At 74.5% G+C, this 115343-nt stretch carries 92 protein-coding genes and 3 pseudogenes (1 of these 95 running past the window's edge); 45 read left to right on the top strand and 50 right to left on the bottom strand.

Annotated elements, in window-relative coordinates:
- The first annotated feature begins 528 nt into the window (after window positions 1-528).
- Both AF335_RS30750 and ptsP read left to right on the top strand, forming a co-directional pair.
- Complete coding sequence (locus AF335_RS30750; protein ID WP_102921715.1) at window positions 529-978, top strand: PTS sugar transporter subunit IIA; 450 nt, start codon at window positions 529-531, stop codon at window positions 976-978.
- A 104-nt stretch (window positions 979-1082) separates the two neighbouring features.
- Window positions 1083-2753: a phosphoenolpyruvate--protein phosphotransferase gene (gene ptsP / locus AF335_RS30755; RefSeq protein ID WP_102921716.1), complete on the top strand. Its 1671-nt coding sequence runs from the start codon at window positions 1083-1085 to the stop codon at window positions 2751-2753.
- Window positions 2754-2832: 79 nt separating this feature from the next.
- Here the strand turns inward: ptsP and AF335_RS30760 are convergent, their stop codons facing one another.
- Both AF335_RS30760 and AF335_RS30765 read right to left on the bottom strand, forming a co-directional pair.
- A complete protein-coding gene (locus tag AF335_RS30760) occupies window positions 2833-3786 on the bottom strand; it encodes a hypothetical protein (RefSeq protein WP_102921717.1) in 954 nt (317 codons plus the stop codon).
- Between the two features lie 23 nt (window positions 3787-3809).
- Entirely contained in the window at window positions 3810-5090 is a 1281-nt protein-coding gene (locus AF335_RS30765) for an MFS transporter (protein WP_228773366.1), read from the bottom strand.
- Between the two features lie 47 nt (window positions 5091-5137).
- On the opposite strand from AF335_RS30765, the gene AF335_RS30770 reads away from it, so the two are divergent.
- Window positions 5138-6457 carry an aminotransferase class I/II-fold pyridoxal phosphate-dependent enzyme gene (locus AF335_RS30770; RefSeq protein WP_102921718.1) on the top strand — a complete coding sequence of 440 codons (1320 nt, stop codon included), beginning with the start codon at window positions 5138-5140 and terminating at the stop codon, window positions 6455-6457.
- A 14-nt stretch (window positions 6458-6471) separates the two neighbouring features.
- On the opposite strand, the gene AF335_RS30775 is transcribed toward AF335_RS30770, so the two are convergent.
- Window positions 6472-8478, bottom strand: coding sequence for an acetoacetate--CoA ligase (locus AF335_RS30775; RefSeq protein WP_102921719.1), 2007 nt, complete (start codon window positions 8476-8478; stop codon window positions 6472-6474).
- A 205-nt stretch (window positions 8479-8683) separates the two neighbouring features.
- Between AF335_RS30775 and AF335_RS30780 the strand changes: the two genes are divergently transcribed.
- The 3 genes from AF335_RS30780 (at window position 8684) to glpK (ending at window position 13513) form a co-directional block, all read left to right on the top strand.
- The gene (locus AF335_RS30780) at window positions 8684-11062 is read left to right on the top strand and encodes a glycoside hydrolase family 31 protein (protein WP_102921720.1); all 2379 of its coding nucleotides are present in this window, start codon (window positions 8684-8686) and stop codon (window positions 11060-11062) included.
- A 65-nt stretch (window positions 11063-11127) separates the two neighbouring features.
- Entirely contained in the window at window positions 11128-11916 is a 789-nt protein-coding gene (locus AF335_RS30785; RefSeq protein WP_102921721.1) for a M15 family metallopeptidase, read from the top strand.
- A gap of 94 nt (window positions 11917-12010) precedes the next feature.
- Window positions 12011-13513, top strand: coding sequence for a glycerol kinase GlpK (glpK, locus tag AF335_RS30790; RefSeq protein ID WP_102921722.1), 1503 nt, complete (start codon window positions 12011-12013; stop codon window positions 13511-13513).
- A 115-nt stretch (window positions 13514-13628) separates the two neighbouring features.
- Here the strand turns inward: glpK and AF335_RS30795 are convergent, their stop codons facing one another.
- The 4 genes from AF335_RS30795 to AF335_RS30810 all read right to left on the bottom strand — a co-directional run bounded on the left by AF335_RS30795 (window position 13629) and on the right by AF335_RS30810 (window position 17875).
- A complete protein-coding gene (locus AF335_RS30795) occupies window positions 13629-14228 on the bottom strand; it encodes a GTP-binding protein (protein ID WP_244927210.1) in 600 nt (199 codons plus the stop codon).
- A gap of 160 nt (window positions 14229-14388) precedes the next feature.
- On the bottom strand, window positions 14389-14883 hold the full coding sequence (locus AF335_RS30800; RefSeq protein ID WP_102921918.1) for a DUF742 domain-containing protein: 495 nt from the start codon (window positions 14881-14883) through the stop codon (window positions 14389-14391).
- A gap of 8 nt (window positions 14884-14891) precedes the next feature.
- Window positions 14892-15359 (bottom strand): roadblock/LC7 domain-containing protein, encoded by a 468-nt coding sequence (locus AF335_RS30805; RefSeq protein WP_102921723.1) that lies wholly within the window; start codon window positions 15357-15359, stop codon window positions 14892-14894.
- Window positions 15356-17875 carry a sensor histidine kinase gene (locus tag AF335_RS30810; RefSeq protein ID WP_102921724.1) on the bottom strand — a complete coding sequence of 840 codons (2520 nt, stop codon included), beginning with the start codon at window positions 17873-17875 and terminating at the stop codon, window positions 15356-15358. Before AF335_RS30810 ends, AF335_RS30805 begins: the two co-directional genes overlap by 4 nt.
- Window positions 17876-18114: 239 nt before the next feature.
- On the opposite strand from AF335_RS30810, the pseudogene AF335_RS30815 reads away from it, so the two are divergent.
- From AF335_RS30815 to AF335_RS30830, 4 genes and pseudogenes are all read left to right on the top strand, one after another.
- A pseudogene (locus tag AF335_RS30815) lies at window positions 18115-18465 on the top strand (hypothetical protein); the annotation flags it as partial.
- 95 nt (window positions 18466-18560) lie between these two features.
- Complete coding sequence (locus AF335_RS30820) at window positions 18561-18878, top strand: hypothetical protein (protein WP_102921725.1); 318 nt, start codon at window positions 18561-18563, stop codon at window positions 18876-18878.
- The gene (locus AF335_RS30825; protein WP_102921726.1) at window positions 18875-19702 is read left to right on the top strand and encodes an L-histidine N(alpha)-methyltransferase; all 828 of its coding nucleotides are present in this window, start codon (window positions 18875-18877) and stop codon (window positions 19700-19702) included. Before AF335_RS30820 ends, AF335_RS30825 begins: the two co-directional genes overlap by 4 nt.
- A 15-nt stretch (window positions 19703-19717) precedes the next feature.
- Entirely contained in the window at window positions 19718-20383 is a 666-nt protein-coding gene (locus tag AF335_RS30830; RefSeq protein ID WP_102921727.1) for a hypothetical protein, read from the top strand.
- A 7-nt stretch (window positions 20384-20390) separates the two neighbouring features.
- Here AF335_RS30830 and AF335_RS30835 read toward each other — a convergent pair whose 3' ends face one another.
- The 6 genes from AF335_RS30835 to AF335_RS30860 form a co-directional block, all read right to left on the bottom strand.
- On the bottom strand, window positions 20391-25094 hold the full coding sequence (locus tag AF335_RS30835) for a coiled-coil domain-containing protein (protein ID WP_102921728.1): 4704 nt from the start codon (window positions 25092-25094) through the stop codon (window positions 20391-20393).
- Window positions 25095-25125: 31 nt separating this feature from the next.
- The gene (locus AF335_RS30840; protein WP_102921729.1) at window positions 25126-26049 is read right to left on the bottom strand and encodes a hypothetical protein; all 924 of its coding nucleotides are present in this window, start codon (window positions 26047-26049) and stop codon (window positions 25126-25128) included.
- 427 nt (window positions 26050-26476) lie between these two features.
- Window positions 26477-28000 (bottom strand): hypothetical protein, encoded by a 1524-nt coding sequence (locus AF335_RS30845; RefSeq protein ID WP_102921730.1) that lies wholly within the window; start codon window positions 27998-28000, stop codon window positions 26477-26479.
- Window positions 28001-28086: 86 nt separating this feature from the next.
- Window positions 28087-28731 (bottom strand): pyroglutamyl-peptidase I, encoded by a 645-nt coding sequence (gene pcp, locus AF335_RS30850; RefSeq protein WP_102921731.1) that lies wholly within the window; start codon window positions 28729-28731, stop codon window positions 28087-28089.
- Between the two features lie 32 nt (window positions 28732-28763).
- Complete coding sequence (locus AF335_RS30855) at window positions 28764-29732, bottom strand: DUF979 domain-containing protein (RefSeq protein WP_102921732.1); 969 nt, start codon at window positions 29730-29732, stop codon at window positions 28764-28766.
- On the bottom strand, window positions 29729-30421 hold the full coding sequence (locus AF335_RS30860) for a DUF969 domain-containing protein (RefSeq protein ID WP_102921733.1): 693 nt from the start codon (window positions 30419-30421) through the stop codon (window positions 29729-29731). The genes AF335_RS30855 and AF335_RS30860 overlap by 4 nt, the downstream gene beginning before the upstream one ends.
- Before the next feature lie 215 nt (window positions 30422-30636).
- On the opposite strand from AF335_RS30860, the gene AF335_RS30865 reads away from it, so the two are divergent.
- The 4 genes from AF335_RS30865 to AF335_RS30880 are packed head-to-tail and all read left to right on the top strand — an operon-like array spanning window position 30637 to window position 33582.
- Entirely contained in the window at window positions 30637-31281 is a 645-nt protein-coding gene (locus tag AF335_RS30865) for a GntR family transcriptional regulator (protein ID WP_102921734.1), read from the top strand.
- Window positions 31278-32093 carry a LamB/YcsF family protein gene (locus tag AF335_RS30870; RefSeq protein WP_102921735.1) on the top strand — a complete coding sequence of 272 codons (816 nt, stop codon included), beginning with the start codon at window positions 31278-31280 and terminating at the stop codon, window positions 32091-32093. Before AF335_RS30865 ends, AF335_RS30870 begins: the two co-directional genes overlap by 4 nt.
- Entirely contained in the window at window positions 32090-32722 is a 633-nt protein-coding gene (locus AF335_RS30875) for a 5-oxoprolinase subunit B family protein (RefSeq protein ID WP_102921736.1), read from the top strand. Before AF335_RS30870 ends, AF335_RS30875 begins: the two co-directional genes overlap by 4 nt.
- Window positions 32719-33582 carry a 5-oxoprolinase subunit C family protein gene (locus AF335_RS30880; protein ID WP_102921737.1) on the top strand — a complete coding sequence of 288 codons (864 nt, stop codon included), beginning with the start codon at window positions 32719-32721 and terminating at the stop codon, window positions 33580-33582. Before AF335_RS30875 ends, AF335_RS30880 begins: the two co-directional genes overlap by 4 nt.
- A 150-nt stretch (window positions 33583-33732) precedes the next feature.
- Here the strand turns inward: AF335_RS30880 and AF335_RS34955 are convergent, their stop codons facing one another.
- Complete coding sequence (locus AF335_RS34955; protein WP_170127845.1) at window positions 33733-33888, bottom strand: hypothetical protein; 156 nt, start codon at window positions 33886-33888, stop codon at window positions 33733-33735.
- Window positions 33889-34109: 221 nt separating this feature from the next.
- Here AF335_RS34955 and AF335_RS30885 point away from each other — a divergent pair, with 221 nt between their 5' ends.
- The 13 genes from AF335_RS30885 (at window position 34110) to AF335_RS30945 (ending at window position 52324) form a co-directional block, all read left to right on the top strand.
- Window positions 34110-34541 carry an SPW repeat protein gene (locus AF335_RS30885; RefSeq protein WP_102921738.1) on the top strand — a complete coding sequence of 144 codons (432 nt, stop codon included), beginning with the start codon at window positions 34110-34112 and terminating at the stop codon, window positions 34539-34541.
- 321 nt (window positions 34542-34862) lie between these two features.
- Window positions 34863-36485: a benzoylformate decarboxylase gene (gene mdlC, locus AF335_RS30890; RefSeq protein ID WP_102921739.1), complete on the top strand. Its 1623-nt coding sequence runs from the start codon at window positions 34863-34865 to the stop codon at window positions 36483-36485.
- A 104-nt stretch (window positions 36486-36589) separates the two neighbouring features.
- Window positions 36590-37993, top strand: coding sequence for an FAD-binding oxidoreductase (locus AF335_RS30895; protein WP_102921740.1), 1404 nt, complete (start codon window positions 36590-36592; stop codon window positions 37991-37993).
- Window positions 37990-39423, top strand: coding sequence for a cytochrome P450 (locus AF335_RS30900; protein WP_102921741.1), 1434 nt, complete (start codon window positions 37990-37992; stop codon window positions 39421-39423). Before AF335_RS30895 ends, AF335_RS30900 begins: the two co-directional genes overlap by 4 nt.
- On the top strand, window positions 39420-41318 hold the full coding sequence (locus AF335_RS36345) for a hypothetical protein (protein ID WP_211304146.1): 1899 nt from the start codon (window positions 39420-39422) through the stop codon (window positions 41316-41318). Before AF335_RS30900 ends, AF335_RS36345 begins: the two co-directional genes overlap by 4 nt.
- Window positions 41319-41369: 51 nt before the next feature.
- A complete protein-coding gene (locus AF335_RS30910; protein ID WP_102921742.1) occupies window positions 41370-43148 on the top strand; it encodes a peroxidase family protein in 1779 nt (592 codons plus the stop codon).
- A complete protein-coding gene (locus AF335_RS30915; RefSeq protein WP_102921743.1) occupies window positions 43148-43432 on the top strand; it encodes a hypothetical protein in 285 nt (94 codons plus the stop codon). The genes AF335_RS30910 and AF335_RS30915 overlap by 1 nt, the downstream gene beginning before the upstream one ends.
- A gap of 566 nt (window positions 43433-43998) precedes the next feature.
- Entirely contained in the window at window positions 43999-44676 is a 678-nt protein-coding gene (locus tag AF335_RS30920; protein ID WP_102921744.1) for a response regulator transcription factor, read from the top strand.
- 2 nt (window positions 44677-44678) lie between these two features.
- Window positions 44679-46103: a sensor histidine kinase gene (locus tag AF335_RS30925; RefSeq protein WP_311775566.1), complete on the top strand. Its 1425-nt coding sequence runs from the start codon at window positions 44679-44681 to the stop codon at window positions 46101-46103.
- Window positions 46104-46356: 253 nt separating this feature from the next.
- The gene (locus AF335_RS30930) at window positions 46357-47652 is read left to right on the top strand and encodes an FtsW/RodA/SpoVE family cell cycle protein (RefSeq protein WP_102921921.1); all 1296 of its coding nucleotides are present in this window, start codon (window positions 46357-46359) and stop codon (window positions 47650-47652) included.
- Between the two features lie 101 nt (window positions 47653-47753).
- Entirely contained in the window at window positions 47754-48944 is a 1191-nt protein-coding gene (locus AF335_RS30935) for a cytochrome P450 (RefSeq protein WP_102921745.1), read from the top strand.
- Between the two features lie 108 nt (window positions 48945-49052).
- Window positions 49053-50693, top strand: a complete 1641-nt coding sequence (locus AF335_RS30940) for a carboxylesterase/lipase family protein (RefSeq protein ID WP_102921922.1) — start codon at window positions 49053-49055, stop codon at window positions 50691-50693.
- A 56-nt stretch (window positions 50694-50749) separates the two neighbouring features.
- A complete protein-coding gene (locus tag AF335_RS30945) occupies window positions 50750-52324 on the top strand; it encodes an ATP-dependent DNA ligase (protein ID WP_102921746.1) in 1575 nt (524 codons plus the stop codon).
- Window positions 52325-52348: 24 nt separating this feature from the next.
- On the opposite strand, the gene AF335_RS30950 is transcribed toward AF335_RS30945, so the two are convergent.
- The 3 genes from AF335_RS30950 to AF335_RS30960 form a co-directional block, all read right to left on the bottom strand.
- Window positions 52349-54343 carry a glycoside hydrolase gene (locus tag AF335_RS30950; RefSeq protein ID WP_102921747.1) on the bottom strand — a complete coding sequence of 665 codons (1995 nt, stop codon included), beginning with the start codon at window positions 54341-54343 and terminating at the stop codon, window positions 52349-52351.
- A 115-nt stretch (window positions 54344-54458) separates the two neighbouring features.
- A complete protein-coding gene (locus tag AF335_RS30955; RefSeq protein WP_102921748.1) occupies window positions 54459-55565 on the bottom strand; it encodes a glycosyltransferase family 4 protein in 1107 nt (368 codons plus the stop codon).
- A 155-nt stretch (window positions 55566-55720) separates the two neighbouring features.
- Window positions 55721-56131: an ankyrin repeat domain-containing protein gene (locus AF335_RS30960; RefSeq protein ID WP_102921749.1), complete on the bottom strand. Its 411-nt coding sequence runs from the start codon at window positions 56129-56131 to the stop codon at window positions 55721-55723.
- Window positions 56132-56523: 392 nt separating this feature from the next.
- Here AF335_RS30960 and AF335_RS30965 point away from each other — a divergent pair, with 392 nt between their 5' ends.
- Window positions 56524-56718, top strand: coding sequence for a hypothetical protein (locus tag AF335_RS30965; protein ID WP_087929071.1), 195 nt, complete (start codon window positions 56524-56526; stop codon window positions 56716-56718).
- A gap of 45 nt (window positions 56719-56763) precedes the next feature.
- Window positions 56764-58467 (top strand): hypothetical protein, encoded by a 1704-nt coding sequence (locus AF335_RS30970; RefSeq protein ID WP_184743111.1) that lies wholly within the window; start codon window positions 56764-56766, stop codon window positions 58465-58467.
- On the opposite strand, the gene AF335_RS30975 is transcribed toward AF335_RS30970, so the two are convergent.
- Complete coding sequence (locus tag AF335_RS30975; RefSeq protein ID WP_102921750.1) at window positions 58455-59963, bottom strand: SCO1417 family PLP biosynthesis transcription factor; 1509 nt, start codon at window positions 59961-59963, stop codon at window positions 58455-58457. The two genes, AF335_RS30970 and AF335_RS30975, sit on opposite strands and share 13 nt — an antisense overlap.
- Window positions 59964-60227: 264 nt before the next feature.
- Between AF335_RS30975 and yczE the strand changes: the two genes are divergently transcribed.
- Window positions 60228-60935, top strand: coding sequence for a membrane protein YczE (gene yczE / locus AF335_RS30980; RefSeq protein WP_244927220.1), 708 nt, complete (start codon window positions 60228-60230; stop codon window positions 60933-60935).
- A gap of 257 nt (window positions 60936-61192) precedes the next feature.
- Entirely contained in the window at window positions 61193-61567 is a 375-nt protein-coding gene (locus AF335_RS30985) for an RNA polymerase-binding protein RbpA (protein WP_087929069.1), read from the top strand.
- A gap of 284 nt (window positions 61568-61851) precedes the next feature.
- On the opposite strand, the gene fxsA is transcribed toward AF335_RS30985, so the two are convergent.
- The 5 genes from fxsA to AF335_RS31010 form a co-directional block, all read right to left on the bottom strand.
- Window positions 61852-62427: an FxsA family membrane protein gene (fxsA, locus tag AF335_RS30990; RefSeq protein ID WP_102921751.1), complete on the bottom strand. Its 576-nt coding sequence runs from the start codon at window positions 62425-62427 to the stop codon at window positions 61852-61854.
- A gap of 86 nt (window positions 62428-62513) precedes the next feature.
- Window positions 62514-63275: a polyprenol monophosphomannose synthase gene (locus AF335_RS30995; protein WP_102921752.1), complete on the bottom strand. Its 762-nt coding sequence runs from the start codon at window positions 63273-63275 to the stop codon at window positions 62514-62516.
- A complete protein-coding gene (gene lnt, locus AF335_RS31000; protein ID WP_102921923.1) occupies window positions 63272-64948 on the bottom strand; it encodes an apolipoprotein N-acyltransferase in 1677 nt (558 codons plus the stop codon). The genes AF335_RS30995 and lnt overlap by 4 nt, the downstream gene beginning before the upstream one ends.
- Before the next feature lie 533 nt (window positions 64949-65481).
- Complete coding sequence (locus AF335_RS31005; protein WP_102921753.1) at window positions 65482-67143, bottom strand: amidohydrolase; 1662 nt, start codon at window positions 67141-67143, stop codon at window positions 65482-65484.
- A gap of 127 nt (window positions 67144-67270) precedes the next feature.
- Entirely contained in the window at window positions 67271-67714 is a 444-nt protein-coding gene (locus AF335_RS31010) for an Lrp/AsnC family transcriptional regulator (protein ID WP_087929064.1), read from the bottom strand.
- A gap of 196 nt (window positions 67715-67910) precedes the next feature.
- Here AF335_RS31010 and AF335_RS31015 point away from each other — a divergent pair, with 196 nt between their 5' ends.
- Window positions 67911-68282 carry a hypothetical protein gene (locus AF335_RS31015; RefSeq protein ID WP_102921754.1) on the top strand — a complete coding sequence of 124 codons (372 nt, stop codon included), beginning with the start codon at window positions 67911-67913 and terminating at the stop codon, window positions 68280-68282.
- A 40-nt stretch (window positions 68283-68322) separates the two neighbouring features.
- On the opposite strand, the gene AF335_RS34285 is transcribed toward AF335_RS31015, so the two are convergent.
- Entirely contained in the window at window positions 68323-68559 is a 237-nt protein-coding gene (locus AF335_RS34285) for a hypothetical protein (protein WP_146045651.1), read from the bottom strand.
- A gap of 96 nt (window positions 68560-68655) precedes the next feature.
- Window positions 68656-69828: an acyl-CoA dehydrogenase family protein gene (locus AF335_RS31020; protein WP_102921755.1), complete on the bottom strand. Its 1173-nt coding sequence runs from the start codon at window positions 69826-69828 to the stop codon at window positions 68656-68658.
- 358 nt (window positions 69829-70186) lie between these two features.
- Between AF335_RS31020 and AF335_RS31025 the strand changes: the two genes are divergently transcribed.
- Window positions 70187-71485, top strand: a complete 1299-nt coding sequence (locus AF335_RS31025) for a glycoside hydrolase family 18 protein (RefSeq protein WP_102921756.1) — start codon at window positions 70187-70189, stop codon at window positions 71483-71485.
- A 587-nt stretch (window positions 71486-72072) separates the two neighbouring features.
- Here the strand turns inward: AF335_RS31025 and AF335_RS31030 are convergent.
- Genes AF335_RS31030 through AF335_RS31040 form a run of 3 tightly spaced genes read right to left on the bottom strand, consistent with a single transcriptional unit; the run spans window position 72073 to window position 75077 of the window.
- Complete coding sequence (locus AF335_RS31030) at window positions 72073-72948, bottom strand: ABC transporter ATP-binding protein (RefSeq protein ID WP_102921757.1); 876 nt, start codon at window positions 72946-72948, stop codon at window positions 72073-72075.
- Window positions 72945-74015 (bottom strand): FecCD family ABC transporter permease, encoded by a 1071-nt coding sequence (locus AF335_RS31035; RefSeq protein ID WP_102921758.1) that lies wholly within the window; start codon window positions 74013-74015, stop codon window positions 72945-72947. The genes AF335_RS31030 and AF335_RS31035 overlap by 4 nt, the downstream gene beginning before the upstream one ends.
- Window positions 74016-75077 (bottom strand): ABC transporter substrate-binding protein, encoded by a 1062-nt coding sequence (locus tag AF335_RS31040; RefSeq protein WP_102921759.1) that lies wholly within the window; start codon window positions 75075-75077, stop codon window positions 74016-74018.
- Between the two features lie 198 nt (window positions 75078-75275).
- On the opposite strand from AF335_RS31040, the gene AF335_RS31045 reads away from it, so the two are divergent.
- A complete protein-coding gene (locus AF335_RS31045) occupies window positions 75276-76016 on the top strand; it encodes a PIG-L deacetylase family protein (RefSeq protein WP_102921760.1) in 741 nt (246 codons plus the stop codon).
- On the opposite strand, the gene AF335_RS31050 is transcribed toward AF335_RS31045, so the two are convergent.
- The 5 genes and pseudogenes from AF335_RS31050 to AF335_RS31070 all read right to left on the bottom strand — a co-directional run bounded on the left by AF335_RS31050 (window position 76006) and on the right by AF335_RS31070 (window position 80121).
- Entirely contained in the window at window positions 76006-77256 is a 1251-nt protein-coding gene (locus AF335_RS31050) for a PP2C family protein-serine/threonine phosphatase (RefSeq protein WP_170127846.1), read from the bottom strand. The genes AF335_RS31045 and AF335_RS31050 overlap by 11 nt on opposite strands.
- A gap of 215 nt (window positions 77257-77471) precedes the next feature.
- Window positions 77472-77831: pseudogene (locus AF335_RS31055) on the bottom strand (PTS-dependent dihydroxyacetone kinase phosphotransferase subunit DhaM); the annotation flags it as partial.
- A gap of 17 nt (window positions 77832-77848) precedes the next feature.
- Window positions 77849-78478, bottom strand: a pseudogene (gene dhaL / locus AF335_RS31060) (dihydroxyacetone kinase subunit DhaL); the annotation flags it as partial.
- Between the two features lie 69 nt (window positions 78479-78547).
- Complete coding sequence (locus AF335_RS31065) at window positions 78548-79516, bottom strand: DUF6114 domain-containing protein (RefSeq protein WP_244927211.1); 969 nt, start codon at window positions 79514-79516, stop codon at window positions 78548-78550.
- On the bottom strand, window positions 79507-80121 hold the full coding sequence (locus AF335_RS31070; protein WP_102921763.1) for a DUF6230 family protein: 615 nt from the start codon (window positions 80119-80121) through the stop codon (window positions 79507-79509). Before AF335_RS31070 ends, AF335_RS31065 begins: the two co-directional genes overlap by 10 nt.
- 80 nt (window positions 80122-80201) lie before the next feature.
- On the opposite strand from AF335_RS31070, the gene AF335_RS31075 reads away from it, so the two are divergent.
- Window positions 80202-80873 (top strand): TetR/AcrR family transcriptional regulator, encoded by a 672-nt coding sequence (locus AF335_RS31075; RefSeq protein ID WP_102921764.1) that lies wholly within the window; start codon window positions 80202-80204, stop codon window positions 80871-80873.
- Window positions 80874-80976: 103 nt separating this feature from the next.
- Here AF335_RS31075 and AF335_RS31080 read toward each other — a convergent pair whose 3' ends face one another.
- Both AF335_RS31080 and AF335_RS31085 read right to left on the bottom strand, forming a co-directional pair.
- Window positions 80977-81996 carry an L-tyrosine/L-tryptophan isonitrile synthase family protein gene (locus tag AF335_RS31080; RefSeq protein ID WP_102921765.1) on the bottom strand — a complete coding sequence of 340 codons (1020 nt, stop codon included), beginning with the start codon at window positions 81994-81996 and terminating at the stop codon, window positions 80977-80979.
- Window positions 81997-82003: 7 nt separating this feature from the next.
- Window positions 82004-83239: a cytochrome P450 family protein gene (locus tag AF335_RS31085; RefSeq protein ID WP_102921766.1), complete on the bottom strand. Its 1236-nt coding sequence runs from the start codon at window positions 83237-83239 to the stop codon at window positions 82004-82006.
- A gap of 287 nt (window positions 83240-83526) precedes the next feature.
- On the opposite strand from AF335_RS31085, the gene AF335_RS31090 reads away from it, so the two are divergent.
- From AF335_RS31090 to AF335_RS31100, 3 genes are all read left to right on the top strand, one after another.
- Window positions 83527-83817, top strand: a complete 291-nt coding sequence (locus tag AF335_RS31090; protein ID WP_102921925.1) for a hypothetical protein — start codon at window positions 83527-83529, stop codon at window positions 83815-83817.
- A complete protein-coding gene (locus AF335_RS31095; protein ID WP_244927212.1) occupies window positions 83814-86303 on the top strand; it encodes a heavy metal translocating P-type ATPase in 2490 nt (829 codons plus the stop codon). Before AF335_RS31090 ends, AF335_RS31095 begins: the two co-directional genes overlap by 4 nt.
- Before the next feature lie 92 nt (window positions 86304-86395).
- Window positions 86396-86920 (top strand): copper chaperone PCu(A)C, encoded by a 525-nt coding sequence (locus AF335_RS31100; protein WP_102921767.1) that lies wholly within the window; start codon window positions 86396-86398, stop codon window positions 86918-86920.
- Between the two features lie 385 nt (window positions 86921-87305).
- Here the strand turns inward: AF335_RS31100 and AF335_RS31105 are convergent, their stop codons facing one another.
- Window positions 87306-87929 carry a sigma-70 family RNA polymerase sigma factor gene (locus tag AF335_RS31105; RefSeq protein WP_244927213.1) on the bottom strand — a complete coding sequence of 208 codons (624 nt, stop codon included), beginning with the start codon at window positions 87927-87929 and terminating at the stop codon, window positions 87306-87308.
- 73 nt (window positions 87930-88002) lie between these two features.
- Between AF335_RS31105 and AF335_RS36075 the strand changes: the two genes are divergently transcribed.
- On the top strand, window positions 88003-88173 hold the full coding sequence (locus AF335_RS36075) for a zf-HC2 domain-containing protein (protein ID WP_244927214.1): 171 nt from the start codon (window positions 88003-88005) through the stop codon (window positions 88171-88173).
- A gap of 199 nt (window positions 88174-88372) precedes the next feature.
- Here the strand turns inward: AF335_RS36075 and AF335_RS31115 are convergent, their stop codons facing one another.
- Together AF335_RS31115 and AF335_RS31120 are read right to left on the bottom strand one after the other, a co-directional pair.
- Window positions 88373-89143: a hypothetical protein gene (locus tag AF335_RS31115; protein ID WP_228773363.1), complete on the bottom strand. Its 771-nt coding sequence runs from the start codon at window positions 89141-89143 to the stop codon at window positions 88373-88375.
- Window positions 89144-89511: 368 nt separating this feature from the next.
- Window positions 89512-89985 carry a histone gene (locus tag AF335_RS31120; RefSeq protein ID WP_102921769.1) on the bottom strand — a complete coding sequence of 158 codons (474 nt, stop codon included), beginning with the start codon at window positions 89983-89985 and terminating at the stop codon, window positions 89512-89514.
- 161 nt (window positions 89986-90146) lie between these two features.
- On the opposite strand from AF335_RS31120, the gene AF335_RS31125 reads away from it, so the two are divergent.
- Together AF335_RS31125 and exaC are read left to right on the top strand one after the other, a co-directional pair.
- Complete coding sequence (locus AF335_RS31125) at window positions 90147-91478, top strand: helix-turn-helix domain-containing protein (protein ID WP_102921770.1); 1332 nt, start codon at window positions 90147-90149, stop codon at window positions 91476-91478.
- Between the two features lie 61 nt (window positions 91479-91539).
- On the top strand, window positions 91540-93063 hold the full coding sequence (exaC, locus tag AF335_RS31130) for an acetaldehyde dehydrogenase ExaC (RefSeq protein ID WP_102921771.1): 1524 nt from the start codon (window positions 91540-91542) through the stop codon (window positions 93061-93063).
- Window positions 93064-93225: 162 nt separating this feature from the next.
- Here the strand turns inward: exaC and AF335_RS31135 are convergent, their stop codons facing one another.
- The 4 genes from AF335_RS31135 to wecB all read right to left on the bottom strand — a co-directional run bounded on the left by AF335_RS31135 (window position 93226) and on the right by wecB (window position 98149).
- Window positions 93226-94314, bottom strand: coding sequence for an NHL repeat-containing protein (locus tag AF335_RS31135; protein WP_211304147.1), 1089 nt, complete (start codon window positions 94312-94314; stop codon window positions 93226-93228).
- A gap of 125 nt (window positions 94315-94439) precedes the next feature.
- Window positions 94440-96746 carry an NHL repeat-containing protein gene (locus AF335_RS31140; RefSeq protein ID WP_102921773.1) on the bottom strand — a complete coding sequence of 769 codons (2307 nt, stop codon included), beginning with the start codon at window positions 96744-96746 and terminating at the stop codon, window positions 94440-94442.
- Between the two features lie 39 nt (window positions 96747-96785).
- Entirely contained in the window at window positions 96786-96926 is a 141-nt protein-coding gene (locus AF335_RS34960) for a hypothetical protein (RefSeq protein WP_170127847.1), read from the bottom strand.
- The gene (wecB, locus tag AF335_RS31145) at window positions 96926-98149 is read right to left on the bottom strand and encodes a non-hydrolyzing UDP-N-acetylglucosamine 2-epimerase (RefSeq protein WP_342353980.1); all 1224 of its coding nucleotides are present in this window, start codon (window positions 98147-98149) and stop codon (window positions 96926-96928) included. The genes AF335_RS34960 and wecB overlap by 1 nt, the downstream gene beginning before the upstream one ends.
- Before the next feature lie 683 nt (window positions 98150-98832).
- Here wecB and AF335_RS31150 point away from each other — a divergent pair.
- Entirely contained in the window at window positions 98833-100194 is a 1362-nt protein-coding gene (locus AF335_RS31150) for a glycosyltransferase (RefSeq protein ID WP_102921775.1), read from the top strand.
- Window positions 100195-100371: 177 nt separating this feature from the next.
- Here the strand turns inward: AF335_RS31150 and AF335_RS31155 are convergent, their stop codons facing one another.
- From AF335_RS31155 to AF335_RS31175, 3 genes are all read right to left on the bottom strand, one after another.
- Window positions 100372-101895 carry a cytochrome P450 gene (locus tag AF335_RS31155; protein ID WP_342353981.1) on the bottom strand — a complete coding sequence of 508 codons (1524 nt, stop codon included), beginning with the start codon at window positions 101893-101895 and terminating at the stop codon, window positions 100372-100374.
- A 24-nt stretch (window positions 101896-101919) separates the two neighbouring features.
- Window positions 101920-102981, bottom strand: a complete 1062-nt coding sequence (locus AF335_RS31165; RefSeq protein ID WP_102921778.1) for a terpene synthase family protein — start codon at window positions 102979-102981, stop codon at window positions 101920-101922.
- Window positions 102982-103778: 797 nt separating this feature from the next.
- Entirely contained in the window at window positions 103779-104441 is a 663-nt protein-coding gene (locus tag AF335_RS31175; protein ID WP_170127848.1) for a GGDEF domain-containing protein, read from the bottom strand.
- Window positions 104442-104834: 393 nt separating this feature from the next.
- Here AF335_RS31175 and AF335_RS31180 point away from each other — a divergent pair, with 393 nt between their 5' ends.
- A complete protein-coding gene (locus AF335_RS31180) occupies window positions 104835-105302 on the top strand; it encodes a DUF779 domain-containing protein (RefSeq protein WP_102921780.1) in 468 nt (155 codons plus the stop codon).
- A 41-nt stretch (window positions 105303-105343) separates the two neighbouring features.
- Here the strand turns inward: AF335_RS31180 and AF335_RS31185 are convergent, their stop codons facing one another.
- The 3 genes from AF335_RS31185 to AF335_RS31195 all read right to left on the bottom strand — a co-directional run bounded on the left by AF335_RS31185 (window position 105344) and on the right by AF335_RS31195 (window position 110588).
- Window positions 105344-107758 (bottom strand): putative bifunctional diguanylate cyclase/phosphodiesterase, encoded by a 2415-nt coding sequence (locus tag AF335_RS31185; RefSeq protein WP_228773362.1) that lies wholly within the window; start codon window positions 107756-107758, stop codon window positions 105344-105346.
- A 215-nt stretch (window positions 107759-107973) separates the two neighbouring features.
- Window positions 107974-108810: an SAM-dependent methyltransferase gene (locus AF335_RS31190; RefSeq protein ID WP_102921930.1), complete on the bottom strand. Its 837-nt coding sequence runs from the start codon at window positions 108808-108810 to the stop codon at window positions 107974-107976.
- Between the two features lie 350 nt (window positions 108811-109160).
- Complete coding sequence (locus tag AF335_RS31195) at window positions 109161-110588, bottom strand: peptidase C39 family protein (protein WP_102921781.1); 1428 nt, start codon at window positions 110586-110588, stop codon at window positions 109161-109163.
- Between the two features lie 198 nt (window positions 110589-110786).
- Here AF335_RS31195 and AF335_RS31200 point away from each other — a divergent pair, with 198 nt between their 5' ends.
- Together AF335_RS31200 and AF335_RS31205 are read left to right on the top strand one after the other, a co-directional pair.
- Entirely contained in the window at window positions 110787-111416 is a 630-nt protein-coding gene (locus AF335_RS31200; protein ID WP_376697794.1) for a uridine kinase family protein, read from the top strand.
- A 501-nt stretch (window positions 111417-111917) separates the two neighbouring features.
- On the top strand, window positions 111918-113834 hold the full coding sequence (locus AF335_RS31205) for an AAA family ATPase (protein WP_102921932.1): 1917 nt from the start codon (window positions 111918-111920) through the stop codon (window positions 113832-113834).
- A gap of 256 nt (window positions 113835-114090) precedes the next feature.
- Here the strand turns inward: AF335_RS31205 and AF335_RS31210 are convergent, their stop codons facing one another.
- Window positions 114091-115179 (bottom strand): hemolysin family protein, encoded by a 1089-nt coding sequence (locus AF335_RS31210; RefSeq protein WP_102921782.1) that lies wholly within the window; start codon window positions 115177-115179, stop codon window positions 114091-114093.
- Window positions 115176-115343, bottom strand: partial view of a hemolysin family protein gene (locus tag AF335_RS31215; protein ID WP_102921783.1) — the final stretch only. 1188 nt of this gene lie beyond the right edge of the window; 168 of the gene's 1356 nt are visible here — the last part of the coding sequence; its start codon lies off the right edge, out of view — the gene reads right to left on this strand; it ends in the stop codon at window positions 115176-115178. The genes AF335_RS31210 and AF335_RS31215 overlap by 4 nt, the downstream gene beginning before the upstream one ends.

The following is a 115343-nucleotide window of genomic DNA, read 5'->3' on the forward strand; positions in this document are numbered from 1 at the left end:
ACGCTGTTGAGTTCTCAAGGAACGGACGCTTCCTTTGTACTCACCCTCTCGGGCTTTCCTCCGGGCGCTTCCCTTCGGTATTTCGTGTTCCGACTCTATCAGATCCTTTTCCGTGCCGTTCCCGGCTGGAATTTTGTTTCCGATCCCCTGTCGGCGGGGTGTTCACTACTTTAGCGGCTTTTCCTGTCGGCTCCTAATCGAGCCGATCGGCATCGTATTTCGGCATGCCGAAATACGACCCCGTCAGGGGCTACCTCTTCAGTAGTGAGTGTGCCGCCCGCGCCTCGCCAGCAGCAGTTGCTGCGGGCACCGATCGTGGGCAGGGATCCGACACTACAGCCCCCGGCAGGGCGAGGCAAATCGATTAAGCACCCCTCCCGCCGTCCGCCGAGGGCTCCGGGAGCTCCACCGGGTGGCCCTCGCGCGTGCGGAATCCTCAGTTCCTATGACATACGCTTCTGGCCAGTGCGCCGTCCAGGACAGGCAGTGACGGCGCGTGATGAATCTTCACCCTCTGGGAGGCTTCCCATGACCACCGTGTCGTCCCCGCTCGCCGGACGTGCCATCGGACTCGCGGCAGTGCCCGACCCGGTCTTCTCCGGCGCGATGGTGGGCCCCGGTACCGCCATCGACCCCGTGCGCGAGCCGCACGCGGCGGTCTCGCCCGTCGACGGTGTCATCGTCTCGCTGCACCCCCACGCCTTCGTCGTCGTCGACGGTGAAGGCCACGGTGTACTGACGCACCTCGGCATCGACACCGTCCAGCTCAACGGCGAGGGCTTCGAGCTGCTCGTCAACAAGGGCGACACCGTCACGCGCGGCCAGGACGTCGTGCGCTGGAACCCGGCCGCCGTCGAGGCCGCCGGCAAGTCGCCGATCTGCCCGGTCGTCGCACTGGAGGCCACCGCCGACTCGCTCGGTGACGTCCTCGAGGCCGACGACGTCAAGGCCGGGGACGCGCTCTTCAGCTGGCGGTAGGCCGCACACCCCCCACCCGCCATGACAGGAAGCGCGGGGCGGGGCGGAACGTATGACATTCCATCGCGGCGGCCGGGTCCGCCGCTTCAACGGAGACGGGTGAAATGGAGACAACGCTGCGAGGCGTCGGCGTGAGCCACGGTGTGGCGATCGGCGAGGTGCGGCACATGGGCACGGCGGTTCTGGAGCCGCCGGCCAAGCAGATTCCGGCCGACGAGGCGCCGCGTGAACAGGGACGCGCCCGCCAGGCCGTGGAAGCTGTGGCCGCGGACCTCATCGCGCGCGGCAACCTGGCCGGTGGCGAGGCCCAGCACGTGCTCGAGGCCCAGGCCATGATGGCGCAGGACCCGGAGCTCATGGCCGACGTCGAACGGCGCATCACCGTCGGCAGCACCGCCGAGCGCGCGGTGTACGACGCGTTCGCCGCCTACCGCGCGCTGCTGGCCAACGCCGGCGAGTACCTGGCCGGCCGGGTGGCCGACCTGGACGACGTGCGGAACCGTATCGTCGCGCGCCTGCTGGGCGTGCCGATGCCGGGCGTGCCGGACAGTGACGAGCCGTACGTGCTGATCGCGCGGGACCTGGCGCCCGCCGACACCGCGCTGCTCGACCCGACGCTGGTGCTCGGCTTCGTGACCGAGGAGGGCGGGCCGACCAGCCACAGCGCCATCCTCGCCCGCGCGCTCGGGGTGCCCGCCGTCGTAGCCCTGCCCGGTGCCGGTGAGCTGGCCGAGGGCACGGTCGTGGCCGTCGACGGCAGCACGGGCGACATCTTCGTCGACCCGAGCGCCGAGAAGCGCGCCGAGCTGACGAAGGCCGCCGAGGCGCGCAAGGCCGCGCTCGCCGCGTCGTCCGGTCCGGGCGCGACGTCCGACGGGCACAAGGTGCCGCTGCTCGCCAACGTCGGTGGCCCGGCGGACGTGCCGGCCGCGGTCGAGGCGGGCGCCGAGGGCGTCGGTCTGTTCCGTACCGAGTTCCTCTTCCTCGACGACAGCCAGAAGGCGCCGTCGGAGGCCAAGCAGATCGACGCCTACCGCAAGGTCCTGGAGGCGTTCCCCGAGGGCCGTGTGGTCGTGCGCGTGCTGGACGCGGGCGCGGACAAGCCGCTCGACTTCCTGACGCCCGCCGACGAGCCGAACCCGGCGCTCGGCGTGCGTGGTCTGCGCACCCTGCTGGACCACCCGGACGTGCTGCGCACGCAGCTCGTCGCGCTGGCCAAGGCCGCCGAGGGGCTGCCGGTCTACCTCGAGGTCATGGCCCCGATGGTGGCGGACCGCACGGACGCCAAGGCGTTCGCGGACGCGTGCCGCGAGGCCGGGCTCCAGGCCAAGTTCGGCGCGATGGTGGAGATCCCCTCCGCCGCGCTGCGGGCCCGCTCGATCCTGCAGGAGGTCGAGTTCCTCTCGCTGGGCACCAACGACCTGGCGCAGTACACCTTCGCGGCCGACCGTCAGGTCGGTGCGGTGTCCCGGCTCCAGGACCCGTGGCAGCCGGCCCTGCTCGACCTGGTCGCCGCTTCCGCCGAGGCCGCCAAGGCCGAGGGCAAGAGCTGCGGCGTCTGCGGTGAGGCCGCTGCGGACCCGCTGCTGGCCTGTGTGCTGACCGGACTGGGCGTCACCAGCCTTTCCATGGGTGCCGCGTCGATCCCGTACGTGCGCGCGACGCTGGCCAAGCACACGCTCGCCCAGTGCGAGCGCGCCGCCGCGGCGGCGCGTGCCACGGACACGGCCGAAGAGGCCCGTCTGGCCGCGCAGGCGGTGCTGTCCGGCGAGTGAGCCGGTGGGTCGCGTCGGCATGACGTGACCGGATGACGTGAGGGGTGCCCCGCCGGAAGGCGGGGCACCTTTCGCGTTCTCAGCCCTTCCCGCCGCCTTCCGCTTCCCCTTCCGTTTCTTCTTCCGCTTCCTCTTCGTTCTCGGCGAGTGCCAGACCGCCCCGGTAGTCGACCCCCGGCTCCGGAGGTACGGGCTCGCCGGTGTGGGCGTCGGTGCAGTAGGCGGCGAAGACCTCCGCCTCGGTCAGGGGCCGCAGCCATCCGTCGCGCAGGTTCCACCCGCGGACGGTGTCGCGGCGGCCCGGCAGTGTGGTGCGCAGGACGACGCCGCCGGGGCGGTCCGCCGCGATGCCTGCCGCCAGCACCGTGCAGAAGACCAGGGCCGCGGCCTCCCCCAGGTGCAGCAGGCCGTCGTCGCGGTGCTCGGCGTGCAACACCGCCACGAGCGGGACGTCGCCCTCGGCCGAGACGCTGCACACCAGGTGGTGGCTGCCGGCTCCCACCGCCCGGACGAGGCGGCGCAGTGCCCGGGTGGCACGGGCGAAGGCTGCCCGGCCGATGTCCTCGCCGCAGGAGGCGCAGTCGCCGGCGGTGAGGAGGGAGGAGGCGTACTCCCAGGTGGCCTGCTGTTCCGCCGCGTCGATGAGCTGGGGCAGCAGCCTGCCCATCGGCTGGCCCTCGTATGTGACCTTGGTGCCCGCCGCGGCGATCTCCGCGGTGTAACGCGTGCGGCTGGCGGGGCTGTCCGGGTCGAGGCGGGAGTCCGCGCAGAACTCCTCGTAGCCCACGGGGTCGAAGAGGGCGACGCTCGTGTGCGTGCCCTGTCCGGCGAGGGTCCGCAGCAGCCCCTCCATCTGCCGCAGGTAGGTGGCGTGGTCGTCGAAGACGAAGGAGGCGTATCTCCTCATGGCGGTGAAGTCCGCCTCGTCCGCCAGCACGGCCACGGTGCTGGGCACTTCGCGGCGCAGTGCCCTCCGTGCCGTCGTCCGCCGGTGGTGCCGGTCGTGTCGGTCGCCGCTGTTCCAGTGCGCCATGTCTCCCCCATCAGCGCGGTCGGTCAGTGCTCACTCACCGTAACCGAGGGCACTGACAACGCCCTGCCGTCGCGGTCCCGCACCAGGCGGCGCTGGGCGCAGCACATCGCGGCGAGTCCGGCGCCGAACGCGACCCAGCCGAGCGATCCGGTGGTGATCGCGGCGGTCACCGCGAGGGGGCCGACGCTGCGCTGGACGGCCTGGCCGAGGCCGTGGACACCGAGGTAGGCGCCCTGGGCCGGGGGCGGGGCGAGGGCCACGGACAGCTCCCAGGAGACGGTGGCGTGCAGCATCTCGGCGACGGTGAACGCGGTGGCGGCGAGGGTGAGGCCGGCCCCGGCGACCCAGGGCGAGTCGGCGGCGGACACGGCGAGGGCGATGCCGCCCGTCAGGAAGGCGGCGGCCAGGGGCAGGAGTGTCGCGCGGGCGGCGCTCGGGGTGGTGCCGAAGCGTGCGAAGGGGACCTGGAAGCAGACCACGAGCACGCTGTTGAGGACGAGGAGGAGCGGGACGAGTTGGTGCGGGGCGGTCGTGGCCGTCACCGCCCACAGCGGCAGGCCGACCCGGAAGACGGAGTCGTCGAGGAAGAGGGCGATCTCGGTGGCGGTGTAGGCGAGATAGCGGCGGTCGCGCCACGGGTTGGGCGCCGGACCGGCCTCGGCGGGCGCGGCCTCGGCGGGCGTCGTGGCCGCGCCGGGGCAGCGGGCCGTCGCGGAAGTGGTGACGACGTGTGCGGGCGACGGGGGTTCGCCGCAGCGCAGGGTGAGGGCGGCGGCGAGGACGAAGGAGAGGGTGTCGCCGATGAGCAGCCCGCGGTACACGGCCGTGCCGGCGCCGGTGAGGGCGCCCGCCGCCGCGAGCCCTCCGACGGCCCAGCCGAGGTTGGCGGCGGTGCGGTTGATCGCCTGGTAGCGGGCGCGCTCGTCGTCGGCGACGCGGGTCGCGTAGAGCTTGGTGAGGACGGAGGAGGCGCGGTCGCCGAGGCTGCCGACGGCGGCGATCACGAGGAGGAGGCGCAGGTCCGTCGTGGTGAGGAGGGAGAGGGAGGCGAGGGCCCGCACGGCCTGGACGGCGGCCAGGAGCGGTCGCAGGGGGACGCGGTCGGCGAGCAGGCCGCCGAGGGGCGGGCCCGCGATGCCGACGGCGCCGGAGGCGCCGAGCAGGATGCCGATCTGGGCGGTGCCGAGCCCGGCGACGTAGGTGAAGTAGAGGACGGCGGTCGCCCCCCAGAGTCCGGAGCCGACCCGGTCGACGAAGCTGATGGCCAGCAGACGGCGTCCGTCCGCTCCCCCCGGTATGCGCATCTGGTTTCCCCTTGACCGACCTATTGTACTGATACATACTCAGATCTGTGGTGACACAATATGAGTTCACTGGTACGAACGCCAAGGGAATTGCCGCGTCCATCGAACGCGGTGTGGCCGAGGGGGCGCTGCCGCCGGGCGGCGCGCTGCCTCCCGTACGGGTGCTGGCCGAGCGGCTGGGGGTGAGCCCGGGCACCGTCGCGGCCACGTACAAGGAGCTGCGCGGGCGGGGCATCGTCCTCACCCGGGGGCGCGGCGGCACGGTGGTCGCCGAGGCTCCCGCGGTGGCCTCCCGACGCCCGCCGAAGGTGCCCCCGGGGCTGCGTGACCTGTCCGGCGGCCATCCCGACCAGGCGTTCCTGCCCACCAGGCTGCCGTCCGCCCGGGCGGCCGCGGGGTCCCGCTCGCACCGGTCGTCGCCACGGCTCGCGCGGCTGGAGGAGCTGGTGCGCGCCTGGTACGAGCGGGACGGCGTGCCGTCGGCGCATGTGACGTTCGCGCACAGCGGGCTCGACTGCATCGCGCGGCTGCTCTCCGTCGAGCTCCGGCCGGGCGACGCGGTGGCGATGGAGGACCCCGGTTACCACCACCTGCTGGACCTCGTGCCCGCGCTGGGGCTGCGGTCCGTGCCGGTGGAGGTGGACGACGAGGGGATCCGGCCGGAGTCGCTGCGGGCCGCGCTACGGGCGGGGGTGCGCGCGGTGATCTGCAGCCCCCGGTCGCAGAACCCGTACGGCGGCGCCTTCTCGGCCCGGCGGCGGGACGCCCTGGTGGCCGTGCTCGCGGAGGCACCGGATGTGCTGGTGATCGAGAACGACCACGCGTCGGAGATCGCGGGAGTGCCGCTGCACAGCGTGGCCGCCGGCGGGCCGGGCCGCTGGGCCCAGGTCCGCACCGTCACCAAGTACCTGGACTCGGATCTGCGGTGGGCGGCGATGGCGTGTGACGCGATCACGCTGGCCCGGCACGACGGGCGGCTCCTGCTGACCTCCGGCTGGGTGAGCCACGCACTCCAGGAGGCGGTGGCCGGGCTGCTGGCGGACCCCGGCGCCCGGGCCCTCGTGGCCCGGGCCCGGGACGCCTACGCGCTGCGCCGGGAGACGCTGCTCAGGGAGCTGGCCGGGCACGGCCTCGCCGCGCACGGCGCCAGCGGGCTGAACATCTGGGTGCCGGTGTGCGACGAGGCCGCCGTCGTCAACGGCCTGCGGTCGTCGGGCTGGTGGGTGGCGGCCGGGGCGCGGTTCCGGACCGGCACCGCGCCCGCGGTGCGGATCACGACGACGGACCTGCTGCCGGAGGAGGCCGTACGCCTGGCGGCGGACTTCGCCGGGATGCTGGGTGAGCGGCAGGCGACGTACGGCGGGTGAGGCGGGGCGGGCGGTCAGCCGCGCGTCCGGCCCAGCTCCTCGTAGAAGCGCAGGAGGCCGGCGTCGTCGACCGAGCCGGGGTTGACGGCCTTCTCCATCGGGGTGCCCTGGAGGAGGCGCTTGACGGGGACCTCGATGCGCTTGCCGGTCAGGGTGTGCGGGATGGCGGGCACCTCGATGACCTCGTCGGGGACATGACGGGGTGAGAGCTGGGCGCGGATGGTGCTCTTGATGCGGTCGAGCAGTGCCTCATCGAGGGTGGCGCCCGGGGCGAGGTGCACGAAGAGGGGCATCCAATAGCCGCCGTCGGGCTCCTCGACGCCGATGACGAGGGACTCACGGATCTCGGGTAGGCGCTCGACGGCCTCGTAGATGTCCGCGGAGCCCATGCGGACGCCCTGGCGGTTGAGGGTGGAGTCGGAGCGGCCGTGGATCACGACGCTGCCACGGGAGGTGAGGGTGATCCAGTCGCCGTGGCGCCAGACGCCGGGGAACATCTCGAAATAGCTGTCGCGGTAGCGGGAGCCGTCGGGGTCGTTCCAGAAGCGGATCGGCATGGACGGCATGGGGCCCGCGACGATCAGCTCGCCGACCTCGTCGACCACGGGCTTGCCCTGGGCGTCCCACGCCTGGAGGTCCGTGCCCAGGCAGGGCGCCTGGAGCTCGCCGATGTGCACGGGCAGTGTGGGCACGGCGCCGGCGAAGCAGCTGCACACGTCGGTGCCGCCGCTGACGGAGGCGATCCACATGTCCTCGGCGACCTCGTCGTGGAGCCAGCGGAAGCCGTCGGGCGGCAGCGGCGAGCCCGTGGTGGCGACGCACTTGACGCGGGAGAGGTCGAAGTCGCGGCCGGGGTGGACCCCGGCCTTGCGGCAGGCCATCACATACGCGGCGGAGGTGCCGTAGAGGGTGGTGCCGGTGCGCTCGGCGACGCGCCACTGGGCGGCGGTGTCGGGGTGGCCGGGGCTGCCGTCGTAGAGGACGACCGTCGAGCCGACCAGGAGGCCGGAGACGAGGAAGTTCCACATCATCCAGCCGGTCGAGGTGTACCAGAAGAAGCGGTCCTCGGGGCCGAGGTCGCAGTGCAGGGCGAGCTGCTTGAGGTGCTCCAGGAGGATGCCGCCCTGGGACTGCACGATGGCCTTGGGCAGACCCGTGGTGCCCGAGGAGTAGAGCACCCAGAGGGGGTGGTCGAAGGGGACCTGCTCGAAGACCGGCTCAGCGCCGGCCGAGGTGAGGGCCTCCCATTCCAGGGTGCCTTCGGGGGCCGGGGTGCCCAGGAGCGGGACGTGCACGACCGCGCGCACGGTCGGCAGGCCCGCGCGCAGCTCGGCCACGGTGCCGGTGCGGTCGTGGGACTTGCCGCCGTAGCGGTATCCGTCGACGGCGAACAGGACGACGGGCTCGACCTGCTGGAAGCGGTCCAGGACGCTGCGGGCGCCGAAGTCGGGGGCGCAGGAGGTCCATACGGCGCCGACGGCGGCGGTGGCGAGCAGGGCGACGACGGCCTGCGGCACATTGGGCAGATAGGCGCTGACGCGGTCGCCGGGGCGGACGCCCAGGCGGCGCAGCTCGGCGGCGAGGGAGCCGACCTGGGCGCGGAGCCCGGCCCAGCTGAGGGGGACCGGCTCATGGGTCTCGTCGACATAGAGCAGGGCCGGGGCGTCGGCGCGGGCGGGGTCCTCGGCGGCGCGCAGGGCGTGCTCGGCGTAATTGACCGTGGCGCCGGGGAACCAGCGGGCGCCGGGCATGCCGGGGTCGGCGAGGACCTGCTCGGCGGGGCTGGAGAAGCGGACGTCGCACCAGGCGGCGACGGCCTGCCAGAAGTCGGGCAGGCGCTCCACGGACCAGCGGTGCAGCGCGGCATAGCTCGCGGCGGGGTCACCGGGGACGGGGGCCGGGGCGCCGTGGCGCTCGGCGGCCCAGGCGTGGAAGCGGGTGACCTGTGCGCGGGCGACGCGGTCCTCGCCGGGGGTCCACAGGGGTTCCGGCTGGGTGGCGGGCGGCGGTGCGGTGGTCATCTGGCTGCTCCCGGCTGTTACGCGTCGTGGGCGTCGCGCCGCGCACCGACGGGTTCGCGCGGGACGCGGCTGAGAGGACGATGCCACGTGATCGACTCCCGCACCAGCCCTGTGGATAACCCTCGGGGGATCCCGGGTTCCCGGCGGGGTGAACGACAGTTGAACGGACCCCGCGCCCCCGGGCGGCGGTGGCAGGCTGATCAGCATGGATGCACGTGATCTGCGGCGGTTAATGGGAACGGTCGGGACGGCGCGGGGGCTGCGGTCCGTGCGGACGGCGTGGCGGCGCAGGTGCGCGGACGCGGCGGGGCTGCCCCGGCAGGGTGCGGAGCGGGCGCGGGTGCCGGGTGCGGCGCTGGGGGCCGACCCGGGCCCGGGCGGCGGGGTGGTGCGCTTCGCCCGGTCGTCGTTGCTGGTGCGGGTGGCGGCGGGCGGCGCGGTGTTCTGCGGCTGGGACGGCGCCGGGCCGGAGCCCTCGTACGCCCTGGGCGGGTCGGTCCCGGAGGTGGACGAGCGCGCGGTGCTGGAGCCGGACAAGGACGGCGGCTGGCGCGTGGTGTCGGAGCGGGTGCTGGTGGTCGTGGGCCGGCACGGCTCCGTGGAGGTGCGCACGCCCGGCGGGGTGCTGCTGCGGCGCGATCTGCCGCCCCGCTGGTGGGAGCCGGTGGCCCCGCCGGCGCCCGGGGATTCCGCCGGCCCGGCCGCGGCGCGGTGGACGCAGCGGTCGGAGGTGCCGCCGGACGCGCGGTTCTTCGGGCTGGGCGGCAGGGCCGCGGGCCCCCGGCTGCGGGAGGGGACGTACCGGCTGTGGAACACCGATCCGGGCGGCGCCTTCGAACCGGAGGACGATCCGCTGTACATCACGATGCCGGTGCAGCTGGTGGTGGCCGACGCGGGCACCCACCTGGCCTTCCACGACAACTCCTGGGACGGCCGGGTGACGCTGCGGGAGGGCGAGGAGGGCGCGGGCTCGGGGCACGACCGGCCGGGCCGCTGCGAACTGCGGATGGACGGCGGGCCGCTGCGCTCCTGGGTGATCGTGGGCACGCCCGCGCGGGTGCTGCACGGCTGGGCGGCGCTGACGGGGGCGGCCGCCCTGCCGCCCGCCTGGGCGCTGGGCCACCACCACGCGCGCTGGGGCTTCGGCAGCGAGGCGGAGGTGCGGCGGGTGGTGGCGGGGTACGTGGAGCGGGGGCTGCCGCTGTCGGCGCTGCACCTGGACATCGACCACTACCGGGGGCACCGCGTCTTCACGGTGGACCGGGAGCGCTTCCCCGATCTGCCGGGGCTGGCGGCCGAGCTGCGGGAGCTCGGGGTGCGGCTGGTGTCCATCGTGGACCCGGCGGTGAAGGCCGAACCGGGGCTGGCGGTGTACGACAGCGGTGCGGAGGCGGGGGCGTTCGTCCGGGACGGCCGGGGCCGGGCGGTGCGGGGCGAGGTGTGGCCCGGCGAGTCGGTGTTCCCGGACTTCACCGATCCGGCGGTGCGCGCCTGGTGGGGCGGGCTGTACGCGGAGCGTCTGGCACAGGGCTTCGCGGGGTTCTGGCACGACATGAACGAGCCGGTGTCGTTCGTGGCGTTCGGCGAACCGACGCTCCCCCGGTCGGCCCGGCACGCCCTGGAGGGCCGGGGCGGTGACCACCGGGAGGCGCACAACGTCTACGCGCTGGCGATGGCGCGCGCCGGGTTCGAGGGGCTGCGCGCCCTGCGGCCGGGGGAGCGGCCCTTCCTGTTCTCCCGGTCGGGATGGGCGGGCATGCAGCGCTACGGCGGCACGTGGTCGGGCGACGTGGCCACCGGGTGGCCGGGGCTGCGGGCGTCGCTGGCGCTGGTGCTCGGCCTCGGGCTGTGCGGGGTGCCGTATTCCGGTCCGGACGTCGGCGGGTTCACGGGGTCGCCGTCGCCCGAGCTGTATCTGCGCTGGTTCCAGCTGGGCGCGTACCTTCCGCTGTTCCGTACGCACGCGGCGTACTTCGCGGGGCGCCGGGAGCCGTGGGAGTTCGGCGCGGAGGTCCTGGAGCACGCGGGGGCCGCGCTGTGGGAGCGGGAGCGGCTGCTGCCGTACTTCGTGACGCTCTCGCACCTCGCGCGGCGCACGGGCGCGCCGTACGTCCGGCCGGTGTGGTGGCGGTCGCCCGAGGACAGGGCGCTGCGGGACTGCGAGGACGCGTTCCTGCTGGGTGACTCGCTGCTGGTGGCACCGGTGCTGGAGCAGGGCACGGACCGGCGCGCGGTGCGGCTGCCGCGCGGGCGGTGGTACGACACGGCGACGGGCCGGGCGCACGAAGGCCCGGGGCAGGTGCTGCTGGACGCTCCGCTGTCGCGGATCCCGGTGCTGGCGAGGGCGGGTTCGGTGGTGCCGGTGAAGGGTGCCGACGGGCGGGTGGAGCTGGAGGTGTGGGCGCCGGCCGCCGGGCGGACGGGGGGCGGGGTGCTGATCCCGGACGGGGGCGAGGGCTGGGAGTCGGCGGAGGTGGTCCGGTTCACGACGCGGCTGCGGGACGGGGTGGTGACGGTGGAACAGGAAGGTGCGCGGGAGGTCGGATATCCCGTGCGGGTCCGTGGTGGCGAGGGCGCCTCGTGAGACGGGTGGGGGTGGCGGGGGCCGCGCTCTTCCGTAGCGGCCGCCCGGCTGGTATCTGGATGCCCATGTCCAGACTCTCCGCAGTCCTGCGCACCCTCGCCCTCCCGCTGACCGCGCTCCTCGCCGTTTCCGCCGCACCCGCCCCCGCCGCGCACGCGGAGCCGGAGCCGCGCCCTCCGAAGGAGTTCGTCGCCCTCTCGGACGTCGATCCGACGATCCTCCAGGAGATGCGCTACTTCACCCGGCACAACTTCACCGGCCACCGGGTCGACGGCTACCGCCGTCCGGTGTGCCTGCTGACCCGTCCGGCCGCCGAGGCGCTGCACAGGGCGCAGCGCGTCCTTCTCCGTAAGGGCTACACCCTCAAGGTCTACGACTGCTACCGGCCGCAGCGCGCGGTGAACGACTTCGTCGCGTGGGCGAAGGACCTCGGCGACGAGCGGATGAAGGCGGAGTTCTATCCGCAGGTCGACAAGTCGCGGCTGTTCCTGGACGGCTATATCGCCGAGAAGTCCGGGCACAGCAGGGGCAGCACCATGGACGTCACCCTGGTGCGGCTGCCGGCGCGGCCGACCCGCCCGTACGTCCCCGGGGAGCCGCTGGTGCCCTGCTACGCGCCGAAGGGCGTGCGCTTCCCCGACAACTCCGTCGACATGGGGACGGGGTACGACTGCTTCGACACGCTGTCGCACACGCTCGACCCGCGGATCGACGGGCGGCGGCGGGCGAACCGGCTGCTGCTGAAGTCGACCCTGGAGGGCGCGGGTTTCGTCAACCTGAAGGAGGAGTGGTGGCACTACACCCTTCGCGACGAGCCGTTCCGTGACACCTACTTCGACTTCCCCGTGCGCTGAGGCGCACCGGCGCGACCGGCCTTGACGGCCCCCGGGGGCGGCAGAACACTGCCCGGTGCCCCCCGTAGCAGCCGTTCCGAGGTCAGGAGACGCCATGACGGGCTCGTACGTCGCCGCGATCGACCAGGGCACCACCTCCAGCCGCTGCATCGTCTTCGACCGGCACGGCGCGGTCGCCGGGGTGGACCGGCGGGAGCACCGGCAGATTTTTCCCAAGCCGGGCTGGGTGGAGCACGACGCCGCCGAGATCTGGGCGAAGGTACGGGCCGTGGTGGCGGGCGCGCTCGCGGCGGCGGGGGTCCGGGCCGACGAGCTGAGCGCGCTCGGCATCACCAACCAGCGGGAGACGGCGGTCCTGTGGGACCGCGCCACGGGCAAGCCGGTGCACAACGCCGTCGTCTGGCAGGACACCCGGACCGACGCGCTCTGCCGCGAGCTGGGCGGGACGGACGGGCCGGACCGCTTCCGGGCGACGACGGGGCTGCCGCTGGCGAGCTACTTCACCGGCCCGAAGGTGACCTGGCTGCTGGAGCACGTGCCGGGGCTGCGCCGGCGGGCCGAGCAGGGTGAGATCGCGTTCGGCACCGTCGACTCCTGGCTGATCTGGAACCTCACGGGCGGCCCGGACGGCGGGGTGCACGTGACGGACGTGACCAACGCCGCGCGCACCCTGCTGATGGACCTGGAGACCCTCCAGTGGGACCCGGCCGCCTTACGGGCGATGGACATCCCGGAGGCCATCCTTCCGGAGATACGTTCCTCCGCCGAGGTGTACGGGACGGCGGTGGGCCCGCTCGCCGGGGTGCCCGTGGCGGCCGCGCTCGGCGACCAGCAGGCGGCGGTCTTCGGGCAGACCTGCTACCGGCCGGGCGAGGCCAAGAACACGTACGGCACCGGCAGTTTCCTGCTCCTGAACACCGGCGGCAGGCCGGTGCCGTCCAAGCACGGGCTGCTGACGACGGTCGGCTACCGGCTGGGCGGCGAGCCGCCGGTGTACTGCCTGGAGGGGTCGATCGCGGTCACCGGCGCTCTGGTGCAGTGGTTCCGCGACCAGCTCGGACTCATCCGTTCCGCCGCGGAGATCGAGCCGCTGGCGGCGAGCGTGCCGGACAACGGCGGCGCCTATGTGGTCCCCGCGTTCTCCGGGCTGTACGCCCCGTACTGGCGCTCCGACGCGCGCGGTGTCATCGCCGGGCTGACGGGTTACGTCACCAAGGCGCATCTGGCACGGGCGGTGCTGGAGGCGACGAGCTGGCAGACGCGCGAGGTGGTGGACGCGATGTACCAGGACTCGGCGGTGCGGCTCACCTCGCTCAAGGTGGACGGCGGGATGACCGCCAACGGCCTGCTGATGCAGCACCAGGCCGATGTGCTGGACGTGCCGGTGATCCGCCCGGTGGTGGCGGAGACGACGTGCCTGGGCGCGGCGTACGCGGCGGGGCTGGCGACCGGGGTGTGGCGGGACCTGGACGAGCTGCGGGGGCAGTGGCGGCGGGACGCGGAGTGGACGCCGCGGATGGGGGCGGCGGAGAGGGCCGCGGGGTACGGGCGGTGGCGGCGGGCGGTGGAGCGGAGTTTCGGGTGGGTGGAGGGGTGACGCGGGGCGGTGCCGCTGCGCGGGGCCTTGTCCCCTACCCGCCCCTTCCCCGCTCCCGGGGCTCCGCCCCGGACCCCGGTCCTCAAACTCCCCCGGCTACCGCTGGGAGGTGCCCTCAGACAGGCTGAAAATCAGCCCGCGCGGCTATCGCGTGTTCCACCACCGAGACCAGGACCCGCTTGACGGACTCCCGGTCGCGCGCGTCGCACAGGACGACCGGCACCCCGGCGTCCAGGTCGAGGGCGTCGCGGACGTCCTCCTCGGGATAGCGGTCGGCGCCGTCGAAGCAGTTCACGGCGAGGGTGAAGGCGATGCCGCGGCGCTCGAAGTAGTCCACGGCAGCGAAGCAGTCGGCCAGCCGCCGGGTGTCGGCGAGGACGACCGCGCCGAGGGCACCCCGGGCGAGTTCGTCCCACAGGAACCAGAAGCGGTCCTGGCCGGGGGTGCCGAAGAGGTAGAGGACGAGGTCGTCCCGGAGGGTGATGCGGCCGAAGTCCATGGCGACGGTGGTGGTGCGCTTGGCCTCGACGCCCGAGGTGTCGTCGACGGGGCGACCCGCCTCGGTGAGGAGCTCCTCGGTGCGCAGTGGCCTGATCTCGCTCACCGCGCCGACCAGGGTGGTCTTGCCGACGCCGAAGCCCCCGGCCACCAGGAGTTTGAGCGCCAGCGGCTCGACCGCGGCCCGTCCGCGTCCATGGCCCGCACGTCCGAACACCGTGGTGGCCCTCCTTCCGCTTCCGGCGGGCCGGCGCAGCGCCGTCGCCCGCGGTGGTGATCGTTCCGTAAAGACCATGGCCACGACAAGCCCTTCGGGGTGCCCCGTGCCACGCGGCCGGAGGGGACCGGGTGGCACGGGGCGGGACGGGCCCGGCGGCTCAGAGCGCCCGCAGTCCGTCGATCACCTCGCGCAGAATGCTTTCGTCGGGCAGTTCCGCCGGGGGCACCGGGCGGGAGACCCGCACCAGCCCGGCGGACAGCAGGTCCCCGACGAGGACGCGCACCACACCGACCGGGAGGTCCAGGCCGGCGGCCAGTTCGGCGATGGACAGGTGCTCGTCGCGGGTGAGGTCGACGATGTCGAGGTGCTCCGGGGACAGCGCCCGGTCGGCGACGGCGTGCGCGTCACCGGCCCGGCCCGTGAACCCTTCGTCGGCGATGACGACCGCGATCAGGTCGAGGGCGCCCTCGGCCGCGCTGCGGGTGCGGCCGCGGGTCATCGCGTACGGGCGGACGACCGGGCCGGCCGCGTCGTCGTACCAACGCGCCCCGGCCCCGCCCTCCCCCGGCTCGCCCTCGTCCGGGCCGGGGCGCCCCGGCCCGGCGGGCCGCGAGCCCGGGGGCGGGACGGGCCCGGCGCCGTCTCCGGTCATGCCGGCCGTCACCCGTCGGCGGCCACGCCGGTCCGCGGAGCGGTGGCCAGGTGCGCGCCCACCCTCTTGACGAGCAGCGTCATCTCGTAGGCGATCAGCCCGATGTCGGAATCGGCGTCCGCGAGCACGGCCAGGCAGCTGCCGTCACCGGCGGCGGTGACGAACAGGAACGCCTCGTCCAGCTCCACGACGGTCTGGCGGACCTCGCCGGCGTCGAAGTGGCGCCCCACGCCCTTGGCGAGGCTGTGGAAGCCGGAGGCGACGGCGGCCAGGTGTTCGCCGTCCTCCCGGGAGAGGTCCTTCGAGGTGCCCTTCGGCAGTCCGTCACCGGAGAGGACGAGTGCCTTACGGATGCTGCCGACGCGCTCGACGAGTTCGTCGAGGAGCCAGTTGAGCTCGCCCGTGGGCCCCTTCTCGCCCGCTTCGGTCCCGGCGCGTGTGACGACGGTGCGTATCGCGGCCTTCGGTGCGGTCATTGACCGTCCCCCTCAGATGTCGTTCCTGGTGCTGTACTTCTCGGTGGTCTTCTCGGTACCGCGCGGCGGGCGTCGTCGCCCCCCGGGGCGCGCGCCGCGTCCGACACGGCGTCAGGCGGCGCGGCCTCATTCTCCTCCCGGCCGCGCTGCCAGCCGCGCTGGAGGGAGGCCATCCTGGCCCGCACCTCGTCGGCGTCGCGCTCGGGGTCCGGGCCGGCGTCCGGCCGGGCGGAGCGGCCGGGCGCGGGCCCGGCCGGGTCCTTCAACTGCGGTGCCAGGCTCGCCTGCCGTACGCGCCGGGGCAGCCCGCCCGTCGGCGTGCGCTCCTCCCCCGCGTCCTCGGCGTCGCCGGGCCGCTCGTGGGTGCCGACCCGGCGCCCTCCGTCGGAGACGAGGACGGGGGGCCGGCGGCGCGGCAGGGGCAGCGGGCCGTCGCCCGCCTGGTGGTGCTCCGGAGCGCCGTCCCCGTCCGGCCGGTGGTCGAACGGGCAGGGCTCCGGCTCCCGGGCGGGGAGGCGGACGGGGTCCAGGAGCGCCGACAGCGGGGAGGGCGGCCCGGGGCGCGCGGGCAGGGGCTGCTGGCCGGTGTCCTCGTCCGGGGCGGCCGGCGACGGGTGCCCGGCGGTGCGGCCTTCGGTGAGCAGCGCCGCCGGGATGAGGACGACGGCGGTGGTGCCGCCGTACGGGGAGGGCTGGAGGGAGACGCGCACGCCGTGGCGCTGGGCGAGCCGGCTGACGACGAAGAGCCCCAGCCGGTCGGTGTCGGAGAGCTCGAACTCCGGGGTCTCGGCGAGCCGGAGGTTGGCCTCCAGCAGGGCGTCGGGCTTCATCCCGAGGCCGCGGTCGTGGATCTCCAGGGTGAAGCCGTTGGGCACCCGCTCGCCGGCGACCTGGACGCCGGTGTGCGGCGGGGAGAAGACGGTGGCGTTCTCCAGGAGTTCGGCGAGGAGGTGGGTGAGGTCGCCCACGGCGGGGCCGAGCACGGCCAGCCGGGGCAGCCGGCGCACCTCGATCCGTTCGTACGCCTCGACCTCGGCGACGGCGCCGCGGACGACGTCCATGAGGCGGATCGGCTTGCGCCACTGGCGGGCGGGCGCGGCGCCGGAGAGGATCACGAGCCCCTCGGCGTGGCGGCGCATCCGGGTGGTGAGGTGGTCGAGGCGGAAGAGGTCGGCGAGCTCGTCGGTGTCCTCGGTGCGGCGTTCCATGGCGTCGAGGAGGGCGAGCTGGCGGTGCAGGAGGACCTGGCTGCGGCGGGCGAGGTTGACGAAGACGTCGGAGACGCCGCGGCGCATGTCGGCCTGTTTGACGGCGGCTTCGACGGCGGCCCGCTGGAGGGTGTCGAGGGCCTTGCCGACCTGCCCGAGCTCGTCGGCGCCGTGCGGGCGCAGAGGTGCCTCGGCCTCGATGTCGACGCGCTCGCCGGCGGCGAGGCGGCGCATCACCGCGGGCAGCCGGACGCCGGACGCCTCGTGGGCCTCCTTACGGAGCCCGCGCAGGTCGCGGACCAGGCCGCGGCCGACCCGGAAGGAGATGGCGAGCGAGGCGAGGAGGGCGACGAGGCCGAGGACGCCGGCGACGGCGGCCTTGGTGAGCACGCCGACGGCGATGGGCTCGACGCGGTCGGCGTAGCGGCCGCCGGCCTCGGAGCCGAGCCGGGCGAGGTCGTCGAGGACCGGCCCGGCGACGGCCTGCCAGCGCCGGGGGTCGACGGTCTGCGGGGTCCGGCCGGGCCCGGCGAGGATCACGGCGTCCTCGGTGGCGCGCAGGGCCCGGGCGGTGGGGCCGCGCCAGTAGTCCCCGTAGGCGTTCTGGTCGGTGAGCGGCAGGAGGGTGGTGTTGGTGTCGTGGAGGATCCGGCGTTCGGCGACGCGGTCGGAGACGGCGCGCAGGTCCTGCCGGCTGACGGTGCCCACGGTGAGCGCGGCGGCGAGGAGGGCGTCCTCGCGGGAGAGCGCCTCGCGGGCGCGGGCGATGCCGACGAGGGCGCGGCCCTGCTTGTCCGTCTCGGCGTCCTGGAGGGCGCTGAGGCTGCCGAGGAAGGCGTAGTAGGGCTCGACGAGTTCGCTGTACGCCTGGAAGGCGCCGGGTCGGCCGATGGCGTCGTCGTGGACCTTGCGGCGCAGGCCCTCCAGGTCGTCGAGGCTCTTCTCGACGCGGGCGAAGCGGGTGGCGGAGGCGGCGCTCATATCGTCGCGCACGTCGTCGCGGGACAGGGCGCGGAAGGCGGTCACCATCCGGTCGGTGGCGGCCTGACGGTCATTCAGGACTGCCAGGGCGTCCGAGCGCGGGTCGGCGAGGTAGACCAGAGCCTGGCGGCGCTCCTTCTGCAGGGCGTGGACCATGTCCTCGGCGGGGAAGCCGACCTTGCGCCAGACCTCGGCGACGGAGAGCAGCTGGGCCGCCTCGCGGCCGGTGAGCACGGTGGCGAAGGCCCACAGCCCGGTCAGGGACACCATCGGCACGAGCAGCAGCGCCACGATCTTGCGGCGGATCGACTTGCCGCGAACGCGCATGGCCTCCCCAACGTCAACCCCGGCCCACGGGGGTGGTGTTCCCGACAACAATGCGGCGTGAGCCTACTACTGCGTGGTACGAGTCTCGAAGACCAGTACGACGATCGATCCGCGCTCTTGCCTCCGTATGGCTGGAATTCCCCGTCCGTGGGAACTATCGGAAGGAGCGGCACGCTCATCCAGGAGGGAGCCGGCTTACGGGGAGGCCGGCGCGGGGGACGAGGGGGAGGTGGGCCGAGTTGGACCGGAACCACGGCGCTGTCCCGCCGGGCGTCCCGTCGTACCGGACCCGGTCGCTGTGGGTCGAGGAGCCCGCCCGGCGGCACCGGATGCCGGATCCGGTGCGGTCGGCCGCGGTGCGCGCGGTCCTGATCATCTCGGTGACCCTGGTCCAGGCGATGATCGCGACGCTGTTCGCGTGCGCCGGGTCCTGGCTCGCGCTGCCGGCGCTGCTGAGCACCGTGGCGAGCGTGGTGGCCGCCACCTGGGCGGTGCTGGACGTCTGGGTCACCCGGCAGGTGTGGCGCCAGCGCCACGGGGTGGTCTCGGTGCCCAGCAGCACGGCGCGCGCGGTGCGGCGGGCCCGTCGCCCACGCTTCCCCTGATCCTCGGGTGCCCGGTAGGTTCGAGGGTTGACGGGCGTAGACCGTCGCGCGGGGTTCGGCTGGCGAGGGGGGCGGCGCGGATGGCGGAGCGTGACCAGGCGGTGCAGCGCATTCCGGAGATCCTCCGGGACACCGGCTGGACGGTGGTCCTGGTCGGTGAGGAGCAGTCGGGCAAGCTCGCCCAGGTGACCGCCGGCCTGCGCCGGGGGCCGGACCCCTCGGGCTCCGGCAAGCGCATCACCTCCGGATTCTCCTACTGGGGCCTGGAGTCGACGGTGGCGTGGGCCCACGCGTGCAACGACCTGTACTACCCCGTGATGCGGGAGAGCATCGGCTCCTTCAGCCGCCGGCTGCGCGCCGTGGCGGACCGGCTGCCGGCCGGCCGCTGCACTATGTGAGCCTGGGCCCGGGCACGGGCGAGAAGGACCAGGCGCTGCTGCGCTACCTCGACCGCCAGAACAGGACGGGGTACTACATCCCGGTGGACGTGAGCGCCGAGATGCTGCGGCTCGGGCAGCACGAGGCGCTGGAGCACCTGCACGTGCCGCCCGCCGACGTGCTGCCGGTGCAGCTGGACTTCTCCATGCCCGCCAACCTCGACCGGCTGAGCACGCTGGTCCACCGGGTGGTGGGCGACGAGCCGGTGGTCTATTCGCTGCTGGGCAACACCCTGGCCAACTTCGACAGCGACACCCAGCTGCTGACGCTGCTGGCCGAGAAGCTGCTGCGCCCGCAGGACCGCTTCCTGCTGGAGGTCGCGAGCACGGCCGGGCAGGACGAGCAGGCGGCCCACGCGGCCGCGCAGGAGTACGAGAACAGCCCGCGCTTCCGTGAGTTCGTCACCAGCGCGCTGATGCAGTACACCGACCTCCAGATCGACCTCAACAGCCTCAGCTGCGAGGGGCTGGTGGAAGACGACCGGGCCCTGCTGGTCAGGGTGGTCTACCGCAACCGCACCGGGGGCACCCTGGAGCTGACGCTGCCCGACCGCAGCAGGGTGCCCTTCCCCGACGAGGACACCATCCGCCTCTACCTGAGCCGGAAGTACACCCGGGCGGGCCTGGAGAAGATGCTGAGCGACGCCCGGGTGGCCAAGGCGGGCGAGACCCACGAGGTGGGGCACGCCGCCTACGACCGGCCGGCGTTCGGGCTGGCGCTGCTGCTGCTCCAGGGCGGCGAGGCGCCGGCCGCGGCCACCGGGCCCAACCCGTTCCGCGACTGACGGCCTGTCCGCCCGATGCCGCGCCCGCCGCGGCCCAGGGGCCTCCCGGCGAGGCTCCTGAGCCGGCTCAACCGTCAGTTCTTCGCCGCCGTCACGCTCGCCTGCCTGCTCACCGCGCTCGGCATCTGCGTGTGGTGGGTGACCGTCGCCGACGAAGCGAACGGCCACTTCGAGCCCGCCACCTCCGGGCTCGCCCTCGTCGCGGCCGTCACCGGGGTCTACGCGGAGCGCCGGGCCGCCGCCCGGGAGCGGCGCACCCAGGCGTTGCACGCCCTCGCCGACGAGCTGGTGAAGAACACCGAGCTGCTCGGCACCGGGTTCGCGCCGCTGGACCCGCAGGCGCCCCGGGCGCGGGTGCACCCGCGCCTGGTGCAGTCCGCGACGGACGCCGCCCTGGTCTCCGGGGTGTTCTCCGAGCCGGGCCACGAGGAGCTGGTCACCCTGCTGCACCGGTGGCGGGACGGGGTGCACGACTTCAACCAGCGGCTGGACCTCGTCGAGGTCCGTACGTACATCAGCGAGGTGCCGATCACGGACCTGCTGGACATCGACGAGTCCATGCAGCGCCCGGGCGGCCGGCTCGACGGGCTGCGGCAGCTGCGGGCCGGCCTGGAGGAGCTGCTGCGCGAGCGCTACGCGGAACAGCCGGGCGTCGCCGCCCGGCTGGACCGCCTCGGGTGAGCGGCCGCTACGCCCCGGCCGGTACGGGCGCCTCCGCCGCCGGCCCGTCCGCCGGGCGCTTGAACATCCGGGTCGCCGTGATCTGGCCGTGCACCGGCTCCGCGTCCGGGTCCTGCTCCTGGGGCAGGCCCGGGCGCAGGTGTTCCTCGACGCTGATGTACTTCAGGCCCGCCCGCAGGTCCGCGTCATTGCGCAGCCGGATGACCAGCGGGAACTCCGCGAGGGCCGTGGTGTCGAAGAGGCCGGTGGTGTACAGCAGCTGGACGCCGAGGGCGTCGGCGACGGCCCGCTGGAGCTCCAGCAGGTAGGTGGCGTTCGCGCGGCCGATGGGGTTGTCGAGGAACAAGGTGCCCGCGTGGCGCTGCTTGTCGCGGCCCCGGTCGTTGCTGCGCAGCGCCGCCATGGTGCAGTACAGCGCGATGGCGGCGGTGAGCAGCTGGCCGCCGGAGAACACGTCGCCCATCTGGCGCACCGGGACCCGCTCGGCGCGCAGCACGGCGTCCGGCTTGAGGATCTCGACGGCCACGCCGCGCGGCTGCAGCGCCGCCTGCACACCGCGCAGCAGCAGCGACATGCCGTCGCGGCGCAGGTCGGAGTTCTTCTTGACGGCGGAGCGGGTGGCCTCGTCGATGACCTCGCCGAGGCGCTCGGTGAGGGTGGCCTGGTCCGGGTCCTCGAAGCGGATGCGCAGGAACTCCTGGCCCGACCACTCCCCCAGGCCCTCGGGGAGACGGGAGAGCCGCTGCGCGGAGCGCAGGGTGGTGAGGGAGGACTCGACCAGGCCGCGCAGCCGGTCGACGATGCTGTCGCGGTTGCGCTCCAGCTGCTCCAGCTCGTCGGTGAGCACCCGCAGCCGGGGGGCGAACGCCTCGGCCCAGGCGACGGCGTGCTCCGGCAGGGCGGCGGCGGGCAGTTCGCGGATCTGCTGGCGGGCCGGGGTGCGGACCTGCTCGTAGCGGGTGGAGTTGGCGTGCCGGACGAGGACGTCGCTCGCCTCGCGGACCGCCGTCTCGGCGGCCGACAGCTCGCCGGCGCAGCCGCGCAGGGAGCGGCGGGCCTCGGCGGCCGTCTGCCGGGCCTCCTCCAGCGAGCCGGCGTAGGGCTCGGGCCGCTCGCCGTCCTCCTCCGGGGCGTTGTCGCGGAGCAGGTCGCGCAGGAGGGCCGCGGTGTCGTCGAAGCCGGTGGCCGCGTCCTCGGCGGACCGGTGGGCGCGCAGCAGGTCGGCGTGGGCCCGGCGGGCGGTCTCCAGGGCGTCGTCGCGGGCGGCGAGTTCGGCGGTGGCGGTGCGCAGGAGCTCCTTGGCCCCGTCGGCGTCGGCGGGCGCCATGTCCTCGGGGAGCTCGGTGTGGGCGTCGCCGTCGGTGGGGGCGAGCCGCTCGGCCTCGCCGCGCAGCCGGCCGAGCTGCTCGCTGGCGGTGGAGGCGCGGCTCTCCAGCATCTGGACGAGCGACTCGGCGCGGGCCACGGCCGCCTGGCGGGACGGGCCGTCGGAGCCGTCGGTGCCCTCCAGGAGCTGGGCGGCGCGGACGCGCACCTTGTTGGTGAGGCGGTCGAGCTCGGCGAGGGCCGCGCTCTCGTCGCTCTCGGCCCGGGCCTGCTCGGCGCGGAGGTCGGCGCCCACGCCGACCTTCTCGTAGAGCTGCGAGGCGGCGCGGTACGCCTCGCGCAGGGCGGGCAGGGAGGCGCCCGCCGTCTCCATGCTCTCCGGGGCGGTGACGTCGTCGGGGGCGCCGGCGATCTCGGCGCGCTCGGCGCGCAGCGCGCGGGCCGTGCGGCGGGCGTCGTCGGCGGCGCGCTGGGCGGCCCGGCGGTCCTCGTCGGCGGCGCGGGCGCGGTCCACGCACACGGCGGCGCGCTCCTCGGCCTCCGCGCCCTCCTCGGCGAGCTCCCGGACCCGGGACTGCCAGGAGGCGCGCTCGCGGAGCCGGTAGGCGAGCCCGGCGAGGGCGTCGGCGACCCGGCGGGCGCGGGCGGCGACCTCCTGGCGCTCGTCGCGGACGCGGGCGGCCTCGGCGGCGGTCTCCTCGGCCTCGGCGAGGGCCGTGCGCAGCTCGGCCAGCTCCTCCTGGGCGGTGTCGGCGGCCGTGCGGGCCCGCTCGGCCTCGGCGGCCAGCTCGGCGAGGCGGCCGGCCGGGCAGCCGGCGCGCCAGGACGCGAGCCGGGCGGCGAGCGTCCGGTCGCCGGCCAGGCGTGCCGCTATGGCGCGGATCTCCTCGTCACGCGCGGTGGCGCGGGCCCGCAGGGCCTGCCGCTCGTCGTCGGCGGCGCGCTCATCGTGCATCGCCGGGTTCGGCGGTACGAGGAAGACGCCGGACTCCGCGGAGCCGGCCGCGGGGGCGGGTTCGAGGAGGGCCGCCGCGGTGCCGACGGCGACGGCGGAGCGGGGCAGCAGGGAGGCCGCGCCGAGTACTTCCCGGGCGCGGGCGTGCGAGTCGGCGTCGGTGATGACGACGCCGTCGACGAGCTCGGGGCGGGCGGCGAGGACGTCGGCGTGGGCGGCCGGGTCGACGGCCTGGGCGAGGTAGCGCCAGCCGGGCAGGGCGGGGATGCCGTGCTCGCCGAGGTACTCGACGGCGGCCAGGACGTCGGCGCTGGGCGGCAGCAGGCCGCCGTCGCCGAGGGCGCCGAGGATCCGGGAGTCGTCGGCGGCGGCGGTCTGGAGGTCGAACATCTGCCGCTCGGAGGCGGCGACGCCGCGGTCGAGCATCTCGCGCAGCGCGTCGGCGCCGCGGTCGAGCTCCTCGGCGGTGAGCGGGCCGTCGAGGGTGCGGCGGGCGCCGGGGACGCCGGCGGCGTCGCCACCGGCGGGAGCGGCCGGGGCGTCCGGGCCGGAGCGGGGTCCGGGGACCTGACCGGCGGCCGTCGGCTGGGGCAGGCCCAGGAGTTCGACGAGGCGCTGCTCGGCGCCGATGGACACGGCGGCCCGGTACTCGGCGTCGTGGGCCGCCTCGGCGGCGGTGGCGGCGTCGGCGGCGCGGGCGGCGGAGAGCTCGGTACGGGCCAGGGCGCCGGCGGCCTCCTTGGCGCGCGCCGCGCTCTCGCGGGCGCTCTCGCGGGCCGCCTCGTACGCGGCGACGGCGGGCTTCTCGGCGTCGCTGGCGGCGAGCGCGGCACGGGCCGGGTCGGCGTCGGGCTCGGTGTCGTCGAGCCAGCCGGCGCGGACGGCCTCGGCGGTCTCCTGCTCGACCTCGGCGAGGCGCTGGCGCAGGTGGCCGGCCTCGCTGCGGGCGCGCTGCGCCTCGGTGGCGGCGGCGGTCGCGTCGCGGTGGGCGGCCTCGCCGGCCTCCTGGAGGGCGGCGGAGCGCTCCTCCTCCTCGTTGGCGAGCCGCTCGCCCTCCTCGGCCTTGGTGTTGAGGGCACGGACGAGCGCGGCGGCGGCCGCGGCGCGGGCGGCGAGCGCGGGGGCGGCGTCGCGCTCGGCCTCGCGGATGGCGGCGGCCACCCGGGCGGAGCGGTCGGCGGCGGCGCGGTGCCGGAGCACGGTCTCGGCCGCCTGCCAGGCGGAGTGCAGCGTCCGGGCCTCGATGAGCTCGCGGCGCTGGGCGGCGGCGGCCCGCTCGGCGGCGGTGAGGGCGAGGGAGGCGTGGCGGTAGGCGATCTCGGCGGCGACGAGGGCGCTGCGGCCGCGCCCGGCCTCGGCGTCCGTGACGGCGTGCGCGGCGCCGGCGACCCGCTCGGCGAGCTCCCCGGCCCGGCCGCGCTCCTCGGTGGCGCGGGCGGCGAGCCGGTGGGCGAGGCCGCGGGTGCGGCGCTCGGCCCCGGCGTGCACGCCGCGCGTCCGGTCGCGGGTGACGGCGGCCTCGGCGATGCGGGAGAGCAGGTCGAGGGAGCCGGCGGTGAAGTCCCGCTCGGCGGTGAGCTCGGCGCGGCGGCCGAGCTTGTGGGCGAAGCCGTGGACGAGGTCGGCGAGGCCGTCGGTGTCCCGGGTGTCGGTGACGGCGCGCAGCAGGAGGTCGGTGAAGTCGGAGTCGTTCTTGACGGCGAAGAGGCCGGCGGCCTCGCCCTCGTCGGCGTTCATCTCGCGCTGGTAGCGGAAGAGTTCGGGGTCCAGGCCGAGCTCGCCGAGGTGTTCGTTCCAGCGCTCGTGGATCTCCTCCCACACCACGTCCAGGTTGGGGTACGCCTTGCCCGCCTCGGTGAGGACGTCGCGGAAGCCCTTCATGGTGCGGCGGCGGCCGCGCGCGCCGGAGGCGCCGTCGGCGGCGGGGCGCATCGCGGTGGACTCGGCGACGGGCAGCGAGTCCAGGCTCATGCCGGGGCCGGGGCGGAAGGAGTACCACGCCTCGGCGAACTTGCGCGGGTCGTTGGAGACCTGGCGGCCGCGCCACTCGCTGACCTTGCCGACGACGACGGACTCGCCGGTGAGGACGTGCTGCCACTCCAGGGCGACGTGGCCGCAGTCGTCGGCGAGGAGGAACTTGCGGAGCACGCCGGAGCTGGCGCCGCCCAGGGTGTTGCGGTGGCCGGGCAGCATGACCGAGAAGATCAGCTTGAGGAGGACGGACTTGCCGCCGCCGTTCTCCAGGAAGAGCACGCCCGCGGGCGCGGGGCGGCGCGGCGGGCCGGTGGGCTCGTCCTCGAAGAACTCCGCCTGCGCGGGTGCGGGGGTGGGCACGGGCGCGCCGACCCCTCGCAGGTCGAGCACGGTGTCGGCGTAGCGCGCACCGGCGGGCCCGATGGAGTAGAGGCGGACCCGGGACAGCTCGTACATGGCGGACTCTCGTTGTCGTGACGGGCGGTGTTCAGGAGGCGGGGCTGTGCTGGTCTTCGAAGAACGGCAGGCCGGCGTCGGCGACCAGGTCGAGGGCGTCGGCGTCGGACGGCGGCAGCAGGGTCGCCCCGCCGTCGCCGACGGACACCACGCCGAGCTCCAGCAGCTCGGTCATCGCGGCGGTGCCGGCCATGTCGCGGACCTGGAGCTGGTAGCGGGCGGTGGTGCGGTAGGCGCCGCCGGCGTCGTCGCCGGTGCGCTGGAGGAAGCCGGAGTCGACGAGGAAGGCGACGGCCTTGGCGATGATGCCGGTGGTGGAGCCGGCGAGGCGGCGGGCGTCCTTGGTGGCGCCCGTCGCGCTGCGGCGGGCGTAGACCCGCCAGGCGGCTTCGAGGCCGGGGGCGTCGGTGGTGGGGTCGGTGTTCTCGCCCTGCTCGGCGGCCCGCTCCTCCAGGCGGCGGCACGCCTGGCGGACGAACGCGTCGACGCCGTTGACCGTGATGCGGCCGATGTAGCCGTCGTCGGCGAGGTCCTCCGGGCGGGGGAAGGCCAGCGCGGCGACGGCGAGGTGGGCGAGGCCGTGCAGGAAGCGGTCGGCCGAGTCGGCGGTGGCGCGGCGGGCGTAGTCGCCCATGCGCACGGCGAAGACGGAGTCCTCGGCGGCGGTGACGGCCATGCCGGCGCGGGTGGAGACCTCCAGGACGATCAGCCCGAGCCCGGCGGCGACGGCGTCGGCGAGGCGGGCGAAGGCGGGGTCGTCGCGGTGGCGGCGCAGCAGTTCGGCGTACTCCGCGTCGCGGGCGGGGAGCAGCTTGGGCTGGAGGCCGAAGGCGATGAGGCGGGCGGCGTCGGCGGCGTCGGCGGGTGTGACAGCGCCGACGGTGCCGGGGGCGGGGGCCGGTTCCGCGTCGGCCGCGTCGGGCTCCGCCGGGTCGTAGGCGTCGTACTCAGTCACGGTCGGTGCTCCTGCTGGGGGTGTGCGTGGCGTTGCGGTCGGTCGGCACCGCCGGGTCGGGCCGCGGGTGGTCGCGCGCAGTGGCGGCGGGGGTTCTTCCCCTTTCCCGCCCCTTCCCGGGACCGGGGAACGGCCCTCCGGGCCCCGGGGGTCCCGGGGACACAGCCCCGACGGCGACCGGCCCCGGCCGTGTGAACGGCGGTGCCGCACGGCGTGCCCGGCGCCGTGCCCCGGCACTCGGGGGTTCCGGGGGCTCGCCCCCGGTTCCGGGAAGGGGCGGGACCGGGGAACGGCCCTCCGCCGCGACGGCGGGAGGCCGCACGGCACGGCACGGCGGTGCCGCACGGGTCGCCGCCCGGCCCCGGCGCCGCGGCACGGAGCCCCGGCACGGTGGGGGCGGCGCGCCCCGGAAGGTACGTCCGGGTGCTCACACCGCCTCCTGGCGGTCCGCCGCCATGCCCGCCGCGTCCAGCAGGGCCGTGCCGACGACGAGGTCGGCGCCGCCGAACTCGGGGTCGTCGAGGACCGTGCCGTCGTCGACGGCGAAGAGCAGGGTCCGCTCGCCCTGGCGGTAGGCGGTGCCGACCGCGGGGCTCGCGGCGTGCACGGCCAGCAGGGCGACCAGGTAGGGCAGTTCGGGGTCGCTGCGGCGGGCCTCGGCGAGGAGGCCGGAGAGGCGGCGGGGCGCGTCGGCCGGGAGGTCGAGGAGCTCCATGGCGCTCGCGAGCTGCTCCTCGCTGAACCGGCTGTCGTCGGGGGTGGTGATGAGGTCCGGCTCGGGCATCTCCGCGCCCAGGTGGTCCCGCTCGGCCGGCGGCGTGAGCAGCATGTCGACGAGGTCGGTGACCCGGACGGACGTGGGGGTGCGCAGGCCCGTGCCGTGGGCGAAGAAGGCGTCCGTGACCCGGCCGGCCCGCTCGACGGGGAGCGGCAGCAGCGGGGCGAGGAGCTGCCCGTAGAGGTCGAGGCCGGCGGAGGCGGTGGTGGGGGCGAACGCCTGCCGGTCCTGTTCGGCGCGGAAGAGGGGGCCCGCTTCCAGCAGCCGGGACTGGAGCTGGGTGTGGCGGCGGATGCAGTCCTTGACGATGTCGACGAGCTCGGCGGCGCGGCGCTTGTGCTCCGGCTCCTCGGCCTCGTCGCGCGCCTTGCGGATGTTGGTGAGGATCGCGTTCTCGTGGCGGTAGCGGTCGGCGACGTGGTCGAGCGCTTCGGCGATCATGTCCGGGACGGTGCGCAGCCAGTCGACCGCGCGGACGTTGCGGCGGGTGGCGTCGAGGGTCTTGCGGAGGGTCTCCGCGTACTGCACGGTGCGGTAGCGGGCCTGTTCGGCGGCCAGCTGGGCGTCGGCGAGGCGGCCCCGGCTGATGAGGACCTCCAGCTTCACCTCGGCGGCGATCTGGGCGCTGGTGACGTCGGTGTCGAGGGCGCCGACGAGGACGTTGACCGCCTCGTCGGTGGTGCGCAGGAAGATCGCGCCACCCGGGCCGGGGACCTCCTCGACGAGCTTGAAGTCGTAGTCGCGCCGGACGTAGGCGCCGTCGGCCCCGAAGGTGCCGTAGACGGCGCGGAAGCCGCGGTCGACGCTGCCGACGTTGATGAGGTTCTCCAGGACCCAGCGGGCGACGCGCTCGTGCTCGGCCTGCGGGCGCTCCGGTGCCTGGGCGGCGACGCGGGGCAGCAGCCGGGCCACTATCTGCTCGTGGTCGGCGCCGGTGTCGAAGTCCATGTTGAGCGTGACGAGGTCGATGGCGGCGAGCGCCACCTCGGCCATGGCGTAGACGCCGTACTCCCCCGCCAGGTTGGCCTTGCGGGCGTCGAGGTCGTGCAGCGGCGCGGTGCAGGCCAGCGCACGCAGCCGCCGGGCCAGGCCCTCGTCGGCGGCCGGGCCCGGGGCAGGCCGCGAGAACCCGTTGAGCTGGGGCGGAACGGCCGCCGGGGCTGGAGAAGTCACGTCGCACAGAGTAGGCGGTCACCCTGACAACGGACGAAACGGCACGGACTGATTGTCCAGCGGTGTCCGTTAACGTCCGTCACGTCCTAGTGTGTGGCACCGCCCGCCCTGCGGATGTCGTCCGTGCGCCCGGCCGCGGTGACCGCGATCACACGCAGCCCCTCGGCGACGGTGGCCACGGGGAGTGACGGCACGGCCCGGTCGGTGACCTGTCCGGGGGCGTACGGCACGTGCACGAACCCGCCCCGCAGGCCGGGGCGTTCGGTGGCGGCGAGGTGCATCAGCCCGTAGAAGACGTGGTTGCAGACGAAGGTGCCGGCGGTCTGCGAGACGGACGCGGGCAGGCCCGCCTCCCGGACGGCGGCGACGCAACGCTTGACCGGCAGGGTCGCGAAGTAGGCCGCGGGGCCGCCGGGGACCACGGGTTCGTCGACAGGCCGGGCGCCCGCGTTGTCGGGGATGACGGCGTCGTCGATGTTGACGGCCACCCGTTCGACCGTGAGGTCGGGCCGGCCGCCGGCCTGGCCGACGCAGAGCACGACGTCGGGGTCGGTGTCCGCGACGGCGGCGCGCAGCGCGTCGAGGGCGCCGCCGAAGACGCAGGGCAGCCGGACGCCGGTGATCCCGACGCCGGCCGGCGGCCGGGCCACGACCTCGCGGACGGCTTGCCAGGAGGGGTTGACGCTCTCTCCGCCGAAGGGTTCGAAGCCGGTCAGCAGGACACGGGGCACGGACGCTCCCTGAGGGTGGTGGGGGAAGGGGCTCAGAAGGCGAACAGCGCCATGATCACGATATTGCAGCCGAGCAGGGCGACGGCGGTGGGCAGTTGCGCCTTGATCGGCCCGTACTGGTCCTTGAGCTCCAGCAGGGCCGCGGGCACCACGTTGTAGTTGGCCGCCATGGGGGTCACCAGGGTGCCGCAGAAGCCGGCGAGCATCCCGACGGCCAGGACGACCGGCGCGTCGCCGTGCTCCTGGACGACGAGTACGGGCCAGCCGACGGCGGCGGTCATCACGGGGAAGGCGGCGAAGCCGTTGCCCATGACGACGGTGAAGAGGAACATCCCGACGCAGTAGACGGCCACGGCGACGTAGAGGGAGTGGTCCGGGAGGACCGCCGTGGTGATCCGGCGGACCTGTTCGCCGACCCCGGAGACGGAGAAGATCGTGCCGAGGGTGGCGAGCAGCTGCGGCAGCAGCATGGCCCACCCCATCGACTCCAGCATCGAGCGCCCGGCGTGCAGGGGTGCCGCGATCCGCTTCTCGCGGAGCATCACCATGCCGACGGCGAGCGCGACGACGGCGCCGATGCCGAGGCCCAGGATGGTCTCGCTGCCCTTCTGCAGGATGGGTTCACCGCCCACGGAGAGCCGCTTCACGCCGACGGCGCAGAGCAGGGCGACCACCGGGATGGTGAGCGCGGGCACGAAGAGGCGGCTGCCCCAGCGGGCGGCGCCCGCCTCACGCTGCTCGGGGGTGGCGGTGGCGCCCCGGCCGCGGCCGGTGAAGCCGAAGCCGGCGAGGCAGACCATGACGAGGACGGCGGCGCCGAGCGGTTCCGCCGGGGCCGACTTGTCCACGACCCAGGTGCCGTAGCCGAAGCCGAGGCCGAGCAGCCCCCAGAAGGCCGCGGTGCCGTACCGCTTGGGGTTGGTGCGGTCGCGCAGCATCTGGGCGGCCATGACCAGGAAGATGAGGCCGACGAGCCAGTAGAACCACTCCGCCTTCATCACTTGGCGGCCTCCTTACGGTCGGCCGCCGTCATGCGCTCCAGGGTGCGGTCGAGGCGCAGCAGCCGCCAGCCGTGGACGGCGAGTGCGCACAGGGCGGTGGGTATCGCCCACAGCGCGAGGTCCAGCGGTTCGAGGTGCGTCTGATAGGTGGTGTTGACGAAGCCGGTGATGAGCAGGATCGAGCCGACGGCCAGGAAGACGTCCTCGCCGAAGAAGAGCCCGACGTTGTCGGCACTGGCGGCGAAGGAGCGCACTTTCTCACGCGCCTTGTCGGACAGCGGGCCGAGGCGGCGCTCGGCGGCGCCCTCGGCCATGGGCGCGGCCAGCGGCCGTACGGTCTGGGCGTGTCCGAAGACGTTGTTGAGGCCGACCGCGGCGGAGATCTGGCGCAGCAGGAGGTAGAGGGCGAGGAAGCGGCCGGCCGTGAGCCCCGCGAAGCGGGTGACGATCCGGCGGGCCTGCTCCTGGAGGCCGTGGCGCTCCAGGAGGCCGATGACGGGCAGGGTGATGACGAAGATCGTCACCGCCCGGCTGGAGGCGAATCCCGTGCCGAAGGCGGCCAGGACGCGCTGCGGCGACAGCCCGCCGAGCAGGCCGGTGACGATGCCGGCGCAGCCGACCACCAGCAGAGGATTGCGTCTCGTGGCGAAGCCGAGCACGACCACGAGGACGCCCAGGAGAACGATCACGCGCTCCGCCTTCCGGGATCCCGGACCCCACTCGGACGAGTGAAGCGACTTGGCGAGGAGGCTAAGATATTGTTCAACAATCCTCAAGAGGCTTGACTTACGATTCCGTATCGCCCTTGATCGCTCATGATCCGCCTTTGACTTCCTTGACCTGCCCTTGATCGCCGGGGGTTCCGTCCCTCCGGCGTCGCTACCGCCGCTCCCGAGGGGATGCCATGGCACTGTCCACCGCGCAGCGGGTGGCCGACCAGCTCCGCGACCGCATCCAGGGCGGCGGGCTGCCGCCCGGCACCCAGCTGTCGGAGGAGGCGCTCGGCCGGGACCTCGGCGTCTCGCGCAACACCCTGCGCGAGGCGTTCCGGCTGCTGATCCACGAGAGCCTGGTCGTCCACCGGCTCAACCGCGGCGTCTTCGTCCGGGTACCGGAAGCCGCGGACGTCACGGACGTCTACCGGGTGCGCGCCGCCCTGGAGACCGCGGGCGTCCGGGCCGCGGAGCGGGCGCCGTGGCCGCTGCGCCAGGCGGTCGCCGAGGCCGTGGACCGGGGCGAACGCGCCGCCGCCCGGGGCGACTGGCGCGAGGTGGGCTCGGCCGACCTGCGCTTCCACCGGGCGCTCGCCGCGCTGAGCGGCAGCCCCCGCATCGACTCCGCCATGGACCGGCTGCTGGCCGAACTGCGCCTGGCCTTCCACGCGATGCCCTCGCCACGCCGCTTCCACGAGCCGTTCCTGCCGCGCAACCGCGCCCTCGCCGGCCTGCTGGAGCGGGGCGAGTACGGCCGCGCCGAGGCGGAGCTCCTCACCTATCTGGACGATGCCCGGCAGCTCATCCTCGACGCCATGCGGGAGACCTCCTCATGACCGGACCGACGACAGGACCGACAACCGGACCGACGCCCGCCGCCACGGGACCGGGCGCCGCGCTCGACCTCAACGCCGACCTCGGCGAGGGCTTCGGCCGCTGGCGGCTCACCGACGACGACGCCCTGCTCCAGGTCGTCACGAGCGCGAACGTCGCCTGCGGCTTCCACGCCGGCGACCCCTCCACCATGCGGCGGGTGTGCGAGCGCGCCGCCGAGCTCGGCGTACGCGTCGGCGCCCAGGTCTCCTACCGCGACCTGGCCGGATTCGGCCGGCGCGCCATGGACGTGCCGCCGGACGAACTCGCCGACGAGATCACCTATCAGGTGGGCGCGCTCCGGGTGTTCGCCCGGGCGGCCGGTACGGACGTCACGTATGTGAAGCCGCACGGCGCGCTCTACAACCGCACCGTCGCCGACGCCGAGCAGGCTGCGGCCGTGGTGGCCGGGGTGCTGCGCGCGGGCGGCGCCCTGCCGGTCCTCGGCCTGCCCGGCTCGCGGCTGCTGGAGGCCGCGGAGCGGGCCGGACTCCCGGTGGTCACCGAGGCGTTCGCGGACCGCGCGTACACCGCCGCGGGCACCCTCGTCCCCCGCCGTACGCCCGGCGCCGTCGTCCTCGACCCCGAGCAGGTCGTCGCGCGCTCGGTGCGGATGGCCCGGGACGCCGCCGTCACCGCCCTCACCGGCGAGGAGGTCGCCGTCCGGGCCCGCTCGCTGTGCCTGCACGGCGACACCCCCGGCGCCGCCGGCCTCGCCCGGCGGGTCCGGGCCGCGCTGGAGGCCGCGGGCGTCCGGGTGGAGGCGTTCACATGAGCGCGCGCACGGAGCCGCGCACCCTGCCGGTCGGGCGGCACGCCCTGCTGGTGGAGCTGGACACCGCCGAGCAGGCCCAGGCCCTCCACGCCGAGCTGCTGCGCCGCCGCGCCGCCGGCGAGCTGCCGCCCGTACGCGAGATCGTGCCCGCCGCCCGCACCGTGCTGCTGGACGGGCTGGACGACCCGGGCGCGCTCGCCGCGGACCTCGCCGGCCGGCCCGTGCCGCCCCTCGCCACGGCCGACGGCGAACCGCTCGTGCTGCCGGTCCGCTACGACGGCCCCGACCTGGCCGAGGTCGCGGCCCTGTGGGGCGTCGCCGAGGACGAGGTCGCGCGGATCCACTCCGGGCTCGAATTCCGGGTGGCCTTCTGCGGCTTCGCGCCCGGCTTCGGCTATCTGACGGGCCTGCCGGAGCGGCTGCGCGTGCCGCGCCGGGCCACCCCGCGCACCGCCGTCCCCGCCGGTTCGGTGGGCCTGGCCGGCCCGTACACCGGCGTCTACCCGCGCTCCTCGCCCGGCGGCTGGCAGCTGATCGGGCGCACGGACGCGGTGCTGTGGGACGCCGGACGGCAGCCCGCCGCGCTGCTCGCCCCGGGGACCCGGGTGCGGTTCGAGGTGTGCGGATGAGCGGCTTCTCCGTCGTCCGGGCCGGGGTCCTGACGACCGTCCAGGACCTGGGCCGGCCCGGCCACGCGCACCTCGGCGTCGGGCGCTCCGGCGCGCTGGACGAACCCGCGCACCGGCTCGCCAACCGCCTGACCGGCAACCCGGAGGACCTCGCCACGCTGGAGACCACCCTCGACGGCTGCGCCGTGCGCCCCGGCCGGGCGGTCACCGTCGCCGTGACGGGAGCGCCCTGCCCGGTGCGGGTCGACGGGCGTCCGGTGGCCTGGGGCGCGGCGGTGCGGGTGGCGGCGGGGGCGGTGCTCGACGTCGGTCGCGCCACCGGCGGGCTGCGCAGCTATGTGGCCTTCGCGGGCGGCGTCGACGTGCCGCCGGTGCTCGGCAGCCGCTCCCGGGACCTCCTCTCGGGACTGGGCCCGGAGCCGCTCGCGGCGGGGCGCACCCTGCCCCTGGGCACGCCGCGGGGGCCGTCCACCGGCGCCGACGCCATGCCCTGGCCCGCCCCGCCCGTCGCCCGGCTGGTGCTGCCCCTCGTGCTCGGGCCGCGCGACGACTGGTTCGCGGACGACGCGCCGCGCACGCTGGCCGGCGGCGGCTTCACGGTGTCGTCGGCGAGCAACCGCATCGGCCTGCGCACGGACGGGCCGTCCCTGACCCGGGTCAGGGGCGGCGAGCTCCCCAGTGAGGGGATGGTGCTCGGCGCCGTCCAGGTGCCGCCCGACGGACGCCCCGTCGTCTTCCTCGCCGACCACCCGACGACGGGCGGCTATCCCGTCATCGGCGTGGTGCCGGAGCCCGCGCTGGCCGCGGCGGCCCAGGCCGTACCCGGCACTCCGGTGCTGTTCACGCCCGTACGGGCCTGAGCACGCGGACCCGCCCCTCCGCCGCCGGTGACGGCCACGGAGGGGCCGCCGGGCGCGGGCCCGCACCGGCGGCGACCGCTCGTGGCACCCGGGCCACCCGGCCGCACGGGCCACCCGGACCGCGCGGACCGCTCAGGCCGCCCGGGCCGCTCAGTCGATGCCGCGGATGATGTGCGACTCCGGGTCCGCCTCCTCGTTGGTGGTCTCGGGCGTCTCGCGCGGTACGGCGCGGCGGACCCGTGCGGTCTCCTCCAGGCCCTCACCCCGGCCCTGCTTCCGGTCGCTGTGCCCCTTGAGCTGGTCCACGACGGCTTCCTTTCCTGGTGCTTCCCTTGGTCCCCCGACCGCGCGGACGGGTCGTGCGTCCGGAAAGCGACGTCCGGGTTTCCTCAGGGTGGCGTCTTGAAACATGCGACCGCCACATCGGATATAGCCAGATATGAACTACCTCTATCCAGGTGGCAAAAGGGGGCAAGCGGGATAAAATGCAGGCAGGTCCGACCTGACACTGAAAGAAGGTGGCTGACGTGACCGCCCCGACGTCGCCCCGGATAGACCAGCACCCGGACATCGTGGCGCTGCGCGCCCACTCCGAAGAGACCACGGCGACCCCGGTCGCCCAGGCCGTCGAAGCACTCGCACTCCTCTGTGGCGTCTATCTGGCCGCCTCCGCCTGGATCGTGGGCTTCAGCGGCTCGACCACCCTGGCCGTCAACAACCTGATCGTGGGCGTCGCGTTCGCCTGCCTGGTGAGCGGCTTCGGCCCGGCGTACGAGCGCACCCACGCGATGAGCTGGGCGGCCCTGGCCCTGGGCGCGTGGACGATCGTGGCCCCCTGGATCGTCTCCGGCCACCAGTTCGCCACCCGCGCCAATGTCAGCAACGTCATCGTGGGCGTGGTGGCCTGCCTGGTCGCCCTGGCCCTGGCGGGCATGGGACTGACGCGAGCGCGACGCTGAGCTGCGGGGCGGCAGCGCCGAGTGAGCGAAAGGAGTGCCTCTCGCCCGCTCCGCCTCCGTACTCGGTGCGCATGCGAGGACCAGGCTGAATTTCGTCATCCCGTCATCCCGTCATCCCGTCGTTCCCACGGCCCCGTCACCCGGTCTCCGGGTGCCGGGGCCGTCCCGTACCAGGAGGTCCCCGGAAACCCCGCACGGGCCGTCACCCCTGGGGATGAAAACTGGGGTGATCTTCGGAATTGATGACTCCGCCGGACGGTAATGGGCAATGCTCCCCTCTCCGCTTCCCCCTCATCACTCCGACCCCAAGAGGTACCTGGCATGACGACCGTGCGCGCTGCCGTGTTCGAGCTGTTGCGGGCCCGCGGGGTGACCACCGTCTTCGGCAACCCCGGTTCCACGGAACTCCCGTTCCTCCGGGACTTCCCCGACGACTTCCGCTACGTCCTCGGGCTCCAGGAGGCCGTGGCCGTCGGCATGGCGGACGGCCACGCGCAGGCGACCGGGACGACGGCGCTGGTCAACCTGCACACGGCACCGGGCGTCGGCAACGCGATGGGCGCCGTCGTCAACGCGGCGGCCAACCACACCCCCATGGTGATCACGGCCGGCCAGCAGGTGCGGGCCATGATGACCATGGAGGCGCTGCTCACCAACGTGGACGCCACGACCCTGCCCCGCCCCGCCGTCAAGTGGGCCTACGAACCGCCCCGCCCCCAGGACGTGCCCGCGGCCCTCGCCCGCGCCTTCCACCTGGCCGAAACCGCGCCCCGCGGGCCGGTGTTCCTCTCCCTGCCCATGGACGACTTCGACGTGGAGCTGGACGAGGCCGAGGCGGCCGCCGCGCGGCACGCGGCCGGGCGCCGGGTGACCGACGAGACGGCGGCGGCCGGACCGGCCGTGGCGGCGCTGGCCGCGAGGCTCGCCGCGGCGCGCAACCCCGTGCTGGTCACGGGCGGTTCGGTGGACGCCGAGGGCGCCTGGGACGCGGCGGTGGCACTGGCGGAGCGCCGGGGGATGCCCGTATGGGCCTCGCCGATCGAAGGGCGCGTCGGCTTCCCGGAGGACCACCGGCTCTACCGCGGCGTGCTCCCGCCCGCGCTGGCCCCGCTGGCGGCGACGCTCCAGGGCCACGACCTGGTGCTCGTCGTCGGGGCGCCCGTCTTCCGCTACTACCCCTACGTGCCCGGCCCCGTCCTCCCCGAGGGCACCGGACTGGCGCTGCTGACCAGCGATCCCGGCGAGGCCGCGCGCGCCCCGGTCGGCGACGCCCTGGTCGCGGGCCTGCGGCCCACGCTGGAACGGCTCACCGAGCTCCTCGACAAGAGCGAGGCCCCCGGCGACGGGCCGGGCACGGGCGCGGAACCCGCGGAGCAGGCCGGGGCGGAACCGGACACCGAGCCCATGTCCGCCCGTACGGCGCTCGCCGCCGTCGCGAGCGCCGCGCCCCCGGAGACCCTCTGGGTCAACGAGTCGCCCTCCAACCTCCAGATCTTCCGTGAGTTCGTACGGATCGACCGCCCCGGCTCCTTCCTCACCACCGCCGGCGGCGGCCTCGGCTTCGGGCTCGCGGCGGCCGTGGGCGCCCAGTTGGGGCGGCCGGAACGGCCGGTGGTGGCACTGGTCGGCGACGGCTCCGCGCAGTACGCGATCACGGCGCTGTGGACCGCCGCGGCCTATCGCGCCCCGGTCACCTTCGTGATCCCCGCGAACGGCGAATACGCCATCCTCAAATGGTTCGGCCGGTTCGAGAACACGCCCGGCGTGCCCGGCCTGGACCTCCCCGGCCTCGACCTGTGCGCGCTCGCCCGGGGCTACGGCGTGACCGCGCACCGGGCCACGGACGCGGCCCACCTCGCGGAGCTGGTCGCCGCGGCGACGGCCGCGACGGACGGCCCGGTCCTCATCGAGGCGCCGATCACGACGGTGCCCCCGTCACTCTGAGGCGCGCCCCGGCCCCACCGCGTCCCGCGTCCCACCGCGCCCGGCCCCACCGCGCGCCGCCCGTTCCCCTCTCACATCCCCTTGCTCGTGCTCTGGAGTCGCCCATGACCGTATCCGTCGAGAAGCCGCTGCTCGCGGCCCTGCGGGAGGCACTGCCCGACGTGGCCGTGCTGACCGCGGACGACCAACTCGACCTGCACAGCCGTGACGCCGCCCCCTTCGGCGAGGCCGGCCGGCCCGTGGCGGTGGTTCGCCCCGAGACCGTGGAGCAGGTGCGGGAGGTGATCCGCGCGGCCCGCGCGTACGGGGTGCCCGTCGTGCCCCAGGGCGCGCGCACCGGCCTCGCCGGCGCCGCCGACGCCGTGGACGGCTGCCTGGTGCTCTCCATGGTCCGGATGGACCGGATCCTGGAGATCGACCCGGCCAACCGCCTGGTGCGCTGCGAGCCCGGCGTCGTCACCGCCGACCTCGCCGCCGCCGTCGCCGAGCGGGGCCTGTGCTACCCGCCGGACCCGGCCTCGTGGGAGGTCTGCACGATCGGCGGGAACATCGCCACCGGCGCGGGCGGGCTGTGCTGTGTGAAGTACGGGGTCACCGCCGACTACGTGCTCGGCCTGACCGTCGTCCTGGCCGACGGCGAGGTGCTGCGCGTCGGGCGGCGCACGGTGAAGGGCGTCGCCGGCTACGACCTCACCCGGCTGTTCGTCGGCTCGGAGGGCACCCTGGGCGTCATCGTCGAGGCCACCCTGGCTCTGCGGCCGCCGCGGCCGCCCGCCCGGGCGCTGCTGGCCAGGTTCCCGTCCGCGTCGGCCGCCGGGGAGGCCGTGTCGGCGATCGTCCGCGCCGGGCACGTCCCGTCCGCCCTGGAGCTGCTGGACCGCACGACCACCGAGGCGATCTCCGCGCTGGGCCACCCGCTGTTCGCCGACGGCGGCGCGGCGACGCTGATCGTGGCGAGCGACGCGCCCGACGCCGCCGAGGACGTCCGCGCGATGGCCGCCCTCTGCCGGGACGCCGAGGCGCTGTCCGTCACCGCCGCGGCCGGCGAGGCGGAGTCCGCCGGGGTCCTGGAGGCGCGCCGGATGGTGCTCCCCGCGCTCAAGGCCCGGGCGGCCGCGCTGCCCGGCGAGGTGACGGCGTTCATCGAGGACGTGGCGGTGCCCCGCGACCGGCTGGCCGAACTGATCGACCGGATCGAGCTGATCGCCGGCGAGTACGACCTCTACATCTCCACCGTCGGCCACGCCGGGGACGGCAACCTGCACCCCACGGTCGTCTTCGACCGCTCCGACCCGGACGCCGTCCGGCGGGCCAAGGAGGCGTACGACGCCATCATGGCCGCCGGTCTGGAGCTGGGCGGCACCATCACCGGCGAGCACGGCGTCGGCACCCTCAAGCGCGACTGGCTGGCCCGCGAACTCCCGCCCCGCGGGCTGCGGTTGCAACGCGACCTCAAGCGGCTGTTCGACCCCGAGGGGCTCCTCAACCCCGGGAAGGTACTGGCATGAGCCTGCTGAGCAGCGCGCCCGGGGGCTCCGGGAGCCCCACGAGCACGGAGGCCGACCGGGACGCGGAGCTGCCCACGGCGTCGGCGGGCGAGAACCTCCGGCTCACCCTCGTCTACTTCCTTCCCAATTACCTCAAGGGCATCTTCCGGCTCCGTCCGCGCCTGGGCTCGCTCGTCGCCAAGGCGGACGCGGGCCGGCGCGGCGCGGAGACACTGCGCCGGATGCGGCACCGGTACGGGAGCGGTCCCGTCGTGGTGCGCGGCACCTCCGGGCCCACCCTGCTCGTCCTGGACCCCGAGGACGTCCGGCAGGTGCTGGCCGGGCCGGTGGCCGTCTACGCGGTCGACACCTGGGAGAAGGTGTCCGGCTTCGCGTCGGTCCAGCCCGACGCCCTGGTCGCCTCGCACGGCCGGCAGCGCGCCGTCCGGCGGGCCTTCAACGACGCCGTGCTGGACGCCGGCTGCCCCGTGCACCGGCTCGCGGACCACTTCCTGCGGGTCGTCGGCGAGGAGGCCGCCGCCCTGCTGGGCCCCCGGTCGGTGGCCGGACTCGACTCGGACGCCCTCCGGGAGTGCCTCGAACGCGCGGGTCGCCGCTGCTTCCTCGGCGAGGCAGCCGCCGACGACGTCGAGTTCTCCCGGCTGCTGGCCGAACTGCTCACCGAGGCCAACTGGCTGGGCGCCCGCCGCTGGCGCGCCGCCGCCACCCGGCGGACGCGCCGGCGCATGATGCAGCGGCAGGCGCGCTATCTGGGCGAGGCCGACCCGCGGAGCCTGGCCGGGCTGTTCGCCGGAGCGCCGAGGGGCCCGGAGACCGCTCCCGAGTGCCAGGTCACGCACTGGTTCATGGCGCTGAGCGTGGTGCACTCGGCGGCCGTGCAGGCGCTCGCCCTGCTCGCGACGCACCCTCACCCGTACCGGCGGGCGGTCGCGGAGGTCGAGGCGGCGGACCGGGCGCACGGCGCGCGCACGGTGACCGGCGCCATCCAGATGCCGTACGTCCGGGCGTGCGTCCAGGAGGCGGCACGGCTGTGGCCGCCCGTCCCCAGCCTGATGCGGCGTACGACCGCGGAGACGCGCTGGCGGGGCGCGGTGGCGCCGGGCGGGGTCAACGTCCTGGTGCCCGCGGGCTTCCACGCCCGCGACGGCGAACGGATCGACTACGCGCACCGGTTCGCCCCCGAGAAGTGGCTCGACGGCACCGCGGAGGCCGACTGGGCCATCAGCCCGTTCAGCCGGGGCGAGGCCCAGTGCAGCGGCATGGAGCTGGGGCTCCAGCTGGCCACCGGCTTCGTCGCCGAGCTGCTGCGCGGCGGTGAACTGGCCGCCGCCGGAGTCCGGCTGAGCCCGGACCGCCCGCTGCCGTACGCCTTCGACACGGCGCGGCTGCGCATCGGCATCCGCCCGACCCGGCCCGTGGAGGGGACATGACGACCGACAGCGGCACCCCGGCGGAGGGGCCGGAGACACGAGGGGCGCCGGAGCCGGCGGCCGTGGCGGCCATGCCCGAAGTACCGGACGGGCGGGCCGGGCAGGACGGGGCGGACGCGACGCCGCCCGCGGCGGGCCCGGAGGGCGGACCGAACGCGGCGGAGACCCCGGAGACCCCGGAGACGGCGGAGACCGCGGAATCTCCGGAGGCTTCGGGGCCGCCGAAAGCTCCGGAGGAGCCGGAGGCATCGGAGGAGCCGGAGGCATCGGACACACCGGACGTGTCAGAGGCTCCGGAAGAGCCGGAAGCCTCGGAGGCGTCGGGCACCTCGGAGGTGTGCGAAGCGCCCGCGGAGTCCCCGGCACCGGTCGGGCCCGGCGGAGAAGCCGAGCCCGTAGGCGCCGGCGCCCTGGAGGCCGGTACCGCAGACCCCGGGCCCGGTGGCGACGCCCGGCCCGGCACAGGGCCCGGAGCAGGGCCCGGAGCAGGGCCGTACGTGCCCTCGTCCCGTACGGAAACCCGCGTCCCGCATAACCCGTACGGCCCCGAGGACCCCGCCGTTCTCGGCGGCCTCGCCGCCGTCGCCCGTTCCCTGAGCGGGACCGCGGGGGCGGTCCGGGACGCCGGGCGCGTGCTGACCGCCGTCGTCACCGATCCCGCCCTGCTCGGCTCGCTCGGCCGTTCGCCGCGGCTCGGCGCGCGGGCCCTGTACGCCCTGGCCCGTACGCTCGTCGCGCCCACCGGGCTGGGGTACGCGCCGGACGGGCGGGGGCTGGGCCGGGCGGCCTGGCTGGGCGGCGTGCTCACCAGCCGCGCGAGCCTCGCCGTGGACGTCGCCGTGACCGCGCTGAAGCTCCGGATCCGGCTGTGCGCGGTGCGGCACCCGGAGTTCGTCCAGGAGGGGCCGGTCCGCCGGATGCTCATCGCCATCGAGGCCGACCGGCAGCTGCTGGCCCTGCGCATCCTCCGGGAGAACGTCCGGTCGCAGGGCGGCGCCCGGACGCTGGCCGCGCTCGCGCCCTGCCTGACCGAGGTCCTGGCGTGGAACGCGCTGGTGGACGAGAACCCCTTCAACGACGAGGCCGCGTGGCACATCGTCCGGGGCACCCGCGCGGACGGCGACCCGCTGCTGGGCACCCGGATCAGCGCCTGGGCCCGCTGGGACCGCGGGCCCGGCCGGGCCGTGCCCGAGCCGCCGGACCCCGAGCTCCTGGCCGGTCTCGACAACGGCGGCGGCATCACCGGGCACCTGCGCAACCTCGCGGCCATCGGCAACGACGGCCGGATGGTCGTCCAGCGGGTCAAGGGCCCGGACGGCGTCACCCGTTACGTGGCCCTGCTGCCGGGCATGGCCCTCGGTCTGCCCCGCAACGCCACCCCGCAGGACCTGGTCGGCGCGGTCACCGCGGTCGGCCGCAACGACTCGCCGTACACCCGGGCCGCCCGCAAGGCGCTCGCGCTGACCGTTCCGGACGGCGCGGAGGTCGCGCTGGTCGGGCACAGCCAGGGCGGCGTCGCGGCCATGAACCTGACCGAGCTCGGCGAGGTCAACGACCGGTGGCGGCTGGCGCGCGTCGTCGCGGTGGGCTCCCCCATCGACTTCAAGCGCCCGCGCGATCCGCGCACCAAGGTCGTCAGCCTCGTCAACGAGCACGACGTGGTGCCGAACCTGGAGGGCCGCAGCCCGGCCTCGGTCTTCCCCGTGCCCGCCGACTGGCTGGAGTTCACCTGGGTGGACCCCACGCACGACTTCCCGCAGTGCCACAACGTCGGCGTGTACGCGCAGAGCCTCGACAAGGTCGTACCGGAGGCGCGTGACCGGGTGGACGACCTGCTCGCGCCGTTCCGCGGCCATGTCGAGGAGACCGTCGTCCTCCGGCTCCACGACCGCTGAGCCCCGCCCCGCCGACCGAGCCCCCCGAGGGAGAGCAATGGAGAGCCACCGATGACGCCCGTACCGCGCCCCCGAAGGGAGTGGCACTCCCTGCCCCTCCCGCTCGCGATCATGGAGATCAGGCGACAGCGGGAGCTGCTGCGCGCGCACAACCTGCACGACACGTACGGCGCCGGCGGCGAGCGCCCGCGCCGGCCCGGCCCCCGGCTGCTGCCCTACCGCAGCTACGACGGCTCGGGCTACGACCCGGACGACGTCGACATGGGCCGCGCCGGCACCCGCTTCGACCGCAACTGCGCCCTGCCGGAGACCTTCCCGGAAGAGGAGGAGAAGGGGCTGTACTCGCCGAGCCCCCGCGAGGTCAGCAGACAACTGCTGGCCCGCCGCTCCGGCTTCCGGCCCGCGCCGACCCTCAACATGCTGGCCGCCGCCTGGATCCAGTTCCAGAACCACGGCTGGTTCAGCCACGGCGACAACACGACCGACGAGCCCCTCGGCGTACCGCTGGCCGAGGACGACGACTGGCCGCGCTGCCCGATGGCGGTCCGCCGCTCCCGCCCCGACCCGGTGGACCACACCGACCCCACCCGCCCGCCGACGTACGAGAACACCGTCAGCCACTGGTGGGACGGCTCGCAGATCTACGGATCGAGCGAGGAGCGGTGCCGGGCCCTGCGCACCGGGGAGCGCGGCAGGCTGGCCGTCGAGGGCGGCCGGCTGCCGGACGAGACCCGGCCCGGCCTCTCCGGCATCGACCTCACGGGCTTCAACGACAACTACTGGGTGGGCCTGTCGCTGCTGCACACGCTCTTCGCCAAGGAGCACAACGCGATCTGCGACCGGATCGCCGCGGCCCGTCCGACCTGGGACGACGAGCGCCTCTTCCACACCGCCCGGCTGGTCAACACCGCCGTGATGGCCAAGATCCATACGGTGGAGTGGACGCCCGCGGCGATCGCGCACCCGGTGACGCGGGCGGCCATGCACATCAACTGGTACGGGGTGCTCCCCGCCGGGCTGCGGCGCAGGGTCGGCCGGTTCGGCAAGGGGGAGGCCCTCTTCGGCATCCTGGGCTCCCCCACCGACCACCACACGGCCCCGTTCTCCATGACGGAGGAGTTCGTCACCTCCTACCGGCTGCACCCGCTGATCCGCGACGAGTACGAGGTGCGCTCGCACCGTACGGGCGCGCTCGTGGACCGTACGGACTTCGACGCGCTCCAGGCGCTGGCCACCCGGGGGGCGGTGGACCGCTGGGGCTGGTCGGACCTGCTGTACTCCTTCGGTGTGCTGAACCCCGGTGACATCACCCTGCACAACCACCCCGACTGCCTGCGCGATCTCGCCCGTGTCTCCGGGGAGCACGTCGATCTCGGGACGGTGGACGTCCTGCGCGACCGGGAGCGCGGCGTGCCCCGCTACACCGCGTTCCGGGCCGCGCTGCACCGCCCGCCGCTGACCGGCTTCGAGGAGCTGACCGGCGGGGACGTGGCGCTGGCGGCCGAGCTGCGGGAGGTCTACGACGACCGGCTGGACCGGGTGGACACCATGGTCGGGATGTACGCCGAGCCACGGCCGCGCGGGTTCGCGTTCAGCGACACGGCGTTCCGGATCTTTGTGCTGATGGCGTCGCGGCGGCTGAAGAGCGACCGCTTCTTCACCACCGACTACCGACCGGAGGTCTACACCCCGGAGGGACTGGAGTGGATCGACCGCACCGGGATGCTGGAGGTGCTGCGGCGCCACCATCCGGAGCTCGCTCCGTCGCTGGAGGGGGTGCGCAACGCCTTCGCGCCCTGGCGGATGCTGCGGCCCGGGGGGATCGGCTGATGGGGGCGCGGGAGGGGACCGCGCCCTGGTCGCGGCCCGTGCGGGCGCAGGCCGAGCGGCTGCGGGAGGAGGCGGACCGGCTGCGGGCGAGCGCCGGCGGGGTGACGCTGCCCGGTGTGGAGGGGACCGTCCTGCGCCGGCGGATCGCCTCCCACGCGGAGCGCGCGGAAAGGGCCGCCCGCTCCCTGGAGCGCGCGGCCGAGGCGCTGGCCCGTCACGAGGCGCTGCTCGCCGCTCTCGCGCGCGGGCGGCGGGAGAGCGGCGGGGCGGCACAGCGCGAATGAGGCGGCCGGTTACCGGGGGCGGACCGGTGCGGGCGGGCTAGCCGGTGGGCGCGCCCGCCGTCTCCCGGGCGTACCAGCGGTCGTCGCGCAGCTCGGCCAGCCCGTGCCCGGCGAGCCCGGTGACGTGCTTGAGGACCGTGCGCGCCTGATAGCCCGCCGCCGCGGCCAGCTCGTCGAGGGACGCGCCCGAGGCGCCCCGCTCCCGCAGGCTCTGCCAGGTGCGGGCGGCGTGGCGGCCCAGGTCGGGGGTGGCGGCGGGCTGCGGCGCGGCGGCCGGGGCCGCACGGCGGGCTGCGGGCGACCGGGCGGGCCCGGCCGGCGGGCCGCGGGGTGCGGTTGACCCTGCGGTGGCGGCGGCCCTTCTGGCGTTTGCTCATGGATGTACCACTGCTCCGTCCTGTGGTGCGGGGCCGGGTGGTCGCGGCCTCCGTCCTCAGGTCAACCCGGGGCGGCGCCGGGCGGTTACGGCCATTCCACCGTGTGTGCGAGGCGGCGCGCCGGAGCGGGCGGCGCGGGCGGGCGGGGACCCGGACCGCGCGGTGCGTGCGGTATGTGACGCTTGGTGGGTGCGCATACTGATTGTCGAGGACGAGGCGGGGCTCGCCGATTCGCTCCGCCGGGGGCTGGCCGCCGAGGGGCACTGGGCCGACGCCGTCCATGACGGCCACCGCGGTCTGGAGGCGGCGCTCACCGGCGCGTACGACGTGATCGTGCTGGACGTGATGCTGCCCGGCCTGGACGGCCACGAGATCTGCCGACGGCTGCGCCGCCTGGACCCGTGGACGCCGGTGCTGATGCTGACCGCCAAGGACGGCGAGTACGACGAGGCGGAGGGGCTCGACGCGGGCGCGGACGACTATCTGTCCAAGCCGTTCTCGTTCGTGGTGCTGACCGCGCGGCTGCGGGCACTGGGCCGCCGCCGGAGCCCGGCCGGCGGGCGTCCGCTCGCCGCCGGGGACCTGGTCCTGGACCCGGCGGCGCGGGTGTGCCGGCGCGGCGGGCGGGAGATCGAGCTGACCGCGCGGGAACTGTCCGTGCTGCGGTACCTGATGGAGAACGCGGGGCGGGCGGTGGCCAAGCGGGACATCCTCGACGAGGTCTGGGACTCCCCCGCCGACACCGACCCGAACATCGTCGAGGTCTATGTCTCCTCACTGCGCCGGAAGATCGACGTCCCGTTCGGCCGCCGGGCCATCGTGACCGTTCACGGCACGGGCTACCGCGTCGCCCCGGACGGCGGCTGACGGTGGCCGGCCGCATCCGGCCGCGGCTGCCGCGTTCGGTCCGCGGGCGGAGCGCCGCCGCGGCGGCGCTCGCGATGGCCCTGGTCCTCGGGGTCGGCGGCAGCTGGCTGTACAGCGTGCTGAGCGCCAATCTGCTGGACAACGCCCATGGGCGCACCGAGCTGGCGGCCCGTGAGGTGGCGGCGCGGGCGGACACCGGGGCGCTGCCGGCCCTGCTGCCCGCGCCCCGGGACGGCGTCGACGTCGTCCTGGTCCTCGGCGCGCGCGGTGAGGTGGTCGCCACCACGCGCCCGTCGGCCGAGCCGCTCGCCCGGGAGTTCGCCGGGCTGCGCCCGGCGCCCGGCGGCGACACGGCCTCCGCGCTGGCCCGGTACGCGGGCCAGCGGGGCGACCTGGTCGTGGTGCGCTCCGCGCCGCCCGGCCGGGGCGCGGAGCGCTACGTCTACGCGCTGACGGTCCTCAACGACGTGGACGACGCCCGGCACGCCGTGGCCCTGGGCCTGCTCGCCGCCGCGCCCCCGCTGGTCGCGCTGGCCGCCGCCATCGCCTGGGCGGTGACGGGGCTGGCGCTGCGGCCGGTGACCACGATCCGTACGGAACTGGCCGCCGTGACCGCGAGCGAGCTGGACCGGCGGGTCCCGGAACCGGCGGGGGGCGACGAGGTGGCGCTGCTGGCGCGGACGGTCAACGCGACCCTGGACCGGCTGGAGCAGTCCGTGGGGCGGCAGCGGCAGTTCGTCGCCGACGCCTCGCACGAGCTGCGCAACCCCGTCGCGGCGGTCCGCTCGCAGCTGGAGGTCGCGCTGGCCGCGCCCGGCGGGCCGCCCCGGGAGGCGGTACGGGCCGCGCTGGACGACACCGTGCGGTTGCAGCGGGTCGCCGCCGACCTGCTGCTCCTGGCCCGGCTGGACGCGCGGGTGCCGACCGCGCCCGGGGAGCCGGTGGACCTGGCGCTGCTGGCCGCCGAGGAGGCCGCGCGGCGGCCCGGCGGCCGGGTGCCGGTCGCCGCCGAGGCGGATGCCCCGGTTCCGTTGCGCGGCCGGTCCGGCCAGTTGGAGCGGCTGGTGGCCAATCTCGTCGACAACGCGGTGCGGCACGCCGCGTCCCGGGTGACGGTCCGCGCGTACGCCGAGGACGGGGCCGCCGTGCTGGAGGTGGCCGACGACGGGCCGGGGATCCCGGCGGGCGAGCGGGAGCGGGTCTTCGAGCGGTTCGTCCGGCTGGACGCCGCGCGGGACCGGGAGCGCGGCGGCAGCGGGCTGGGGCTCGCCATCGCCCGGGAGATCGCGCACGCGCACGGCGGGACGCTGACGGCGTCGGCGGCGCCCGGCGGCGGCGCGCTCCTGGTGGCGCGGCTTCCCATCGGCCCGGAGGGCCGACAGGAAACCGGCCCGGAGGGCCGACGAGAAACCGGCCCGGAGAGCTGATGGGAAGCCCACCCGGCGGGCCTGCCGGAAGCCGGCCCTGAGGGCTGACCCGGCAGGTGGCCGCACCCTGTCCGGAACACCCCATTCCTGAAGATCCCTTCAGGAAGTTCAGGTTTTCTTCAGCCGGGGTTGCCCAACATTGACCGGTGTGACCGTGGATTCCGTGCAACTCAAAGGCAGTGACCGGAGCGCGGCGGGCACGGGACGCCTCCTGGCGTCCCGGCGGCGCGGCCGGGAAGCGCTGCTGCTCGGCATGGCCGTCCTGATCAGCTGTTTCGGCTACGCGTACACCGGCCTCTCCGTGACGGGCGGCTTCCCGGACGGTTTCGCCGGGTTCGCGGGGGCCATGACCTGCCTGGCGGTGGTGCCGCACCTCGCGGTCCGCCGCTACGCGCCCTACGCCGATCCGCTGATCCTCCCCCTGGCCGTTCTGCTGTCCGGGCTCGGACTGGTGCTGCTGTACCGGCTGGACTCCGCGTACGCCCAGCGCTTCAAGGGCGCCGGGGCCACCGCGCCCGACCAGCTGCTGTGGACCGTGATCGGGGTGGGCGTGTGCGTCGGCGTGCTCGTCGTGCTGCGTGACCACCGGCGGCTCCAGCGCTACATCTACGTGCTGATGGCGGTGGCGCTGGTGCTGCTGATGGCACCGGCCTTCTTCCCGGGCGACACCTACGGCGCCAAGCGGTGGATCTTCGTGGGGCCGCTGTCCCTCCAGCCCGGCGAGTTCGTCAAGACCATGATCGCCGTGTTCTTCGCGGGCTATCTGGTCACCCACCGGGACGCGCTGGCGCTGACCGGGCGCAAGGTGTTCGGCGTTCGGCTGCCGCCGGGCAGGCAGCTGGGGCCGATCCTCGGGGTGTGGGTGCTGAGCCTGCTGGTGCTGGTCTTCGAGCGGGACCTGGGCACCTCGCTGATCTTCTTCGGGCTGTTCGTAGTGATGCTGTACACGGCCACCGAGCGGACCAGCTGGGTGCTGGTCGGCGTGGTGATGGCCGCCGCCGGGGCGACCGTGGTGGGCTCCGTCGAGCCGCATGTGAAGGGCCGGATCGCCGCCTGGCTGCACCCGTTCGCGGTCTATCTGCCCAAGGACCGGCAGCCGCCGGGCACCGGGTCGGAGCAGCTGGCCAACGCCCTCTTCGGCTTCGGCAGCGGCGGCGTCACGGGCACCGGGCTGGGCCAGGGCCACCCCGAGCTGATCGGCTTCGCCGGCCGCAGCGACTTCATCCTCACCACCGTCGGCGAGGAGATGGGCCTCGCGGGCACGATGGTGGTGCTGCTGCTCTACGGGCTGCTGGTGCAGCGCGGGATGAGCACGGCGCTGCACTCGCGCGACCCCTTCGGCAAGCTGCTGGCGGTCGGGCTCTCGGCGGCGCTGGCGCTCCAGGTGTTCGTGGTGGGCGGCGGCGTCATGGGGCTCATCCCGCTGACCGGCAAGGCCCTGCCCTTTCTGGCCAAGGGCGGTTCGTCCCTGGTCGCCAACTGGCTGCTGGTCGCGGTGCTGGTGCGGATCAGCGACAGCGCGGGACGGGCCCGGGAGGCGGAGGCGTAGGCCCCGATTCCGGAAAGCCCGTGGTACCCACACCCAAGTGCGCCTACCGTGAGCTCGCAGACGCTCACCTCGGTGTGAGGAAGTGTGAGGAAGGGGCACGGATGACCACCACGCACGTCGAACCCGCCGCCTACCCGTTCAACGATCCCACCGGACTGGCCCTGTCGGAGCTGTACGAACGGGCGCGCGACGCCCAGGGCCTGCTGCGCGTACGGATGCCGTACGGCGAGCCCGCCTGGCTCGTCACGCGCTACGCCGACGCCCGCTTCGTCCTCGGCGACCGGCGCTTCAGCCGCGCCGCGGAGGCCGACCACGACGCGCCGCGCCAGTCCCCCGGCCGCCGGGAGGGCGGCCTGCTGAGCATGGACCCGCCCGACCACGCCCGGCTGCGGACCCTCGCCACCAAGGCGTTCACCGTGCACCGGGTGGAGCGGCTGCGGCCGGGCATCCGGGAACTGGCCGAGGGGCTGCTGGACGAGCTGGTGGCGGCGGGTCCGCCGGCCGACCTGGTGGAGCACTTCGCGCTGCCGGTGCCCGTCGCCGTGATCTGCCGGCTGCTCGGTGTGCCCGCCGGGGACCAGCCGCTCTTCCGGGAGTGGAGCGACGCCTCGCTGTCGACCAGCTCCAAGACCACCGAGGAGTTCACGGCCAACCAGGACGAGCTGCGCGCCTATATGGCGGAGCTCGTCGCGGAGCACCGGCGGCGCCCGGCCGAGGATCTGATGACCGCGCTGATCGAGGCGCGCGACGTCGACGACCGGCTCTCCGAGAAGGAGCTGGTCGACCTGTGCGTCGGCATCCTCGTCGCCGGTCACGAGACCACCGCGACCCAGATCCCCAACTTCCTCTGCACGCTGCTGGACCACCCGGACCAGTTCGACCGGCTGCGCGCCGACCCCGGTCTGATCGCGGGCGCGGTCGAGGAGCTGCTGCGCTTCGTGCCGCTCGGGGCGGCCGCCGCCTTCCCGCGCTACGCCACGGAGGACGTCGAGGTCGGCGGGACGCCGGTACGGGCGGGCGAGCCGCTGCTGGTGGCCGTCGGCGCCGCCAACCGCGACGCGCTGCGCTTCACCGCGCCGGACCGCCTGGACCTGACCCGGGAGGCCAACCAGCACCTGGGATTCGGGCACGGCGTGCACCACTGCCTGGGGGCCCAGCTGGCCCGGGTGGAGCTCCAGGAGGCCCTGCGGGCGCTGGTGCGGAAGATGCCCGGGCTCCGCCCGGCGGGCGACATCGTCTGGAAGACGCAGATGCTGGTCCGGGGCCCGCGGTCGATGCCCGTGACCTGGTGACACCAGTGGCGTACGGGAGTTCTGCGAACAGGTGAGCACGGAGGGACCGGGGTACGTACCTGGGCGCTCGGGCCACTCGTGGGCCCCCAGCCGCCGAAGGACGTCATCATGCCGGAATCCCGTCCGCCACGACGCCGGGGCGGCGCGCTGTGCGCGCTGGTCCTCGCGCTGTCCTCCCTCCTCACCGCCGCCGGCACCGCCCCGGCGGCGGACGCCGCCGCGCGCGGGCCGGGTGACGACAGACCGGTCGTCACCACCGATCACGGGCCCGTGCGCGGCCGGTCCCACGGCACGTACGACACCTTCGAGGGGATCCCCTTCGCCGCGCCGCCGACCGGACCGCTGCGCTGGCGCGACCCGCGGCCCGCGCCGTCCTGGCACGAGGCGCGCGACGCGGGCGCGCCCGGCCCGCAGTGCCCGCAGTTCCCGGTGCTCGCTCCCGGCCCGGCGACCGGCTCGGAGGACTGTCTCACCCTGAACGTCACCACCCCGTCCGGCCGGGCCGCCGGCCGGGGCCGGCCCGTCATGGTGTGGGTGCACGGCGGCGGCTTCCAGTTCGGCTCGGGCTCCCCGTACCGGGCCGAACGCCTCGCCGTCCAGGGCGACACCGTGGTCGTCACGGTCAACTACCGGCTGGGCGTGCTCGGCTTCTTCGGCCACCCGGAGCTGCGCGGCGCCACGAACTTCGGCCTCGCCGACCAGCGGGCGGCGCTGCGCTGGGTGCGGGCCAACGCGGCCCGCTTCGGCGGCGACCCGGGCCGGGTGACGCTGTTCGGCGAGTCCGCCGGTTCGCTGAGCACCTGCGCGCACCTCACCTCGCCCGGGTCCGCGGGGCTCTTCCAGCGGGCCGTGCTGCAGAGCGGGTCCTGCAGCACCGGGTTCCCGCGCGGCGCCATTCTTCCGACGCAGCCCCGCTACCAGCCGTTCGTGCCACGGAGCCGGACGGAGGCGGCGGGCGCCGCCGCGGCCGCCACGCTCGGCTGCGCGCGTCCGGGCGGGACGCTCGACTGCCTGCGCCGCCTGGGCACCGACAAGCTGGTGACGCCCGAGCTGATGGAGAAGTTCTCCCTCGTCTCCTACGGTGGCGGCGGACTGCCCCTGCGGCCCGACCGGGCCCTGGAGAAGGGGCGCTTCCACCGCGTCCCGGTGGTGCAGGGCACCAACGAGGACGAGATGCGGCTCTTCCTCGCCCTGACGCAGTCGACGAACCCGATCCATGACGCGCGCGCGTACCGGGCCCGGCTGACCTACTCCTTCGGCACCTCGGCGACGGCCGTCGAGAAGCGGTACCCGTTGCGGTCGTACGCCTCGCCGGGGCTGGCCTGGGCGGCCTTGCTGTCCGACGCCTCGTTCACCTGCGGCGCGCTGCGGGCGGACCGCGCGCTCGCCGCGCACGTGCCCACGTACGCCTATCTGTTCGGTGACGTGAACGCGCCGCGGATGGCGGAGCTGCCGGCGGTGGACGGCTATCCGTACGGGGCGGCGCACGGCTTCGAGATGCCGTACCTGTTCCCGATGGAGACCGTGCCGGCGTTCTCCCCGGAGCAGCGCGCGCTGGCGGACCGCATGACGGGCTACTGGACCCGGTTCGCGGCCACCGGCGACCCGAACTCCCCGGGCGCGCCCGGCTGGCCCCGCTCCGGGCGCGGGGCGACCGTGCTGTCGCTGGCGCCGGGCGCGGGCGGGATCCGTCCGGTGGACGCGGCCGCCGCGCACCAGTGCGGGTTCTGGGACCGGCTGGCCCGCTGAGCGCGGGCGGCCCCGCCCGCCCTGCGCGGCGGGCGGGGCCGTAGCACGATGGGGGAATGCTCCTGGCCGAGGTCGCCCGTGTGTCCGACGAGGTCGCCGCGACGCGCTCGCGGTCGGCGAAGACCGCTCTGCTGGCCGGTCTCTTCCGGACGGCGGACCCCGAGGAGGCGCCGGTCGCCCTCACCTATCTGGCGGGGCGGCTGCCGCAGGGCAGGGTGGGCGTCGGCTGGAGCGTGCTGCGCGAGGCCCCGGCGCCCGCGGCGGCCCCGACGCTGACGGTCCGCGAGGTGGACCGGGCCCTCGGCTCGATCGCGGCGGTGGCGGGCAAGGGGGCGCAGACGGAACGCCGGCGGCGGGTGGCCGCGCTGCTGGGCGCGGCCACCGAGCGGGAGCAGCGGTTCCTGCGCGCGCTGCTCGGCGGTGAGCTGCGGCAGGGCGCGCTGGACGCCCTGGCCGTCGAGGGGCTCGCGGCGGCCTCGGGCGCGGACCCGGCCGCCGTGCGGCGGGCCGTGATGCTCGGCGGGTCGCTGGGCGCCGTGGCGCGGGAGCTGCTGGCCCGCGGTCCGGCGGCGCTGGCGGGCTTCCGGCTGGAGGTGGGGCGCCCGGTGCTGCCGATGCTGGCGCATACCGCCGGGAACGTCGAAGAGGCGCTGGAGCGGCTCGGCCCCTGCGCGGTGGAGGAGAAGCTCGACGGGATCCGGGTGCAGGTGCACCGGGACGGCGACGTGGTGCGGATCTGGACCCGCACCCTGGAGGAGATCACCGAGCGGCTGCCCGAGCTGGTCCGGGTGGCGCGGGAGCTGCCGGTGACGTCCGCGGTGCTGGACGGCGAGGTGATCTCGCTGGACGGGGACGGCCGGCCCCGGCCCTTCCAGGAGACGGCGGGCCGGGTCGGTTCCCGGCGGGACGTGGCGGGGGCGGCCGTGACGGTGCCGCTGTCGCCGGTCTTCTTCGACCTGCTGGCGGTGGACGGCCGGGACCTCCTGGAGCTGCCGGTCGCCGAGCGCCACGCGGAGCTGGCGCGCGCGGTGCCGGAGCCGCTGCGCGTACGGCGGCTGGTGGTGACCGACACGGCGGACGAGGGCGACCGCGAGGCGGCGCGGGGGTTCGCGGAGGACGTGCTGCGGCACGGTCACGAGGGCGTGGTGGTCAAGGCGCTGGACGCGCCGTACAGCGCGGGCCGGCGCGGGGCGTCCTGGCTGAAGGTGAAGCCGGTGCACACCCTGGACCTGGTGGTGCTGGCCGCGGAGTGGGGGCACGGGCGGCGCACCGGGAAGCTGTCCAACCTGCATCTGGGGGCGCGGTGCGAGGACGGCTCGTTCGCGATGCTCGGCAAGACGTTCAAGGGGCTGACGGACGCGCTGCTGGAGTGGCAGACCGGGCGGCTGCGGGAGCTGGCGGTGGACGACGACGGGTTCGTGGTGCGGGTGCGCCCGGAGCTGGTCGTGGAGATCGCCTACGACGGTGTGCAGCGGTCCTCCCGGTATCCGGCGGGGGTGACGCTGCGGTTCGCGCGCGTGCTGCGGTACCGGGAGGACAAGACGGCGGCGGAGGCGGACACGGTGGCCACGGTGACGGCCGGGCTGCCCGCGCGGGCGGGTGCCACCCCGCCGCCGGACGGGCCCGGCTGAGCCCGCCCGGCCGGGCGGGGCGGGTCAGCCCGCGTTCACGGTGTCCGGGCAGAGGCGGCGCGGCGCCTCGTCGCCGCGGAGCCGGGCGTCGACGCAGCCGGCCGGCAGGCCGTCGTGCGCGGTGGTGCCGAAGTTCGCGGTGACGGTGAGGGTGCCGTCGCCGAAGACGGTCCGCTGGACGGTGCGGTCGGCGGTCAGGGTGCGGAAGCCGGTCATCGGTTCGGTGCCCGCGGCCTCGTGCAGGGGCTTGAAGTACTTCTGGAGCGCGGCCAGCTCGCCGCCCCGCCGGTCGAGGGAGTCGCCGTCGAGGACGAAGTTCAGCGGGGTGTTGTAGAGCATCGCCAGCAGGGCGCGGGTGGTCTTCTGGCGGGGCAGCTTGTCGTAGGACAGCTCCCAGCGCTCGGTGTTGACGAGGGAGTCGTGCAGCGCGGTCTCGTAGAGCGGGACGCGGTACGCGGGGTCGTACATCGCCTTGGCGACGGCCTCGGGCAGCTCGGCGGGCTTGAAGAAGATCCCGGGCGCCTTGGCGGGGGCGTAACCGCCCCATTTCTCCTTGTCCTTCTGGGCCTTCCACAGGCCGTCGGCGACCGGGGTGCCGGAGCCGTGGTCGAAGGCGAGCACCTGGTTGGACCAGGCGCCCGCGGACTCGGAGCCGAGCACGAGGCCCCGGTCGGTGAGGCGCTTCATACGGGCGAGCCGGTTGGCGCGGTCGCGGGCCCGGTCCATGGGGTGGGCGGTGCTGTGGTCGCGGAAGAGCTCGCCGGCGGCGTCGACGTCGAGGAAGTAGCTGTCGGCGCCGTTGGCGGTCATCTTCCGGGTGCGGTCGGCGAGGTGGTGGCGGGTGGGTTCGGCCTGCTCGAACGCCTCGGAACTGAGGTAGCAGCCCCGGTCGTGGAAGCCGGGTTCGGGCTTGCCGTCGGCGCCCCGGACGCAGAAGTCGGGGTAGACGGTGCCGGGCCAGACGGAGGTGGGGGCGTCGGAGGTCTTCGGGTCCTGCCCGTTGGCGAAGGAGTCGTACGGGCCGACGAGGTAGCCGGCCTTCTTGGCGGCGGTGACGGCGGCGGCGTCCATGGGCTTGTCGTCGGCGTCGTAGCCGAGCCACATCCGGTCCACGCCGAGCGCGCGCAGCTTGCGGACGCCGTCGGCGGTGCGGGCGTCGCCCCACAGATAGGCGTGGAAGGCACCGAGCAGCTTCTTGGTGGCGGGGACGGCCTCGGCCTTGCGGCGGAGGCTGCCGAGCTGTCCGTTCTCCTTGAGCCAGGCGCGGTAGTCGACGGCGGGTGCGACGGGTGAGCCGTCGGTGAGGCTGAGGGCGACGGTGTATTCCGTGGTGCCCTCGGCGCGGGAGAAGCGGTGGGTGGCGGTGGTGCGCAGCCGCCCGCCGTCGGAGGTCAGCCGCAGCGAGGTGCCGATGTCGGTCGGCACCAGGTAGCTCGCGCCGGTCCGGTCGCCGAGCGCGTAGCCCCACAGCGGCATGGACAGGGCCGAGTCCATGGCCAGGTCGGCGTCGGTGAGCTGGGCGTCGGCGGAGTTCCAGAAGGGGTCGGCCACGGGGAGGGAGAGTCCTTCGCCGCGCGGGAGCTGCACGGCGGAGGAGGCGCGGTCGGTGCCGGTGACGGGCCAGGCGAGGGTGCGGTCGGCGGCGCCCGCCGAGGTGACGGAGACCAGCAGCCGGCCGTGGTCGGCGCGGGCGGTGACGGTCAGCCCGGCGGCCGGGTAGGACCAGCGGGCGCCGTCCCGGGTGGTGGTCACCGGCCCCGGGGCGCCGGGGTTCCCGGCCGCGGGGGCGGACAGCTCCACCGCGGTCCCGGCGGCGGTGCGGGCGGTCACGCGCAGGGTCGCGGTGTCGACGGTGGCGGTGCCGCCCCGGACCGGGACGTCCACGAGGTGGCCGTGCACGCGGGTCTGCGCGGAGTGGGGCGCGGCGTGGGCGGGCGCGGCGAGGGAGACGCACGGGAAGGTGGCCGCGAGTGCCACGGCGGCGGCACGGACGGTGCGGCGGGAGGTGAAGGAGTGCATGGGGAGTTGATAGCGGGCGGTTCTAAGAGGAACTTAATAGCGGCCTCGCACGGCCCTCGTGACGGCGTGCGGGCGGGCGGCCGGGAACGGGCCGAACTCGGCCTCCCGGCCCGTGTCATGGCGGCCGGACGGCCGTGGGGAGGACCCGGTCGGCACGCGCCCGCCATGTATGATGCTCCGTCAGTCTCCGGTGTGCCGCCTCGCCGAGGGCGGCGCGGGCCCCGGGGTCGGCGGCCAGCCGGGTGACGGCCTCGGCCCAGGCGGCGACGTCGTCGGGCGGCCGCAGCAGGCAGTCGACACCGTCGGACAGCACCTCCCGGAGGGCGGGCAGGTCGGAGGCGACGATGGCCTTGCCGTGCGCCATGGACGCGAAGAGGTCCATGGCGCACGGGCCGGTCCCGTGCGCCCGGCCGGTCACCGGCTGGTACGGCAGGAGGGCGATGTCGAAGGCCCGGCGGTAGGGGTCCAGCCGGGAGGGCGGCCGGTGGGCGTGGACGTGCACGTTGGCGCCGCGGCACCGGTGTTCCCAGCGGGAGCGGTCCGCTCCGGAGCCGCCGACGAGGTGGAAGTCGAGGCCGGGGAGGCGGGCGGCGAGCGCGAGGACGACGTCGGCCTCCCGGCCGGCGCCCGGGCGGCCGACGTAGCCGGCCCGTAACGCCCGGGGGCGGCCCGGCAGCGCCGCCACGGGGCCGGCGGGCGGCGGGTCGGCACAGTCGGCGGCGGTGACCGCAGCCACCCCCGAGCGGGCGAGTTCCGGGAAGGCCCGGTGGTAGTCGTCGGCGAGGTCCTGGGTGACGAAGACGACGCGGGTGAGGCCACAGGTGCGGAACAGCATCCGTTCGACGGCCCGGAAGGTATTGCTCCGCCGCAGCGCGTGGGTCTCGTAGACCAGGGGCGCCAGGCCGGAGGCGGCGAGCAGGGCGTACGGGTCACGCCCGTAGAGCAGGTCGGGGACGCCCCGGCGCAGGAGCTCGTCCCGTATCCGCCGGGCGCGCAACAGGGGCCCGAGGGCGGCGCCCGCGGCGGGCGCCGGGACGGCGCAGACGGCGAAACGGTTGCGGGTGCCGTGGCAGGCGTGGACGTCGGTGCGCGCGGCGCCCCGGAGGGCGTAGAGGGCGACCTCGTGCCCGGCGTCGGCGAAGGCGTCGCACATGCGCATGACGTGCACCCCGTCGGCGTGGACCGACGGCACGCTCCCGTGGTGCAGATAGGCGATCCGCATGGCGGTGACCTCCCGGGCGGTGCGCCGACGGCGAACGGCCCGTCCGCCGGGGCCATTCGCTCAGGGGGAGCGCCCCGGGCGGAAGACCGCGAACGAGCCATCGGCGGCGCCCTTCCCGCCCCGGTCCGTCGCGGGAAGGGCGCCGCGCGCGGGGGTCACTGGCCCCGGAAGAGCTCCAGGAGGTCCTGCCGGCCGAAGACCCCGGCGGCCTCGACGGCCGACGGGGTGCCGGCCGCCGGGTCGGCGCCGTGCGCGAGGAGGGTGCGGACGATCTCGTCCTCGCCCTTGAAGACGGCGCCGGCCAGCGGCGTCTGACCCCGGTCGTTGGTGCGGTCGGCGTCGGCGCCGCGCTGGAGCAGGGCCAGGACGGCGTCGAGGTGGCCGTGGTAGGCGGCCAGCATGATGAGCGAATCGCCCCTGTCGTTGGTGAGGTTCACCGGAACGCCCGCGTCCACATAGGCGGCGAGGGTATCGGTGTCCCCGTGTCGCGCCAGGTCGAACACCTTGGCCGCGAGCTGGAGCACCTCGGGGTCGTGTGCGGGCTCGGTGGGGGTCTGCTCGGTCATGGTCTGCGGTCCTCCGGGGTCGGCGCCTGGCTGCGTTCGTCACGTGAGTGCTGCCCTACCCTACGTACGCCCGGTCACACGAGAACCGTGGGCACCACCGGCGCGCGTCGCCCTCCCGGCGGGGGCGCGGACGCGGCCGTCCGGGTGATTCCCGGGCCCTCCCGGCGGGCGCGGCAAGGGCCGTGGCACGCGCGGCGGTGATCGTCGCGGGGCGCGTTTCGGGCCGTGTTCCCGGGCTTCGGCCCCGCGCCCGCCGGTGCCCCCGGCGTAGGTGATCAAGCGGGGTGCGGCGGGGAGCAACCCAAGTCCGCTTTTGCCGAATTAGTACTTTCTGTGAGGCTTAAGGAACTCGCGGTGACCGTCCCGACCACCCCGGCCCCCAGGAGAACGTCATGATCCTGTCCATCTCCGGCGTCATGCTGTTCGGTGTCGTCGCCTTCCTGTTCTTCCGCAAGGACGGCCTGAAAGCCTCCCACGGCATCGTGTGCGCCCTGTTCGGCTTCTACCTCTCGACCACGGCCATCGCCCCCAGCATCAAGGCGGGCAGCGCGAGCCTCGCGGGCCTCCTGGGCGGCCTCAAGTTCTGACGGCCGTCCCGCCACCGTCCTCCGCACCGACACCAGGAGACCGACGTGGGCCGGCGAGCTCTGCCCAGCAGTCTGACCGGCGGCGCCTCCCTCGCGCGCGGCCGGGACTTCGCCCGCACCGCCGCCGACAGCACGGCGGACATGCTCCACCCGCTGCTCACCATCGGCCGGGGACTGCACGCCCTCGGCACGGGCGGGCTGCGGCGCTGGGCGCGGACCCCCCGGGACCGGCGCGGGCCCACGCTGCTGCTGACGGCCTCGTGCCTGGTCATCGTGGCGCTGCTGCCCTACGGGCCGATGCTGTCCGCGGTCGCCTTGATGGCGGCGGCCGCCTGGGCCGGCCGGGAGCGCGGGTCCGCCGCCGCGGCGGACGCCGTCGACGAGGAGAGCTGCCACGCGCGCCTCCAGACCGTGTACGAGTCCCTCGTGCCGTACCTCACCGTGCCGGAGGACCCGGATCCGCTCTACGCCCACGGAGGCGGCTGGCAGCGGGCGTTCACGGAGTACGAGTTCGACCACCTCGGCCGGCTGGTCTCCCTCCAGCTGCGCTACCCGGCCTACTTCACCGACGGCGAGCCCGAATCGCGGGCCAAGGTGGAGCAGTTGCTCCGGCTCAAGGCGGGGCGCGGCCGGGAGTACCGCTTCGACTGGGAGGAGGAGGACAACCACCTCACGCTGAGCGCGCTGCCCCCGCTGCCGACCGACATCCGGGCGCAGCGGTTCGTGACCGTGCCGGGCGAGGCCGTGCTCGGCTTCACCGACCCGTGCTCCGTCCAGCGCACCCTGCCGGTGACCGACGACACCGGGACCCGGGACGTCCCGCCCGTCGTCTGGCGCACCGGGCAGCGCTCCACGGAGCCGCACCTGCTGGCCCTCGGACGGTCCGCCGCCGGCACCACGACGCTGCTGCGCTCGGTGGCGCTCCAGGCGCTGCACCACGGGGACGTGCTGGTCGTCGACGGCGGCGGCACGGGCGAGTACGCGTTCCTGCTCGGCCGGGAGGGGGTGCTGGCCGTGGAGTCCGCGCCCGCCGGCGCCCTGGCCACCCTGGAGTGGGCCTGCCACGAGACGGAGCGGCGGATCCTCGCCGCCCACCAGGCCCGGCAGCTGGGCCGCCCGGTACCGGAGGACGTCCGCCGGCCGCTGTGGATCCTCGTCGACCGGCCCACCTCGCTCAGCCACCTCGCCGCAGGCGAGGGCCGGCCCGACCCCCAGGAGTTCCTCCAGGTGCCGCTGCGCCGCGGGCGGGTCGCGAACGTCACGGTCGCCGTGGCCGAGCACCTCGACAACGCGGGCCTGATCGCCGAGCCGGTACTCGCCCACACCCGGGCGCGGGTCGTGCTCGGCGCGGTCACCCCCGGGCAGGTGCGCACCGCGCTCGGCGCGCCGCCGCCCACCACACCGCCCCCGGACGTGCCACCGGGCCGCGGTTACGCCCGGCTGGGCTCGGGGCCCGTCCTCCGCGTCCAGGTGCCGGCCACCCCGGACCCGTACGCCCAGGACACGGGGGAGCACGAGCGCCGCGCGGTGCTGGCCCTGTTGCCGGAGCCGTGCGTGCCGGTGCCGTACGGGACGGTGTCGTACGGGACGGAGCCGCACACCCCGCCGGCCGGGGCGGAGTACGCGGCCGACGGGTATCCGGCCGACGCGTACCCGAACGACGGGCACGGGACGGACGGATACCCGGACAGGGAGTCCCCGGGCGGGCCGGGTGGTGCCGGCGGGCCGGTGCGGCTTCAGGCCACGTAGGTGCGCGGCGCCTCGACGGCGGCGGTCGCCCCGCTCGCCACCCGGTGGGCGGCCTCGGCCAGCCGGCTCGCGGCCTCCTCCGCCACCGCCCCGGAGACGGTGAAGGGCAGCCGGACGTACCCCTCGAAGGCCCCGTCCACCCCGAACCTCGGCCCCGAGGGCACCCGCACCCCCAGCCGCTCCCCCGCCTCGGCGATCCGCGAGCCCGACAGGCCGCCGGTGCGCACCCACAGCGTCAGGCCGCCGTGCGGCACGGTGAACTCCCAGTCGGGCAGGTGGCGCCGCACCGCGCCGACGACCGCCGCGCGGTTCTCCCGCGACGTGGCGCGCCGTATGTCGACGGCGGCGTCCCAGCCCTCGGTGGTCAGCAGCCAGGTCACGGCGAGCTGCTCCACGACGGGCGTGCCCAGGTCGGCGTAGGCGCGGGCGGCGACGAGGCTGCGGATGATGTCGGGCGCGGCGCGCACCCAGCCGATCCGCAGCCCGGCCCAGAAGGACTTGCTGGCGGAGCCGACGGTGACGACGGCGCTGCCCGCCGGGTCGAAGGCGCAGACCGGCCGGGGCATGTCGACGTCGTCGTCGAGCAGCAGGTCCGTCATCGTCTCGTCGGCGATGAGCACGGTGCCCGCCGCGCGGGCCGCCTCGACCAGGTCCCGGCGCTGCTCCTCGGTGGCCAGGGCGCCGGTCGGGTTGTGGAAGTCGGCGATCACATAGGCCATGCGGGGCGCGGCGTCGCGCAGCACCTGGCGCCAGGCGGGCAGGTCCCAGCCCGTGAGCCGGTCGCCCATCGCGACGGGCACCAGCCGGGTGCCCGCCTCACGCATGAGCTGGAGAACGTTGGCGTACGAGGGCGACTCCACGGCGACCCGCTCGCCGCGCCCGGCCATCAGCCGGCAGATCGCGGCGACGCCGCCCATGGCACCGGTGGTGACCATGATCTGCTCGGGCATCGTCGGGATGCCCCGCGCGGTGTAGCGGTCGGCGAGGGCCTGGCGCAGGGAGGGCAGGCCGGCCGGGTAGTCGCCGTGGGTGTGGGCGTAGGGCGGCAGCTCCTCGAGGGCGCCCTGGAAGGCGCGGGTCAGCCAGGGCTCGGGGGCGGGCAGGGCCGCGCACCCGAGGTCGATGACGGAGCCGACGGCCTCCGGGGGCAGCGGGTCGAGGCCGCGGGTGGGCAGCGGGTTCCCGGCGGGCACCGAGGTCCAGCTGCCGGAGCCGCGCCGGGACTCGAGGAAGCCCTCGCCGCGCAGCGCCTCGTAGGCCGCGGCGACCGTGGTGCGGCTGACGGCCAGGGCGGCCGCGAGCTCGCGCTCGGCGGGCAGGCGCGCCGCGACGGGCACGCGGCCTTCGAGGACGAGCAGCCGGATGCCGTCCGCGAGTGAGCGGTAGGCGGGCGACCGGCGGCCGCCGAACGGGGTGACGACGCCGTGCCCGCCGCCCTGGGAACCGAGGAGGCGCGCGAGCTTCTGCGCCCCCACCGAAGAAGTCCACTGGGTCATACTTCCGGTCCACCTTCCCGGGATTGGCCATGGATCATTCACCGATCCAGTCCACAGACTGTCATGGAGCAGGCCACTTGCACCACTGGCCTGCTCCATGACGTTCGCCTGCGCCACGTCATGACCCGTCATGGCCCGTCATGACCCACGACACGCCGCACGTCCGTGCCGCTCGCCGCCCCCGGGGCCGCGGGCGGCACGGACGTGCGGCGCCCTTCACGACCGGACCGGCCCGCGCGGCCGGCACGCACGACCAGCGAGGAGATTCCGTTGAGCACATCAGGGGGACCGGGCCCGGCCGGCCGGCTGCTTCGGCTGTACGTCGGACTGGGGCTGTACGGGGTGAGCGCGGCGCTCCAGCTGCGGGCGGGGCTCGGGCTGGCGCCGTGGGACGTCCTCAACCAGGGCGTGGCGCGCCACACCGGCCTGTCGATCGGAACCGCCTCGGTCGCCATCGGCGCCGTGGTGCTGCTGCTGTGGATACCGCTGCGGCAGCGGCCGGGGCTGGGGACGGTCTCCAACGTGCTGGTGATCGGCCCGGCCATGGACGCGACCCTGGCCCTGACCCCCGCACCGGGCTCGCTGTGGGCGCGGATCCCGCTGCTGGTCTTCGCTATCGCGCTCTGCGCGGTGGCGACGGGGCTCTACATCTCGGCGCGGTTCGGCGCGGGCCCGCGCGACGGGCTGATGACCGGTCTGCACCGGCGGACGGGGCGCTCGGTGCGGCTGGTCCGGACGTGCATCGAGGTGGTGGTGCTGGCGACCGGGTTCGCGCTCGGCGGCACGGTGGGCGTCGGCACGGTGCTGTACGCGCTGGCCATCGGCCCGCTGTCGCAGTTCTTCCTGCGCTTCTTCGCCACGCCGGAGCCCGCGGCGGACTCCGGTGCGACGGCGCCCGTGACACCCCCGGCGGGGACCGCCGCCGGGGCGTCCCCGGCGGTCACGGCGCGCGAAGTTCCGGACCTGGTTTAGGCACCCGGGTGACGGGCCGGTAGTGTACGCCTTCGACCCACCGGATGGACCGTTACTGCGCGCTAAACGGACAGAAACGCAGGGTGACATCCGTTGCCAGATGTGACAAAACGGGCGCTGGTGGGTACAACAAGGGGCGGCACGACGGGCGACGCATGTCCCTGAAACGGGAATCTTCACCGCCGACCGGACGTTGACCGGATGACGACGACAGCGACACCTGTCCTGTGGGCGACCAAGCCCGGGAGGCACGATTCATGAGTGAGCGAGCTCTCCGCGGCACGCGACTTGTGGTTACCAGCTACGAGACCGACCGCGGCATCGATCTGGCCCCGCGCCAGGCGGTGGAGTACGCATGCCCGAACGGGCATCGATTTGAGATGCCGTTCTCGGTAGAGGCGGAGATTCCGCCGGAGTGGGAGTGCAAGGCGTGCGGCGCCGTTGCACTCCTGGTGGACGGCGATGGTCCTGAGGAGAAGAAGGGCAAGCCCGCGCGTACGCACTGGGACATGCTCATGGAGCGGCGTACCCGCGAGGAGCTGGAGGAGGTGCTGGCCGAGCGGCTGGCCGTCCTGCGCTCCGGTGCCATGAACATCGCTGTGCATCCGCGGGACAACCGCAAGTCCGCCTGAGAGCGGCACTGAGAAGTACCACAAAGGGCCCGGGGCCACTGCGCGAGCAGTGGCCCCGGGCCCTTTGTGCGGCCCGTACGCCGTGCGGCGCGCCGGAAAAGGCGCCGACGGGGGTCCCGCGCGGTGCTCGGGCGGGCCCGGGTGGTCGCCGGCCTTCGGGCGACCGGCGGTCGTTCGTGACTTGGCGCCCGCGCGGCGCGGAAGGGGGCGCACCCTGTACGCCCCCTTCCGCGCCGCGCGGGCCCTCCCGGGCCCCGGAACTTCCCCGCCCGCCCCGGACTGCCTCAGCGAGGCAGCTGGGGGTCGTCCTGGCGCGGCGCCGGCGGCTGGTCGTCCCGGATGACCTCGCCCTGGACGACCTTGCCGTCCGGCTGCCTCATCCGTGCCTGCTGGAAGGCGTCCCCCAGGGTGCCGGGGGCCGCCGGGCGGCCCAGGCGCCGCTCCAGGCCCCTGCGCAGCAGCGCCCGGGTCGGCGGGAAGAGGCAGAGCAGGCCGGCGGCGTCGGAGAGCAGGCCCGGCAGGATGATCAGCAGTCCGCCGAGCATCGTCAGGCCGTTGCCCCCGCCCTCCGGCGCGGACTCGGTCACCGCGCCGCCCGGCTGGAGCGAGACGGTGAGCCGCTTCCAGGCCCGCCGGCCGGCCCGCTTGATCACATAGGACCCGGCGATCACGCCGCCGACGAGCAGGGCGAGGACGGTCAGTCCGCCCGCCGCGTCGGCGACCAGGGTCAGCAGCCAGATCTCCAGCACGGCCCAGATCGCCACGCCCAGCGGCACGAGCTTGCGGGCGCGTCCGCCGCGCCGGGGCGACCGGCCGTCCGTGGGCTGGTGGGAGGGCTGCCGAGGTGCTCCGAACGTCATGCCTCAAGTGTGCCTGGACCACGGCGGAACCCGGGTCCGGTACTTATGGGCCGCTTACGGCCGGACCGCTCGCGGCCCCCTCCCGGCTACTTGTTGCCGAGGACCTTGCCGACCCGTGAGCCGACGCCCCAGGACGTGACCCGCCACAGCGCCTCCGCGACGATGTCCCGGCTCATCTTGCTGTCGCCCAGCTCCCGCTCGACGAACGTGATGGGCACCTCCACCACGTGGAAGCCGGCCTTGACCGCGCGCCAGGCCAGGTCGACCTGGAAGCAGTAGCCCTGCGAGGCGACCTCCTCCATGCCCAGGCCCTCCAGGGTCTCCCGGCGGAACGCCCGGAAACCGCCGGTGACGTCGCGGATCGGCACGTCCAGCAGCAGCCGGGAGTAGGTCGAGCCGCCCCGGGAGAGGATCTCCCGGGACTTCGGCCAGTTCACCACCCGGCCGCCGGGCACCCAGCGGGAGCCCAGCACCAGGTCCGCGCCCTTGAGGGCGGTGAGCAGCCGCGGCAGCTCCTCGGGCTGGTGGGAGCCGTCGGCGTCCATCTCCACGAGGACGCCGTAGTCGTTGTCGAGGCCCCAGCGGAAGCCGGCCAGATAGGCGGCGCCGAGCCCCTCCTTGCCCTTGCGGTGCAGCACCTTGACCTGGTCGTCGTCGCCCGCCAGCTCGTCGGCCAGCTTGCCGGTGCCGTCGGGGCTGTTGTCGTCCGCGACGAGGACGTGCGCCTCCGGTACCGCCGACCGCACCCGGGCGACGATGGACTTGATGTTCTCCGCCTCGTTGTAGGTCGGAATGATCACCAAGGTCCTGCCGAGCGGACCGAATCTCCGCTGACCACCGTCGTTCACTGCTGCCCCTTCTCCTTCACGTCTCGCCTGTGTCCCCGACGGCCGATCAGGAACGCGGCCGCGCAGGACAGAAGGCCCACCATAGCGAGCGCCCATTCGGGGCCCGCACCCACTCGGTCGGCGACGGTGGCGCCGTCCCGCAGCGGGATGCGCGCCTGGATGACATCCCGGGTGAATTCCTCGCTCCGCTGGAGCACCTCGCCGTCGGGCGCGACCACGGCGCTGATGCCGCTGGTGGCCACCGTGACGACGGACCGGCCGTGCTCGACGGCCCGCAGCCGGGACATGGCGAGCTGCTGCTCGGGCTGGCCGGTGCGGCCGTACGTGGCGTTGTTGGTCTGGACGACCAGGGCGCGCGCGCCGGCCGTCACGGTGTCGCGGACGATCTCGTCGTAGGCCACCTCGAAGCAGATGACGTCGCCGAGCCGGGCCGGGCCGACCTGGAGCACCCCGGTGTGGTCGCCGGGGTAGAAGTCGCGCTGGACGCGCTGGAGGCGGGTGATGACCTTGCTGAGCTGGTCCCGGAAGGGGACGTACTCGCCGAAGGGCACGGGGTGCTGCTTGGTGTAGGAGGCGCCGGGTCCGGTCCTCGGGTCCCAGACGATGCCGTTGTTGTCGACGTAGCCGCTCTTGCCGGGGTGGTCGACGAGGGCGCCGACCAGGACCGGGACGCCGACCGCCTTGACGGCCTCCTCGATGCGGGCGTACGCCTGCCCGTACCGGAAGGGGTCCAGGTCGGAGGAGTTCTCCGGCCAGATCACCAGGTCGGGCTTGCGGGCACGGCCCTCCTTGATGTCCTTCGCCAGCGCGAGGGTGGCGTCGACATGGTTGTCGAGGATCATCATCGGGCGGCCCAGGAAGTCCATCCCCGGGTTCTGGACGTTGCCCTGGACCAGTGCGACGTCGACGGTGTCGTCCGCCCCGGTGGGGACGGGCACGGCGTAGCCGGCGAGCACCACGGCGGCGGCCAGGGCCAGGGCCTCCACACCGGGCAGCGCCGCCCGGACGGTGCCGGGGCCGCGGCCGGGTGCCTCGGGGTCCTCAGGAGTCGCGGAGCCGCCGAGGGCGCGCGGCCTGACCAGGGCGGCCACCGCGAAGGCCAGGAGCCCGCCCGCGAGGGCGACGGCGAAGGTGACCAGCGGGGCGCCGCCGAGGGCGGCGAGCGGGGTGAGGGGCGAGGCGGTGTTGGCGAAGGCCAGCCGCCCCCAGGGGAAGCCGCCGAACGGCAGCCGGTCCCGCGCCAGCTCCTCGGCCACCCACAGGCACGCGCCCCACAGCGGCCACGCGGGCAGCCGGGAGACGAGGGCCAGGCCCGCGCCGAGCACGGCGAGGAACAGCGCCTCGATGACGGAGAGGCCGACGACGGCGTCGTAGCCGACCACCCGCAGCCAGCGCAGCAGGACGAAGAAGAACGGCAGCCCGAGGGCGAAGCCCGTCCAGGCGCCCTGCCGAAGGGTGCGCCCGCGCGTGAGCAGGGCCAGGGCCGCGACCGCGAGCCCCGACAGCGGCCACAGGTCGTACGGCGGGAAGGACAGCGCGAGCGCGAGGCCCGCGAGCACCGCGAGCCCGGTCCGGGGCGCCTCACGGCGCACGAGCCGGCCGAAGCGGGTGATGCGGGAGGGACTCGGGGGGCGCGGGGCGTCGGGCGCGGCCTCGCCGACGGGCGCGGACATGTCGTCGGCGGTGGTTTCGGGACCCGGGGGCACGGTCGCGCCTTCCTGAAGCTGAGCGGTGATGAGCCGACCGTACAACGCTCCGGGGGCCCTCCGGAGGCTGGGCTCGGGTAAGTGCGCCCCCGCGCGCGAGGGGCGAATGGGGGCCCGGCGTCCTTCGGGCCGACCTGGGACCCGCTGGCTGCGGGTCGGCCTAGAGCCGTTGTCTACTGAACGTCCGGGCCCCACCCGGGTCGCACCTGCCGGCCTGGCGGAACCTTCCCTCGCCCCCGTGCGCTGGACCTGGCTGCCAGTGGCAGCGCGCCTCTCCGGCGCACCGCCCCATGGCCCAGCGGCGTTCGACGACTGTGTGGAGGTTCCCCGGCCGGACGTCCTGTGGTGGACGACGCCGAACCTACCCGCCGCCGACCGCACCCTGTCAACACCGCCACGACCTGGGCATATGCCCTAAATCAGCAGGTCAGTACGGCGAGTGATCACGCGCGGCGACAGGCCGACGGCACGTCGTTCGGCGGTACGCGGCGCGCGCCGTCTCACTCGTTCGGACCCCCGTGCGCCGAATACACCGTGCGGCCGCCCACGACTGTGCTGAGGCATACCGGGAGCGGAGTGCCGGGCGTGAGGTCGGGCAGGCCGGGCGTGCCGGAGCGCGGGTCCGTGGACCAGCTGGCGACGCGGTGGTCCGGCACCTGTACGACGAGGTCACCGGACTCCCAGACCGCGTAGTCGGCGGGCGCCCCGGGCACCAGGACGCCCGCGTCGTCCCGGCCGACGGCCCGCCAGCCGCCGCGGGTGTGGGCGGTGAAGGCGGCCCGTACGGAGATCCGGTGCCCGGGGGTGCGGTGGAAGGCGGCGGCGCGGACGGTCCCCCACGGGTCGAGCGGGGTGACCGGGCTGTCCGAGCCGAGGGCGAGCGGCACACCGGCGCGCAGCAGGGCCGCGTACGGGTTGAGGGTACGGGCCCGCTCCACGCCCAGGCGCTGGGCGTACAGGGCCTCGTCGCCGCCCCAGGCGGCGTCGAAGGCGGGCTGGACGGAGGCGGTGAGGGCGAGCTCGGCGAAGCCGGCGATGTGCTCGGGGGTGAGCATCTCGGCGTGCTCGACGCGGTGCCGGGCGGCGCGGACGCGGGCGAGCCCGAGCTTGTCCGCGGCGGCCCGTACGCCCTCGACGACGGCGGTGAGGGCGGCGTCGCCGATGGCGTGGAAGCCGGCCTGGAGGCCCGCCTCGGTGCAGGCGGCGACGTGGGCGGCGACGGCGGCGGCGTCGAGGTGGGCGGTGCCGGTGTGGCCGGCGTGCGGGCCGTCGGCGTAGGGCTCGTGCAGACAGGCGGTGTGCGAGCCGAGGGAGCCGTCGACGAAGAGGTCGCCGGCCGCGCCGATCGCGCCCAGTTCGCGGATCCGGCTCGCCTCGTTCGCGGATGCGATGGCCTCGGCCCAGTAGCCGACGACGCGGGGGCCGGGGCGGCCGGCCGCGAGGGCCAGCAGGGCGGTGAGGTCGTCGGTGCCGGAGATCTCCGGTCCGGCGCACTCGTGGAGGGAGCCGATGCCGAGCGAGGCGGCGCGGTCGAGGGCCGCGGCCTGCGCCTCGGCGCGCTGGCCGGGGGTGAGGCCGGCGTACGCGGCGGCCCGCACGGCGTGGTGCGCGTCACCGGTCAGCGGGGCGTCCAGCACCTGCCCGGGCAGCCCGGAGACGGCGGGGACCAGCTCGATCAGGGCGGTGGTGACGACGGCGGAGTGGACGTCGGCGCGCGTGAGGTAGAGCGGGCGGCCGCCGGTGGCCTCGTCGAGGTCGCGGCGGGACGGGGGCCTGCGCTCGGGCCAGGCGCTGGCGTCCCAGCCGTGGCCGAGCAGCACCCGGTCGGCGGGCCGGGCGGCCGCGTGGGCCCGGACGCGCGCCAGCGCGTCGGCGAGGGTGGGGACGCCGGTGAGGTCCAGGCCGGTGAGGGCGAGGCCGGTGGCGGTGGTGTGCACATGTGCGTCGGTGAACGCCGGGGTGACGAGCGCGCCGTCGAGGTCCACGACCTCGTCCACGCCGTCGGCGAAGGAGTCCGCCGCGCCTTCGGAGCCGACCCAGGCGACGCCGCCGCGCTCGACGACCATCGCGGTGGCGAAGGGGTCGGCGGGGCTGTGGACGGTGCCGTTGCGCAGCAGGACGGTTCGGGGTTCGTGGCCGGGCATGTCGGGGCGCTCACTCATGGGTTCAGTCTGACCCCCGTGCCGTGCCCCGCCGTCACCGGGGGCGGGCCGCCGCGCCGGTTCCGGCCACGGCGGGTCCGAGAACGCCTCGCGGACCGGACGGCGCGCCCCGGGGAGGCGGCGGGGGTCACCCCACGCGCGGCGGGCGGGCCTCGTACGGCGTGGACAGGACGATCGTCGTGCGCGTCGAGACCCCGGCCAGCGAGCGGATGTGCGCCAGCAGGTGCTCCAGCTCCAGCGGCGTGGCCACCCGGACCTTGAGGATGTAGTTCTCGTCGCCCGCGACGCTGTGGCACGCCTCGATCTCGGGGATCTCGGCGAGCCGGTCCGCGATGTCGTCCGGGGCGCTGGGGTCGAAGGGCTTCACCGAGATGAACGCGGTCAGGGGCAGCCCGACGGCCTCGGGGTCGACCACGGCCGCGTAACCGCGGATGACACCGCGCTGTTCGAGCCGGCGCACGCGCTGGTGCACCGCCGAGGTGGACAGGCCCGTGGCCTTCCCCAAGTCGGTGTAGCTCATCCGCCCGTCCTTGACGAGCAGCTCCACGATTTCTCTGTCCAGCTCCTCCACGCGGATCAACCTACTGGGTCATGGGCCGCCCGGCACAGTCGGCGGCCCGGACGCCCGCGCGGACCATGTGATGAACAACACGCCTATGCACCCGTGTCCTACCGGGTCGGGCGATTACCTGACACGCGACGAGGGAAGTGCTTGCTGTGGTCGAGGCCGAGGTGCCTGACCGGCCCATCCGAGGGGGAGAAAGAATATGCCCAGCCTGGAACGCCTCAATGAGGGCGACGGCAGCCTGTACGAGCCTTATGACATCACCGCGATGTTCCGGGTGACGTGCCCGGACTGCGCGCGTCCGATCGCGCTGCTCGCGGACGAGGACGTGCTTCCCGAGCACGCCCTGTGCCCGTCGCCGTGGAACCCCTTCGGGCTCACGGTCTGCGCCGGATCCGGCCGCGCCGTGGAGGAGGCGGCCCCGGTGGCGGAGTCGCTGGACTCCCAGGAGCTCGACACGGCCCTGCTGCTGACGCTGCCGGAGAGCCTGGACTGGCGCACCCAGCCCTTCTCCCACATCGGCGGCCCCGGCTCCCGCCCGCTCCGCGTCCCGGAGATGCGGCGCCGCGGCTGACGCCGCGCCCGGCCGGCGGGCCCGACGGCCCCGGAGTCCTTCATTTGCGGTGGCAGACGAACTGCCTGCTGCCGTCGTCACCGGTCTGGATCACGGCACTCGCGCACCCCTCGGGGCAACGGGGCGGCGCGGCGTACGCGCTGCGCCGCCGCTCCGGTGGGTGGACGCAGGCCGGGCAGTACCACAGCGGGGCGTACGGATAGGTGACGTCCCACCACATCGGCTGACGGCAGTGCGGGCACCTGACCAGAGGTGGCGTGCTCCGACCGGCGTTCATACGGGCATCGTCCCGTGCGGGCACCACCGGCGCCCCGGTGCGGAGCGGTCGTCACCCGATCGGGTGGAATGAGCCGCTCCGCCCTTGCGCCGCCGCTCAGCGGGACTCGGGTCCCGCGAGGTGGCGGGCGACGACCATCCGCTGGATCTGGTTGGTGCCCTCGACGATCTGCAGCACCTTGGCCTCGCGCATATAGCGCTCGACGGGGAAGTCCGCGGTGTAGCCGTAGCCGCCGAGCAGCTGGACGGCGTCGGTGGTCACGCGCATCGCCGCGTCCGTGCAGAAGAGCTTGGCCATGGCGGCCTGTTTGGAGAAGGGCAGGCCCGCGTCGCGCAGCCGGGCCGCGGCGAGGTAGAGGGCACGGCCCGCCTCGATCTGGGTGGCCATGTCCGCGAGCATGAAGCGCAGCCCTTGGAAGTCCGCGAGCGGGCGGCCGAACTGCCGGCGCCCGGCGAGGAAGGCCAGCGCCTCGTCCAGGGCGGCCTGGGCGATGCCGATGGCGCAGGCGGAGATGCCGAGCCGGCCGGAGTCCAGGGCGGACAGCGCGATCGCGAAGCCCTGGCCCTCCTCGCCGACGCGGCGCGCGTCGGGCACCCGGACGCCGTCGAAGTGCAGCTGGGCCGTGGGCGAGCCCTTCATGCCCATCTTCCGCTCCGGCGGCGCCGCCGTGAGGCCCGGCGCGTCGCCGGGCACGAGGAAGGCGGTGATGCCGTGGGCGCCCTCGCCGCCGGTGCGGGCGAGGACGGTGTAGAAGTCCGCGATCCCGCCATGGGTGATCCACGCCTTGGTGCCCTCGAGGGTCCAGGTGTCGCCGTCGCGGGTGGCACGGGTGCGCAGCGAGGCCGCGTCGGAGCCGGCGGACGGCTCGGAGAGGCAGTAGGCGCCGAGCAGGCCGCCGCCGAGCATCGCGGGCAGGTGCTCGGCCTGCTGCTCCTTGGTGCCGTAGCCCGCGAGGGCGTGGCAGGCCAGGGTGTGCACGCTGACCCCGAGGCCGACGGTGAGCCGGGTGGCCGCGAGCTCCTCCAGGACCTGGAGGTAGACCTCGTACGGCTGACCGCCGCCGCCGAACTCCTCGGCGTACGGAAGGGCGAGCAGCCCCGCGGTGGAGAGCAGCCGGAAGACCTCGCGGGGGAAGTGGCCCGCGTCCTCTTCCTCGGCGGCGCGCGGTTCGATCTCGCGCCGCACCAGGTCGCGCACGAGCGCGATCAGGTCCCGGGCTTCCTCGGTGGGCAGCTGACGCTCCACCGGCTGCGGGCCGTGGTCGGTCATGGCGGCGCTCTCCTCCCTGTCGGGCGCTGCGACGACGGGCGCGCAAGGGTGTGGCGCCGCCGGCGTGGTGCCTCAGCCATGATCGCTCGCCGGGTCACGGCACCCGATCACCTGTGGCTGTGGCGGGTTGGAGTATGCCTGATCGGCGGCTTGCCGTCACGGGTTGACAACTGCCCGGCCGCCCCTGACGAGGCTGTTTCCGGCTTCTGACGGATATGTGAACGCGATTGGTCCGAACCATTGACCGTACTGGTCTAGTCCTTCTACGGTTTCCCCACCGTTAAGCGCGTTCATGCCAAGCATGAGTGCAGGTCACCCCCCAGAATCTCTCCAACTCCCCACCCGGCGAGGAGAAACCATGCACCGACCGCACCTCGACGCCCCCCGGACCCACTCCCCCCGGCGCCCCCGCACGCTGTTCGCCGCCTTCGCCGCCGGCACCGCGCTGCTCGCCACGACCCTCTTCACGGGGGCCGCCTCGGCCAGCCCCGCGAACACGGCCCCCACAGCCCCCACGCCTGCGCCCGCGGCCGCCGCCGACGAGACGGCGGCCGGCCACCGCGTCGTCGGATATTTCACCAACTGGGGCGTCTACAGCCGCAATTACCACGTCAAGAACATCGAGACCTCCGGCTCGGCCGCCAAGCTCACCCACATCAACTACGCCTTCGGCAATGTGACCGGCGGCAAGTGCGCGATAGGCGACTCCTACGCCGACTACGACAAGGCGTACGACGCGGCCGGCAGCGTCGACGGCAAGGCCGACACCTGGGACGACGGCGCCCTGCGCGGCAACTTCAACCAGCTGCGAAAGCTGAAGAAGCTGCACCCCGACCTCAAGGTCGTCTGGTCCTTCGGCGGCTGGACCTGGTCCGGCGGCTTCGGCGAGGCCGCCAAGAACCCCGCCGCGTTCGCCGAGTCCTGTTACAAGCTGGTGGAGGACCCGCGCTGGGCCGATGTCTTCGACGGCATCGACATCGACTGGGAGTACCCCAACGCCTGCGGCCTGACCTGCGACACCAGCGGCCGGACGGCCTTCCGGGACGTGATGGCGGCGCTCCGGTCGAAGTTCGGCGCCAAGAACCTGGTCACCGCCGCGATCACCGCGGACGCCTCGGCCGGCGGCAAGATCGACGCCGTGGACTACGCGGGCGCCGCGCGCTACGTCGACTGGTACAACCCCATGACCTACGACTACTTCGGCGCCTGGGACGCGAAGGGCCCGACCGCCCCGCACTCCCCGCTCACCTCGTACAACGGCATCCCCAAGGCCGGCTACAACAGCGACGCCACCATCCAGAAACTCAAGTCGCTCGGCGTCCCCTCGTCCAAGCTCCTGCTGGGCATCGGCTTCTACGGCCGGGGCTGGACCGGAGTGACCCAGTCCGCCCCGGGCGGTACCGCGACGGGCCCCGCCTCGGGCTCCTCCGAGCAGGGCTTCGAGGACTACCGGATCCTCAAGTCGAAGTGCCCGGCCAACGGCACGGTGGGCGGAACGGCCTACGCCAAGTGCGGCAGCGACTGGTGGAGCTACGACACTCCGTCGACGATCGCGGGGAAGATGGCGTACAAGAACCAGCAGGGGCTGGGCGGAACGTTCTTCTGGGAGCTGGGCGGTGACACCGCCGACGGCGAGCTGATCAAGTCCATCGACTGACCCACGTCCGCTGATGTCCCGGAGGGACACGGCACCCGCGCGTCCCGGAGCGTCCGCCGGGGCACACCGGGCGGCGGCCACCGTGACACTTCCCGGTGGCCGCCGCCCGCCATTCCCTAACTCCCTACGAACGCGCGCACTTCCCGTGCGACCCCCGGGTCACTCAGCAGCTCGTTGTGCTTCGGACACCCCGCCACCCGGGTGTGCGGTCGGCCGGATAGCCGGCCGCCGTGAAGTCCCCCATCATCCGGTCCCACACACCGGGATCGGCGGCGGCACGGCGGCGGCCGGGGGCGGTGCCGCGCCGAGGGCAGCGCCAAGGACAGCAGCAGCCAGGCAGAGGGCCGAACCGGCGGTGAGGATGCGGCGCATGAGGCGGCCTCCCGGGTCCCGTGGGGCGTGGCGGGTCCGACTGGGTCCTGAGCGCGTACGACTATGCCGGCCCCCGCCGCGCCGCGGAACGGTGCCGGAGCGCCCTTCGTCCGCCGGCGCCGGGCCGGGGGCGGGGCCGGGGGCGGGCGGCTGCGCCGGGCCTTCCCCTACCCGCCCCTTCCCGAATTGTCCTCAAGCGCCGGACGGGCTGAAAATCAGCCCGTCCGGCGCTTGAGGACCGGCGTCCGGGGCGGAGCCGCGGGTTCACCCGGCGGACCGGCGGGGGACCCGACCCGGGCACCGGCGTCCGCGGCCGCGTCCGCCACCCCCCGGTGGTCGAACGCGATCAGCGGATCCCCCGTCAGCGGATGCTCCACCACCGCGGCCCGCACCCCGAACACCTCCGCCAGCAGCGCCGGCGTCAGCACCTCCCGCGGTGTGCCCGAGGCCACCACGGCCCCCTCGTGCAGTACGTGCAGCCGGTCGCACAGCGAGGCCGCCGCGTTGAGGTCGTGCAGCGAGAGCAGGGTCGTACGGCGCTGCTCCCGCAGCAGGGCCAGGAGCTCCACCTGGTGTCGTACGTCCAGGTGGTTCGTCGGCTCGTCGAGCACCAGGACCTTCGGATCCTGGGCCAGGGCGCGCGCCAGCAGCACCCGCTGCCGCTCGCCGCCCGACAGGGTGGAGAAGCGCCGGGCCCCGGCGCCGGCCATGCCGACCCCGGCCAGGGCCGTCGCCACGATGTCCGCGTCCGCGCGGTCCTCGCCCGCGAACGCCCGTTTGTAGGGCGTGCGGCCCATCGCCACGACCGCGCGGACCGACAGCTCGAAGTCGCTGCCGCGCTCCTGCGGCAGCGCCGCGACCCGCCGGGCCGTCTCGGCCGCGGTCAGCGAGCGGATGTCGGCGTCCCCGACCAGCACCCGCCCGGCGTGCGGGCGCAGATAGCGGTAGACGGTCCGCAGCACGGTCGACTTGCCGCTGCCGTTGGGGCCGATCAGCCCGGCGATCTCCCCGTCCTCGGCGACCAGGTGGACGCCGGACACCACCGTACGGCCGGACAGGGTGACGTCGAGCTCCTCGACGGCGATCCTCATCCCTGACCCCTCTCCAGTCGGCGGTCCAGCAGATACAGCAGCGTCGGGGCGCCGATCAGCGCCGTCACCACACCCACCGGAAGCTCCTGGTCCGGCAGGGCGGTACGGGCCACGAGGTCGACGACCACCAGCAGGACCGCGCCGAACAGCGCGGCCACCGGCAGCAGCCTGCGGTGATCGCCGCCCACCACCATCCGGCAGACGTGCGGCACCATCAGCCCCACGAAGCCGATCGCCCCGGACACCGACACCAGGACACCGGTGAGCACGCTCGTCACGACGAACAGCTCACGCCGCAGGCGCACCACGTCGACGCCCAGCCCGGCCGCGGTCTCGTCACCCATCAGCAGGGCGTCGAGGGCGCGGGCGCGGGCCAGCAGCGCCACCAGGCCGAGCGCCACCGCCACCACCGGCAGCGTCAGGGTCGCCCACTGGGCCCCGCCGAGCGAGCCCATCAGCCAGAACAGCACCCCGTGCGTCTGCTGGTCGTCCCCGGCCTGGAGCACCAGATAGTGGGTGAACCCGGACAGGAACTGCCCGATGCCCACCCCCGACAGCACCAGCCGCAGCGGCGAGAAGCCACCGCCGCGCCGGGCCATCGCCCACACCAGCGCGAACGAGGCCAGCGCCCCGGCGAACGCCGCCGAGGACAGCCCCAGCCCCAGCGCGCCGCCCGCGCCGGCGCCCAGCACGATCGCCGCGACCGCGCCCAGCGACGCCCCGCTGGAGATGCCCAGCAGATACGGGTCGGCCAGCGGATTGCGCACCAGGGCCTGGACGGCCGTGCCGACGAGGCCCAGCCCCGCGCCCACCACGGCCGCCAGCAGGGCCCGCGGCACCCGCAGCTGCCAGACGATCAGGTCCTGGGTGCCCGGTACCGGGTCCTGCCCGGAGACGCCCCGGGCCACCGCGGACCACACGTCGCCCGGCGGGACGTCCGATGAGCCCAGGCACACCGAGGCGACCAGCGCGGCCACCAGGGCCGCGCCCAGCACGGCGGCGGCCCAGCGGGCCCGGACGCCCGGCTCCCGCTCCCGCCCCTCGGCGGCCGCAGTGAGCGCCGTCATCTACTTGACCCGGTCCGGGTACAGCGTGTGCGCGATCTCCCGCACGGTGTCGGCGCTGCGCACCCCGCCGATGGTGGTCCGCTGCGAGGTGATGCGCAGGAAGCGGCCCTCCTGGACGGCCTTGAGGTCCTTGGTCGCGGGGAAGGTCCTCAGGAACTCGGCGGCGTCGTCGAACGCCTTGCGGTCGGCCTCCTCGCTGCCCCGGCTGCGGACGGCGAGCTGGATCCATTCGGGGTTCTTGGCGACGACGTCCTCCCAGCCCACGGGCTTGAAGTCGCCGTCGCAGTCCGCGAAGACGTTCCGCGCGCCGGCCTGGGTGAGGATCCCGTTGGCGACCTGCCGGTTGCACACGGCCATCGGCTGCTTGGTGCTCGCGTCGTAGTCGAAGAGGAAGTAGGAGGGCCGCTTGTCCTCGGGGACGTCCTTGAGGGCGTCGCGGACCGCGCCCGTCTTCTTCCGCATCTCCTGGACCAGCTCCCGCGCGCGGGCGGAGGTGCCGGTCACCTTGCCGAGCTCCTCGATGTCGGCCTCGACGCCCGACAGGTCCGTCCGGGCGGACTTGCCCATCGCGGCGCACGCCGTCGACTTCAGGTAGACGTGCTTGATCCCGGCGGTCTCGAACTCCTTGGGCGTGGGGGCGTCGCCCGCCTTGCCCATGTTCTTCATCGACGAGAACGAGTCGATGTAGAGGTCGGCGCCCGAGCCGAGCAGCTTCTCCTTGGGGATGCCCATCTTGCCGAGCACCGGTACCTTCGCCGCCCGGTCGGACATGTCCTGCGGCAGCGTGCCCTTGCCGGGCGGAAAGCCCGTACCGACGACCTTGTCGCCCGCGCCCAGCCACATCAGCAGCTCCAGGGCGGCGGCGTTGCTGGTGACGATCCGCTTCGGCGGCGCGTCGAAGGTGGTCTTCGCCCCCATGCAGTCGGCGACGCTCACCGGGAAACCGGCCCGCGCGGCCGGCGCGCCGTCGTCGGTACTCTCCGCCTTGCCGCCACCGGTGCCACAGGCCGTCGTCGTCAGGGCCACAGCGGCCAGCACACCGCACCACGCACGAGGGCGCATCAGGAACTCTCCAGAAAATCGTGATCCGCACGGGCCCGCCCGTGCGGGTCCGGATCAGGTAGTCGGACCGCGCCGCCGCCGGGTTCCCGCGTGTCGCGAAGAAGCCCGACGTACGCTGCCTCGAACGCCCCACCGAGACACCCTGCCGTGACCCCGGGCCGTGGACCCCGGGCCGCGCGATGGACGAAGGAGACCGGCATGGCGGACCAGCTCCGGGAGATGCCCACCGACTGGCGGCGCGCCCTCGCGATCGTCGCCCACCCCGACGACCTCGAATACGGCGCCTCGGCGGCCGTGGCGACCTGGCTCGACGACGGCCGCGAATGCGTGTACCTGCTGGCCAGCCTGGGCGAGGCGGGCATCGACACACTGCCGCCCGCCGAGGCCGGGCCACTGCGCGAGCGGGAGCAGCGCGCCGGCGCCGCCGCCGTCGGCGTCCGGACCGTGGAGTTCCTCGGCCACCCCGACGGCGTCATCGAGTACGGGACCGCCCTGCGCCGCGACTTCGCGGCCGCCGTCCGCCGCCACCGCCCCGAACTGGTGCTCACCCTCAACCACCACGACACCTGGTCCTGGGGCGACAGCGTCTTCTGGAACACCCCCGACCACCGCAACGTCGGCCGCGCCACGCTCGACGCGGTCGGCGACGCGGGCAACCGCTGGATCTTCCCCGAGCTGGCCGAGGAGGGCCTGGTGCCCTGGGACGGGGTGCGGTACGTCGCGGTCGCCGGGTCCCCGCACCCCACCCACGCCGTCGACGCGGGCGCGGGCCTGGAGCGGGCCGTCGCCTCCCTGCTCTGTCACCGCACCTATATCGAGGCGCTGACCAAGGAGGAGCCGGAGGTCTACTGCCGGCGCTTCCTGGAGGGGGCCATGGCCTCCGTGTCGGAGCGGTTCGGCGGCCGCCCGGGCGTCGCCTTCGAGCTGTTCAGCCGCTGATCCGGGCCGTCTCACCGCCGGGCCGGGCCGGCTCGCCGCCGCCGGCCCCGACGGCGGCCCGCTCCATCACCAGCACCGCCGCGTCGTCCTGCAACCGCCCGCCGGTGTGCGCGTCGAGATCGGCCCGCAGCCGTCCCAGCAGCTCCGGGGTCGGCAGGGCGGCCCAGGCCCCGAGCCGCTCCGCCAGCGGATAGAAGCCGCCGTCCGGGGCGCGGGCCTCGGTCACCCCGTCCGTGCAGGCCAGCACCCGGCAGTCGGCGGGCAGCGTCAGCCGGCGGCCGGTCCGCCGCGCGGGCGCCAGGTCCCCGAGGCCGAGCGGCAGCCCGGGGTCGGCCGCCTCCAGCTCCCGCACGCCGCCGTCCGGGCCGATCAGGAACGGCGCCAGGTGCCCGCAGTCCACGAAGACCACCGGCACCTCGCCGTCGTCTCCCGGCGCGCCCGGGTTCCCCTTCCCGGCGTCCCCGGCTTCCCCGGCCGCCTCGGCCGCCTCGGCCTCCTCGGTGCCGAAGACCAGCGCCGTCACGAACTCCTCCGAGGCGCGCATCACCAGGCTGTCGGGAGGGGCACCCGGGGCGCCGTCCGGGCGCGCGCTCGCCTGATAGGCCGTCGAGCGGTGGTAGCGGTGGAGCCCCTGCTCCATCGCCTCCACCCCGCTCTCCAGGTCCCGCCGGTGGTACGCCGCCTCCCGGAACGCCGTCAGCACCGCGGCGCCCGCCCCCAGCGTGCCGAGCCCCTTGCCCCGTACGTCGCCGATCAGCACGCGCGTCCCGTACGGGGTGTCCACCACCTCGTAGATGTCACCGCCGATCAGCGCCTCCCGCTGCGAGGAGACGTAGAAGCCGTCGACGACCACCCCTCCGGTGCGCAGCGGCAGCGGCCGCAGGAGCGCCCGCTGTGCCGCCTCGCCGGTCGCCCGCACCCGTTCCAGCAGGGCCTCCGCGTCCCGCCGCAGCCGCGCCACCGCGATGCTGGCGGTCACCATCAGGGCGTTGCCCACGAAGGAGCTGACGCGGTTGAGGGGCACCTCGTCGGCGAGGATGCCGTGGTGGGCGACCATCAGACAGAAGTCGAGGACGCCGATGAACACCGTCTGCCGGAAGGTGCACACCATCGCGGCCGTCAGCGGGGCGAGGGCCGCGAAGACGTTCAGCCGGAGATTGGCCGGGGTGATCAGGTCGATGATCACCACGACCGTGAGATAGGCAAGGACGAGCGCGAAGGGCAGTCTGCGCGACGACACCGTGGCGGGACCTCCACGCCGGAAATGGGGCTGCATAGGGCATTTCGCCGATCACAGACTTCCATGACAGGTCCGCCCCGTCCAACCCCGCGATCTTGCAGGCCCGGTGTGTCTCAGAGCTTCCGGTACGTCCGGGCGTCGTCCGTCGCCGCGAGCACCGCCGCCATGTCACCCCCGGCCGACGCTGTGACCAGCGCGGTCACCGCTCCCTCGACGAACGGGGCGTCAGCGATACGGACATCGGCGGCACTAAGGGTGCCCTCGGTGAGCAGCGCCTTGACGGTGAGTACCGCGCTCCCCATGTCGCACAGCACCACCACGCCTTTCCCCTGATCCGCCTCCGCGACGGCCCCGCGCACCAGTTCGGCGCTGGTGCCGACGCCGCCGTCCGGCAGCCCCCCGGCAGGCACGGCCGGTGCCGGGTCTCCCGTACCGGTGAGCGCGCGGGCGAGCGCGGCCGTGGCCGCCGCCACCTCGCGGCTGTGCGAGACGAGCACCACGCCGACCCGGCCCGCCACCGGCTCCGGCGCGGCCCGGTCGCCGGCCCGGTGGCCGCGGCCACCGGCGCCGCGCACGCCTCCGGGTCCGTGGCCTCGTACAGCGCCGTGACCAGCAGTGCGGAGGAAGTGGCTCCGGGGTCCTGGTGGCCGATGCTGCGCTCGCCGAGATAGCTGGCCCGGCCGCGCCGCGCCCGCATCGGCACCGTCGCCGCCGCGCCCTCCCGGGCGGCGTGCGCCGCCGCGGCCAGCGCCTCCGTCACGTCGCCGCCCTCCAGGGCCGCGGCATAGGCGTCGGCGGCGGGCTGGAGGGCGTCGACCATCGTCTTGTCCCCGGGGGCCGAGTCCCCGAGCCGCCGTACGCTCGCCACCGCCGCGGCCAGCGCCCGGCCGAGGGTCTCCGGCGGGACCACCGGGTCGTCGCCCAGGATCTTGCCCATGCGGCGCAGCACCGTGCCGTAGAGCGGTCCGGACGCGCCGCCGACGGTGTTGGTGAGATGCGCGCCGACGGCCGTCAGCAGCGCTCCCGGGGTGGTCCCGGGGGCGGCCGCGGCCTCGGCGGTCACGGCCTCGGCGGTGGTGAAACCGCGCTTGAGGTTGGCGCCGTGGTCGGCGTCGCCGATGGCGGCGTCGAGGTCGGTGAGCCGGGCCGCCTCCGCGACGATCACGCGCGTGGCGCGGTCGAGGAAGCGGAGGAAGAAGGCCAGATCGAGCGGGACGGTCATGTGCGGTGGCTCCCTGTCGCTGGTACGGGCCCGTCCCGGCTCAGCGTAGTGCGGCCACCCCCGGCCGCCTCAGGAGCGCCCCCGGGCGGCCAGCGTCAGCCGGTCGGCGACGATGAGGTCCGAGGTGACCAGGGCCTGTTCGGCGGTGACGTCCGTCATGAAGACGAAGGGCGGCACAACCGGCGGCACCGGCAGCCCGTCGGGCGAGAACGTCACACAGAGCAGCCCCTCCAGACAGCCGCTGAACCGGGTGAGGTAGAGCGTGACCCGTCCGCTCAGCTCCAGGGTGTCGGCGCCGAGCGCCAGTTCGGCCCCGCCGCCGTCGCGCGTCGTCAGCCGGTAGTCGGCCAGGGACGCCGCCCGCATGGTGAGGACCATGACCTTCAGCGGCCCTTTCGCGGTGGGCACCCGGGTGACCCCGGCGAACGCGAAGCCGTGCGGGGCGAACAGCGTCGTACGGACGGTCGGCGGGACGGCCGCCGCCCGGACGCCGTCGTCCCCGCGCGGCGCGGCCTCGGCGCGGTGCGCCGCCGGAGTGCCGACCGCGGCCAGCAGGACGACGGGCAGGACGGCGGCGAGCGCCTTCGGGCCGGCGCCGCCCGGCTCGCGGGACGGCGCTCCGTGTTCCTCCTCCTCGGGCGGGCGCGCGGCGGGCGTCCAGCCGAACCCCATCGCGCTGCCCGCGATGCCGAGGGCCATCCCGACGAGGAAGCCGCCGAGGTTCGTCGCGGCGAAGGACAGCACGGACAGGAGCAGGGCGTGGAGGCTCACATAGCGCCGGGTGCCGGGCGCGTACCAGAGGAACAGCCCGGCGACGATCAGCGCCAGCCCGATCCCGATCGCCGCCAGGCCGCCGAGCCCCAGGCTCACCAGCACGGTGACCGGTGACAGGGGCACGACGAGCAGTTCCGCGCCGCCGAGCACCAGCAGCAGCCCGGCCCAGAAGGGCCGGGTGCGCCGCCAGCGCCGGAACGCCCGCCGCGCGTCCGGCAGCCGCGGGACCCGTGGGCCCGGGAGCGTCCGGCGGGTCAGAAGCACTTCTTGCCGTCCAGGTTCACATCGAGGCGCAGCCCCCGGAGCCGGAAGTTCCCGCCGGTCGCCGACCAGGCGTGCGAGCGCACTCCGGCGACCGTGATGTCCCCGGCCTGGAGCCCGAAGGCGCCGGGCTCGCCCGTCACGCCCGCCACCTCGTCGAGCGTGGACGCGTCCCGTCCGATCTGCGCGGTGCCGAAGCGCGCGTCACCGACCAGGTCCTCGCCGTCGATGATCAGATTGCTGGCGGTGACGTCACCGGCGGCGCCGCCGGCCGTGAGCTTGAAGGTGACGACCCCCAGCGGCGTCCGTACGCTCGCCGCCTGGCAGATGTCGCTGAGCGTCGCGTCCCCGATCCCCAGCAGGGCGACGGGGTGCCCCTTGCCGTCCACGGACCGGTCCGTCTGCACATACGAGGACAGGCCCTTACTCGTCAGTTTTCCGGAGGAGACCTGGAAGTTGGTGCCCGACACCGCGAAGGACGCGGCCAGCGCGCCCTGGGCCATCACCGCCGCCATCGCGCCCACCGCGAGCACGGCGGGGACGGCGACCAGGGCGGACTTCCGCCAGGCGGTCCGGCCTTCCGGAAGACGTCTTTCCGATCCGCTCACTGCATCCTCCCGCAGGGAAGTGAGTGGTGTGGCTTCTGTCATACTGCGGACGTCCGGTGTGGTTGAGGCTAGGGCCGAATTTGAACAATAGTCAACAGCGCGGTACGGAGCGCTCCCGGTCACGGCGGGCCGAACTCATCGCCATCGGGCGGAAGTTGTTCGCCGACACGTCCTACGACGCCCTGTCCATGGACGACATCGCCCGGCACGCGGGCGTCGCCAAGGGCCTGATCTACTACTACTTCACCAGCAAGCGCGGCTATTACCTGGCGATCGTCGAGGACTCGGTGGCCGAGCTCGTCCTGCGGGCGAGCGCCACCCACGACCTGCCGCCCGCCGCGCGCGTCGAGCACACCGTCGACGGCTACCTCCGCTACGCCCAGCACCACCAGGCCGCCTACCGGGCGATCGTCACGGGCGGCGTCGGCTTCGACGCGGAGGTCATGGCGATCCGCGCGGGCGTGCGCGAGAAGCTCCTGGTCACGATCGCCCAGGGCGCCTGGGGCCGCTCGGACCTCCCGCTGATCGCCCGCACGGCGCTGATCGGCTGGCTGTCGAGCGTGGAGGGCGTGACCCTGGACTGGCTGGGCCACCAGGACCACGAGAGCCGCGAGGGTCCCGGCGGTCGCGAGGGCCACGAGGGGCTTTCCCGGGAGACCGTGCGGTCGATGCTGGTGCGGGCGCTGGGCGACACCCTGCGGATGATCGAGGACTACGAACCGGCGTGCCCGGCACCGGCGCGGTCGCCGTGACCGGTCCGGCCGGCGCCCCGGGCCGGACCGTCACCGGAGTGGGCGGAACGCTCCGGTCCGCCCGGCGGCCGGGGCCCGGAGCGGGTCCGGGCCCGACGGCCCGTCAGACCTCTTCGTAGTGGCTCGGGCGCCCGTCCCGGAGGACGAGCCGCCCCACCCGCTCCGCGTCCTCCCGCCGCATCAGCCGCGCGGCGCCGCCACGCGTCCGCAGCACCACCGTGTGCCACGGCGTGGCCCACGCGTCCGCAGCCTCCAGCAGACGGATGCCGAACTTCTCCGAGCCCGGCCGCTGCGGGTGAATCGACAGGCGTACGGACCTGGGGTGGTGATGGGCGATGAGGTCGCCCCAGGCGCGGCTGCGCGCGATGACGCCGTAGGCGCGGGTCCGGCACTCGCGCTGCAGGGCGGACCGCGTGCCGGTGAAGTCCGCGGTGTCCTCGACGAGGAAGCGGGTGATGCCGCGGTAGAGGCGGGCGGTCTCCTCGTCGGTGCGGGCCAGTTCGCGCAGGCTGGGCACGGAGGGCGCGAACGCCTCGGTGACCAGGCGGCGCTTGGTGTCGTGGTCGAGGTCGCCGTGCACGTCGCGCAGGTCGAAGGTGTCGAGGCGGGTCAGCCCCGCGCCGCGGATGAGGTCGCGCAGGGCGTCCCCGTACGCGTCGATCAGCGGGTCGGGCACCCGGATGAGGTCGCCGAAGATGTGCCCGTCGGAGCAGATGAGCATGCGCGCGCCCGGCTCGTAGACCTCCGCGACGCGTGCGCAGAGGCGGTCGAGGAAGCCCAGGGAGAGCCGCTCGCCCTCGTCGGGCAGGTGGCCGAGCACCTTGGCCGGGTTCGGGGACTTGCAGGGGAAGCCGGGCAGCGTGAGGACGATCGGTTCGCCGGCGTCCGTGAACTGCCGTATCTGGCGCAGCTGCTCCGGGTGGTCGGCGGGGTCCGGGGAGCCCGGGCCGCTCGTGCGGTGGTACGGCAGGAGGAGGTTCAGCACCCGGGCCTCGACCGTGGTCGCCGCGGGCGAGGGCACGAGGGCGGGGGTGCCTATGGGGGGAGCCGTCCGCACCGGAGGGAGGGGCGGCGCGGGGCTCGTGGGGACGGCGGTGTCTACGGAGACGGAGAGGGTCGGCATGGGGCACTCATCCACGGGGGCGGGGGCAGACGGGCCGGTCGAAGGCGACGGGCAGCTCGCCCACGCCCCGGCCGAGGACGGCGGGGATCCAGGGCAGTTCCTCGTCGGGCACCGCGAGGCGGATCCCGGGCAGGCAGCCGGTCAGGGTGCCGAGGGCGACCTGGAGTTCGATCCGGGCGAGGGCCGCGCCGGGACAGAAGTGGACGCCGTGCCCGAAGGACAGGTGCGGGCCCTGGGCCCGGTCGAGGTCGAGGACGTCGGGGTCGGGGAAGCGCTCGGGGTCACGGTTGGCGGCGCACAGCGAGACGATCACGGAGTCGCCGGCGGGCACCCGGGTGCCGTGCAGGTCGGCGTCCTCGGCGAGGAAGCGCCAGGTCGTCAGCTCGAAGGCGCCGTCGAGGCGCATCAGTTCCTCGACGGCGGCCGGCATCAGCCCGGGTTCGGCGCGCAGCCGGTCCAGCACCTCGGGGTGGCGGAGCAGGGCGACCACGGCGGTGGTGATCTGGTTGGTGACGGGCTCCTGGCCGGCCACCAGCAGCTGGAAGATCATGGAGTCCAGCTCCTCCGGCGTCAGCTCGCCCGCGTCACGGGCGGCGACCAGGCCGCCGAGGAGCCCGTCACCGGGGTCGGCCACCACCTCGGCGATGTACGCCTGGAGTTCCCGCAGCAGCGCCTCGTAGGCGGGGCGGCCGGGGTCGGTGGGGCCGACGGGGGCCACGACCTTGCCCCACTCGCGCCGGAAGCGGGCGGCGAGGCGCGGGGACAGCCCGATGACCTCGGCGAGGACCTGGAAGGGGAAGCGGGCGGCGAAGCAGGCCACGAGGTCCGCCGAGTCCGTGTCCTCGGGCATCGCGTCGACGAGCGCGTCGGCCATCTCCTGGAAGCGGGGCCGCAGCTCCTCCACCCGGCGCGGTGCGAAGGCGTCCGTGACCAGGCGGCGCATGGCCGTGTGCTTGGGCGGGTCCTGGTGCAGGAGGTGCACCTGGAGCTGGGAGTGCTGCGGCTCGGGCATGATCGAGGCGCGCTCGCGCCAGCGGTCGTTGCCCCGGGAGTGGTTCTTGCCGAGCCGGGGGTCGGCGAGGGTCCGCTGGGCGGCGGCGTGCCCGGTGACCAGCCACGCGGTGACCCCGCTGGGGAAGAGCACCCGGTGGATCGGGCCGGCGGCGCGCAGGCGCGCGTACAGCGGGTAGGGATCCCGCTTGTACTCGGGTCCGTACAGGGGGATCGGGTCGGGCAGCGACACGGTGGGGGCTCCTCGCGAAGTCGTGGACCCCTGAGAAGTCGGACGGGGGGCCGGGCGAGTTCCCGGCCGTTCGCCACCGGGCCCGGTCGGCCGCACCCGGTCACGGCGCGGAGGCCCGCCGCCCGGCGGAGTCCGGCCGGGGCGGGGCGGCGCGAGGAGGCCGCGTCATCCTTGGGTAGTCGGCTCGGCGGACCCTTCGGTTCCCGGGGACGAAAGGGATGATCCTCACGCGCCGGGAGCCCGTCGCATCCGGGCCGGGGCGGTCCGCGACGTGTCACGATGCGGCGATGACCGCTCGTCACGTTCTCAGTCCGGCCCGCCTCGGGCCGTCCCGCGCGTACGGAACCCTGCTCGGCTTCGTCCTGTTGCTGGCCGCCCTCTTCGGTGTCGCGTACGCGGCCGGAGCGGCGGCCGGGCCCGCCTTCCCCGGCATACACCGCACCGGCGACGGCACGGGTTCCGGCGGCGGTCCGGGAGACATGGGCGGTATGGACGGGATGGACGGGATGAACAAGAGGGGCGGGATGAGCGGCATGCACGGCATGGGCGCTCCGGCCGCCGTGGAGGTGACCCGATGACCACCTCGACGGGCGGGACCGGTGGGGCCGCCGTGGCCGACGCCGCGACGACGGAGCTGATCGTCGGCGGGATGACCTGCGCGGCGTGCGTGAACCGGGTGGAGAAGAAGCTCGGCCGGCTCGACGGCGTGAGCGCGAGCGTCAACCTCGCCACGGGCCGGGCCCGGGTCAGCCACCCGGCCGCGGTGACCGCGGCGGAGCTGATGGCCGTGGTGGAGGGCGCCGGCTTCACGGCGGCGCTGCCCGAACCGCCGGCCGCCGCGAAACCGGAGGGCGGGACGGCCGGGCCGGCGGAGCCCACGGCCATGACCCGGCTGCTGGTCACGGCCCTGTTGTCGGTGCCCGTCCTGGTCCTGTCCATGGTTCCCGGCCTGCAGTTCCGCAACTGGCAGTGGCTGTGCTTCGTCCTGGCCACGCCGGTGGCCGTGTGGGGCGCGTGGCCGTTCCACGCCAAGGCGCTGCGCGGCCTGCGGCACGCCGCCGCGACCATGGACACACTGGTCTCGCTGGGCGTGCTGGCCTCGTACTCGTGGTCGGCGTACGCCCTGTTCCTCGGCGGCGCCGGCGACCCCGGCATGCGGATGCCGTTCACGCTGGTCCCGGCCATGAGCTCGATGGGCTCGATGAGCGGGGGCACGGCGGACGTATACCTCGAAGCGGTCGTGGGCGTCCCGCTGTTCGTACTGATCGGCCGGTCGCTGGAGGCGCGGGCCCGGCACAGCACGGGGTCGGCGCTACGGGCCCTCGCCTCGCTCGCGGCGAAGGACGTCGTCGTACGGCGGGACGGCGCCGAGCACCGGGTGCCGATCGAGCGGCTGCGGGTCGGCGACCACTTCGTCGTGCGCCCCGGTGAGCGGGTCGCGACCGACGGCACGGTCGTCGCGGGCAGCTCCGCGCTGGACATGTCCCTGGTGACGGGCGAGAGCGCGCCCGTCGAGACGGGCCCCGGCTCGGCCGTGGTGGGCGGCGCCGTCAACTCCGGCGGTCTGCTGGAGGTGCGGGCGGAGGCCGTCGGCGCCGACACGCGGCTCGCCCGGATCGCCAAGCTGGTGGAGGACGCGCAGGCGGGCAAGGCGAAGGCGCAGCGGGTCGCCGACGCCGTGGCCGGGGTGTTCGTCCCGGCGGTGCTGACCGTGGCCGTCACGGTCCTCGGCTTCTGGCTCGGCGCGGGTGCCGCGCCGCAGGCGGCGGTCACGGCCGCCGTCGCGGTGCTGGTCGTCGCCTGCCCGTGCGCGCTCGGCCTCGCGACGCCCACGGCCCTGCTGGCCGCGACCGGCCGGGGCGCGGGCCTCGGCATCCTGGTCAAGGGCCCGCAGGCGCTGGAGGGGCTGCGCCGCGTGGACACCGTCGTCCTCGACAAGACCGGCACGCTGACGACCGGTTCGATGACGGTGACGGGCGTGACGGCCCGGACCGGCGGGCCGGGCGCGGACGAGGCGCTGCGGCTGGCCGCGGCGGTCGAGCGGGGTTCGGAGCACCCGGTCGGCCGGGCGGTCCGCGGCTACGCGGAGGAGGCCGGTACGGGTGACCTCCCGGAGGTCGCGGACTTCGTGGCGACGCCGGGCAAGGGTGTCGCCGGGCGGGTCGGGGACCGGCTGGTGGAGGTCGTACGGCCGGAGGGCCGGCCCGCCCGCGCGAAGGGGCCGCGGAAGGGGAAGCGCCCCGTCGAGCAGCGGCCCCGGCCGGGCGGGCTGCCGGCCGAACTCGACGACGCGGTACGCGCCGCCGAGCGGGACGGGCGGACCGCGGTGGTGGTGCGGGTGGCCGGCGCGCCGGAGGCCGTGATCACCCTGGGCGACACGGTGCGCCCGGGTTCGTACCGCGCGGTCGACCACCTCAAGCGGCTCGGTCTGCGCCCGGTCCTCGCCACGGGCGACAGCGAGGGCGCGGCGCGGGCCGTCGCGGCGGAGCTCGGCATCGAGGAGGTGCACGCCCGTGCCACCCCCGAGGACAAGGCGGAGCTGGTCCGGGAGCTGCGCGCGGCGGGCCGCCGGGTCGCGGTCATCGGCGACGGCGTCAACGACACCGCGGCGCTGGCCGGCGCGGACCTGGGCATCGCGATGGGCGGCGGCACGGACGCGGCCATCGGCGCGGCGGACGTGACGCTGGTCCGCGAGGACATGGGCGCGCTGGCGGACGCGGTCCGGCTGGCCCGGCGGACGTCGGGAACGGTCCGCGCCAATCTGGCCTGGGCCTTCGGCTACAACCTGATCACCCTGCCGCTGGCGGCGGTGGGCCTGCTGAGCCCGATGGTCGCCGCGGCGGCGATGTCGGTGAGCTCGGTCCTGGTCGTGGCGAACAGCCTGCGGCTGCGGGGATGGCAGCCGAGGCGGTCGGGGCTGGGAGGCACCGGCGGCGGGCGGCGCCCCGGGGCACCGGGCCGTGCCACGGCGGCGACGGGCACGGCGCCCGCGCCGCGCCGGGGCGATGGGGGACGGGCCGCCCGGCCCGGCCCGTACGGCTGCCCGCGACCGGCGGCGCCGTGAGGACCGACGACGACACCCGGGGTGACGCGTGAAGAAGGACCACTCCTCCGACGGCCGGAGGGACGGCCGTACGGACACGGGCGGGGGCGCGGGTGGCACCCCCATGGGCGCGGCCGCGGCCCGGGCCGGCGGCCGGCCACCGGCCTGGCCGGGGTCGCCGTGCCGCCCTCGTCCCGCTGCTCGCCGCCGCGGTCACGCTCGGCGGCCTGGGCGCCTGGACGCTGTCCGGGGCGGCGGCCCGCCCGGCGACCGTGACGGTCGACGACGCGCGGATCCTGCTCCCCTTCGGCGCCGACGACACGGCCGCGTTCTTCCGTATCCGCAACACGGGTGACGTGGCCGACGAACTGGTGGACGTCGACGTCCCGGACGCCGGTGGCACGATGCTGAGCCGCACCGTGGTCGAACGGGGCGCGGGCTCGATGCGCATGCTCACGTCCGTACCGGTGCCGGCGGGCGGGACGCTGGAGATGTCCCCGCACGGCCTGGACGTGATGGTGGTGCGCCCGCCCCGGCTCCGGCTGGGCGAACGACTCCCGGTGACGCTGCGGTTCCGCGAGAGCGGGGCGGTACGGGTGGAGGCGCTGGTGGTACGGGCGGGCAGCGGGGCCGGGTGACGGGGTGAGGCGGCCGGGCGGTGGCCCGGGTACCGGTTCTGCGGCATAAGCCGCCCCGTGCGCTCCGCGTCCTGCCGGAGCGTCAGCCACGCTGCGGCCCCGCACCGGGTGGCCCGCGTCCGCCACGTCCGGATGGGCAGGGGCGGGCGGCGGGGCCGGGCGGGGCGTCGCACCGCCACGGTCCGCTGTCGTCCGTGGCCCACCGGGGCGGCGAGCGGGCCCGTCGGCCGACGGGCGGTGACGTCCGGGGGCCGGTGACGGCCGTCCGCCCTTGTGCACGAGAACGCCGGGCGGGCCGTGGAAGCGGCCCGCCCGGCGTTCGGGCGTGCGGGGCCGGCCTGTGTTCCGGGGGCCGCGGCCTAGCGGGCCCGGACCTCCGGGCCCGCTAGGCCGCGGCCCGCACCCCCGCCATCACGGGCATTCTCGTGACGCCGCCCCTGGCGGCACCGGCGGCACCGGCGGCCCGCTCCGCGGTCTCCAACTGGACGATCAGCGCCTCACGCGCCCGCGCCACCCGCGACCGGACGGTGCCGACCGGGCACCCCGCGACGACCGCGGCCTCCGCGTACGGCAGGCCCAGGAGCTGGGTGAGGACGAACGCCTCGCGCCGCTCGTAGGGCAGCCGGTCGAGCAGCTGCGACAGGGCCACGCCCTCGTCGAAGCCGGGCAGCTCGGCGGACTGGGTTCGTTCGGCGGCCGCCTGCCAGTCGTCCGTGTCGGAGAGGCGGGGCCGGGCCGCGTTGAAGCGGAGCCGGTCCACGACCGTGCGGCGGGCGATGGTCAGCAGCCACGTACGGGCCGAGGAGCGGCCCTCGAAGCGCGGCAGCGAGCGCAGCGCGCGCAGATACGTCTCCTGCACGAGGTCGTCCGCACCCTGCGGGTCGTTGCTGAGCCGGGCCACGTAGCGCCGTACGTCGTGCTGGGTGGCGCGGATGAAGTGTTCCACCGCGTCGGCGTCACCGCCGCGGGCGGCGAGCGCCCAGGCGGTCACCGTCTCGTCGTCACGCACGGCGGCCTCCCGCGAGGACGGACAGGCGGGGGGTGGTGCGGGGGGCGCCGGTGGCGCCGGGGACGATGGCGGGGTGCACTGCCGTGAGTTCCGTACCGCCCTGTCCGCCCGCCTCGACGGCGAGGAGCCGCCTCCGGGCCTGTCCGGTCCGGTGCTCGACGCCCATCTGCTGGGCTGCGTCGAATGCCGTGGCTGGGGCGAGCGGGCGCGCCGGCTCAAGCTGCTGACGGCGGGCCTCGGCTGAGGCGGCCGGGGAGGAGGTCGGTGCTGCGGCGGTCGGCGGCGGGGTGTGCCGTCGTGGCGCGGCCTGCGTGCGGGCAGGGGTCATCGCCGTGGGTCCTTCCTGGAATCCGGGCGTCCGGCCCTGGGCGTGCGAGGGCGGCGGCGTCCCGGTGACGTGGTTCGGCCAGGTCGGTCGCCGTCAGCCGGCGGACGGAGGTCCGTCAGACGGCGGCGGCGACGGGGCGGGCCGGTGGACCACGGGTGGCGAGGACATGGGCGTAGAGCAGCTGCCGCAGCCGCTGCGCGGCGCGGGTGCGGTCGGCGCGGATGCGCGGCGGGCCCGGGCGCGTGGGGACGTCCCGGAAGAGGACGAGCAGGGGCGCGAAGAGCCGGGTGCGCAGGGTGCGGCCGAGCCGGAAGGCGGCCTGTTCGCCTCCGGCGAGCCAGATGCCGCAGACGAGGGCGACGACGACGTGGGCGGACCACATGGCGAGGGCGCCGTGGCCGGCGTGCATGGACATGTCGTGCCCTGACATGCCTGCCATGCCCATGGAGTGGTCCATGGGCATGGGAGCCATGTCCGGCATGCCAGGCATGGAGTGACCCCCACCTGACATACCCGCCATGCCCGCCATCCCTGACATGTCGCCCATACCCCCCGTACCACCGGGGAGGGGGAAGTCGCCGTCCAGGCCGAGCCGCGCCGCGCGCGCCGCGTTGGCGGCGACGTTCTGCGCGAGGGCGAAGAAGTGGTGCAGGGCGGTCTGGGCGCCGACCGTCGCGAGCGTGATGAGCAGCGGGCCGCGTTCACGCCCGGCGAGGAACCACGCCGCGCTGCCCGTACCGGACAGCGCCACGACGACGGCCCACCAGGGGACGGTCGTCCCCGACATGACCGCGTGGCCCAGGGCAGCGAGCAGCACACAGACCGCTGCGAACATCGCGGCTCGCAGCGTCCGGGGTCCCTGGTACGGCGACTGCCCTGCGCTCATGACGGGGACATCGTTGCACCCGCCCCGCGCGGAGCGACGACGGGGGGCGTACTGACGCCCGTACGTCCGCCCGCTCGGGCGCACGGAACCGCCCCGTACCGTCCGCCCGGCGGTACGAGGCGGTGGGCCGCCGGCTCGGGGGAAGGACCGACGGCCCGGGTCCCGTCGCTCCATTGGGACTCGCGTAGCCGAGTCAACCGCGCGGCAGCCGGCGCGGGAACGTGTGCGCGGGGGTCCGCGCGGGTGCGTTCCGCACACCCCGTGTGAACGTGTGTCCTCCGTTCTGCGCCCGGGGGCCCGGCGGCCCGGCCCGTGCTTCCGCTTCCGGGCCGGACGGGCGCGGGGCCGGGGGCGGGACCGGGCAGGGGCTATCGGGGCGTCTCCTCCGTGGGCGCCGGGTCGGAGGCCGCCGGGCCAGAGGCCGCCGGGTCGGGCGCCTTGCCGGGGGCGGCCTTCTTCGTGGCGGCCTTGGTCGCGGTCTTCGCCGGGGCGGCCTTCGTCGAGGTCTTCGCCGAGGCGGCCTTCGTCGCAGTGGTCTTCGTCGAGGCGGTCTTCCTCGCGGGCGCCTTCCGGGCGGCGGCCTTCTTCCCGGACGCCGCCTTCTTCGCGGCCGCCGCGGGCGTCTTCTTCCCGGGCAGCCAGGCGGCGCTCGACCGGTCGCCGAAGCGGGTGCCTATCGCGCCCTTGATCACGGAGAGCGCGGCGGGCACGGCGGCGATGGCGGCGGCCTTCAGCGCGGACACGTCGGTCAGGTCGAAGCCGTCGGCGAGGAGGAGGCCGAGGAAGGTGGTGAGGTAGGCGGCGAGGGTGCGTTCGAGTACGTCCATGACAACTTTGGGCATGTTTTCTCGTCCGGTCTTCTGTTCGTGTCCGATGGGTAAAGGAAGAGTCGTGGCGGGGAGGGCGCGGCCGCAAGCCCCGGCGCCCGTACCGCAAGTACGGCCGCGCGGACCGCCCTTGGGCGGGTGACCGGGCGGCCGACCGGGGTGGGGAGGGATTCACGGTGGTCAACCCGTGGCTGGCGATGGCGTGCGGGGAGGGACCCGCCGAGCGGTGCCGTACGGTCCGGGGCGCGCACGAGGCGTTCGTGACGGGAGGGGCGGGCGGAGGTGCCGGCGGGGCGGTGGACCCGCGGGTGCGGGCGGTCGTGGCCGACTCGTGGCGGCGTTCGGCGGCGGCGCTGCCGGTGCCCGAGTTCATGGCGCCGGTGGAGCTGACGGACGCGGAGCTGGAGAGCCATCGCCGGGCCCATCCGCTGGCGGCCGTGCTGCCGCTCTTCCGCGAGCTGCTCGGTTCCGTCGCCGAGGACGGGGCGCACCTGCTCGCGGTCTGCGACGCGGCGGGGCGGCTGCTGTGGGTGGAGGGGCCCGCGGGGATGCGCAGGGGCGCGGAGCGGATGAACTTCGTCGCGGGGGCCCGCTGGGACGAGCGGCACGCGGGGACGAACGCGCCGGGCACGGCGCTGGCGCTGGGCCACCCCGTGCAGATCTTCGCCACGGAGCACTACAACCGCCTGGTCCAGCCGTGGACGTGCGCGGCGGCTCCGGTGCGCGACCCGTGGACCGGGCGGCTGCTGGGCGTGGTGGACATCACCGGCGGCGATCACCTGGCGGGGCCGCACAGCCTGGCGCTGGTGCGGGCGACGGCCAGGGCCGCGGAGGCCGAGCTGGCGGCCGCCGGGGAGCCGGTGCGCGACGGGCTGGCGGCGCTGGGCCGCGACGAGGCGCTGCTGACGCTGGGGGGCCGGCGGTTGCGGCTGGGGCGCCGCCACAGCGAGATCCTCGTGCTGCTGGCGGACCACCCGGCGGGCCTGACGGGCGACCAGCTGATGGCGGGGCTGTACGGGGACCGGCCGGTGCCGCCGGTGACGCTGCGCGCGGAGCTGTCACGGCTGAGACGTCTGGTGGGCCCGTTGCTGGGCTCGCGCCCGTACCGGCTGTGCGCGCCGTTGGAGACGGACTTCGCCGGGGTGGGGCGCGCGCTGGCCGAGGACGGCCCGCGGGGGGCGGTGCGGGCGTACGGGGGCCCGCTGCTGCCGTCGTCGGAGGCGCCGGGGGTGTGCCGGACGCGGCGCCGGCTGGAGGGTCTGCTGCGGCGGGCCGTGCTGGGCTCGGGCGACGCGGCGGCGCTCCAGCTGTGGGCCGACGCCCCGTGGGGCGGGGAGGACCTGGAGGTGTGGGAGCGGCTGCTGGCGGCGCTGCCGGTGAGCGCGCCGCAGCGGGGTGCGGTGGCGGCGGAGGCGGTACGGCTGCGCGCGGCGTACGCGCCGGGGGCGGACGTACGAGGGCGGGCACCGGGCGTGCGGGCAACGTCCGCGCAACCCCTCCGGGGCTAGCTTCCTCCCGGTCGCCGTCCGCGCGGGAGCGGGCGGCAGTGAACGGGAAGGGCGATCCCTCATGACGCGCTACGCGAACCCCGGCTCCTCCGACGCGGTCGTCTCGTACCGGTCGCGGTACGACCACTGGATCGGCGGCGCGTATGTGCCGCCGGCGAAGGGGCGGTACTTCGAGAACCCGACGCCGGTGAACGGGCAGCCGTTCACGGAGGTCGCGCGGGGCACGGCGGAGGACGTCGAGCGGGCGCTGGACGCCGCGCACGCGGCGGCGCCGGCGTGGGGGCGCACGTCGCCGGCGGACCGGGCGGCGGTCCTGAACCGGATCGCCGACCGTATGGAGGAGCACCTGACGGCGCTGGCCGTCGCGGAGTCCTGGGAGAACGGCAAACCGGTCCGCGAGACCCTGGCCGCCGACATCCCGCTGGCCATCGACCACTTCCGCTACTTCGCGGGCGCGCTCCGGGCCCAGGAGGGGAGCCTGTCGGAGCTGGACGAGGACACGGTGGCGTACCACTTCCACGAGCCCCTGGGCGTGGTCGCCCAGATCATCCCCTGGAACTTCCCCCTCCTGATGGCCTCGTGGAAGCTGGCCCCGGCGCTGGCCGCGGGCAACGCGGTGGTCCTCAAGCCGGCCGAGCAGACCCCGGCGTCCATCCATGTGTGGATGGAGCTGGTGGCGGACCTGCTGCCGCCGGGCGTGGTGAACATCGTCAACGGCTTCGGCGTGGAGGCCGGGAAGCCGCTGGCGTCCAGCCCCCGCGTGGCCAAGATCGCCTTCACGGGCGAGACCACGACGGGCCGCCTGATCATGCAGTACGCGTCCGAGAACCTGAAGCCGGTCACCCTCGAACTGGGCGGCAAGAGCCCGAACATCTTCTTCGACGACGTCTCGGCGGCCGACGACGACTTCCTGGACAAGGCCCTCGAAGGCTTCACGATGTTCGCCCTCAACCAGGGCGAGGTCTGCACCTGCCCGTCCCGCGCCCTGATCCAGCGCGGCCACTACACCCCCTTCATGGAGGCGGCCACGGCCCGCACGGAGGCGATCGTCCCGGGACATCCCCTGGACACCACCACGATGATCGGCGCCCAGGCGTCCAACGACCAGCTGGAGAAGATCCTCTCCTATCTGGACCTGGGCAAGCAGGAAGGCGCCCGCATCCTCACCGGCGGAGCCAGGGCCGACCTCGGCGGCGACCTCAAGGGCGGCTACTACGTCCAGCCCACGATCTTCGAGGGCGACAACCGCATGCGCATCTTCCAGGAGGAGATCTTCGGCCCCGTCGTCGCCGTCACCTCCTTCAAGGACTTCGACGACGCGATGACCCTGGCCAACGACACCCTCTACGGCCTGGGCGCCGGCGTCTGGACCCGCAACGGCACCACGGCCTACCGAGCCGGCCGCACCATCCAGGCCGGCCGGGTCTGGACGAACTGCTACCACGCGTACCCGGCCCACGCGGCCTTCGGCGGCTACAAGCAGTCGGGCATAGGCCGCGAGGGCCACCAGATGATGCTGAGCCACTACCAGCAGACGAAGAACCTGCTGGTGAGCTACTCGGCGAAGAAGCTGGGCTTCTTCTAGAGAAGCGAAGTCCGCCGTCCGGAGCGGGCGTTGCCCGGCGGCGCGTACGTGCCGCCGGCTCGGCGACCGGCGCTTCTCCTTCACAGCGGTCGGCGAGGCCCCGCCGATGCGGTAACCGGGCGGCACCCCCGCGATAGCCCCTCCGTGACGCGAGCGGAGGGGCTATCGCGGGAAAGACCCGTGCCGCGGTGCCCCGCGGCACACCTTCCGTACCCGGTGGTTGCCGAAGTCGCCGATATACAGCTCGCCGGCGCCGTCGACCGCGATTCCAAGGGGCTGGTCCAGCGCGGCCAGAGGAGCGGGCCCGCCGTCACCGCCGTAGCCCTTGGACCCGTCGCCGGCCACCGTGGTGATGATGCCGTCCGGGCCCACCCTCCGCACCCGCTCATTGCCGTAATCGGTGATGTAGAGATTGCCGACGCCGTCGACCAACACGCATTGCGGCAGGTTGAGGGCGGCTGCGGTGGCGGGGCCCCCGTCGCCGCCGAAGCCGATGGCGCCGTTACCGGCGACCGTGGTGATGGTCCCGTCCGGACCCACCCTCCGCACCCGGTAGTTGTACCGGTCCGCGATGTAGAGGTTACCGACCCCGTCGACCGCCACGGCGTGGGGGAAGTTCAGCGACGCGGCCGTGGCGGGACCTCCGTCACCGCCGAAACCGTCGGAACCGTTACCGGCCACCGTGACGATGACGCCGTCCGGGCCCACCCTCCGCACCCGGTGGTTGTAGTCGTCGGCGATGTACAGGTTGCCGGCGCCGTCGACGGCCATGGCGTGCGGGAAGTTCAGTGAGGCGGCGATCGCGGGCCCTCCGTCGCCGCCGAACGCGGCGGTGCCGTCACCGGCCACCGTGGTGATGATCCCGTCCGGACCCACCCTCCGCACCCGCTGGTTGGAGCGGTCCGCGATGTAGAGGTTGCCCCGGCCGTCCAGTGCCACACCGGCGGGATCTTTGAGGCTCGCCTCGGTGGCGGGCCCGCCGTCGCCGCCGTAGCCCTTGGACCCGTCGCCGGCCACGGTGGTGATGATGCCGTCCGGGCCCACCTTCCGCACCCGGTGGTTCTGGTAGTCGGCGATGTAGAGAGCGCCTACGGCATCGAGAGCCATGCCGTAGGGACACCGAAGGGCGGCGGCGGTGGCGGGTCCGCCGTCGCCGCCGAACCCGGGGGTGCCGTTCCCCGCCACCGTGGTGATGGTGCTCCCGGACAGCGGCGTTGTCGGTTCCGCGATTCCGTCCTTCGTCGTTGCCACGTCCATGGTGCCCCTTTTCGCCGGATGATGGATGGGCCACGGCACACGGGTCCCGTCCGGCCGGGCGGGCCGGACGGGACCCTGTGCGCTGTCTTACGAACCTTCGTGCCCGCTGTTCACACCGGTCACAGGATGCGACCGGTCAGCGGCACGGGTGCGAGGCGGCCGATGACAGCCCGGCCGTCGGTGGACTGGGTGCCCGATGTCGCGCCCGGCAGCGCCTTGACCACGATCGTGTGGATCAGGGAGGTCTTGTCCGTGGTGCCGGTGTTCAGGTGCGGGTTGGACTGGATGACGAGCGTCTTGCCGTTGTCCTCGAGGCGGGTGTCGAGGTTCCCCGTGACGTACGGCTTGGTGTTGTAGTAGCCGTAGGAGGCGGCGCCGGTGAACTCGAAGCCGGTGGGGGCGGTGATCCGCTGTTCGATGGTGCCGGGGTTGACCGGCTGGTTGTCGAACGAACGGAACTCCAGGTTGAACTTGGCGGTCTGGCCCGGTGCCGCCGCGGGTACCGACGCCTGCACCACTCGCAGCGCGGTCTCGTCCTGGGCCTTGCTGGTGATCTTGCCGGAGATCTGGACCGGGGTGTGCCGGCCGATGCTGGCCGAGCCGTTGTCGTACTGCCCGGGCAGCGCGTTGATGCGGGCCTGGACGGGGATCGTGTAGATCACCGAGCCGCTGTCGCTGGTGGTGGTGTTGACGTGCGGGTTGGCGGTGATGATCAGGGTCCGGCCGTCGTCCTCGATCCGGTAGTCGAGGCTTCCGGTGACGATGCCGTCGAGGGCCTCGTAGTACGCGTACGTGGGCTGTCCGGCGAAGACGAAGGCCGTCGGGGCGGTGAAGCGCTGGACGATGGTGCCGGGGTTGACCGGCTGCCCGGCCGGTGAGGTGTAGCGCATGATGAAGGTGGACCGCTGGCCCGGGGCGACGTCGGGAATCGTGTCCTGATAGATCGTCAGCGCCGTCTCGTCCGCGACGGGGGCGGGCACGACGACCGTGACGGGCAGGGCGTACGTGTTGTCCTTCAGGTTCAGGTCCCCGCCGTACTGGATCTCCAGCGTGGACTCGTACGTGCCCGCAGGGGTGGTGTCCGGGGCGATCACCCGGAAGACGCCGTCCAAGCTCCCCTGGTACGGGATGAGCTGCTGTCCGGTGAACGTGCGGGTGAGCCGCTGTCCCGTGCTGCCCGGGCCGCCGACGAGGCCGTCGGCCAGGGTGAGCACCACGGTCACGTGCTGGCCGTCGGCCGGGTTCGGACCGCGGCTCCTGATCCGCGCGCCGAGGTCGAACTCCTGGCCGCGCTGCACCCGGTACGGGCTGACGACCTCTCCGTACAGGTCGGCGGCCGGCGGGAGCGGCGGGGTCATCTGGGCCACGCCCGTGACGCCGCGGATCCGCTGGTTGCTCTGGTCGGCGATGTACAGGTTGCCGGCCCGGTCCAGTGCGATTCCATAGGGGTAGTAGAGGCGCGTGCCCGCGGCGGGTCCGCCGTCGTCGACGTATCCGGCGGTGCCGTTGCCCGCGATGGTGGTGATGATGCCGTCCGAGGTGACCTTGCGGATCCGGTGGTTGTGGCCGTCGCCGATGTACAGGTTGCCGGCCTCGTCCAGCGCCACCCCCCAGGGGTAGTGGAGCCGGGTGCCGAGGGCCGGTCCGCCGTCGGAGACGTATCCGGCGGTGCCGTTGCCCGCCACGGTGGTGATGATGCCGTTGGGCGTGACCTTGCGGATCCGGTGGTTGTGCCGGTCGGCGATGTAGAGGTTGCCGGCGGCGTCCACGGTCAGACCGATGGGGTAGTACAGCCGGGTGGCGATGGCCGGTCCGCCGTCGGAGACGTATCCGGCGGTGCCGTTGCCCGCGATGGTGGTGATGTTGCCGTTGGGGGTGACCTTGCGGATCCGGTGGTTGCCGTAGTCGGCGATGTACAGATTTCCGCTACGGTCCACAGCCACCCCGTACGGGGAGTTGAGCGGGGTGGCGATGGCGGGTCCGCCGTCGGAGACGTATCCGGCGGTGCCGTTGCCCGCGACGGTGGTGATGATGCCGTTGGGCGTGACCTTGCGGATCCGGTGGTTGCTGGTGTCGGCGATGTAGAGATTGCCCGCGTCGTCGACCGCCACGCTGCTGGGGTTGTAGAGGCGGGTGGCGACAGCCGGTCCACCGTCGGAGATGTAGCCGGCGGTGCCGTCGCCGGCGATGGTGGTGATGTTGCCGTTGGGGGTGACCTTGCGGATGCGGTGGTTGGCCTGGTCGGCGATGTAGAGGTTGCCGTTCTTGTCCACGGTCACGTCGGTGGGGTTGTAGACCCTGGTCAGCGCGCCCGGTCCGCCGTCGGAGATGAACCCGGCCACGCCGTTGCCCGCCACCGTGGCGATGGCGCCTTCGGCCAGGCCCGCGGGCTGCGGGCCGGTTCCGGTGCTGGTTGTGGTTGCCATGAGTTGGTGCTCCTGTCTCTGGTGTGAGGACTGGGGCGCTCAGTGGTAGTGGGACCTGGCGGCCGAAGGCGATCCGCGGGTCGTGCCCTTGCCGGCCACCGTCGGAGCATTGCCTTCCGCGCTCCCCGCCGCGCCCTTGCCCGCGAGCGCCACCGCGGGCCGCGCTGCCGGGGTCGTCATCACCGCTCCCCCGGGATGTCGGACGGCTTGGGCACCATGCCCAGAAGCCAGCCGCAGGCGGCCGCGCAGCGCCGGGCCGCCCGTCCGTCGCCGTAGGGATTGCGCCGCGGGTACGGACCATTCGTCGTGCCCGACAGCGCGCCCTCGCGTACGAATTCCTTTTCCGCCGCCGCCACGATCTCCGACTCCTGGGTGCCGACGAGCCGGGCGAGACCGGAATCGATTCCTTCGGTTCGCTCGGTGTTGTCGCGGGTCACCAGAACCGGAATACCGAAGGCCGCGGCCTCCTCCTGAATTCCACCCGAGTCCGTGATGGCCAGAACGGAGCGGGCGAGCAGCCGCGCGAAGACGTCGTACGGAATAGGGCCCGGCAGATGCACATTAGGGCGGCCGTGCAAGGGCTCCTGGATCGTGGTACGGACCAAAGGGTTCATGTGCGCCGCCACCACGAAGGTGACTTCCGGGTATTGGTGGCTGAGACTCGCCACTGCTCGGCCGATGCGCCGGATGGGGTCTCCCCAGTTCTCCCGGCGGTGCGCGGTCACCAGAACCAGCGGAGCGGAATTCGCGATTCGATGCAGAAGTGGATCGCCGGCGGCGGGCGGGCGGCGGCTCGCGGCGACGACCGCGTCGATCACGGTGTTGCCGGTCACCAGGATCCGCTCGGCCGCCACCCCTTCGGCGATCAGATTCCGGTGGGCGGCACGGGTAGGCGCCAGGTGCAGATCGCTCACCTCGGCGATCATGCGGCGGTTCGCCTCCTCGGGGAACGGGTTGCGCAGGTCCCCGGAGCGCAGCCCCGCCTCCACGTGCACCACGGGGACCGAGGAGTAGAACCCGGCCATGGCCCCGGCCAGGGCGGAGGCGGTGTCGCCCTGGACGACGACCGCGTGGGCCGCGGGCGCACGCAGCCTCTCGCCCAGCCTGCTCAGCAGCCCGGACGTCAGCTCGGAGACCGAAACCGCGCCGACCGGTGCCGTCAGCTCCACCTGCGCGCGCAGCCCGAAGCAGGAGAGGGTCTCCCGGACCACCTCGCCGTGCTGGCCGGTGGCGATGAGGACCGGCTCCGCCCAGCTCCGCCGGTTCAGCTCCTGTACGACCGGGGCGAGTTTGACGGCCTCGGGACGGGTGCCCACGACAATGACAATGCGTTTACCGTAGTTCAACGTTCCACGCTCTCCGTCCGTCGCGCAGGGAATGGGACTACCCTCAAGATGGCGCAAACAAAAGAATGGTGGCGCACGGGATTACCATCACTGAGCAGTACGGAAGATCACGTGAAGGCATGGAAGTTGAAAGAGATGCCTACTGCTCCAGGTATGGGAGCGAGGTCCGCCGATGAAACTAACTCCGGTGCGCGCTCCGTGCAACGAGCCTGATTCGGCATGGTTGGCCGGATCCGGGCAGTATCCACAATCACTGGACGGGAAATCCTTGATACGTCTGGAGGGATGGATATCCGGATGCACCCGGGTTGGCGCGAAACCGCCTCCCGCAGCACCCTTCAAGCCGCGGTGCGGTCTGGCCACCGGCCGTTTCCTGAGCGAGAGTGGTCGGGCTCTCCTCCCCCTTGCGCCCAGGATGCGCTCGTTGCTGCCCGGAGGTACCTCCGCACTATGTACACGGGATTCACCTGGCCGCTGGTCGGCGGCATGGCGGCGGCCCGTGTCGGGGGAGGTGCGGCGCCCGGTCGCGGAGCTTTGCTGGCGACCATCGGTGTGGCGGTGCTGCCCGTGAGTTTCGTCCTGGGACGGGAGATACAGCGTCGCCTGACCGGACGGGAAGGGGTGGAACCGGCTCCGGAACGAGGGATCGGCCATCCGGTGGTGCCCGCCCGCCCGTATCCGGCCCCCATCATTCCGGTGGGGCCGCCCTCATGGAGACGCCAGAAGCGGGAGGTCCGTCAGTGAGACACAAGCTACTCAAGGCCGTTGACACGATCGGCTATGCGGTCATCGGCATGTCCGCGGGCTATCTCGCCCTCGCCATGAGCGCGGGGCTCTTCGAACTGCGCCGCCAGAAGGCCGCGTTACGCGTCCAGGGCGACACGGCGTACGGCAGCCCGCACCTCGGCCGCCGCGACCACCGCCACCTGTACGCCCTCATCCCCTGCCTCAACGAGGAGTCCGTGATCGGCACCACGGTCACCGGGCTGCTCGGGCCGCGCACCACGGTCATCGTCATCGACGACGGCTCGGACGACACCACCGGGCAGGAGGCCGGGCGGGCGGGCGAGGAGGCACGGGCGGCGGGACGGCCGGGCGAGGTGGTCGTGCTGCGCCGGGAGCCGCCGAACGCCCGACAGGGCAAGGGCGAGGCCCTCAACCACGGAATCCGGTGGATCCGGGAGAGCGTCGCGGCGCACGGCCAGGACCCCCGCGAGGCGATCGTCTGCGTGATGGACGCGGACGGCCGGCTCTCGGACCGGGCGCTGAGCCACGTCCTGCCGCTCTTCGACGACCCCCGCGTCGGCGGTGTGCAACTCGGTGTACGCATCCGCAACCGCCGCGGGAACTTCCTGACCTGGTTCCAGGACTACCAGTTCTGGGCGATGGCCGCGGTCACCCAGTTCGGCCGCAACCTCACCTCGACCGTCAGCCTCGGCGGCAACGGGCAGTTCACCCGGCTCCGTGCCCTGGACGGCCTGGGCGAACGCCCCTGGTCGCGATCGCTGACCGAGGACCTGGACCTGGCCATCAGCCTCGCCGTGCGCGGCTGGCGACTGCGGACCACCGCCCACGCCTCCGTGGACCAGCAGGGCGTCAGCGATCTGCGGCGGCTCGTCCGGCAGCGGACCCGCTGGTACCAGGGCCATATGACGTCGATCCGGCGGATGGGCGAGATATGGCGGGCGCCCCGGATGCGGCACCTGGCCGCCCTGGAGATGTTCTCCTACCTGCTGGTGCCCTGGGTGCTGGACCTGCCCTGGTCGATCCTCTTCCAGTACTGCCTGATCTGGTTCATCCGCAGCCCCAACGTCCTGGTGCTGCACGGCCGGCGCTCCACCGCCCTCAACGCCACCTGGCTGAAGTGGCCCGCCAACCTGGCCGCCTGGTACCTGCTCACCTTCGCGCCCGCGCTCATCACCTCCTGGACCTATCTGCGCCGGGACAAAGCCGTGGGCCTGCTGCGGGCCCTGATGCTCGGGCACTCCTTCGTCGTCATGAACTACATGTCGTTCCTCTGCGCCTGGAGCGCCCTGTTCCGCATGGTGCGCGGGCAGACGGGCTGGACCAAGACCACCCGGGAGGCCGAGGCGGCGTGCTGAGCCGCCGCGAGAGAGCGGCGGGGCCGGGGGCACGCGGTCCGGGATATGCGTTCGGTAGGCAGCCGAGGTCGCGAGGAGGGGCCGTGCGCTCAGGTGTCCGGGGGGCTGGCCGACCTCCGGACACCTGATTCGATCAACCGTGCGCCGAAGCTCCGCGCGCGCGGAACGCGGTCGCCGTCATCCGGCGCCCCCTCCCCCTTCCCCGCCCCGGGGCTCCGTCGTCATCGGGAGATGGTCCGGGTGGACGTCCACCGTGGCGGTCTTGCGGATCCGGGTGCCCGGGATCGGGCACAGGCGCCAGCGTTGGCAGATCACGGCCACCGCCACCAGCGCCTCCATGAAGGCGTAGGTGTTTCCCATGCATTGGTGGGCGCCGGCGCCGAACGGGATGAAGGCGCCCTTCGGTACGTCCGCCGACCGCTCCGGGAGCCAGCGGTCCGGGTCGAAGGCGTCCGGAGCGGGGAACCAGCGGGGGTCGTGGTGGAGGGCGTACGGGCTGTAGAGGACCTCGCCGCCGGCCGGGATCACGGTGTTCCCCAGGCGGACCGGGGTGAGCGCGCGCCGGGTGAACATCCACACCGCGTAGAGGCGCAGCACCTCCATGACGACCCGGCCGGTGTACTTCAGCGCCGGCAGGTCCTCGTGGCGCGGCGGGCGGCCGCCCAGGACCGCGTCCAGCTCCTCGTGCACCCGGGCCTCCGCCGCCGGGTTCCGGCCCAGTTCGTGGAAGAACCAGGCCAGCGTCGCGCCCGTCGTCTCGATGCCCGCTATCGCGAAATTGATCACCTGGTCGTGGACCTGCCGGTCCGTCAGCCCCGTCCCGTCCTCGTCGCGCAGGGCCAGCAGCATCGACAGCAGGTCCCCGTGGTCCTTCCCCGCCGCCCGGTAGGCCGCGATCGCCCCGTCCACGGCCCGGCCCATCTCGTCGATCGCCCGGGCGAAGCGGCGGTTCCCCGGGGTGGGCAGTCCGGTCCACCACTCCGGCAGGATCGTACGGACCATCGCGCCCCGCAGCAGGACCGGGACGCTGCGCTGCACCGCCGCGGACGCCTCACGGGTGAAGCCCACCGTGAAGAGCGTGCTGGTCAGCATCGCGAACGAGAGGTCGTTCATCACGTCCGTCACCGACAGCACCCGGCCCGGCCGCCAGCTCGTCACCGCCTCCTCCACGGCCTCGCGCACCAGCGGGGTGTAGTCCGCGACCTTCCCCCGCTGGAAGGCCGGCTGGAGGATGCGGCGCTGCTTGACGTGCGCGGCGCCCGACACCGTCCCCACTCCCCCGCCGAAGAACAGCGCCGCCTTCTCGAAGAGCCGGCCCCGTTCGAAGTGCCGCGCGTCGTCGACGAGGACGCGCTGCACCAGCTCCGGGTGGGTGATCGCGTGGATCGGCAGCGGTCCCAGCCTGAGGCGTACGACGTCGCCGTGCGCCGCCAGCGACGTGACGAAGTCGAGCGGGCTCCTCATCAGCGACGGCGCGTGGCCCACCACCGGCCACGCCCCCGGCACCGACCGCACCGGGGACGGGACGGGGCGCGGGGAAGGGACCGACTCGGACCCGGGAGGCGGCGCGCCCGCCGGGCCGCCCGACCTGCCGCTCTCCGGCCCCGTCCCGCGCGCCGACTCCCGCCCGGTCCGGGTCTCCGGATCCCGCCCCGCCCCCCTCAAGTCCCCGTTGGCGTTCCCTTCCTGACATTTCTTCACTGAGGCCCCCCTCTTTTCCCGACGTCACATGACACCCTGCTCCATGTGCGCGGACGCGGTTTCCCCTGTGTCCCCCACCGGGTCCCGCCGCCACGCCACACGCACCCGTACCGCGCTGCCGTCCTCCGTCACCTGCACCGGCGCATAGCGCGGCGACAGCTCATGGGCGCGAGTGATGCCCACGAGCAGATGCTGGTACGCCTCGAACCACCACGCCAGGGACGGGACCCGCGCGCAGACCCGGTGGCCCAGGGCGCAGGCGTCCGCCAGGGTCTCGGCGTGCCTGCGGGCGACCTCCCGGCACGCCTCGACCTCGGTGACCCCTTGCTCCCGGGCGAGGATCGGGACGAGGTTCGGCAGGCCGTCGTTCGCGTCCTTCTCCATTCCGTAGAGGTCGTTGAAGTAGACGTACAGCGTCTCCGCCAGGTGGTACGCGGTCCGGATCTCCCTGCCGTGCTCCGCCGGGGCCGTCTCCCTGCCGTAGGCGTACTGGAGCAGGTCGAGCCAGACCTGCTGGCCGGCGGTGCGGCGGCGTACGGCGAGATACGCGTCGCTGCCGGGGTGGCGGCCCCGCGACCTCAGCATCATGGCCTCGTCGTTCGTCGAGCGGTACCACGCGGTGAGGTTCGCCCCGAGCCTCCGGAGCCATCGCGCGCTCATCCCCGCCCGCCGGAACTCCTGCCCCAGTTCCCACCAGGCCCGGGCGTAGCGGTCCGTCCCCGACGCGCCGGGCGGATCCGAAGTGCCGCGGACCGCCCGCCCCATCCGCTCCGCCTCGGCCTCGGCTATGCCGCGCCCCTCTATCCGGTCGTCGTGGAAGGCCCACAGCGCCAGGAGCCGGGCGATGGTGTTCTGGCGGTCCGGCGGCGCGAGGGGGTAGCTGTGCCGGGCGAAGAGGTCGGACCTCAGGATCGTGCCGTACTTCAGGTGTTCCCCGGCCGAGGTGACCAGCGAGAGCCGGTCGAGCCAGCGGTGCACCTCCAGCTCGGGGTCGGGGACCGGATACGGGTCGGGGAGGCGGTTCCAGGACTCGGGGTAGGTCAGGAATATGTCGTGCAGCTCGGCAAGGGTCATGGGGGGGTTCATGGTCTCGGTTCCTCGTTGATCGCCGGCGATGCGCAGAAACAGGGGTACGAGCTGCCGTGCGGCGTTGCCCTGTTCAAAAGCTCTCCCGTGGGGAAGCGATACGAAGCTGTGGTCCTGCGGGGCCCGTCGAGGAGCCGGCCGCCCGCGCCTCGGCCCGTCGGCGGCACGTCAGGACGGCCACCGCGCGGACGGTGGTCTGCCGCGGCCGGGGGCGTACGGACCGGCCACGGCCGTGCCCCGCTTCCCCGAGCCGCTCTCGAACGCGCCGCCCGTCCGCATCGCCGCTCAGCCACCCGCGTCGCGATCCAGAAGGACCGGACGGACCGGGCGGACCGGATGGACCGGGCGGAACAGCGGAACCGGACGGCACGGAAGGACCGGACGGAGCGGGAGGGCCGGACGGAGCGGGAGGGCCGGGCCGGCGGAACCCACGGGACCGGCCGGGTCGGCACGGCTCACCGGGCCGACCGCAATACGCCTCGCACCCATAGCGGACCGCCCCTTTCCCGTCACCCCGACCCCGGCCCCTCCCGGTTTCCCGGCGGCGGCCGGGTCTGCCCGGAGCATCCCCACTCCACGTGAAAGGCACCACGGCAGCGTGCGTTCGGATGAAGCACTGGGGAGCGCACGGAGCATTCGTCGTCTTCGCATAGGCCAGTTGCCCATTACGCGCGCTCTCGCGCCCCCCGCCTGCGGATACTACAAAGGGCTACGGGTGTGCTACGCACAGGAGTGAACGCCCGTGACGGCGAGGACAGGAACAGGGCCCCGCACGGCCCCGCCCCGGCACCCGTCCGTCACGAAGCCTTCCGCCGCACGGCGGGCAGCAGGATCAGATGGGTGCCCGGCCGGCCCGCGCGCCGGCCGTTGGTGGTCGCGTACACATCGACGGGTCCGGCCGGCCGCCAGTGCTCGCCGAGCCGCTTGGCCGTGTACATCGCCTCGTCCGCGCCCCGCAGCAGTTCGGTGAGCCCGGCGCCGGGGCGGTGGCTGATGCGGCAGAGACCGATCGAGGCCCGTGGGGAGAGCGTCGCCGCGCTGGTTTCGAGCGGCGCGGAGAGCCGGGCCGAGAGCCCGTAGGTCAGTTCGGCGTCGGGATCCGCGTCCGGGGCGAGCCTGACCACGGCGGTGAACTCGTCACCGCCGAGCCGCGCCGCGAACCCGCCCCGCTCGCGACACCAGACCGCCAGGCGCCGGCCGACCGCCGCGATGACCTGGTCGCCCACCGCGTGGCCATGGGTGTCGTTGATCTGCTTGAAGCCGTTGAGGTCCAGGAGCAGCAGCGCGGCGTCCGGGTGCTTGATCGCCCGCTGGGCGCGGGAGGTGAACTCCTCGCGGCGCATCAGGCCCGTCAGCGGGTCGGTACGGGCGGTACGGAGCCGGCGGGCGAGGACGAGGGCGTGGGTGGCCCAGCCGAGCGAGGGGGCGACTATGGGTAAGACCTGGAGCAGCAGGTTCATCGGGCACCTTCCGGAACGGAGAGCCGGCCCGTCGCGTCGTCGTGGGGGCGCGGGGCGGGCGTGTGGGTGGGTCCGGTCATGCTGGAGATCCCCACTTCTGCCGGAAGGGAGCGAGTGACGGCGAACACCTCTCCCTCGCAAGGGCATTCGCGAGCCAGCGCGGCCCCAACGCGCGCTTCCTCTGGCGGTGGCGGCCCGTCCCCGGCAGGCTGTGCACCCCGGGTGCCCGGGCCCCGCCCCACGGACGGCCCGGTGCCCTGTCCCACGGATCGCCCGGCGCCCCGCCCGGGAAGGCACCGGACCACCCGCCCCGCGAACCACCCGCGGTACACGCCGGAACCACCGGAAAAGCTGCCGGCAGGACCGGTGGACAGACCAGCCGGAGGTCGGACCATGAGCCCACGGAACACCCACCCCACGACCCCGAGGGGCGACGCGCGGCACAGCCTGCGCGTCGCCCTCACCCCACGCGCCGCCGAGCTCGTGCGCCGGCTGCGCGCGGAGCACGGCCCCCTGATGTTCCATCAGTCCGGCGGCTGCTGCGACGGCAGCTCGCCCATGTGCTACCCGTACGGCGAGTTCCGTACGGGCGCCTCCGACGTGCTGCTCGCGGAGCTCGGCATCGACGGCGTGGCCGAACCGGTCGGGTTCTGGATGTCGGCCGACCAGTTCGAGCGCTGGCGCCACACCCACCTCACGGTGGACGTGGTGCCCGGGCGCGGCAGCGGCTTCTCCCTCGAAGCCCCCGAGGGGGTGCGCTTCCTGGTCCGGTCACGCCTGCTCACGGACGACGAGACCCGCCGCCTGGACTCCGAGGGCGAAGCCGCGCGGACGGGCCGGGACAGGCGCGGGGAGAGGTAGCCCCACGCCCCCGCCCCGTCACGGCGAGGCGTCCGGCCCCGTCACGGCGAGGCGTCCGCCGACGCCGACGCGCACAGCCGCTCCGGCGGTCCCGGCCGGGCGTAGTACCAGCCCTGCGCCGTGTCGCAGCCGAGCCCCCGCAGGTGCTCCGCCTGCGTGCCCGTCTCGACGCCCTCGACCGTCACCGACAGGTCGAGGGTGTGGGCGAGGGAGACGATCCCCTCGACGATCTTCACATCGACGGGATCGGCGGGCGAGCACTGCATGCCGCGGGTGAAGGAACGGTCCAGCTTGAGCGTGCTGACGGGCAGCCGGCGCAGGTAGGAGAGGTTGGAGTAGCCGGTGCCGAAGTCGTCGAGGGCGATGTCCACGCCCATGTCGGCGAGCTGTCGCAGCGGGCGCAGCTCCTCCTCGTCGGCGCCGATCAGCGCGTTCTCGGTGACCTCCAGGCAGAGGGCGGACGGCGGCAGTCCGGCGTTCTCCAGGACCGCGACCGTCTCGGCGACGAGGGACGGGTAGCGCAGCTGGGACGGCGAGAGGTTGACGTTGACCCGCATCGGGGCGCGGCACTTGCCCTCGCTCCGCCAGGCGCGGGCCTGCCGGGCCGCCTCCTCCAGCACCCAGCGGCCGAGCGGCACGATCAGGCCCGTGCTCTCGGCGAGCGGGATGAACTGGTCCGGGCCGAGCACGCCGTGTACGGGGTGCAGCCAGCGTACGAGCGCCTCGGCGCCCCGCACGCTGCCGTCGGTGAGCCGGACGAGCGGCTGGTACTCGATGAAGAACTCGCCGTTCTCCAGGGCCGCGGGCAGGCCGTTGGTCAGGCTGTGCCGGGCGATGGCGCGGGCGTCGCAGTCCGCGTCGGCGAGCTCGTAGCGATTGCCGCCGGCGGCCTTGGCGCGGTACATCGTGATGTCGGCGCTGCGCAGCACCTCGGCGGCGTCGCGCCCGCCCGCGGCCCCGTCGACGATGCCGATGCTGGCCCGTACGGACAGGTCGCGGCCTTCGAGGCGGACGGGCTCGGCGAGCGCGGCCAGCATCCGGCGGGCGAGCGCGGTGGCGTCGCTCGGCGCGGACGGGCCCGTGAGCAGGGCCACGAACTCGTCGCCGCCCAGGCGGGCGACGAGCTGCTCCGGCGCGGTGACGCAGGAGCGCAGCCGGTCGGCGACGGCGACGAGCAGCCGGTCGCCCACGGCGTGGCCGAGGCTGTCGTTGACGGCCTTGAAGCCGTCGAGGTCGAGGTAGCACAGGCCGAAGCGGGCGGGGCCGCCCCCGGCCGTGTCGAGCGCCCGGTCGAGGGCCTCGAAGAAGAGGGTGCGGTTGGGCAGCCCGGTGAGGGCGTCGTGGGTGGCCTCGTAGCGCAGCCGCTCGTGGAGGAGCCGGCGCTCGGTGATGTCCTCCATGAGCGCGAGCTGGTACTGGGGGCGCCCATGGGCGTCGCGCAGCAGGGACACCGTCAGATCGGTCCACAGGACGCTGCCGTCGCTGCGGTAGTACGGCTTCTCGATGCGGTAGAAGTCGCGGTCGCCGCGCACCAGCTCGCGGTAGAGGCCCCAGATGCCGGGCGCGTCGTCGGGGTGGACCATCTCGCCCACGTTCCGGCCCGTCACCTCGTGGGCCAGGCTGCCGAACATCTGGGTGAGGGCGTCGTTGACGTCCATGATACGGCCCTCGACATCGGCGATGCCGACGCCGATGGCCGCGCCCTCGAACACCGCCCGGAACCGGGCCTCGCTGGTGTGCAGGGCCCGCTCGGTCTCCGCCTGCGCGGCGAGCGCGGCGCGGGAGAGGGCCTCCTGCTCGGCGAGGGTGCGCTCGCGCAGGGCGCCGGCGAAGCCCGCGGCGACGGCGTGCTGGAGCCCCGCGCAGCGGGCGCGGGCCTCCTCCGGCGTGCGGACGCCGTCGCCCGGCGGGCAGTACGCGAGGAGGTGGGCGTCGACGGCGCCGAGGATCAGCGGCAGCGTCTCCGGGTCGGTGCAGTGCGCCTTGACGAGCGCGGCGCCGACCTCGGCGGCGGGCGCGGGGTCGAATTCGGGTGCGCGCAGCGCGGCGGCGAGCCGCTCGACGAGGGGGACGAGATGGCTCTCGAACTCGTCGCGGGTCATGGGCGTCGCGGTGGCCGGGTGGATCACCCGGTTCCAGACCGCGGCGAAGCGCCGCGGGCCGTCGCCGGACGCCGTGCCCGGAACGTCCGGCCCCGGGTCGCGGCCGGCGGCGCGGCCCCGCTCTTCCCCGTCCCGCTCCCCCTCGCACGGCCGGAGCTCGCACCGCTGGAGCCCGCGCGGCCGGAGCTCGCACGGCTGGAGCCCGCACGCGTCCGAGCCGCCCGGCTCCGGGCCCTTGGTCTCGGCCTCGTCGGCGCCGTCGCCACCGTCACCGCCGGCCGTCTCCCGTGCACGGGCGTGCGTCTGCCCGTCCCGTACACAGAATCCGGCGATCCTGCCCACCGCGGCGCCCATAGCGGGCGCCCCGCTTCCGATTCCCACCCCGACCCCGACCCCGGTTCCACCCGCGGTTCCGTTTCCGGTTCCGCTTGTCGTTCCGTCTGTTGCCCCGCCCGGCGCCCTGTCCCCCACAAGGTGCCCGGCGACTTCCGTCCTGGCAGGACCTAAGGTAACCCGCCGGGCCGTTCCGTCCCCCGGTCCGCCCGGGCTACCGCCTCCGGTCGGGCGGGTCACGGCTTGCGCCCCACGCCGGCGAACCCCACGTGCATGGCGGGGTCGTCGGCCGGGCGGTCCGGGTGCGCCGACCCGCCCGTGACCGGTTCGGGGCGCCAGGCCGGCATGGACACCAGGCCCGGCTCGACCATCTCGAAGCCGTCGAAGAAGCGCGCCACCTCGGCCCGCGAGCGCATGAGCAGCGGGGAACCCGCCCTGCGGTAGACGCCCTCCACGGCCTCGCCCTCCTCCGGCTTCATCGGGCCGGTGTCGGTCGACGCGTGGGTGAGGACCAGCAGGCTCCCGGGGGCGAGCGCGTCGCGCAGTTCCGCCACGGCGCCCCAGGGGTCGTCCTCGTCCCGCGTGAAGTGGAGCACGGCGACGAGGAGCAGCGCCACGGGCCGGTCCAGGTCGAGCAGGCCCGTGACCTCGTCGCTGCCCAGGACGGCCCGCGGTTCCCGGAGGTCCGCGGCCACCACGGCGGAACGGGCGTCGCCGTCCAGGACGGCCCGGCTGTGGGCGACGGCCACCGGGTCGTGGTCGACGTAGACGACGCGCGCGGCCGGGTCCGCGGCGCGTGCGATCTCATGGACGTTGCCGAAGGTCGGTATGCCGGAGCCGATGTCGAGGAACTGGGTGACGCCCTGTCCGACGGCGTGGCGCACGGCGCGCCGCAGGAAGGCCCGGTTCGCCTGCATGATCTTCGGCATCCCCGGGAAGGCCACCATGGCGCGCCGTGCGGCCTCGCGGTCGGCCTCGAAGTTGTGCGAACCACCCAGGTAGTAGTCGTAGATACGGGACACGCTCGGCACCGAGATGTCGATGCCCGGAGGGGCCCAGGTAGGACGCTCGATCACTCTGTCGCTCCAGCTCATCGCGCGGGCATTGGAGCAGAGGCTACTGATCGTTCGTTCGAATGGAAGGTGCAAGCGGAAATCAACGGTCCGCATACCGTCGCTCACTCGTGTCCGTCCGCCGCGGGTGCGTCACCCGGGGCGCGGCGAAACCACCTTCCCGCGTGAGATGCATCTCTCCCGTTCCCCTCACCGGCCACACCCGCCCCAGGGTGGGCGACGGCGGCACTCGGCCGAATCATGCCAATAAATGATCATGAGGGGAAAACGTGCGGCCGGCGTGCCCCGGGGCGTCCCGGGGCCGGCGGGCCCTGCCGATCCCGGGACGCCCCGCGCCGCCGCACCCGGCGTCAGCGCAGTCCGAGCTCCTTCAGCGCACGGCGCTGCTCAGGGGCGGGGTCGGCGGGGAGGTAGAGGTAGCAGACGCCTCCCGTGCCGCTCCGCACCTGGCCCTGCGCGTTGTGGCGCTTGGTCCTGAGCCAGATGTTCTCGAACTGACGGCGCCGGTAGACGCGCCGGACCTGGGCGTCCGTCGGGCTCGCCGGGTCGTTGGCCACGACATCACCGTTACGGGTGAATCCGATGAGACACATGAGGTGGCCTGCCGTGCCATAGCCCGCGCCGTCGAGCTCTTCGGCGAGGAACGACTGGGAGGTGATGACCGGGATCTTCGCGCGGATGAGCCGCTCGACGTCGTTCAGCGAGCCCAGCCGGGTGACCAGGCCCTGGAGTTCGCGGTACGTGGCGGCGTAGGCGGCGTTGAACGGCCAGTTCCCACAGCCCTTGTACTGGTAGTCGTAGGTGTACCGGGCCGCGTGGCAGACCTGGGGGTCCTCGAAGGCCGGGTCGACCCAGGCGAGCTCCTCGGGCGTGGCCCGGCGGCCCCAGTACTCGATGACCATCTGCGAGGAGGTCGGGCTGCACCACGCCTCGCCGCCGTTGTCGTACTCCGGGTACTGCCCCTTGTGGATCTCCTGCGAGAAGCGCGGCACCTTCAGCTCGCGCCCGGCGCCGGACCCCGGCTTCGAGGCCGGCACGGTGAACCGGTCGGGGATGTCGGACCCCATGGCGCCGAGCCGCCACACGGTCGGCGTCAGCGTGGAACCGGGCCTGCGGTAAAGGGTGAGGCGCAGCTCGTAGGAGGCGACGCGCGGGCCGGTCGCGGGCGAGTCGACGGCCAGGGTGTCGGTGGAGACGCTGCTCTTCCCGTCGCCCTGCCCGTCGACGGACGTCCGCCGGATGTCGCCGGCCGCGTCCCCCGCGGTCCACCGGCCCATGACGTACCACGGGGTAGTCGCGCGGTCGGTGTAGGTGCCGCGCAGCTCCACCTGGAGCCAGGTGCCGGAGGGGGCGTGGGCGTTCCAGGAGGCGATGATCTCGCTCGCGGGAACGGGCAGCCGGTGGACCGGACTGGTCCAGGTGGCGTACTCCCAGGCGGTCTTGGCGCGGGTGTGCGGATCGGTGTAGTCGAGGGTGCCGACGGGGCGGGCGAGGGTCAGCCCGGGGCGCTTGTCCGCGTGGACGTGGGTGCCGTGGGCGCTGCCCTGGCGCCAGTCCGCGGCGGTGGTCCAGGCGCGGTTGTCGACGGCGGCGGAGCGCGCGCCGGGCGCGGCGGCGGAAGCGGACGGGGAGGCGGCCGCCGACGAGGAGGCGGACGGGGAGGGCGAGGGCGGGGAGGCGGCGAAGGCGGGCACGGACGCGGAGGCCACGCCGCCCGCCGCCGCGGCCCCGAGGGCTGCGGCGAGCACGGTGCGGCGGGGCGTGGGTCTGCTGGACATGGCGGTGGTCCCCCAGTCGGTCGGCGGTAAGGGGTCGGGTACGGGGTCCGGCCCGGAAGCGGGTCCGGGCCCCGTACCCGGGTTCAAGGACCCGGGCCGGGTTCGGGACCCGCTCCGGGTTCGGGTGCGAGCCACTGATTCCCCGTACGGCGCGTCCCCAATACCGGGCGGCCCCCGAAGCGGCCATAGGGTGAGCCGGTGAACGCCCCCCGCCCCGCTTCCGCCCGGTTCCCCCTGGATCCTCCCCCGGACCCGCTGCCGGCCCTCGCCCGGCGGCTGCTGGCACTGCCGCCGTCGCTGGGGCCGGTGCGGCTCGTGGCCGTGGACGGGCACGCCGGTTCGGGGAAGACGACCTTCGGCGCCCGGCTGGCGGCGGCACTGGGCGGCGCGCCCGTCCTCCATCTGGACGACCTCGCGACCCACGAGGAGCTGTTCGACTGGGTCGGGCGGATGGCCGAGGGCGTCCTCTCGCCCTTCGCGCGCGGCGAGGCCGCGCGCTACCGCGCCTACGACTGGGTGGCACGGCGCTTCACCGAGGAGCGTGAGCTGCCCGCCGCCCCCGTCGTGCTCGTCGAGGGCGTCGGCGCGGGACGCCGGGCGCTGAGGCCCCATCTGGCGTGCCTGCTGTGGATGGAGTTGGCGTACGAGAGCTCCTGGGCCAGGGGTCAACTCCGTGACGGGCCCGGTCTGACCGAATTCTGGGACGGCTGGAAGCGAGCGGAGGTCGAACACTTCGCCGGGGACCCGACGCGCCCGTACGCCGAACTGCTGATTCTTCAGAGCGAAAAGGGGTACGAGGTACTGCCGGGCCCGCGGCAGCTGCCCTGAACCCCCGCAACCCTCACTCTCGGTGACCGGCGGCCGTCTCACAGCCCCCACACAGCCGCAGGTCGGAGGCACCCCAGCGCCGGATCCCCGCCGAGTGCGCCAACTCCGCTTGACCGAGGGGGCGTACAGGACTTACGTTCTCATTGTGCGGCCGGTGAAGGCCGCCTGTGGACGCGAAGCCCCCGGTTGTTCCCCCGTGATCGGGGGCTTCGTTCCCCTCACCCCTTTCCCGTATGAGCGCTTTGCTCCCGGGCCCTCCTCACCCAGGGTGACCGCCCTCCGGACCCCGGACCGGCCCTGCGGGGATCGCGTTTCCGCCGTGAACAGCGGTGCGGCACCCTTCGGCCCATGCCGACCACGCAGGTACGATGCGAGCGGTGCACCCATCGGCGGGTGTACCGAGCACACTGGTCAACTCCCGTCCACAGCACAGCGGTTCAAAAAGCGCGCCAGGCACGAGCCCGGCAGCACGCTACGGGGGCACGGTTTGTGGGGGACGTGATGGATTTCGGCATGCAGGGCCCACCCGCCCCGGCCGATCTCGCCTGGCTGCGCGCCGTCGACGCCTACACCATGGGCGCGTACGCACAGGCCGAGGAGGAGTTCCGCGCGGCGGTCCGGGTCGACCCGGGGATGGCGGACGCCTGGCTCGGGCTGCACGCGCTGCGCGCCGACACCACGACCGCGCTGCTGCGCATGTACCGCCACCGGGACCGCTTCGGCGAACAGCGCGCCCGCCACCGGCGGACCCTCAATTCCTGGTACTGGCTGGGCTGGTGGGTGCAGCCCGTCCTGGAGAGCGGCCGCGACCTGCTGCTGGCGCACGCCTCGCACTGGCTCGACGGCCGCCATGTGCCGGAGCTGGACCGGGCCCTGGCCGGCTGCCCGCCCGCCGAGACCGATCTCCAGGCGCGCTTCCTGCACGCCTGCCGCGCCTATCTGGTGAAGGACTGGGAACAGCTCGTACGCCACACCGAACCGTTGCTGGACGACCCGCTGCTCGGCATCGAGGCGGGGCTGTTCGGCGGCATGGCCAGGGTCCGGCTGGAGATGTACGGACAGGCCGAGCCGCTGCTGGCCGCCGCGCTGATGCGGTGCCGCAGCGAGCAGCCGCAGCGCAAGGAGCTGCGCTACTGGCTGGCCCGCGCCCATGAGGGCACCGGGCGGAGCGCCGCGGCCCTCCCCCTCTACCGGGCGGTGCACCGGGTGGACCCCTCCTTCATGGACACCTCGGCCCGGCTCACCGCCATCGCCGAGGGGGACGGCCTGGAGGACCACCTGGGCCTCGCCCCGGTGCCGCTCGGCGGCCCGGCCGGCCAGGAGCCCGCGCCCGCCGGCGACACCACGGCGGGCGACACCGACCCCGCCGCCCCCGGCTCCCTCGACGGCCGCGGCGTCCTGACCGGGACCGACCCGGCGCCCACCGGCCCCGCGCAGACCGGCGGCGACGACGTCCGCCGCAAGGCCCGGGTCCCCGCGCAGGCCCCGGCCGAGCCTCCGTCGCCGGGCCCCTCCGACCCCGTGCTGCTGGCCAGGGCGCTCTCGGAGCTGGAGCGGATGGTGGGGCTGGAGCCGGTGAAGCGGCAGGTGCGGGCGCTGTCGGCACAACTGCACATGGCACGGCTGCGGGCCGGCCAGGGACTGCCCGTACAGCCCCCCAAGCGTCACTTCGTCTTCTCCGGCCCCTCGGGCACCGGCAAGACGACGGTCGCGCGGATCCTCGGCCGGGTCTTCTACGCCCTCGGGCTGCTCGGCGGCGACCATCTGGTGGAGGCCCAGCGGGCCGATCTGGTGGGCGAGTTCCTGGGTCAGACGGCGGTCAAGGCCAATGAGCTGATCGACTCGGCGCTGGGCGGGGTGCTCTTCGTGGACGAGGCGTACAGCCTCTCCAACTCCGGCTACAGCAAGGGCGACGCCTACGGCGACGAGGCCCTCCAGGTGCTGCTCAAGCGCGCCGAGGACAACCGCGACCGGCTGGTGGTGATCCTGGCCGGCTACCCCGAGGGCATGGACCGCCTCCTCGCCACCAACCCCGGCCTGGGCTCCCGTTTCACCACCCGGGTCGACTTCCCCAGCTACCGCCCCGCCGAACTCACCAGCATCGGCGAGGTGCTCGCGGGCGAGAACGGCGACCGATGGGACGACGAGGCGCTGGAGGAGCTGCGCAGCATCAGCGGCCATGTGGTCGAGCAGGGCTGGATCGACGAGCTGGGCAACGGCCGCTTCCTGCGCACCCTGTACGAGAAGAGCTGCGCGTACCGCGATCTGCGGCTGTCGGGGTATCCGGGCGAACTGACGCGGGACGACCTGGCGACGCTGCGGCTGCCGGACCTGATGCAGGCGTACGGCGAGGTGCTGTCCGGGCCGGGCTGGAACTCGCCGAAGCCGGGGTCCCGGGATCCCCAGGACCCGGCGTAGGGGCGCTCCCACCCGCCCCTTCCGAACCGGGGGCCGGCCCCCGGGCCCCGTTCCGCGCGGCCGGACGGTGTCCTCAGCTTCCCCCGGCTACCTCCCCCGGCTACCGCTGGGGGTGCCCCAGGTGGTGCCCCCGGACGGGCTGATTTCAGCCCGTCCGGGGGCACCTCCCAGCGGTAGCCGGGGGAGCTTGAGGACATTCGGGAAGGGGCGGCTAGGGGAAAGCTCTACCGCCCGCACGCCGGCACAGCCGGACCGCTCAGCCCGCCATCGCCTCCTCCCGAGGCAGCCGGGGATCCGCGACCCGCACCGTGGGGACCACTTGGTGCGAAGGATCCCGCACCTCACCCACCAGCATCTCCAGCACGTCCTCCAGGGCGACCAGGCCCAGCACCCGCCCGGTCCCGTCCGCGACGGCCGCCAGGTGCGCGGCGGCCCTCCGCATCACGGTGAGGGCGTCGTCCAGGGGCAGTTCGGCCCGGAGGGTCTCGACGCGGCGCCAGATGTGCTGCGGGACGGCGCGCTCGCGATCCTCCAGGTCCAGGACGTCCTTCACATGGAGGTAGCCCATGATGACGCCGCCGGGGCCGGCCACCGGGAAGCGGGAGTAGCCGGTCCGCACCGTCAGCTCCTCGACCTGCCGGGGGGTGACGGACGGGTCGACGGTGACCAGGGTGGCGGGGTCCAGCAGGACGTCGGTGACCGGGCGGCTGCCCAGCTCCAGGGCGTCCTCCAGGCGCTCCTGCTCGGCCCGCTCCAGCAGCCCGGCCTGGCGGGAGTCCGCCACCAGGCGGTTGAGCTGCTCGCTGGTGAAGACCGCCGCCACCTCGTCCTTGGGCTCGACGCGGAACAGCCGGAGCACCCCGTGCGCGCAGGCGCCGAGCAGCGCCGTGACCGGCCGGCAGAGCCGGGCGAAGGCGACGAGCCCCGGGCCCAGCCAGAGCGCCGCCCGGTCGGGCGCCGACATCGCCAGGTTCTTCGGCACCATCTCACCGATGACCAGGTGCAGGAAGACCACGAGCGCCAGGGCGATCACATAGCCGAGGGGGTGGATCAGCCCCGCCGGCAGCCCCACCGCGTGGAAGGCGGGCTCCAGCAGCCGGGCCACGGTCGGCTCGGCGACCGCGCCCAGGGTCAGGGAGCAGACGGTGATGCCGAACTGGGCGGCCGCCATCATCTGCGGCAGGTTCTCCAGCCCGGTCAGGACGGTGCGGGCACGGCCCGAGCCTTCCGCGGCCCGGGGCTCGATCTGGCTCCGCCGCACGGAGACGAGCGCGAACTCGGCGCCGACGAAGAAGCCGTTGGCGAGCACCAGCACGAGGGCGAAGAGGAGTTGCAGGAAGCTCATCGCGTCTCCCCCCCGACCGCGCCGGCGGCGGCGAGGGGAGCCGTACGGGCGAACCGCACCCGCTCGGCGCGGTGGTGACCCACCCGGCGCACCGAGAGCCGCCAGCCGGGCAGTTCGGCGGTGTCGCCGGGCACGGGGATGCGGCCGAGGAGGTCGGCGACGAG

Origin of the sequence: Streptomyces eurocidicus (genome assembly GCF_002891295.1) — a bacterium.
GTDB classification, from domain to species: domain Bacteria; phylum Actinomycetota; class Actinomycetes; order Streptomycetales; family Streptomycetaceae; genus Streptomyces; species Streptomyces eurocidicus.

Excerpts from the sequence above, each read along its gene's own strand:
- AF335_RS30750 (WP_102921715.1), top strand. The coding sequence starts at position 529 with ATGACCACCGTGTCGTCCCCGCTCGCCGGACGTGCCATCGGACTCGCG.
- ptsP (WP_102921716.1), top strand. The coding sequence starts at position 1,083 with ATGGAGACAACGCTGCGAGGCGTCGGCGTGAGCCACGGTGTGGCGATC.
- AF335_RS30760 (WP_102921717.1), bottom strand. The coding sequence starts at position 3,786 with ATGGCGCACTGGAACAGCGGCGACCGACACGACCGGCACCACCGGCGG.
- AF335_RS30765 (WP_228773366.1), bottom strand. The coding sequence starts at position 5,090 with ATGCGCATACCGGGGGGAGCGGACGGACGCCGTCTGCTGGCCATCAGC.
- AF335_RS30775 (WP_102921719.1), bottom strand. The coding sequence starts at position 8,478 with ATGACCACCGCACCGCCGCCCGCCACCCAGCCGGAACCCCTGTGGACC.
- AF335_RS30780 (WP_102921720.1), top strand. The coding sequence starts at position 8,684 with ATGGATGCACGTGATCTGCGGCGGTTAATGGGAACGGTCGGGACGGCG.
- AF335_RS30785 (WP_102921721.1), top strand. The coding sequence starts at position 11,128 with ATGTCCAGACTCTCCGCAGTCCTGCGCACCCTCGCCCTCCCGCTGACC.
- glpK (WP_102921722.1), top strand. The coding sequence starts at position 12,011 with ATGACGGGCTCGTACGTCGCCGCGATCGACCAGGGCACCACCTCCAGC.
- AF335_RS30800 (WP_102921918.1), bottom strand. The coding sequence starts at position 14,883 with ATGACCGGAGACGGCGCCGGGCCCGTCCCGCCCCCGGGCTCGCGGCCC.
- AF335_RS30805 (WP_102921723.1), bottom strand. The coding sequence starts at position 15,359 with ATGACCGCACCGAAGGCCGCGATACGCACCGTCGTCACACGCGCCGGG.
- AF335_RS30810 (WP_102921724.1), bottom strand. The coding sequence starts at position 17,875 with ATGCGCGTTCGCGGCAAGTCGATCCGCCGCAAGATCGTGGCGCTGCTG.
- AF335_RS30820 (WP_102921725.1), top strand. The coding sequence starts at position 18,561 with ATGGCGGAGCGTGACCAGGCGGTGCAGCGCATTCCGGAGATCCTCCGG.
- AF335_RS30830 (WP_102921727.1), top strand. The coding sequence starts at position 19,718 with ATGCCGCGCCCGCCGCGGCCCAGGGGCCTCCCGGCGAGGCTCCTGAGC.
- AF335_RS30835 (WP_102921728.1), bottom strand. The coding sequence starts at position 25,094 with ATGTACGAGCTGTCCCGGGTCCGCCTCTACTCCATCGGGCCCGCCGGT.
- AF335_RS30865 (WP_102921734.1), top strand. The coding sequence starts at position 30,637 with ATGGCACTGTCCACCGCGCAGCGGGTGGCCGACCAGCTCCGCGACCGC.
- AF335_RS30870 (WP_102921735.1), top strand. The coding sequence starts at position 31,278 with ATGACCGGACCGACGACAGGACCGACAACCGGACCGACGCCCGCCGCC.
- AF335_RS30875 (WP_102921736.1), top strand. The coding sequence starts at position 32,090 with ATGAGCGCGCGCACGGAGCCGCGCACCCTGCCGGTCGGGCGGCACGCC.
- AF335_RS30880 (WP_102921737.1), top strand. The coding sequence starts at position 32,719 with ATGAGCGGCTTCTCCGTCGTCCGGGCCGGGGTCCTGACGACCGTCCAG.
- mdlC (WP_102921739.1), top strand. The coding sequence starts at position 34,863 with ATGACGACCGTGCGCGCTGCCGTGTTCGAGCTGTTGCGGGCCCGCGGG.
- AF335_RS30895 (WP_102921740.1), top strand. The coding sequence starts at position 36,590 with ATGACCGTATCCGTCGAGAAGCCGCTGCTCGCGGCCCTGCGGGAGGCA.
- AF335_RS30900 (WP_102921741.1), top strand. The coding sequence starts at position 37,990 with ATGAGCCTGCTGAGCAGCGCGCCCGGGGGCTCCGGGAGCCCCACGAGC.
- AF335_RS36345 (WP_211304146.1), top strand. The coding sequence starts at position 39,420 with ATGACGACCGACAGCGGCACCCCGGCGGAGGGGCCGGAGACACGAGGG.
- AF335_RS30910 (WP_102921742.1), top strand. The coding sequence starts at position 41,370 with ATGACGCCCGTACCGCGCCCCCGAAGGGAGTGGCACTCCCTGCCCCTC.
- AF335_RS30915 (WP_102921743.1), top strand. The coding sequence starts at position 43,148 with ATGGGGGCGCGGGAGGGGACCGCGCCCTGGTCGCGGCCCGTGCGGGCG.
- AF335_RS30930 (WP_102921921.1), top strand. The coding sequence starts at position 46,357 with ATGGCCGTCCTGATCAGCTGTTTCGGCTACGCGTACACCGGCCTCTCC.
- AF335_RS30935 (WP_102921745.1), top strand. The coding sequence starts at position 47,754 with ATGACCACCACGCACGTCGAACCCGCCGCCTACCCGTTCAACGATCCC.
- AF335_RS30940 (WP_102921922.1), top strand. The coding sequence starts at position 49,053 with ATGCCGGAATCCCGTCCGCCACGACGCCGGGGCGGCGCGCTGTGCGCG.
- AF335_RS30945 (WP_102921746.1), top strand. The coding sequence starts at position 50,750 with ATGCTCCTGGCCGAGGTCGCCCGTGTGTCCGACGAGGTCGCCGCGACG.
- AF335_RS30950 (WP_102921747.1), bottom strand. The coding sequence starts at position 54,343 with ATGCACTCCTTCACCTCCCGCCGCACCGTCCGTGCCGCCGCCGTGGCA.
- AF335_RS30955 (WP_102921748.1), bottom strand. The coding sequence starts at position 55,565 with ATGCGGATCGCCTATCTGCACCACGGGAGCGTGCCGTCGGTCCACGCC.
- AF335_RS30960 (WP_102921749.1), bottom strand. The coding sequence starts at position 56,131 with ATGACCGAGCAGACCCCCACCGAGCCCGCACACGACCCCGAGGTGCTC.
- AF335_RS30965 (WP_087929071.1), top strand. The coding sequence starts at position 56,524 with ATGATCCTGTCCATCTCCGGCGTCATGCTGTTCGGTGTCGTCGCCTTC.
- AF335_RS30975 (WP_102921750.1), bottom strand. The coding sequence starts at position 59,963 with ATGACCCAGTGGACTTCTTCGGTGGGGGCGCAGAAGCTCGCGCGCCTC.
- AF335_RS30985 (WP_087929069.1), top strand. The coding sequence starts at position 61,193 with ATGAGTGAGCGAGCTCTCCGCGGCACGCGACTTGTGGTTACCAGCTAC.
- fxsA (WP_102921751.1), bottom strand. The coding sequence starts at position 62,427 with ATGACGTTCGGAGCACCTCGGCAGCCCTCCCACCAGCCCACGGACGGC.
- lnt (WP_102921923.1), bottom strand. The coding sequence starts at position 64,948 with ATGTCCGCGCCCGTCGGCGAGGCCGCGCCCGACGCCCCGCGCCCCCCG.
- AF335_RS31005 (WP_102921753.1), bottom strand. The coding sequence starts at position 67,143 with ATGAGTGAGCGCCCCGACATGCCCGGCCACGAACCCCGAACCGTCCTG.
- AF335_RS31015 (WP_102921754.1), top strand. The coding sequence starts at position 67,911 with ATGCCCAGCCTGGAACGCCTCAATGAGGGCGACGGCAGCCTGTACGAG.
- AF335_RS34285 (WP_146045651.1), bottom strand. The coding sequence starts at position 68,559 with ATGAACGCCGGTCGGAGCACGCCACCTCTGGTCAGGTGCCCGCACTGC.
- AF335_RS31020 (WP_102921755.1), bottom strand. The coding sequence starts at position 69,828 with ATGACCGACCACGGCCCGCAGCCGGTGGAGCGTCAGCTGCCCACCGAG.
- AF335_RS31025 (WP_102921756.1), top strand. The coding sequence starts at position 70,187 with ATGCACCGACCGCACCTCGACGCCCCCCGGACCCACTCCCCCCGGCGC.
- AF335_RS31030 (WP_102921757.1), bottom strand. The coding sequence starts at position 72,948 with ATGAGGATCGCCGTCGAGGAGCTCGACGTCACCCTGTCCGGCCGTACG.
- AF335_RS31035 (WP_102921758.1), bottom strand. The coding sequence starts at position 74,015 with ATGACGGCGCTCACTGCGGCCGCCGAGGGGCGGGAGCGGGAGCCGGGC.
- AF335_RS31040 (WP_102921759.1), bottom strand. The coding sequence starts at position 75,077 with ATGCGCCCTCGTGCGTGGTGCGGTGTGCTGGCCGCTGTGGCCCTGACG.
- AF335_RS31045 (WP_102921760.1), top strand. The coding sequence starts at position 75,276 with ATGGCGGACCAGCTCCGGGAGATGCCCACCGACTGGCGGCGCGCCCTC.
- AF335_RS31080 (WP_102921765.1), bottom strand. The coding sequence starts at position 81,996 with ATGCCGACCCTCTCCGTCTCCGTAGACACCGCCGTCCCCACGAGCCCC.
- AF335_RS31090 (WP_102921925.1), top strand. The coding sequence starts at position 83,527 with ATGACCGCTCGTCACGTTCTCAGTCCGGCCCGCCTCGGGCCGTCCCGC.
- AF335_RS31095 (WP_244927212.1), top strand. The coding sequence starts at position 83,814 with ATGACCACCTCGACGGGCGGGACCGGTGGGGCCGCCGTGGCCGACGCC.
- AF335_RS31115 (WP_228773363.1), bottom strand. The coding sequence starts at position 89,143 with ATGAGCGCAGGGCAGTCGCCGTACCAGGGACCCCGGACGCTGCGAGCC.
- AF335_RS31120 (WP_102921769.1), bottom strand. The coding sequence starts at position 89,985 with ATGCCCAAAGTTGTCATGGACGTACTCGAACGCACCCTCGCCGCCTAC.
- exaC (WP_102921771.1), top strand. The coding sequence starts at position 91,540 with ATGACGCGCTACGCGAACCCCGGCTCCTCCGACGCGGTCGTCTCGTAC.
- AF335_RS31140 (WP_102921773.1), bottom strand. The coding sequence starts at position 96,746 with ATGGCAACCACAACCAGCACCGGAACCGGCCCGCAGCCCGCGGGCCTG.
- AF335_RS34960 (WP_170127847.1), bottom strand. The coding sequence starts at position 96,926 with ATGACGACCCCGGCAGCGCGGCCCGCGGTGGCGCTCGCGGGCAAGGGC.
- AF335_RS31165 (WP_102921778.1), bottom strand. The coding sequence starts at position 102,981 with ATGAACCCCCCCATGACCCTTGCCGAGCTGCACGACATATTCCTGACC.
- AF335_RS31175 (WP_170127848.1), bottom strand. The coding sequence starts at position 104,441 with ATGAACCTGCTGCTCCAGGTCTTACCCATAGTCGCCCCCTCGCTCGGC.
- AF335_RS31180 (WP_102921780.1), top strand. The coding sequence starts at position 104,835 with ATGAGCCCACGGAACACCCACCCCACGACCCCGAGGGGCGACGCGCGG.
- AF335_RS31185 (WP_228773362.1), bottom strand. The coding sequence starts at position 107,758 with ATGGGCGCCGCGGTGGGCAGGATCGCCGGATTCTGTGTACGGGACGGG.
- AF335_RS31195 (WP_102921781.1), bottom strand. The coding sequence starts at position 110,588 with ATGTCCAGCAGACCCACGCCCCGCCGCACCGTGCTCGCCGCAGCCCTC.
- AF335_RS31205 (WP_102921932.1), top strand. The coding sequence starts at position 111,918 with ATGGATTTCGGCATGCAGGGCCCACCCGCCCCGGCCGATCTCGCCTGG.
- AF335_RS31210 (WP_102921782.1), bottom strand. The coding sequence starts at position 115,179 with ATGAGCTTCCTGCAACTCCTCTTCGCCCTCGTGCTGGTGCTCGCCAAC.